Annotated in this window: 84 protein-coding genes and 1 pseudogene; 54 read left to right on the plus strand and 31 right to left on the minus strand. The window is 67.6% G+C overall.

The window, feature by feature from the left end:
* Positions 1-81: 81 nt before the first annotated feature.
* The 5 genes from Z164_RS0118475 to Z164_RS0118500 form a co-directional block, all read right to left on the minus strand.
* Positions 82-1,389: an aminotransferase class V-fold PLP-dependent enzyme gene (locus Z164_RS0118475; RefSeq protein ID WP_043690927.1), complete on the minus strand. Its 1,308-nt coding sequence runs from the start codon at positions 1,387-1,389 to the stop codon at positions 82-84.
* Position 1,390: 1 nt separating this feature from the next.
* On the minus strand, positions 1,391-3,772 hold the full coding sequence (locus tag Z164_RS0118480) for a TonB-dependent receptor plug domain-containing protein (protein WP_024892156.1): 2,382 nt from the start codon (positions 3,770-3,772) through the stop codon (positions 1,391-1,393).
* 212 nt (positions 3,773-3,984) lie between these two features.
* Positions 3,985-4,740, minus strand: coding sequence for a DUF3800 domain-containing protein (locus Z164_RS0118490; RefSeq protein WP_024892157.1), 756 nt, complete (start codon positions 4,738-4,740; stop codon positions 3,985-3,987).
* On the minus strand, positions 4,740-5,543 hold the full coding sequence (locus Z164_RS0118495) for an ABC transporter permease (RefSeq protein ID WP_024892158.1): 804 nt from the start codon (positions 5,541-5,543) through the stop codon (positions 4,740-4,742). The genes Z164_RS0118490 and Z164_RS0118495 overlap by 1 nt, the downstream gene beginning before the upstream one ends.
* Positions 5,540-6,499 carry an ABC transporter ATP-binding protein gene (locus tag Z164_RS0118500; RefSeq protein ID WP_043690930.1) on the minus strand — a complete coding sequence of 320 codons (960 nt, stop codon included), beginning with the start codon at positions 6,497-6,499 and terminating at the stop codon, positions 5,540-5,542. The genes Z164_RS0118495 and Z164_RS0118500 overlap by 4 nt, the downstream gene beginning before the upstream one ends.
* Before the next feature lie 165 nt (positions 6,500-6,664).
* Between Z164_RS0118500 and Z164_RS0118505 the strand changes: the two genes are divergently transcribed.
* The 5 genes from Z164_RS0118505 to Z164_RS0118525 all read left to right on the plus strand — a co-directional run bounded on the left by Z164_RS0118505 (position 6,665) and on the right by Z164_RS0118525 (position 12,585).
* Positions 6,665-7,426, plus strand: coding sequence for a ferredoxin--NADP reductase (locus Z164_RS0118505; RefSeq protein ID WP_269079021.1), 762 nt, complete (start codon positions 6,665-6,667; stop codon positions 7,424-7,426).
* A gap of 406 nt (positions 7,427-7,832) precedes the next feature.
* Positions 7,833-8,996 (plus strand): hypothetical protein, encoded by a 1,164-nt coding sequence (locus Z164_RS0118510; protein ID WP_152541057.1) that lies wholly within the window; start codon positions 7,833-7,835, stop codon positions 8,994-8,996.
* A gap of 106 nt (positions 8,997-9,102) precedes the next feature.
* Complete coding sequence (locus Z164_RS0118515; RefSeq protein WP_024892162.1) at positions 9,103-10,590, plus strand: alpha/beta hydrolase; 1,488 nt, start codon at positions 9,103-9,105, stop codon at positions 10,588-10,590.
* A gap of 55 nt (positions 10,591-10,645) precedes the next feature.
* Positions 10,646-11,392 carry an ABC transporter ATP-binding protein gene (locus tag Z164_RS0118520; protein ID WP_024892163.1) on the plus strand — a complete coding sequence of 249 codons (747 nt, stop codon included), beginning with the start codon at positions 10,646-10,648 and terminating at the stop codon, positions 11,390-11,392.
* The gene (locus Z164_RS0118525; RefSeq protein WP_024892164.1) at positions 11,389-12,585 is read left to right on the plus strand and encodes an ABC transporter permease; all 1,197 of its coding nucleotides are present in this window, start codon (positions 11,389-11,391) and stop codon (positions 12,583-12,585) included. The genes Z164_RS0118520 and Z164_RS0118525 overlap by 4 nt, the downstream gene beginning before the upstream one ends.
* A gap of 234 nt (positions 12,586-12,819) precedes the next feature.
* Here the strand turns inward: Z164_RS0118525 and Z164_RS0118530 are convergent, their stop codons facing one another.
* The gene (locus Z164_RS0118530; RefSeq protein ID WP_024892165.1) at positions 12,820-13,854 is read right to left on the minus strand and encodes an energy transducer TonB; all 1,035 of its coding nucleotides are present in this window, start codon (positions 13,852-13,854) and stop codon (positions 12,820-12,822) included.
* Between the two features lie 234 nt (positions 13,855-14,088).
* Between Z164_RS0118530 and Z164_RS0118535 the strand changes: the two genes are divergently transcribed.
* Together Z164_RS0118535 and Z164_RS0118540 are read left to right on the plus strand one after the other, a co-directional pair.
* Positions 14,089-14,838, plus strand: coding sequence for a sulfite exporter TauE/SafE family protein (locus tag Z164_RS0118535; RefSeq protein WP_024892166.1), 750 nt, complete (start codon positions 14,089-14,091; stop codon positions 14,836-14,838).
* A 34-nt stretch (positions 14,839-14,872) separates the two neighbouring features.
* Positions 14,873-15,370, plus strand: coding sequence for a PaaI family thioesterase (locus Z164_RS0118540; protein WP_024892167.1), 498 nt, complete (start codon positions 14,873-14,875; stop codon positions 15,368-15,370).
* A gap of 14 nt (positions 15,371-15,384) precedes the next feature.
* Here Z164_RS0118540 and mnmE read toward each other — a convergent pair whose 3' ends face one another.
* Genes mnmE through rpmH form a run of 4 tightly spaced genes read right to left on the minus strand, consistent with a single transcriptional unit; the run spans position 15,385 to position 19,134 of the window.
* Positions 15,385-16,728 (minus strand): tRNA uridine-5-carboxymethylaminomethyl(34) synthesis GTPase MnmE, encoded by a 1,344-nt coding sequence (mnmE, locus tag Z164_RS0118545; RefSeq protein WP_024892168.1) that lies wholly within the window; start codon positions 16,726-16,728, stop codon positions 15,385-15,387.
* Between the two features lie 37 nt (positions 16,729-16,765).
* Complete coding sequence (gene yidC / locus Z164_RS0118550; RefSeq protein ID WP_024892169.1) at positions 16,766-18,499, minus strand: membrane protein insertase YidC; 1,734 nt, start codon at positions 18,497-18,499, stop codon at positions 16,766-16,768.
* A gap of 13 nt (positions 18,500-18,512) precedes the next feature.
* Complete coding sequence (rnpA, locus tag Z164_RS0118555) at positions 18,513-18,941, minus strand: ribonuclease P protein component (RefSeq protein ID WP_024892170.1); 429 nt, start codon at positions 18,939-18,941, stop codon at positions 18,513-18,515.
* A 52-nt stretch (positions 18,942-18,993) separates the two neighbouring features.
* The gene (rpmH, locus tag Z164_RS0118560; RefSeq protein WP_024892171.1) at positions 18,994-19,134 is read right to left on the minus strand and encodes a 50S ribosomal protein L34; all 141 of its coding nucleotides are present in this window, start codon (positions 19,132-19,134) and stop codon (positions 18,994-18,996) included.
* A 233-nt stretch (positions 19,135-19,367) separates the two neighbouring features.
* Between rpmH and dnaA the strand changes: the two genes are divergently transcribed.
* From dnaA to Z164_RS0118600, 8 genes are all read left to right on the plus strand, one after another.
* Complete coding sequence (gene dnaA, locus Z164_RS0118565) at positions 19,368-20,699, plus strand: chromosomal replication initiator protein DnaA (RefSeq protein WP_024892172.1); 1,332 nt, start codon at positions 19,368-19,370, stop codon at positions 20,697-20,699.
* A 238-nt stretch (positions 20,700-20,937) separates the two neighbouring features.
* Positions 20,938-22,038: a DNA polymerase III subunit beta gene (dnaN, locus tag Z164_RS0118570; RefSeq protein ID WP_024892173.1), complete on the plus strand. Its 1,101-nt coding sequence runs from the start codon at positions 20,938-20,940 to the stop codon at positions 22,036-22,038.
* 188 nt (positions 22,039-22,226) lie between these two features.
* On the plus strand, positions 22,227-23,369 hold the full coding sequence (recF, locus tag Z164_RS0118575) for a DNA replication/repair protein RecF (RefSeq protein ID WP_024892174.1): 1,143 nt from the start codon (positions 22,227-22,229) through the stop codon (positions 23,367-23,369).
* An 83-nt stretch (positions 23,370-23,452) separates the two neighbouring features.
* Positions 23,453-25,897: a DNA topoisomerase (ATP-hydrolyzing) subunit B gene (gene gyrB, locus Z164_RS0118580; protein ID WP_024892175.1), complete on the plus strand. Its 2,445-nt coding sequence runs from the start codon at positions 23,453-23,455 to the stop codon at positions 25,895-25,897.
* Between the two features lie 114 nt (positions 25,898-26,011).
* Positions 26,012-26,818 (plus strand): M48 family metallopeptidase, encoded by an 807-nt coding sequence (locus Z164_RS0118585; protein WP_024892176.1) that lies wholly within the window; start codon positions 26,012-26,014, stop codon positions 26,816-26,818.
* 69 nt (positions 26,819-26,887) lie between these two features.
* Positions 26,888-28,090 (plus strand): tetratricopeptide repeat protein, encoded by a 1,203-nt coding sequence (locus Z164_RS0118590; RefSeq protein ID WP_024892177.1) that lies wholly within the window; start codon positions 26,888-26,890, stop codon positions 28,088-28,090.
* A 156-nt stretch (positions 28,091-28,246) separates the two neighbouring features.
* Entirely contained in the window at positions 28,247-28,912 is a 666-nt protein-coding gene (locus Z164_RS0118595; RefSeq protein ID WP_024892178.1) for an energy transducer TonB, read from the plus strand.
* Between the two features lie 87 nt (positions 28,913-28,999).
* Positions 29,000-29,758: a MotA/TolQ/ExbB proton channel family protein gene (locus Z164_RS0118600; RefSeq protein ID WP_024892179.1), complete on the plus strand. Its 759-nt coding sequence runs from the start codon at positions 29,000-29,002 to the stop codon at positions 29,756-29,758.
* Here the strand turns inward: Z164_RS0118600 and Z164_RS23735 are convergent.
* Positions 29,725-29,835 (minus strand): annotated as a pseudogene (locus Z164_RS23735) (hypothetical protein); the annotation flags it as partial. The gene Z164_RS0118600 and the pseudogene Z164_RS23735 sit on opposite strands and share 34 nt — an antisense overlap.
* On the opposite strand from Z164_RS23735, the gene Z164_RS0118605 reads away from it, so the two are divergent.
* The 5 genes from Z164_RS0118605 to Z164_RS22145 all read left to right on the plus strand — a co-directional run bounded on the left by Z164_RS0118605 (position 29,786) and on the right by Z164_RS22145 (position 33,682).
* Positions 29,786-30,208 (plus strand): ExbD/TolR family protein, encoded by a 423-nt coding sequence (locus Z164_RS0118605; protein WP_024892180.1) that lies wholly within the window; start codon positions 29,786-29,788, stop codon positions 30,206-30,208. The pseudogene Z164_RS23735 and the gene Z164_RS0118605 overlap by 50 nt on opposite strands.
* 12 nt (positions 30,209-30,220) lie before the next feature.
* Positions 30,221-30,634, plus strand: a complete 414-nt coding sequence (locus Z164_RS0118610; RefSeq protein WP_024892181.1) for an ExbD/TolR family protein — start codon at positions 30,221-30,223, stop codon at positions 30,632-30,634.
* A gap of 262 nt (positions 30,635-30,896) precedes the next feature.
* Positions 30,897-32,096: a tyrosine-type recombinase/integrase gene (locus Z164_RS0118615; RefSeq protein ID WP_024892182.1), complete on the plus strand. Its 1,200-nt coding sequence runs from the start codon at positions 30,897-30,899 to the stop codon at positions 32,094-32,096.
* Complete coding sequence (locus tag Z164_RS0118620; protein ID WP_024892183.1) at positions 32,093-33,163, plus strand: PDDEXK nuclease domain-containing protein; 1,071 nt, start codon at positions 32,093-32,095, stop codon at positions 33,161-33,163. Before Z164_RS0118615 ends, Z164_RS0118620 begins: the two co-directional genes overlap by 4 nt.
* A gap of 108 nt (positions 33,164-33,271) precedes the next feature.
* Entirely contained in the window at positions 33,272-33,682 is a 411-nt protein-coding gene (locus Z164_RS22145) for a very short patch repair endonuclease (protein WP_201769615.1), read from the plus strand.
* On the opposite strand, the gene Z164_RS22150 is transcribed toward Z164_RS22145, so the two are convergent.
* The 4 genes from Z164_RS22150 to Z164_RS22160 are packed head-to-tail and all read right to left on the minus strand — an operon-like array spanning position 33,636 to position 36,750.
* On the minus strand, positions 33,636-34,694 hold the full coding sequence (locus Z164_RS22150; RefSeq protein WP_029528722.1) for a DNA cytosine methyltransferase: 1,059 nt from the start codon (positions 34,692-34,694) through the stop codon (positions 33,636-33,638). The genes Z164_RS22145 and Z164_RS22150 overlap by 47 nt on opposite strands.
* Entirely contained in the window at positions 34,691-35,428 is a 738-nt protein-coding gene (locus tag Z164_RS22155) for an MAE_28990/MAE_18760 family HEPN-like nuclease (RefSeq protein WP_029528721.1), read from the minus strand. Before Z164_RS22155 ends, Z164_RS22150 begins: the two co-directional genes overlap by 4 nt.
* Positions 35,429-36,505 (minus strand): DUF262 domain-containing protein, encoded by a 1,077-nt coding sequence (locus Z164_RS0118625; RefSeq protein WP_024892184.1) that lies wholly within the window; start codon positions 36,503-36,505, stop codon positions 35,429-35,431.
* On the minus strand, positions 36,502-36,750 hold the full coding sequence (locus Z164_RS22160; protein ID WP_079280063.1) for a hypothetical protein: 249 nt from the start codon (positions 36,748-36,750) through the stop codon (positions 36,502-36,504). Before Z164_RS22160 ends, Z164_RS0118625 begins: the two co-directional genes overlap by 4 nt.
* 660 nt (positions 36,751-37,410) lie before the next feature.
* Between Z164_RS22160 and Z164_RS0118630 the strand changes: the two genes are divergently transcribed.
* Entirely contained in the window at positions 37,411-38,241 is an 831-nt protein-coding gene (locus Z164_RS0118630) for a DUF932 domain-containing protein (RefSeq protein ID WP_024892185.1), read from the plus strand.
* A gap of 79 nt (positions 38,242-38,320) precedes the next feature.
* Entirely contained in the window at positions 38,321-40,168 is a 1,848-nt protein-coding gene (locus Z164_RS0118635) for a ParB/RepB/Spo0J family partition protein (protein ID WP_024892186.1), read from the plus strand.
* A 171-nt stretch (positions 40,169-40,339) separates the two neighbouring features.
* Here the strand turns inward: Z164_RS0118635 and Z164_RS22165 are convergent, their stop codons facing one another.
* Positions 40,340-41,056 carry a hypothetical protein gene (locus Z164_RS22165; RefSeq protein WP_079280065.1) on the minus strand — a complete coding sequence of 239 codons (717 nt, stop codon included), beginning with the start codon at positions 41,054-41,056 and terminating at the stop codon, positions 40,340-40,342.
* A 748-nt stretch (positions 41,057-41,804) separates the two neighbouring features.
* Between Z164_RS22165 and Z164_RS0118645 the strand changes: the two genes are divergently transcribed.
* Positions 41,805-42,119 carry a DUF736 domain-containing protein gene (locus tag Z164_RS0118645; protein WP_024892188.1) on the plus strand — a complete coding sequence of 105 codons (315 nt, stop codon included), beginning with the start codon at positions 41,805-41,807 and terminating at the stop codon, positions 42,117-42,119.
* A 41-nt stretch (positions 42,120-42,160) separates the two neighbouring features.
* On the opposite strand, the gene Z164_RS22680 is transcribed toward Z164_RS0118645, so the two are convergent.
* Positions 42,161-42,766, minus strand: coding sequence for a hypothetical protein (locus tag Z164_RS22680; RefSeq protein ID WP_137049425.1), 606 nt, complete (start codon positions 42,764-42,766; stop codon positions 42,161-42,163).
* 117 nt (positions 42,767-42,883) lie between these two features.
* Positions 42,884-43,222 (minus strand): helix-turn-helix domain-containing protein, encoded by a 339-nt coding sequence (locus tag Z164_RS0118650; protein ID WP_079280062.1) that lies wholly within the window; start codon positions 43,220-43,222, stop codon positions 42,884-42,886.
* A 279-nt stretch (positions 43,223-43,501) separates the two neighbouring features.
* Between Z164_RS0118650 and Z164_RS0118655 the strand changes: the two genes are divergently transcribed.
* The 9 genes from Z164_RS0118655 (at position 43,502) to Z164_RS0118695 (ending at position 50,962) form a co-directional block, all read left to right on the plus strand.
* Positions 43,502-43,852 carry a DUF2958 domain-containing protein gene (locus tag Z164_RS0118655; RefSeq protein WP_024892190.1) on the plus strand — a complete coding sequence of 117 codons (351 nt, stop codon included), beginning with the start codon at positions 43,502-43,504 and terminating at the stop codon, positions 43,850-43,852.
* A 349-nt stretch (positions 43,853-44,201) separates the two neighbouring features.
* Positions 44,202-44,969, plus strand: a complete 768-nt coding sequence (locus tag Z164_RS0118660) for a DUF2285 domain-containing protein (protein WP_024892191.1) — start codon at positions 44,202-44,204, stop codon at positions 44,967-44,969.
* 163 nt (positions 44,970-45,132) lie between these two features.
* Positions 45,133-45,369, plus strand: a complete 237-nt coding sequence (locus Z164_RS0118665; protein ID WP_484496893.1) for a helix-turn-helix transcriptional regulator — start codon at positions 45,133-45,135, stop codon at positions 45,367-45,369.
* Positions 45,370-45,395: 26 nt separating this feature from the next.
* Positions 45,396-46,229 (plus strand): replication initiator protein A, encoded by an 834-nt coding sequence (locus tag Z164_RS0118670; RefSeq protein ID WP_031638768.1) that lies wholly within the window; start codon positions 45,396-45,398, stop codon positions 46,227-46,229.
* 253 nt (positions 46,230-46,482) lie between these two features.
* Complete coding sequence (gene parA / locus Z164_RS0118675) at positions 46,483-47,121, plus strand: ParA family partition ATPase (RefSeq protein WP_024892194.1); 639 nt, start codon at positions 46,483-46,485, stop codon at positions 47,119-47,121.
* The gene (locus Z164_RS0118680) at positions 47,118-47,381 is read left to right on the plus strand and encodes a hypothetical protein (protein WP_031638374.1); all 264 of its coding nucleotides are present in this window, start codon (positions 47,118-47,120) and stop codon (positions 47,379-47,381) included. The genes parA and Z164_RS0118680 overlap by 4 nt, the downstream gene beginning before the upstream one ends.
* Positions 47,378-47,923, plus strand: a complete 546-nt coding sequence (locus Z164_RS0118685; RefSeq protein WP_024892196.1) for a DUF2840 domain-containing protein — start codon at positions 47,378-47,380, stop codon at positions 47,921-47,923. The genes Z164_RS0118680 and Z164_RS0118685 overlap by 4 nt, the downstream gene beginning before the upstream one ends.
* Positions 47,920-48,519 (plus strand): S26 family signal peptidase, encoded by a 600-nt coding sequence (locus Z164_RS0118690; protein ID WP_024892197.1) that lies wholly within the window; start codon positions 47,920-47,922, stop codon positions 48,517-48,519. The genes Z164_RS0118685 and Z164_RS0118690 overlap by 4 nt, the downstream gene beginning before the upstream one ends.
* A 448-nt stretch (positions 48,520-48,967) precedes the next feature.
* Positions 48,968-50,962: a relaxase/mobilization nuclease domain-containing protein gene (locus Z164_RS0118695; protein WP_019396546.1), complete on the plus strand. Its 1,995-nt coding sequence runs from the start codon at positions 48,968-48,970 to the stop codon at positions 50,960-50,962.
* Positions 50,963-50,968: 6 nt separating this feature from the next.
* Here the strand turns inward: Z164_RS0118695 and Z164_RS0118700 are convergent, their stop codons facing one another.
* The 9 genes from Z164_RS0118700 to Z164_RS0118745 all read right to left on the minus strand — a co-directional run bounded on the left by Z164_RS0118700 (position 50,969) and on the right by Z164_RS0118745 (position 61,780).
* Positions 50,969-51,235: a glutaredoxin family protein gene (locus Z164_RS0118700; protein WP_008786730.1), complete on the minus strand. Its 267-nt coding sequence runs from the start codon at positions 51,233-51,235 to the stop codon at positions 50,969-50,971.
* A 10-nt stretch (positions 51,236-51,245) separates the two neighbouring features.
* Positions 51,246-51,944: a CopM family metallochaperone gene (gene copM / locus Z164_RS23580; RefSeq protein ID WP_024892198.1), complete on the minus strand. Its 699-nt coding sequence runs from the start codon at positions 51,942-51,944 to the stop codon at positions 51,246-51,248.
* A 224-nt stretch (positions 51,945-52,168) separates the two neighbouring features.
* The gene (locus tag Z164_RS0118715; RefSeq protein WP_008786732.1) at positions 52,169-53,365 is read right to left on the minus strand and encodes an MFS transporter; all 1,197 of its coding nucleotides are present in this window, start codon (positions 53,363-53,365) and stop codon (positions 52,169-52,171) included.
* A 91-nt stretch (positions 53,366-53,456) separates the two neighbouring features.
* Positions 53,457-53,849, minus strand: coding sequence for a MerR family transcriptional regulator (locus tag Z164_RS0118720; RefSeq protein WP_019396549.1), 393 nt, complete (start codon positions 53,847-53,849; stop codon positions 53,457-53,459).
* 50 nt (positions 53,850-53,899) lie between these two features.
* A complete protein-coding gene (locus tag Z164_RS0118725; protein ID WP_349709550.1) occupies positions 53,900-55,429 on the minus strand; it encodes an efflux transporter outer membrane subunit in 1,530 nt (509 codons plus the stop codon).
* On the minus strand, positions 55,426-58,602 hold the full coding sequence (locus Z164_RS0118730) for an efflux RND transporter permease subunit (RefSeq protein WP_008786735.1): 3,177 nt from the start codon (positions 58,600-58,602) through the stop codon (positions 55,426-55,428). Before Z164_RS0118730 ends, Z164_RS0118725 begins: the two co-directional genes overlap by 4 nt.
* Positions 58,599-59,837 (minus strand): efflux RND transporter periplasmic adaptor subunit, encoded by a 1,239-nt coding sequence (locus Z164_RS0118735; RefSeq protein WP_021162752.1) that lies wholly within the window; start codon positions 59,835-59,837, stop codon positions 58,599-58,601. Before Z164_RS0118735 ends, Z164_RS0118730 begins: the two co-directional genes overlap by 4 nt.
* Positions 59,838-60,261: 424 nt before the next feature.
* Positions 60,262-60,639, minus strand: coding sequence for an ArsR/SmtB family transcription factor (locus Z164_RS0118740; RefSeq protein ID WP_008786737.1), 378 nt, complete (start codon positions 60,637-60,639; stop codon positions 60,262-60,264).
* Between the two features lie 43 nt (positions 60,640-60,682).
* Entirely contained in the window at positions 60,683-61,780 is a 1,098-nt protein-coding gene (locus tag Z164_RS0118745; protein ID WP_008786738.1) for a cation diffusion facilitator family transporter, read from the minus strand.
* 224 nt (positions 61,781-62,004) lie between these two features.
* On the opposite strand from Z164_RS0118745, the gene Z164_RS0118750 reads away from it, so the two are divergent.
* Together Z164_RS0118750 and Z164_RS0118755 are read left to right on the plus strand one after the other, a co-directional pair.
* Positions 62,005-62,262, plus strand: coding sequence for a metal-sensing transcriptional repressor (locus Z164_RS0118750; protein ID WP_019396551.1), 258 nt, complete (start codon positions 62,005-62,007; stop codon positions 62,260-62,262).
* Between the two features lie 9 nt (positions 62,263-62,271).
* Positions 62,272-63,582, plus strand: coding sequence for an MFS transporter (locus Z164_RS0118755; protein WP_008786740.1), 1,311 nt, complete (start codon positions 62,272-62,274; stop codon positions 63,580-63,582).
* Positions 63,583-63,620: 38 nt separating this feature from the next.
* Here Z164_RS0118755 and Z164_RS0118760 read toward each other — a convergent pair whose 3' ends face one another.
* A complete protein-coding gene (locus tag Z164_RS0118760; RefSeq protein WP_019396552.1) occupies positions 63,621-63,902 on the minus strand; it encodes an ArsR/SmtB family transcription factor in 282 nt (93 codons plus the stop codon).
* Between the two features lie 313 nt (positions 63,903-64,215).
* Here Z164_RS0118760 and Z164_RS0118765 point away from each other — a divergent pair, with 313 nt between their 5' ends.
* The 4 genes from Z164_RS0118765 (at position 64,216) to Z164_RS0118780 (ending at position 68,537) form a co-directional block, all read left to right on the plus strand.
* Entirely contained in the window at positions 64,216-66,711 is a 2,496-nt protein-coding gene (locus Z164_RS0118765; RefSeq protein WP_008786742.1) for a heavy metal translocating P-type ATPase, read from the plus strand.
* Positions 66,712-66,726: 15 nt separating this feature from the next.
* Positions 66,727-67,206: a Cu(I)-responsive transcriptional regulator gene (cueR, locus tag Z164_RS0118770; RefSeq protein WP_008786743.1), complete on the plus strand. Its 480-nt coding sequence runs from the start codon at positions 66,727-66,729 to the stop codon at positions 67,204-67,206.
* A 16-nt stretch (positions 67,207-67,222) separates the two neighbouring features.
* On the plus strand, positions 67,223-67,561 hold the full coding sequence (fdx, locus tag Z164_RS0118775) for an ISC system 2Fe-2S type ferredoxin (protein ID WP_008786744.1): 339 nt from the start codon (positions 67,223-67,225) through the stop codon (positions 67,559-67,561).
* A gap of 217 nt (positions 67,562-67,778) precedes the next feature.
* Positions 67,779-68,537 (plus strand): MauE/DoxX family redox-associated membrane protein, encoded by a 759-nt coding sequence (locus tag Z164_RS0118780; protein WP_008786745.1) that lies wholly within the window; start codon positions 67,779-67,781, stop codon positions 68,535-68,537.
* A 74-nt stretch (positions 68,538-68,611) separates the two neighbouring features.
* Here the strand turns inward: Z164_RS0118780 and Z164_RS0118785 are convergent, their stop codons facing one another.
* The gene (locus Z164_RS0118785) at positions 68,612-68,806 is read right to left on the minus strand and encodes a heavy-metal-associated domain-containing protein (protein WP_003821167.1); all 195 of its coding nucleotides are present in this window, start codon (positions 68,804-68,806) and stop codon (positions 68,612-68,614) included.
* Positions 68,807-68,863: 57 nt separating this feature from the next.
* On the minus strand, positions 68,864-69,238 hold the full coding sequence (locus Z164_RS21025; protein WP_008786746.1) for an Lrp/AsnC family transcriptional regulator: 375 nt from the start codon (positions 69,236-69,238) through the stop codon (positions 68,864-68,866).
* Here Z164_RS21025 and Z164_RS22685 point away from each other — a divergent pair.
* The 3 genes from Z164_RS22685 (at position 69,186) to Z164_RS0118800 (ending at position 70,859) form a co-directional block, all read left to right on the plus strand.
* Positions 69,186-69,353 (plus strand): hypothetical protein, encoded by a 168-nt coding sequence (locus tag Z164_RS22685; RefSeq protein WP_252149415.1) that lies wholly within the window; start codon positions 69,186-69,188, stop codon positions 69,351-69,353. The two genes, Z164_RS21025 and Z164_RS22685, sit on opposite strands and share 53 nt — an antisense overlap.
* 286 nt (positions 69,354-69,639) lie before the next feature.
* The gene (locus Z164_RS0118795; RefSeq protein WP_008786747.1) at positions 69,640-70,584 is read left to right on the plus strand and encodes a LysR family transcriptional regulator; all 945 of its coding nucleotides are present in this window, start codon (positions 69,640-69,642) and stop codon (positions 70,582-70,584) included.
* Complete coding sequence (locus tag Z164_RS0118800) at positions 70,581-70,859, plus strand: EexN family lipoprotein (RefSeq protein WP_008786748.1); 279 nt, start codon at positions 70,581-70,583, stop codon at positions 70,857-70,859. The genes Z164_RS0118795 and Z164_RS0118800 overlap by 4 nt, the downstream gene beginning before the upstream one ends.
* On the opposite strand, the gene Z164_RS22690 is transcribed toward Z164_RS0118800, so the two are convergent.
* Positions 70,849-71,100: a hypothetical protein gene (locus Z164_RS22690; RefSeq protein WP_124014400.1), complete on the minus strand. Its 252-nt coding sequence runs from the start codon at positions 71,098-71,100 to the stop codon at positions 70,849-70,851. The genes Z164_RS0118800 and Z164_RS22690 overlap by 11 nt on opposite strands.
* Here Z164_RS22690 and Z164_RS0118805 point away from each other — a divergent pair.
* Genes Z164_RS0118805 through Z164_RS0118865 form a run of 13 tightly spaced genes read left to right on the plus strand, consistent with a single transcriptional unit; the run spans position 71,095 to position 83,349 of the window.
* Entirely contained in the window at positions 71,095-73,098 is a 2,004-nt protein-coding gene (locus Z164_RS0118805; RefSeq protein WP_019396555.1) for a conjugal transfer protein TraG, read from the plus strand. The genes Z164_RS22690 and Z164_RS0118805 overlap by 6 nt on opposite strands.
* Positions 73,095-73,559: a CopG family transcriptional regulator gene (locus Z164_RS0118810; RefSeq protein WP_008786751.1), complete on the plus strand. Its 465-nt coding sequence runs from the start codon at positions 73,095-73,097 to the stop codon at positions 73,557-73,559. The genes Z164_RS0118805 and Z164_RS0118810 overlap by 4 nt, the downstream gene beginning before the upstream one ends.
* Positions 73,556-74,608 carry a P-type conjugative transfer ATPase TrbB gene (gene trbB, locus Z164_RS0118815; RefSeq protein WP_008786752.1) on the plus strand — a complete coding sequence of 351 codons (1,053 nt, stop codon included), beginning with the start codon at positions 73,556-73,558 and terminating at the stop codon, positions 74,606-74,608. Before Z164_RS0118810 ends, trbB begins: the two co-directional genes overlap by 4 nt.
* Positions 74,605-74,988, plus strand: a complete 384-nt coding sequence (locus Z164_RS0118820) for a TrbC/VirB2 family type IV secretion system protein (RefSeq protein WP_008786753.1) — start codon at positions 74,605-74,607, stop codon at positions 74,986-74,988. Before trbB ends, Z164_RS0118820 begins: the two co-directional genes overlap by 4 nt.
* Positions 74,985-75,257 carry a VirB3 family type IV secretion system protein gene (locus Z164_RS0118825; protein WP_008786754.1) on the plus strand — a complete coding sequence of 91 codons (273 nt, stop codon included), beginning with the start codon at positions 74,985-74,987 and terminating at the stop codon, positions 75,255-75,257. Before Z164_RS0118820 ends, Z164_RS0118825 begins: the two co-directional genes overlap by 4 nt.
* 12 nt (positions 75,258-75,269) lie before the next feature.
* Positions 75,270-77,723, plus strand: coding sequence for a conjugal transfer protein TrbE (trbE, locus tag Z164_RS0118830; protein WP_008786755.1), 2,454 nt, complete (start codon positions 75,270-75,272; stop codon positions 77,721-77,723).
* Positions 77,720-78,445 carry a P-type conjugative transfer protein TrbJ gene (gene trbJ, locus Z164_RS0118835; protein ID WP_008786756.1) on the plus strand — a complete coding sequence of 242 codons (726 nt, stop codon included), beginning with the start codon at positions 77,720-77,722 and terminating at the stop codon, positions 78,443-78,445. Before trbE ends, trbJ begins: the two co-directional genes overlap by 4 nt.
* Positions 78,446-78,457: 12 nt before the next feature.
* Entirely contained in the window at positions 78,458-78,742 is a 285-nt protein-coding gene (locus tag Z164_RS0118840; protein WP_008786757.1) for a hypothetical protein, read from the plus strand.
* Positions 78,739-80,109: a P-type conjugative transfer protein TrbL gene (gene trbL, locus Z164_RS0118845; protein ID WP_021221531.1), complete on the plus strand. Its 1,371-nt coding sequence runs from the start codon at positions 78,739-78,741 to the stop codon at positions 80,107-80,109. The genes Z164_RS0118840 and trbL overlap by 4 nt, the downstream gene beginning before the upstream one ends.
* A 24-nt stretch (positions 80,110-80,133) precedes the next feature.
* Positions 80,134-80,838, plus strand: coding sequence for a conjugal transfer protein TrbF (gene trbF / locus Z164_RS0118850; RefSeq protein ID WP_008786883.1), 705 nt, complete (start codon positions 80,134-80,136; stop codon positions 80,836-80,838).
* Positions 80,835-81,833, plus strand: coding sequence for a P-type conjugative transfer protein TrbG (gene trbG / locus Z164_RS0118855; RefSeq protein WP_008786882.1), 999 nt, complete (start codon positions 80,835-80,837; stop codon positions 81,831-81,833). The genes trbF and trbG overlap by 4 nt, the downstream gene beginning before the upstream one ends.
* A 2-nt stretch (positions 81,834-81,835) precedes the next feature.
* A complete protein-coding gene (locus tag Z164_RS0118860) occupies positions 81,836-83,110 on the plus strand; it encodes a TraB/TrbI/VirB10 family type IV secretion system protein (RefSeq protein ID WP_008786881.1) in 1,275 nt (424 codons plus the stop codon).
* On the plus strand, positions 83,107-83,349 hold the full coding sequence (locus tag Z164_RS0118865) for a DUF2274 domain-containing protein (protein ID WP_008786880.1): 243 nt from the start codon (positions 83,107-83,109) through the stop codon (positions 83,347-83,349). The genes Z164_RS0118860 and Z164_RS0118865 overlap by 4 nt, the downstream gene beginning before the upstream one ends.
* The last annotated feature ends 313 nt before the right edge of the window (positions 83,350-83,662 follow it).

Here is an 83,662-nt window from a genome sequence, read left to right on the forward strand (position 1 = left end):
GTCCTTAAGATACAAGGGCGCCTTTGGCGCCGTCGGCCCCATTCCGCGGGTCGCCTCCCGCACCGCGAAGGTCGAGACGACCTAGGCGTCGCGCGCGATCTCGGCGAGCGCGTCGCCCAGGCGGTCGGCTTCCGTGGCGCGGGTGAACACCGCGGGCGTGGCGCGCACGCAGGCGCCGGAGGCCAGGCCCTCGCGGGCGACCACCTGGATACCGAAGCCGTCGTGCAGGCGCTGGGCGAGCGCGCGCGCATCCTGCGCCGAGGCGCGGCCGCGCAGGCGCACCGAGGCGATGGCGCTGCGCAGGCGCGGGTCCTCCGGCGCCAGCACCTCGTAGGCGCCGCTGGCGCGCGCGGCGTCCAGCCAGCGCCCGGCGAGAAACTGCAGGCGCGCCTGCTTGCGCGCGGTGCCGATCGCCTCGTGCAGGTCGAGCGCGTCGGGCAGGGCCATGAAGGCGGCGAAGTTGACCGTGCCGGTGTGCACGCGCGCGTGCACCGCGCCGTGCGGATCGGGCTCGCCCAGGTAGGGATCGATGGCGTCGGCGCGGCCCTCGCGCACGTACAGCCCGCCCACGCCCAGCGGCGCGCCGATCCACTTGTGGAAGTTGATGCCGGCGAAGTCCGCGCCCTGGTCGGCTAGGCGCATGTCGAGCTGGCCGACGCCGTGCGCGGCGTCGAGGATCACGTCCACGCCGCGCCGGCGCGCCAGCGCGGCGATCTCGGCCACCGGCAGGCGCAGGCCGTGGCGGTGGCTGACCTGGGTGAGCAGCATCATCCGCAGCCGCGGGTGGCGCTCCAGCGCCTGCGCATAGGCGTCGATCATGCCCTGGTAGGTGGCCGGCTCCGGCAGCGCCAGCTCGATCACCTCCACCCCGCGCCGCTTCCGCAGCCAGCGCATGGCGGTGATCATGCTGTCGTAGTCGACGTCGGCGCACAGCACCGCGTCGCCGGGGCGCAGCCGGTTGTAGCCGCCGATCAGCGCCTGCAAGGCCTCGGTGGCGTTGCGGGTCAGCGCCAGCTCGCCGGCGCCGATCCCGAGCGCGCGCGCGGCGCGCGCCTGCGCATCGCGGTACAGCGCCGGGAACGCGCGCCGGGCGAAGGCCGCGCCCTCGCGGTTCACCCGCTCGGTGTGCCGGAGGTAGGCGTCCAGCACCGGCCGCGCCATGACGCCCCAGTAGCCGTTCTCCAGCGGCACCGGGTCGCGGGCGACGTCGTACAGCGCGGCGATCCGCGCCCACCAGGCCTCGTCGCGCGCGAGCGCATCGGGGCCGACGCCGGCCGGCGCCGGCGGTACCGCACCGGCACCGGCGTCGGCCAGGGAGGCGCCGGCCGCGGCCGCCAGCGGCAGCAGGCTGCCGGCGCGCAGCAGGCGGCGACGCAATGGATCGGTCACGTCAGAACCTCAGCCGCAGCTGCGCGTAGACGTTGCGTCCGTCGGTGTCGTAGGGCGCGTTGCGCGAGTAGATCAGCCCGCGGCTGGCCTGGTAGACGGCCTCGTCGGGATAGCGGTCGAAGACGTTCTCGGCGCCGATCCGCAGCGACAGCGCCTCGGTCGCCTGCCAGGTGGCGGCGAGGTCGAACAGCAGCATGTCGCCGAAGTCCTGGAAGATCTCGCCGGTGCTGTTGCCGGTGGAATCGGTCCAGGCGCCGTAGTAGCGCGCCCGCGCCATCCACTCCCAGCGGTCGCGGCCGAAGGTGGCGGCGAGGCTGCCCTTGTTGCGCGGCAGGCGGTCCTCGAACACGCGCTTCTGCGCCGGGTTGGTGGCGATGGCGGTGCTGCCGCCCTCGACCTCGGTGCGGTTGTGGTTCCAGGCCAGGGTCAGGCCGAGATCGCCCTGGGCCAGCGCGCGGCGGTAGTGGGCGACCAGGTCGACGCCGGTGGTGACGGTGTCGAAGTCGTTGGTGAACCAGTACACCGAGGTGTAGCGCATCGGGTTGTCGATCCCGTCCGGCACCGCGCGCCAGGCCGAGGTGCCGAAGCGGTCGTCCACGGCGATGCGGTAAACGTCGAGCGAGCCCGAGAACCCGGCCGCGCCCTGCCAGGCCAGGCCCAGGGTCATCGACTCGGATTCCTCCGGCCGCAGCGGCTGCGCGCCCATCGCCTGCGCGATCGGGTCGTCGGGCGACAGCCGGCCGGTGTTGAAGACCAGCAGGGTGTTGGTGTCCAGGCCCTGGGTGGTCGAGGTGGAATAGAGCTGGCCGGGCGTGGGTGCGCGGAAGCCGGTGGACCAGGCGCCGCGCAGGGCCAGACCGTCGATCGGTTCCCAGCGCGCGGAGAGCTTGCCGTCGAGGGTGTCGCCGAATTCCGAGAAGTCCTCGTAGCGCAGCGCGCCGCCGAACGCCCAGCGCTCGCCCACCGGCACCTCGACGTCGAGGTAGGCCGCCTGGCTGGTCTGGTCCCAGCTGCCGGCCTGGGCCGGGCTGAAGCCGGGCGCGCCGCTGGCGTTGGGCGCGAGGCCCGCGGCCGCGCCCGGGCCCACCGCCCACGAGGCCTCGTCGCCCTGGCTCACCGTGTAGGTCTCCTTGCGGTGCTCGGCGCCGAAGGCCACGTTGACCGGCGCCGACAGCGCGGCGGGCTGCCAGGCGTAGACGAAGTCGAGGTTGAGGTTGGTCTCTTCCTGCTCGAGGTTGCCGAGGTAGAAATCGGTCGGGCTGGCGGGGCCGAGCGAACCGTTGAAGGAGTTGCCCAGGGTGTAGTCGATGCTGCTGCTGCCGTGCGAGGCGCTCGCGTCCCAGCTCAGGTTGTCGCCCAGCGCGCCGCGCACGCCGGCCAGCAGGTGCAGATCCTCGGACTCGTTGCCGTACTGCGGCGAGAAGCCGACCGGGTAGATCGTGCGCAGGTCGAAGCCGGGAAAGACGTCGGTGGTGCGGAACAGCTCGCTGTTGGTGTCCGGGTTGCGCCAGTTGAAATCGCTCAGGCCGTCGCTGGTGCCGTACAGGCCGTAGCCGTACAGCGAGGTGTAGCCGCCGAGCGAGAGGTCGAGGTTGAAGCCGGCCTTGGTGCTTTCCAGCTCCGGCTGGCCCCAGCGCTGCACCGGGTCGGGCACGTCCAGCTCGGGGTGCGCTTGCTGGAACGCGATGGCATCCGGACGCTGGCGCGAGCGCGAGGTGGGGTCGGCGTTGTCGTACTCGGCGAACAGGCGCAGGCGGCCGCGGCCGCCCAGGTCGAAGCCGTAGGCCAGCTCGCCGCCGTACGTGGTGCCGTCGCCTTCGCTGTACTCCGACGCCTTCAGGGCGAAGGCGCCGCCGAGGCTGTCGTCGAGGATGATGTTGATCACGCCGGCGATCGCGTCCGAACCGTACTGCGCGGCGGCGCCGTCGCGCAGCACCTCGATGCGCTTGATCGCCGCGGCCGGGATCTGCGCCAGGTCCGCGCCCTGCGCGCCGCGACCGCCCAGCAGCGCCGAGCGGTGGAAACGACGCCCGTTGACCAGCACCAGGGTGTGGTCGGGCGAGAGCGCGCGCAGCGTGGCCGGGCGCACGAACACCAGGCCGTCGTTCATCGGCAGGCGCTGCACCACGAACGAGGGCACGAGCTGGGCGAGGATGTCGTTGACGTCGCTGGATTCGACCGCGCGCACGTCTTCGGCGGTGAACACGTCGATCGGCGCCATCGTGTCGAACTGGGTGCGGGTGCTGCCGCGGGTGCCGGTGACGATCACCGCGTCGAGTTCGGTGGAGCTGGAGGTGGAGGCGGACGGCGTATCGGCCTGCGCGGAGGCGGACACGACAGACAGCGCGGTAGCGACCGCGCCGGCGAGAAGAGTGGGATTCATGGCATCGACAGGATTAGGACGACGGATGCGGGCGCATCCGTGCCGAGCCGCCGGCGCATGGTCGGCGCGCATGTTGACCTGTTGATGACAGCGTTGGCGCTTCGCCGGCCGATACTGGACAGCCCGTTCGATTCGGCCTTATAATCCCCGTCGGATCGGGGATTCTCGGTCGGCATCAGGCCTTGGCGGAAACGCCGGGGCCTTTTGTTTTGTTAGGGAAAGCACTTCAAACCAAAGCCTTGGAACTTTCCCGATTTATCGCGATCCAGCTTGGAGGCGACGATCTCCCATGCCCGGTTCTCCTGCTGAGGACGCAGCTGCTTCATTCCGATCGGCCGCGCGACCAGATCGGCAAGCTGGAGCCCGATGGAGTTGCTCTTCTTGTCGGCGATGACGGGAACGAAGGGAAGCTGCCTGTTCGGGTAGTTGTCGCCTTCGCAGATGCGCCGAAATGCGAGCTCCAGGTCTTCGTCCTCGTTGCGGCCTCGCGACTCGCATATCACGTGCGTCCACAATGCGCCGCGCGCATCCTGGGTCTGGCCCGACTTGCTCAACGTGTAGTAGATCCGCTCCAGACAGAATCGAAGCGACATCTCGTATGGGTTGTGTCGATCCCCACGCTGGTCGAGCAGGCGATGCTTGTCGATCACCGCGGCGAAGATCGTGATCTTCGCCTGGCGCAGCGCGTCGTTGAGTACTTCTAGAAAGGCGGTCTTCTTCCCGGGCTCTCGAAGAACCGCGAAAGGCCCAAGGTCGCGACGGATGTCGCGCTCGTGCAGGACGACCGTATCGTGTCCGAACGTGTCGAACTTGATCCTCTGAATGGCCGGTACCACCGTCTCCATGTAATCACGTTTGCTGATGAGGCAGCAGGCGAGCACGAAGAGCGGATAGCCAGGGTCGATCGTTGCCATCCCGTGGTCGCCGCTCTCGTCGACGAACACGATGTAGTCGCTGAAGCCCGCCATCAGCTGCGCAACCCCACGCCGCGGCGCAGCAGCGTCAGCGCCACCCACGACAGCACCGCGACGAAGCCCAGCATCAGCGCGTAGGCGATCCACAGCGGCACGTCGGAGCGGCCGAGCAGGCCGTAGCGGAACGCGTTGACCATGTAGAAGATCGGGTTGGCGTGGGTCATCGTTTGCGCCCAGCCGGGCAGCAGGGTCACCGAGTAGAACACGCCGCCCAGGTAGGTCAGCGGCGTGAGGATGAAGGTGGGCACGATGGTCACGTCGTCGAACTTCTTGGCGTAGACGGCGTTGATGAAGCCGGCCAGCGAGAAGATCGTCGCGCCCAGCAGCACGGTGCTGAGGGTGACCAGCGGATGCGGGATGCGCACGCGGGTGAACAGCATCGCCACGCCCAGCACGATCGCGCCCACCACCAGACCGCGCGCGACCGCGCCGGCCACGTAGCCCCACAGCACCACCCAGTCGGGCATCGGGCTGACCAGCAGCTCCTCCACGTGGCGGCCGAACTTGGCGCCGAAGAAGCTGGAGGAGATGTTGCCGTAGCTGTTCTGGATGACGCTCATCATCACCAGCCCCGGGACGATGAAGTCCATGTACGACACGCCGCCCATGTCGCCGATGCGCGAGCCGATCAGGCCGCCGAAGATCAGGAAGTACAGCGTCATGGTGATCGCCGGCGGCACCAGCGTCTGCGCCCAGATGCGCAGGATGCGCACCACCTCGCGGCGGACGATGGTGCCCAGCGCCACCCAGTGGGCGCGCATCGGGGAGGCGGACGCGGATTGCGGGGCGGCGCTCATGCGGCGCGCTCGGCGTGCTGCGCGGTCATGCGCACGAACAGTTCCTCCAGGCGGTTGCTGCGCGTGCGCATGGAGCGCACGCGGATGGCCGCGGCATCGAGCGCGGCGAACACGCGGTTGAGATCCATCGAGCGGGGCATCTCCAGGTCGAGGGTATGGCCGTCGCGCGCGTGCAGCCGCACGCCCTCCACGATCGGCAGCGCCGGCGGCAGCTCGCCGTCGATGTCGAGCACGAAGGCTTCCACGTCCAGCTTCGACAGCAGCGCGCGCATCGAGCCCTGCTCGACGATGCGGCCGTGGTCGATGATGGCGAGGTTGCGGCACAGCGCCTCGGCCTCCTCGAGGTAGTGCGTGGTGAGGATGATGGTGGTGCCGGCGGCGTTGATCTCCTGCAGCGCCTGCCACATGCCGCGGCGGATCTCGATGTCCACGCCGGCGGTGGGCTCGTCGAGGATCAGCAGCCGCGGCCGGGTCATCATCGCGCGGGCGATCATCAGCCGGCGCTTCATGCCGCCCGACAGCGTGCGCGACATCGTCCGCGCCTTGCCCCACAGGTGCGCGGCGCGCAGCTCCGCCTCGGCGCGCTCGGCGGCCTCGGCGCGCGGCACGCCGTAGAAGCCGGCGTAGTTGACCAGGATGTCGAACGGCTGCTCGAACAGGTTGAAGTTGATCTCCTGCGGCACCAGGCCGATCAGGCGCATGGCCTCGCCGCGGCGGCGCGCGATGTCCACGCCGAACACCTCGACGGTGCCGGAGGTGGCGTTCACCAGCGAGGACACGATGCCGATCAGGGTGCTCTTGCCGGCGCCGTTGGGGCCGAGCAGCGCGTAGAAATCGCCGGGCGCGACGTCGAGCGACACGCCCCTGAGCGCTTCCACGCCGCCGGCGTAGGTCTTGCGGAGGTCTCGGATGGACAGGGCGGGCGGCGATCCGACCGCCTCGCGGGGTGCGTGCATACGAACGTTCCGGCCGCGAGAGGCGCGGCGAATCCCGTTAGTATAGGCGGCTGCCCGGCGGCACCCTTGCGACGTAGCGTTGCGTTCGCACCCCCCGCCGGCCCGTCGCGGCGCCCGCGGGCGCCGGTCCCGCGGCCGCGCGCCGCGCCTCGCGAACGAACCGTCTTGGCCATCCAGCAGTTCCCCCTGACCCTGACCGCGCGCCGGATGCTGGCGCCCAGCGTCGCCCACCTCGGCTTCGAGCGCAGCGACGGCCAGCCCATGGCCTTCGTGCCGGGGCAGTTCATCCAGGTGCATTTCCAGTACGCCGACGGCACCCCCACCAAGCGCAGCTATTCGCTGGCCACGATCCCCGCCGACGACGGCGCCACGCGCTCGGTGGAGATCGCGGTGAGCTACGTGCCCGGCGGCGCGGCCACGGCGCTGTTCGAGGGCCTGGAGATCGGCGACACGGTCCACGCCAGCGGCCCGTTCGGGCGCTTCTGCCTGATGCCGCAGGACGCCAACCGCCGCTACCTGCTGATCGGCACCGGCACCGGGGTGACGCCCTACCGCGCCATGCTGCCGCAACTGGCGCGGCAGATGGACGAGCGCGGGATCGAGGTGGTGCTGCTGTCCGGCGCGCGCAGCCCCGCCGAGCTGCTCTACGGCGACGAATTCCGCGCCTTCGCCGAGGCCCACCCCGGCTTCCGCTTCGTGCCCTGCTTCTCGCGCGAGCTGCCGGCGCCCGGTTCGCCGCACCACCACCCCGACGTGCGCCACGGCTACGTGCAGCAGTTCCTGGACGAATTCGCGCCGCGCGCCGACGGCGACATCGCTTACCTGTGCGGCAACCCGAACATGGTCGATGCCAGCTTCGAGGCGCTGAAGGCGCGGGGGCTGGGGGTGGCGCAGATCCGCCGCGAGAAATACGTCAGCTCCAAGTAGGCCCAGGGCGGCGGATCCCCGGCCCGCCGCAGGGCGGCGGGCGTTCGCACCGGCGCGCGGCCGTGCCGCGCAAGCCGCCGGCGCTCACCCACCGCGAGAAGTACGTCAGCTCCAAGTAGGTCCCGGGCGGCGGATCCCCGGCCCGCCGCGGGGCGGCGGGCGTTCGCGCCGGCGCGCGGCCGTGCCGCGCAGGCCGCCGGCGCTCACCCACCGCGAGAAATACGTCAGCTCCAAATGGGCCCCGGGCGGCGGATCCCCGGCCCGCCGCGAGCACTACGTCGGCTCCAAGAAGTGCGCCCAGGCGGCGGATTGCCGACCGGCCTCCCGGGGCGGCCGGCGGACTGCGCCGCTGGACTTGTCCGCGCCGAGCCGACACGCTTTGGGTCCGCCCAGGGGACCGCACCGCATGCCGCGCATGGAAGACTGCCTGCCCGCCTTCGCGGATCCGCCCAGGGCGCCCGCCTGGCGGCGCTGGACCGTCGTGGTCCTGACGTTCCTCGGCGGCGGCCTGTTCGGCGTGGCCGCGGCCACCTTCGCCGACCGCCTGCTCGGCGTGCTGTCCTGGCCCGCGCTGGCCGGGTTGTTCGCCAGCCTGATGCTGGGCGTCTGGCTGCACGTCGTGCTGCACGAGGCCGGCCACGCGCTGGCCGGGCTGGCGGCGGGCATGCGCCCGGTGGCGCTGGGGGTCGGCCGCTGGCGATTCGAGCGCAGCGCCAGCGGCGCTTGGCAGCGCCGCCGTGCCGACGCCATCGCCGGCGTGGGCGGCTTCGCGATCATGCTGCCGCGCGACGGGCGCGGCCGCGGCCGGCGCGCGCAGGCGATCTATCTGCTGGGCGGGCCGCTGGCCAACCTGCTCACCGCGCTGGCGGCCGGGCTGCTGGCGACGCGCCTGTCGTCTCCCCCCGCGGTTGCAGCGCTGTCCGGCATCGGCGTCGGCGCGCTGCTGGTCGGGCTGGTCAACCTGGTGCCGTTCCGCACCCACGGCTGGTCGTCCGACGGCATGGGCCTGTGGCAACTGCTGCGCGGCGCCGGCGACGCCCTGCTGGGCCAGCGCCTGCAGGCCGCTGCCGGCCTGTCGCTGTCCGGCACTCGCCCGCGGGACTGGCCGCCGGACCTGCTGCCCGACGAGCCGGCGCTGGACGGCGCCTCGCCGCTGCTGGCCGCGCAGGGCCGCATGCTGCGGCTGGCGCATGCGGTGGACCGTGGCGACCGCGATGCCGCCTGGGCGGATGCGCGCGCGCTGGCGGCCGGCGCGCGCACGGTGCCGGCGGCATTTCGTGCGCACGTCGCGGTGGCGATGGCCGGCTTCGCCGAGGCGACGACCGAGGACACGGCGCTGCTCGCGGCCTGGCGCCCCTGGTGCGAGGGCGGGCTGCTCGACCTGTCGCCCTACCGCCACTGGCTCGATGCCGAGCTGGCCGCCCGCCGCGGCGAAGCGGATGCCGCCGCGCGGGCGCTGGCCTGCGCGCGCGCCGCGCGCGATCGCCTGCAGGACCGCGCCGGCCTGATCCTGTTCGACGAGGCCCTGGCGCGCGTGCAGCGGCGGCTGGCGCGCCGGGTGGCGGCTTGAGGTCACAATGCACGCCGGTCGCGCGTCTGGGGACTACGACCTGGCCGGCGCGGGGACACACCCTCCCATCGCACCGCCTCCACCCGACCACCGTTCGAGGAACGACATGAGATCGAGACTGCCCCTGGGCGCCGTATGCGCGGCCCTGCTGCTGGCCGGCTGCGCGGGCGCCGGCGACGGCGCGCACCGGCGCTACGGCGAACTGGCGCTGTCGCCCTGCGCGATCGGCCAGTCCGGCCTGCGCGTCGAGGCGATGTGCGGCACCTTCGAGGTGCCGGAGAACCGCGACGACGCCGATGGCCGCCGCATCGCGCTCAACATCGCGGTGCTGCCGGCGCGCAACGACACCGGCCTGCCGCCGGTGTTCTTCCTCGCCGGCGGGCCCGGCCAGGCCGCGACCGAACTCGCCGACCACGTCGACACCATCCTGCGCGAGGTGCGGCGCTCGCGCGACATCGTGCTGGTCGACCAGCGCGGCACCGGCCGCTCGAATCCGCTCGACTGCCGCGCCGCCGACGGCTCGCCCCTGCCGCTGGATCCGCAGCGGATCGCCGATGCCGCGGCGCTGACCGATTACGCCCGCGCCTGCGCGGCGACCATCGGCGAGCGCGCCGATCCGCGCTTCTACACCAGCCGCGACGCGGTCGCCGACCTCGACGCGGTGCGCGAGGCGCTGGGCGCCGAGCAGGTGGAGCTGGTCGGCGGCTCCTACGGCACGCGCATGGCCCAGCAGTACGCGATGCGCCACCCGCAGCGCGTGCGCACCGCGGTCCTGGCCGGCGTGGTCCCGAACGATCTGGTGATCGGCGCCGAGTTCGCCCACACCTTCGAGAACGCGCTGGCGCTGCAGAGCGCCCAGTGCGACCGCACGCCGGGCTGCCGCGAACGCTTCCCGACGCCGGCGCCGGAGCAGCTGCGGCGGGTGATGGCGCGCCTGCAGCAAGCGCCGGCCGAGGTGGAGTACCGGGGCGCCAGCAGCGGTGCGATCGAACGCGGCACCGTGGTGCCGGACACCGTCACCTCGCTCGCGTTCGCGTTCTCCTACGCGCCGCAGACCGCCTCGCTGCTGCCGCTGATCCTCGACGAGGCCGACCAGGGCCGCTACGGCGCGCTGATGGCGCTGACCCGCATGACCGGCGAGCGGATGGCCGACGACATCAACCGCGGCATGCAGTGGTCGGTGCTGTGCGCGGAGGACGCGCCGCGCTACGCGCCCGCCGCGGAGGCCGCCGATACCGTGCTCGGCGCGGAGGTCGGCGAGATGTTCTTCGCCCCCTGCGCGGCCTGGCCGCACGACCGCGCCGACCCCGCGCAGGCCGAGCCCTTCGCCGCCGAGCTGCCGGTGCTGCTGCTGTCGGGCGAGCTGGACCCGGTGACGCCGCCGGCCTACGGCGAGCGCGTCGTCGCCCACCTGCCCGCGGGCCGGCACCTGGTGCTGAAGGGCCAGGGCCACGGCACCCTCGCGCTGGGCTGCGTGCCCAAGCTGCTGGCGCGTTTCATCGAGACCGCCGACGCCGCCGCGCTCGATACCGAATGCCTGGACGCGATGCGCGACGTGCCGCCCTTCACCAGCTTCAACGGGTGGGACCCATGACGGCCGCGAACCTGCCGCCCCGCCCCCACGCCGCCCCACTGCCACGGACCGCCGCATGATCACCGCCCACCAACTGCACAAGGCGTTCAAGACCCGGACCGGCACGGTCCAGGCGGTCGACGGCGTCGACTTCGTCGCCGAGGACGGCCACATCACCGGCCTGCTCGGCCCCAACGGCGCCGGCAAGACCACCACGCTGCGCATGCTCTACACGCTGATGCGGCCCGACCTCGGCGAGGTGCGCGTGGACGGCATCGACGCGGCCGCCGACCCGGCCGCGGTGCGCCGCGTGCTCGGCGTGCTGCCCGACGCGCGCGGCATCTACAAGCGCCTCACCGCGCGCGAGAACATCGCCTACTTCGGCGAGCTGCACGGCCTGTCGCGGGCGACGATCGCCGAGCGCACCGCGCAGCTCGCGGCGAGCCTGGAGATGGACGACATCCTCGACCGGCGCACCGAGGGCTTCAGCCAGGGCCAGCGCACCAAGACCGCGATCGCGCGCGCGCTGGTGCACGACCCGAAGAACGTGGTGCTCGACGAGCCCACCAACGGCCTGGACGTGATGACCACCCGCGCGATGCGCGCCTTCCTGCAGCGCCTGCGCGGCGAAGGCCGCTGCGTGGTGTTCTCCAGCCACATCATGCAGGAGGTCGCCGCGCTGTGCGATCGCATCGTGATCGTCGCGCAGGGGCGCGTGGTCGCCGCCGGCACGCCCGACGAGCTGCGCGATCGCTACGGCGAGGCCAACCTGGAGGACGCCTTCGTCCGCGCCATCGGTTCCGAGGAGGGCCTGCTCGCATGAAGACCCGCCGCTTCGACAACGCCTCCGCCCTGTGGGCGGTGATGCGCAAGGAACTGCTGGACATCTCGCGCGACCGCCGCACGCTGGCCGTCGCCCTGTTGCTGGGCCCGCTGCTGTACCCGCTGATGATGTTCGGCATGTCGACGCTGGCCGAGAAGCGCGTGCGCACGCAGATGGACGGCACGCTGGAGGTGCCGGTGGTCGGCGCCGAGCGCGCGCCGAACCTGGTCGCGTTCCTCGCCACGCAGGGCATCGAAGCGACCGCGCCGCCGGAGGATCTGGACGCCGCGATCGCCGAGCAGCGCGTGGACGTGGCGCTGGAGATCTCGCCGACCTTCGCCGAGGACTGGCATGCCGGCCGCGCGGCCGGCGTGGACATCGTCAGCGACAGCACCCGCCGCAACGCCGAGGTGCCGATCGCGCGCGTGCGCGCCGCGTTGCAGGCCTACGGCCAGCAGGTCGGCGCGCTGCGGCTGATGGCGCGCGGCATCGATCCGGGCGTGATGCGCCCGCTCGGCGTGGGCACCCGCGACCTCGCCAGCGAGGAGGCCAAGCGCGGCATGCTGCTCTCGCTCCTGCTGCCCTACCTGCTGGTGCTGTCCACCTTCTTCGGCGGCGCCTACCTGATCATCGACGCCACCGCCGGCGAGCGCGAGCGGCAGTCGCTGGAGCCGCTGCTGGCCACGCCGGCCGCGCGCGGGGCGATCGTCAGCGGCAAGATGGCCGCCGCCTGCGTGCTGGGCCTGACCTCGCTGCTGCTGATCCTGCTGGCGTTCAAGGGCAGCGCGCAGATGGCCGGCGACATGGCGCAGATGCTCGACGTGCGCTGGTCGGCCATCGCCAAGCTGCTGCTGGTGCTGCTGCCGATGCTGGTCATCGGCACCGCCTTCTTCACCTTCCTCGCCTCCGCCGCCAAGAGCGTCAAGGAAGCGCAGAGCCACATTTCCTGGCTGATGCTGCTGCCGGCGGTGCCGACCTTCGTGCTGATGGTGAACCCGATCAAGACCCAGCTCTGGCAGTTCGTGGTGCCGTTCCTGGCGCAGAACCAGCTGATCCTGAAGGTGATCCGCGCCGAGCCGATCACCGCGGAGGTCTGGGCGGTATACCTGCTGGCCTCGGCGGCGCTGGCGGCCGCGCTGTGGCTGGCGGCGGTGCATCGCTACAGCCAGGAACGGCTGGCGGTGGCGGGCTGAGGCGGGCGCCGATGGCGGAATCGTCCCAAGGGCGGCGCGCGCCGCCCTTCTCCCGCAAGCGGGCCCACATCGTCCCTTCTCCCGCAAGCGGGGTCATGTTGTTCCTTCTCCCGCACGCGCAGCGCCGGATGAGGGGCTTTTTGCACGCCCGCGGCGCGCCGTCATCCGCCTTCGGCCCTTCCTCCGCACACACCGGGGAAGGATCGTCGTGACCTTCCGGAACCGCGACGCGACCTAGTTGCCCGAGCTGAAGCCGATCGTCCGGCGGGTGGTGATCGGCGCGTCCACCGGCTCGAAGCGCCAGCGGCGCACCGCCGCGAGCGCCTCGCGGTCGAAGACGCGCGGCGGATCGGCGCGGACCACGCGCGCGTTGATCACCGAGCCGTCGGGGGCGACGGTGAACTCCACCAGCACCTCGCCCGATTGTCCGCTGCGCAGGGCCTCCGACGGATAGCGCGGCGCGGGGGTGCTGATCGCGCGCAGCGTGCTAGCGGGCGCCGGAGCTGGGGCCGGTGCCGGCGCGGGGGGGGCCGCGCGCGTCTGCGCGGCCCGCTCCTCGGCGGCGCGCTGTTCCGCGGCGCGGCGGGCGGCCGCTTCGCGTTCGGCGGCCGCCGCCTGCTCGGCCTGCCGCTGCGCCTCCTGCTGCGCGGCCAGCTCGCGGGCGGCCTCGGCCTGCTGCGCCTGCTGCTGCTGCGCGCGCTCGGCCTCCAGCTGGCGGCGGCGTTCGGCCTCCTGCTCGGCGGTGAGCTGCTGTTGCTGCGCGCGCGCCTGGCTGGCCTCGCGGGCCGCGGCGATGCTGCCGGCCAGCCGGCCCAGCGCCGGGTGGTCGGGATCGGCGCGCTGGATCAACGCCTGCAGCCGCTCGGCTTCCTCGAAATCCTCGCGGTCGCGCGCCTGCTCGGTGGCGATCACCGTCATCGGCAGCAGGTCGGTCAGCGCGCTCGACGCGCCGGCGTCGCCGGGCTGCTTCTCGCGCAGCGCGATGTAGTACTCCATCGCGTTGTCGCCGGCCGGGGCGTACAGCCGGCTCTCCTGGTAGGCCTTGGAGGCGGCTGCGCGCAGCTCGTCGGCGCTCAGCGCCGCCACCGCGTCGGAGGCCGGTGCATCCTGGGTGGCCGCGGCCGGGGGGCTGCCGTCGGCCGGCGCCGGCGCGTCCGCTTCCGGTGCCGCGGGATCCTGCGAGCAGGCAGCCAGCAGACAGGCCAGCCCCGTCGCCAGGAAGCGGGCGCGATACGGCCGATGCCCGCCACGATGTGATGTCTTCGTCATCCGCTATTCTCCCCCTCATGTGCGTTGCGCACGACCGCCCGGCGATGCGCGTCCGCGCGGTGCGGGACGCCCGCTGCGCGCCGGCCCGGTGCGCCCCCGCGCGACGGCGATGGCCGGGCCAGTGTAGCGTGTTCGCCGCCGGGGCCGATCCCGGCCCCCGCCTTCGGCCGGGCCGAAGGCGCGAGGCCCGCAATCCGCATTGTGCGCCGTGGCGGCCACGGCTCCAATGCGGCCATGCGAGACGACGCCATCCTCCTGCTGCCGCTGCTGGCGCCGATCTTCCTGGCCGCCGGGCTGGTCAAGGGCGTGACCGGGATGGGCCTGCCCACGGTCGCGATGGGGCTGCTGGGCCTGACGATGCCGCCGGCGGCCGCGGCGGCGATGCTGGTGGTGCCCTCGCTGGCGACCAACGCCTGGCAACTGCTGGCGGGACCGTCCACGGCGAGCCTGCTGCGACGGCTGTGGCCGATGCTGCTCGGCATCGTGGCCGGCACCCTCGGCGGCGCCGCGCTGCTGGTCCGGGTGGATCCGCAATGGTCGGGGCTGGCGCTCGGCGTGGCGCTGATCGCCTACGCGCTCTACGCGCTGGTCTCGCCGGCGCTCGCGGTCCCGGCGCGGATCGAGCCTTGGGCCTCGCCCGCGGTCGGCCTGGCCACCGGCGCGATCGCCGGCGCCACCGGCGTGTTCGTGATGCCGGCGGTGCCCTATCTGCAGGCGCTGCGGCTGGGGAAGGACGCGCTGGTCCAGGCGCTGGGACTGTCGTTCACCGTCTCCACGCTCGCCCTGGCCGCGGGCCTGGCCGCCCACGGTGCGTTCCGCACCGGCCAGCTCGGCCTGTCCGCGCTCGCCGTGTTGCCGGCGCTGGCGGGGATGTGGCTGGGCCAGCGCATCCGCGCGCGGATCGGCCCGGAACGCTTCCGCCTCTGCTTCCTGGCCCTGCTCGTGCTGCTGGGGCTGGAACTGGCGTCCAGGCCTTTCCTGTAAGCCGCACCGCCTTCCCCGAACCGGAGCCGCCCGCATGACCCCGAACGCCCCTCCGCCCCGCGCCGGAATTCCCGTCCTCGAGTACCTGCAGCGGCAGCTCGACGGGACGCTCGCCGAGGGCGACGTCACCCACATGCGCTATCCCACCGCGATCTCCCGGCTGCTGGGCTTTCGCATCGTCGCCATCGGCGAGGCGATGGCCGCCGTCGAGCTGGACGCCGACGCGGCGCTGCACGGCAACCAGCAGGGCACCGTGCATGGCGGCCTGCTGTGCGAGCTGGCCGATGCCGCGATCGGCACCGCGCACTCCACGCTGATGCAGGAGAGCGAGAGCTTCGCCAGCATCGACCTCAGCGCCACGTTCCTGCGCCCGGTCTGGCGCGAGCGCCTGCGCGCCCATGCCTGGGCCGCGCACCGCGGCCGCACGATCAGCCACTACCGCTGCGAGATCCAGCGCGAGGACGGCAAGGTGGTGGCCAGCATCGCCAGCGCGGTGATGACGCTGCGCGGCGAGGGCGCGCAGGGGCGGTAGCCGCGCGCGCCGCGCTACTTCCCGATGCAGAACGTCGAGAAGATGCGTCCGAGCAGGTCGTCGGGCAGCACGCGGCCGGTGATCTCGCCGAGCGCGTCGTGCGCCAGGCGCAGCGCCTCGGCGGCGAGCTCCAGGCGCTCGGCATCGAGCTCCGCGGCGGCGGCCTGCAGCTCGGCGGCCGCCGCCTGCAGGGCGTCGACGTGGCGCGCGCGCGCGGTGAAGGCGCCGTCGCCCGGCGCCTCGCCGTCGTCGAGCAGCGCGACCAGCCGCGCGCCGAGCCGCTCCAGGTGCAGGCCGGTCCTGGCCGAGACCGCCAGCGCGTTCCCATCCGCATCGGCATCGGCCGGCGCGGGCAGCAGGTCGGCCTTGTTGTGCACGACCAGGCGCTTCGGCACGCTGGCCACCGCGTCGGCCACCGCGGCGAGGCCGGCGGCGGGATCGCGCGCATCGACCACCACCACGGCCAGGTCGGCGCGTTCCAGTTCGGCCTGCGCGCGGCGCATGCCTTCGCGCTCGATGGCATCGCCGCCGCGGCGCAGGCCGGCGGTGTCGACCAGGGTCAGCTCGATGCCGCCGACGCGCACGGTCTCGCGCAGCAGGTCGCGGGTGGTGCCGGCGATCTCGGTGACGATGGCGCGTTCGCTACCGGCCAGCGCGTTCAACAGCGAGCTCTTGCCGGCGTTGGGCGGGCCGACGATCACCGCGTGCCAGCCGTCGCGCAGCTTGCGGCCGCGACGCGCCTGCGCCAGCACTTCGTCCAGGGCGGCGCGCGCGGCGTCGAGTTCGTCGCGCAGGCGCTGGCCGCCGAGCGTGTCGATCGGTTCGTCGGCGAAGTCGATCGCCGCTTCCACCTGCACGCGCAGCGCCCATAGGGTTTCGGCCAGCGCATCCACGCGCTGCGAGAACGCGCCGTCGAGCGCACGCCGCGCGGCACGCGCGGCGCGTTCGTCGGCGGCGGCGATCAGGTCGGCGACGGCTTCGGCCTGGGCCAGGTCCAGGCGGCCGTTGAGGAAGGCGCGCTCGCTGAACTCGCCGGCGCGCGCGCGCCGCGCGCCCAGCGCCACCGCGCGCTCGAGCAATGCCTGCAGCAGCGGCGGGCTGCCGTGCGCCTGCAGTTCCACCACGTCCTCGCCGGTGTAGCTGGCGGGGGCGCGGAACCACAGCGCGATGCCGTCGTCGATCGCCTCGCCGCCGGCGCCATGGAAGCGCACGTAGTGGGCGTACCGGGGGCGCAGCGCCCGGCCGCAGAGCGCTTGCGCGATCTCCCGCGCGCGCGGTCCGGACAGCCGCACCACGCCGATGCCCCCGGCGGCGGGGGCGGTGGCGATCGCGACGATGGTGTCGGTGGCCGGGCGCATGCGCGGATGATCGCAGGCCGCGGCGGCGGCCGCGCGGTCAGGCCTTGGCGGGCTTGGCCGGCTTGTCCTCGGAATACTTGCGGATCAGCCACCACTGCTGCAGCAGGCCGAGCGTGCCGTTGGTGACCCAGTACAGCACCAGACCGGCCGGGAAGAAGATCATGATCACGCCGAACACCAGCGGCATGAAGGTCATGATCCGCTGCTGCATCGGGTCCATGCCGGTCGTCGGCGAGAGCTTCTGCGTGGCCCACATCACCGCCATGTTGAGGATCGGCAGGATGAAGTAGGGGTCGCGCGCGGTCAGGTCCTGGATCCACAGGATCCACGGCGCATGCCGCAGTTCGACCGATTCCAGCAGCACCCAGTACAGCGCGAAGAAGATCGGCATCTGCAGCAGGATCGGCAGGCAGCCGCCGATGGGGTTGATCTTCTCCTTCTTGTACAGCTCCATCATCGCCATCTGGAACTTCTGGCGATCGTCGCCGTAGCGTTCCTTGAGCTGCTGGATGCGCGGCTGGAACTTGCGCATCTTCGCCATCGACTTGTACTGCGCCTGCGACAGCGGGAACAGCGCCAGCTTCACCAGCACCACCAGGCCGATGATCGCCCAGCCCCAGTTCTTGAACAGCCCGTGCAGGAAGTCGAGCAGGCGGAACAGCCATTCGCCCAGCACCGCCATCACGGTGAAGCGCGAGTAGTCCACCGCGCGGTCGAGACCGCGCACGTTCTCGGCGCGGATCAGGCCGACCAGCTTCGGCCCCACCCACAGGCGCGCGGTGGTCGCCGCGCTCTGGCCGGGGGCGACGCTGACGCCCGGGCCGAGCTCGCGGATCAGGTGCGGGCTGCGCGGGCCGCCGCCATCGACGTGCAGCGAGATCGTGGTCTCGTCCTGGGCCTCGGGAATCCAGGCGGTGAAGAAGTGGTGCTGCAGCAGCGCGATCCAGCTCGCGGTGCCGCGCTCGTTGACGCCGCCGTCGTCGAGGAAGTCGGCGAACTTGCGGCGGCCGAACTCGTGCTCGGCGGTGTACCACACGCCGCCGTTGAGGCTGAAGGACTCCGGGTCCGGGTTCATCCAGTTGCCGCGCGCGACCGGCGGCACCTTGGCCAGCTGCCGATACACGAAGCCCTGCCACGGCCGGTCGCCACGGTTGATCACCTCGTCGCGGACCTCGATCGCGTAGCTGCCGCGGCGCACGGTGTAGGTACGACGGATGCTGACCCCGTCCGGCCCGGTCCACACGAAGGGCACGCTGACGCTGTCCCCGGTCTCGCCGAGCGCGTAGTCGGTGCCGCCGTCCTCGGAGACGAAGCCCGCCTCGTGGGTGGGCGCGGTGTCGGTGCTGCTGACCCAGCCGACCTGTGCGGCGTAGAAATGGGCCGGATCGGTGTTGAACAGCGCCACCGGCGCGCTGCCTGGTTCGCGGGTCTGCGGGTAGCGCAGCAGTTCCGCGGTCACCACGTTGCCGCGGTCGAAGGTCAGGCGCAGCACGTCGCTGGTGACGGTGACCGCAGCGGCCGACGCGGGCGCGGGCGCAGCGGCCGCGCCCGGGACCGCCTGCCCGGCGGTGGGAGCGGTGGGGATCGCAGCGCTGCCGGCCGCCGGCGCGGTCGGCGCGGCGGGAATCGACCCGGCCGTTGCCGCCGGCGCGCCCTGCGCGGTGGCGGCGGCCTCCGGCGCGGGCGCGGCCTGTTCCCGGCTCCATTGCATCCACAGCAGCGTCGCCACCATCAACCAGGCGAGGATCAGGAAGGTACGGGTCTGGTTCATCGGGCAGGCAGGCTCATCCGCCGGGCCGCGCCGGCGTGGTGGAAGAAGGAGGGGATGGCGCGAGGTCGGCGGGCATTGTGCCGGCCACGGTGCGGGCGGGCAACGCGCCGGCGCGCGACAGCACCTGTTCGAAGGCCGCGCGCAGCGCGGCGTTGTCGGCCTGGCGCGCCGGGGCGCGGGCGACCACGACGTAGGCGCCGGGCGCGAGCCGGCCGCGCAGGCGACGGAACGCATCGCGCAGGACGCGCTTGATGCGGTTGCGCCCGACGGCGCGGGGATCGACCTTGCGCGAGACGGCCAGGCCCAGCCGCGGCGGTGCGGCGTCGGGCAGCCAGTGCAGGGCCAGCATGGGCGCGGCGGTGCGCCGGCCCTGCTTGAAGACGCGCTCGAATTCGGCGGGCGCGCGCACGCGCGCCTGCCTTGGGAAGCGGGCGCTCGTCATCGGAAACGACAGGCGCGGGGCCGGCGCCGGCGCATCGCCGGCGGCCCCGGCCTCAGGCGCTGAGGCGCTTGCGGCCCTTGGCGCGGCGGCGGGCAAGGATCTTGCGGCCGTCGGCGGTCTTCATGCGGGCACGGAAGCCGTGGTCGCGCTTGCGCTTGAGGTTGCTGGGCTGGTAGGTGCGCTTGGTGGCCATGGGGGTTGCTCGTGCATGGACGCGACGGAAAGAACCGGCGATTCTAGCGGGCCCGCCGGCGTCGCGTCAACGCGTCCGACCCTCGGCCGGGCAGGCGGCGCGACCGGCCTCCCGCGTTGCCGGATGCCCCGCCGCGGGCGCGATGGTAGTCTGCCGCCCCACCCCACTCGCCCGCGCGCCCCTCGGAAATCCTCCGCGGGGCGGGCCGGCCGCTCGCAGAACCGACGCACCCGATGGATGTCTGGCCCCGCTGTCTCGAACGCCTCGAAGCCGAATTCCCCCCCGAGGACGTGCACACCTGGCTGAAGCCCCTGCAGGCCGCGCGGCGCGACGACACCACGGTGCTCTACGCCCCCAACGCCTTCGTGCGCGACGAGGTCCGCGCGCGCTACCTGCAGCGCATCCGCGAGTTGCTCGCGCATTTCGCCGGCAGCGGCGAGGTCGCGCTGGAGATCGGCTCGCTGCCGCGCGCCGCCGCGCCGGCGCCCGCGGCCGAGGCGCCGATCAGCGTGGTGCCCGCGCAGGCGGCGAGCGAGCCGTTCGCGGGCAACCTGGACAGCCACTACACGTTCGAGAACTTCGTCGAGGGCCGCAGCAACCAGCTCGGCCGCGCAGCGGCCTGGCAGGCCGCGTCCAAGCCGGGCGACCGCGCCCACAACCCGCTGCTGCTCTACGGCAGCACCGGCCTGGGCAAGACCCACCTGATGTTCGCCGCCGGCAACGCGATGCGCGCGGCCAACCCCGCGATGCGGGTGCTGTACCTGCGTTCGGAACAGTTCTTCAGCGCGATGATGAAGGCGCTGCAGGACAAGGCGATGGACGGCTTCAAGCGCCAGTTCCAGCGCGTGGACGCGCTGCTGATCGACGACATCCAGTTCTTCGCCGGCAAGGAGCGCACGCAGGAGGAGTTCTTCCACACCTTCAACGCGCTGTTCGACGGCCGCCAGCAGATCATCATGACCTGCGACCGCTTCCCGCGCGAAGTGGAAGGCCTGGAGCCGCGGCTGAAGTCGCGCCTGGCCTGGGGCCTGTCGGTGGCGATCGACCCGCCGGACTTCGAGACGCGCGCGCAGATCGTGCTGTCGAAGGCGCGCGAGCGCGGCGCGCAGATCCCGGAGGACGTCGCGTTCCTGATCGCCAAGAAGATGCGCTCCAACGTGCGCGACCTCGAGGGCGCGCTGAACACCCTGGCCGCGCGCGCCAACTTCACCGGCCGCGCGATCACCCAGGAATTCGCCCAGGAGACCCTGCGCGACCTCCTGCGCGCGCAGATGCAGAGCGTCGGCATCCCCAACATCCAGAAGACCGTGGCAGACTACTACGGCCTGCAGATCAAGGACTTGCTGTCGAAGCGACGCACCCGTTCGCTGGCCCGCCCCCGCCAGGTGGCGATGGCGCTGGCGAAGGAGCTGACCGAACACAGCCTGCCCGAGATCGGGGACGCCTTCGCGGGTCGCGACCATACCACCGTACTGCACGCCTGCCGCCAGATCCGGAGCCTGATGGAGACCGACGGCAAGCTGCGCGAGGACTGGGACAAGCTGATCCGCAAGTTGAGCGAGTGAACAATGGCGGTGCACGACCCGGGCAGAAGCTGTGGACAAGTCGCCCCGCCGCCGCAGGCCCGAAAGTTGTCCACAGCTTGTCTCCAACCGCCGGCGGCTTGTCCACCCGGTTGGGTCTTCCGAAAAAACGTTTCCGATCAAACAGTTACATCAGAAGTCCACGGAAATTTCCGACTCCAGCACCACCGCTTTTTAGATTTATCCAATTCTTGATCTTGGGCACGGGGATATCGCCGGCATGCGTTTCAGTCTTCAACGGGAAGTGTTCCTGCGGCCGCTGGCCCAGGTGGTCAACGTCGTCGAGCGCCGGCAGACCCTGCCGGTCCTGGCCAACCTGCTGGTGCAGGTGCAGGGGGGCAGGCTGTCGCTGACGGGTACCGACCTCGAGGTCGAGATGGTCGCGCGCAGCCAGGTGGACGATGCGACGGATGGCGAGACCACCATCCCGGCGCGCAAGCTGTTCGACATCGTGCGTGCGCTGCCCGACGGCAGCAAAGTCACGGTGTCGCAGACCGCCGACAAGATCACCGTGCAGGCCGGGCGCAGCCGGTTCACCCTGGCCAGCCTGCCCGCCAACGACTTTCCCTCCATCGACGACGTCGAGACCACCGAGCGCGTGCAGGTGCCGGAAGCGACCCTGAAGGAGTTGATCGAGCGCACCGCGTTCGCCATGGCCCAGCAGGACGTGCGCTACTACCTCAACGGCCTGCTGTTCGACCTCGGCGAGCATCGCCTGCGCTGCGTGGCCACCGACGGCCACCGGCTCGCCCTGTGCGAGGCCGATCTGGACGCGCCGGTGACCCACAAGCGGCAGATCATCGTGCCGCGCAAGGGCGTGCAGGAGCTGCAGCGCCTGCTGGAAGGCGGCGACCGCACGCTGGAGCTGGAGATGGACCGCAGCCACCTGCGGGTGAAGCGCGACGACGTCACCTTCACTTCCAAGCTCATCGACGGCAAGTTCCCGGACTACGAGGCAGTGATCCCGATCGGCGCCGACCGCGAGGTCCGCGTGGACCGCGAAGTGCTGCGCGCGGCGCTGCAGCGTGCGGCGATCCTGTCCAACGAGAAGTACCGAGGCGTGCGCGTCGAGGTCTCGCCCGGGCAGCTGAAGATCAGCGCCCACAACCCGGAGCAGGAAGAGGCGCAGGAAGAGGTCGAGGCCGCGACCCAGGTCGACGACCTGGCGGTGGGCTTCAACGTCAACTACCTGATGGATGCGCTGGGCGCGCTGCGCGGCGAGGAAGTCGTGCTGCAGCTGCGGGACGCCAATTCCTCGGCCCTGGTCCGCGAGTCGGCCAGCGAGAAGTCCCGCCACGTGGTGATGCCGCTGCGGCTCTGATCGCGGTCGCGTTGTTCCACGTGGAACCAGACGCCCGGCCTCGTGCCGGGCGTCCTGCTTTCCGGACCCCGTCGGCCCCCTCGCTCGCGCCTCCGGGCCGCCACTGCGGCCAGGCGCGCCGCGCCGTCGCCCGGCGGCCGGCTACACTCCCGCCTCGCCCACCGCCGGCCGCGCCGGCCAGGATCCTCGTGCGCATCACCCGCCTGACCATCCGCAACCTGCGCCGGCTGGCCCAGGTCGAGCTGCAGCCCGGACCCGGGTTGAACCTGCTGGTGGGCGAGAACGGGGCCGGCAAGACCAGCGTGCTCGAGGCGCTGCACCTGATGGCCTACGGGCGGAGCTTCCGCGGACGCGTGCGCGATGGCCTGGTCCGCAGCGGCGCGGAGGCGGTGGAGGTGTTCGTGGAATGGCGCCCGGGCGGACACGGCGACGGCGCGACCCGCCGCGCCGGGCTGCGCCATGCGGGGGATCGCTGGACCGGGCGGCTCGATGGCGCCGACGTCGCCCAGCTGGGCGACCTGTGCGCGGCGCTGGCGGTGGTAAGCTTCGAGCCCGGCAGCCACGCGCTGGTCGAGGGGGGCGGCGAACCGCGCCGGCGCTTCATGGATTGGGGCCTGTTCCACGTGGAACACGAATTCCTTCCGGCGTGGCGCCGCTACGCGAGGGCGCTGCGGCAGCGCAATGCGCTGCTGAAGGCGCAGCGGCCGGACGCGGAGCTGGAGGGCTGGGAACTGGAGATGGCGGCCGCGGGCGACGAGATGACTCGCAGCCGTGGGGCCTATCTGGCCCGTCTGGACCGCCAGCTGGCCGAACTGGTCCCGTCGCTCTCGCCCGGGCTCGGCGCGGCGGAGCTGGCGTTCCAGCCCGGCTGGCGCCGGCAGGAGGTCTCGCTGGCCGATGCCCTGCTGCTGTCGCGCGGGCGCGATCGCCAGGTCGGCCATACCACGGTCGGGCCGCACCGGGCCGACTGGCGGGTCCGCGTGGGCGCGGCACCCGAAGGGGAACCGCTGTCGCGCGGGCAGGCCAAGCTGGTGGCGCTCGCCTGCCTGCTCGCCCAGGCGGCGGACCTCGGCGAGCGCCACGGCGCCTGGCCGGTGGTCGCGCTGGACGACCTGGCGTCCGAACTGGACGCCGCGCACCGGGGCCGGGTCCTGGCGCTGCTGGAACGGACCGGGGCCCAGGTCTTCGTCACCGGAACCGACTGGGCGCCGCTGGAGCGCCCGCGGCGACGGGCGGACGCGGTCATGTTCCACGTGGAACACGGCCGGGTCGGTCCCCTGCCGGCCACCGGGCGGGAACCCGGCGGGCCGGGGCCGGTGGGCCCGGAATGATATAATCCCGCGCTTGCAGCCCGTCAGGACGGACGCCCATCCGGTGCGTCCTTCCCGGGCGCGTCCGGACCCCCCGAGAACGCATGACCGAGCAGACTCCCGAACTCCCCGCCGGCACCAACGCGTACGATTCCAGCAAGATCACCGTCCTGCGCGGCCTGGAGGCCGTCCGCAAGCGGCCGGGCATGTACATCGGCGACGTGCACGACGGCACCGGCCTGCACCACATGGTGTTCGAGGTGGTGGACAACGCCGTCGACGAGGCGCTGGCCGGCCACGCCGACGACATCGTGGTGACCATCCACCTGGACGGCTCGGTGTCGGTATCCGACAACGGCCGCGGTATCCCGGTGGACATCCACAAGGAGGAAGGCGTGTCCGCGGCGGAGGTGATCCTCACCGTGCTGCATGCCGGCGGCAAGTTCGACGACAACAGCTACAAGGTCTCCGGCGGCCTGCACGGCGTCGGCGTCTCGGTGGTGAACGCGCTGTCCGAACACCTCTGGCTCGACATCTGGCGCGACGGCCACCACCACCAGCAGGAATACGCGCTCGGCGAGCCGCTGTATCCGCTGAAGCGGCTGGAGCCCTCGGACCGTCGCGGCACCCTGCTGCGGTTCAAGCCGGCCGCGGAGATCTTCAGCGACGTCGAGTTCCACTACGAGATCCTGGCCCGGCGCCTGCGCGAACTGTCGTTCCTCAATTCCGGGGTCAAGATCACCCTCGTCGACGAGCGCGGCGAAGGCCGCCGCGACACCTTCCAGTACGAGGGCGGCATCCGCTCCTTCGTCGAACACCTGGCGCAGCTGAAGACGCCGCTGCACCCCAACGTGATCTCCGTGTCCGGCGAGCAGAACGGCATCAGCGTGGAAGTGGCGCTGCAGTGGACCGACGCCTACCAGGAAACGATGTTCTGCTTCACCAACAACATCCCGCAGAAGGACGGCGGTACCCACCTGCAAGGCTTCCGCGCCGCGCTCACGCGCACCCTGACCCAGTACATCGAGCAAAACGGCATCGCCAAGCAGGCCAAGGTCACGCTGTCGGGCGACGACATGCGCGAAGGCATGATCGCGGTGCTGTCGGTGAAGGTCCCGGACCCCAGCTTCTCCTCCCAGACCAAGGAAAAATTGGTCTCATCTGAGGTGAGACCGGCTGTTGAGAGCACGTTCGGCGCACGTTTGGAGGAGTTCCTGCAGGAACACCCGAACGAGGCCCGTGCCATCGCCGGCAAGATCGTCGACGCCGCGCGCGCGCGCGAGGCCGCGCGCAAGGCCCGCGACCTGACCCGCCGCAAGGGCGCGCTCGACATCGCCGGCCTGCCCGGCAAGCTCGCCGACTGCCAGGAAAAGGACCCGGCGCTGTCGGAGCTGTTCATCGTCGAGGGCGACTCGGCCGGCGGCTCCGCCAAGCAGGGCCGCAACCGCAAGACCCAGGCGATCCTGCCGCTCAAGGGCAAGATCCTCAACGTCGAGCGCGCCCGCTTCGACCGCATGCTGGGCAGCGCCGAGGTCGGGACCCTGATCACCGCGCTGGGCACCGGCATCGGCAAGGACGAGTACAACCCCGACAAGCTGCGCTACCACCGCATCATCCTGATGACCGACGCCGACGTGGACGGCTCGCACATCCGCACCCTGCTGCTGACGTTCTTCTACCGGCAGATGCCGGAGCTGATCGAGCGCGGCCACGTCTACATCGGCCTGCCGCCGCTGTACAAGATCAAGCAGGGCAAGACCGAGCTGTACCTCAAGGACGATGCGGCGCTCGACGCCTACCTGGCCGCGCATGCGGTGGAAAACGCCGCACTGATCCCGGCCGACGGCGAGCCGCCGATCGAGGGCATGGGGCTGGAGCGGCTGTTGCTGCTCTACGCGCGCGCCCGCGAGGCGATCGCCCGCAACGCGCATCGCTACGATCCGGCGCTGCTGGAAGCCCTGATCGACTTCACCCCGCTCGATCCCGAGCGGCTGGCGGCCAACATCGACGAGCGCCACGAGCTCGATGCCCTGGAGGCGCGGCTCAACCGCGGCGGCCTGGGCCGGCCGGTGTATTCGCTGCGGCTGCAGACCGATGGCGAAGGCCGGCCGACCGCGCTGCTGGCCACCCGCCGCCACATGGGCGTGGAGCAGCAGCAGGTGCTGCCGCTGGCGGCGCTGGAAAGCGGCGAGCTGCGCGCGTTGCGCGATGCCGCGGCCGAACTCCACGGCCTGGTCCGCGAGGGCGCCGCGATCGTGCGCGGCAACCGCCGGCAGCCGGTGGATTCCTTCGCCCAGGCCCAGGCCTGGCTGATGGACGAGGCCAAGAAGGGGCGCCAGATCCAGCGCTTCAAGGGCCTGGGCGAGATGAACCCCGAGCAGCTGTGGGAGACCACGGTGAACCCGGAGACGCGGCGCCTGCTGCAGGTGCGGATCGAGGACGCGGTCGCCGCCGACCAGATCTTCAGTACCCTGATGGGCGATGTGGTGGAACCGCGCCGCGAGTTCATCGAGGACAACGCGCTCAAGGTCGCCAACCTGGACGTGTAGGATTGGCGACTTCTCGAGGAGTTACCCTGGCAGGATGCGCCACCGGCGGCTTGACGCATCGTTAAGCCTCGCCGAACTACAAGACAGCCATCACTTAACAGGGGGATGCGTCGCATGAAGTCCATCCTGACGGCGCTGGCCGCTGCGCTGCTGGTCGCCGCCTGCGCCACCACGGTCTCGCCCACCGGCCGCACGCAATACGTCGGCGCCGTTTCCCAGGCAGAGCTCGACCAGCTGGGCGAGCAGGCCTTCGCGCAGATGAAGGCCGAACAGCGCATCTCCACCGACCGCCGCCAGAACGCCTACGTCGCCTGCGTGGTCAACGCCATCGTCCAGCAGCTGCCCGCGCAGGACCGGCGGATCGCCTGGGAATCGGCGGTCTTCGTCAACGATGAGCCGAACGCCTTCGCCCTGCCCGGCGGCAAGGTCGGCGTCAACACCGGCATCTTCAAGGTCGCGCAGAACCAGGACCAGCTGGCCGCGGTGATCGCCCACGAGATCGGCCACGTCATCGCCCACCACCACGACGAGCGCATCACCCGCCAGGCCGGCGCCAGCGGTGCGCTGCAGATCGTCGGCGCCATCCTCGGCTCGCGCTACGGCGAGGGGATTGGCAATGCGGCGGTGCAGGGTGGCAGTATTGCCGCCCAGGCGGGGTTCCTGCTCCCGGGGTCGCGGGCGCAGGAGAGCGAGGCCGACGTGGTCGGCCAGCAGCTGATGGCGTCGGCGGGCTTCGACCCCCGCGCCGCGGTGAACCTCTGGCAGAACATGATCGCGGCGGGCGGGAGCCGTCCTCCGCAGTGGCTGTCGACCCACCCGGACCCGCAGAGCCGGATCGGCGAGCTGCAATCGCGCGCGGACGGCCTCGTTCCCGCCTGGGAACAGGCCCGCGCCGCGGGGCGCCAGCCCAAGTGCGGCTGACAGGACGTCGGCGAACCCCCACCCGACGCACCGCGGCCCGGTGCCTCATCGAAACAGACAGGTGACTGCATGAAAGCCATTCCCTCCGCCCCGGCCCTGATCGCGCTGGCGATCGCCGCAGCGCTCGGCGCGGGCATCGCCCCGGACGCCCGCGCCGCGGCGCAGCCGGCGTCCGCCGACGCCCAGTGCCAGGCGCGCGAGCGCGGCTCGCGCGGGAACCGCCCCCAGGAGCTGTACCCCGAAGCCACCCGGCAGGCGCCCCGCGAGGGCGCGTCGCAGCGGATGGGTTCGCGCCTCAACAAGCTCGGCAACGCCTTCGAGCAGGACGACAACGCCCAGGTCCGGCAGATGGCCGACGAGATCATCGCCGACGCGCGCGCCAACAGCTACGACAAGGCCTACGCCGCCCAGCTCGCCGCCAACGCCGCCTACAACGAGGACGATCTCGCCGCGGCCCAGGCCTACCTGACCCAGGTCATCGAGCTGGACGCGCTGGACAACAACGGCCACTACCAGTCGATGATGATGCTGGCCCAGCTGCAGGGCCAGGACGAGGCCTACGACCAGGCGATCGCCACCCTCGACCGCTACCTGCAGGAGACCCGCAGCAGCAAGCCCGAGGATCTCGCGCTCAAGGGCCAGCTGCTGGTGCAGGCCGAGCGCCCGCAGGAGGCGATCCCGGTGCTGAAGCAGGCGATCGAGAGCGCCGAATCGCCCAACACCGCCTGGACCCAGGCGCTGATGGCCGCCTACCTGGAAACCGAGAACACCACCGAGGCCATCGGCCTGGCCGAGCAGATCGCCGCCGCCTCGCCGGGCGACAAGCGCGCGCAGATCAACCTGGCCTCGATGTACATGCAGGCCGACCAGATGCCGCAGGCGATCGAGATCATGGAGCGGCTGCGCGCGGCCGGCGAGCTGACCGAGGACCGCGAGTACCGCAACCTGTTCGCGCTCTATCTCAACACCGACGGCGGCGAGGCCAAGGCCATCGAGGTCATCAACGACGGCCTGCAGAAGGGCGTGCTGGAGGGCAACCACCAGACCTACCTGGCGCTGGGTCAGGCCTACTACTTCTCCGACCAGGTGGAACCGGCGATCGAGGCCTACCAGAAGGCGGCGCCGCTGGCCGACAACGGCGAGACCTACCTCAACCTGGCCAAGATCCTGGCCAACCAGGACCGGATGCCGGAAGCGAAGCAGGCCGCGCAGCAGGCGCTGGACAAGGGCTTGCGCAATCCGGACGAGGCGCGGCGGCTGCTGCAGCGCTGATCCGGCAGGCCACCCGGACGAACTGCACCGGGTGGTTGGTCAGTCCGACTTCTTTTGCTATAGACTTGGGAGTTCGCGTCGTCGAATTGTGAAGACGCAGCTTCCGAACCACCGACAGGGGCGCCGCGGCGTCCGGCCATATCCGAGTTCCCCCGCATGACGCAACGCTTGCAGAAGAACGACCAGCGCGAAGACGAAGGCCTCAATTGGGCGCGCATCGCCGGTTTCACGATGGTGATGGCCTTCCACGCGGCGGCCATTCTGCTGCTGCTGGCGCCGGTCAATCCGCCCGCCGCCGGCCCCGAGGAGGAAGAGGTCACCCAGGTGGTGATCATCGAGCCGCCGCCGCCGCCGCCGCCGCCGCCGCCGCCGCCCCCGGAGCCGCCGAAGCCGCAGCCGATCAAGGAGCTGTCGCCGCCGCGCCCGACCCCGGTGCCGCCGCCGCCGGAGGAGCCGCCGGTCGTCTTCGACGAGCCGTCGCCGGTCGACGTTCCGGCGCCGCCGCCGGCGCCCCCCGCACCGCCGGCCCCGGTGGCCGACATCGGCGCGAGCGTGGATATCTCGTCGAAGAACATGAACCCGCCGAAGTACCCGCCGTCGGCGATGCGCGCCGGCATCGAGGGCACGGTGGTGCTGATCATCGACGTCGACGCCAACGGCAACGTCACCAACGTCAGCGTCGAGACCTCGAGCCGCAACCGCGATCTCGACCGGGCCGCGATGCAGGCCGCGCGCACCTGGCGCTTCAACCCCGCCACCAAGGACGGACAGCCCGCGGCCGGCCGCGTCCGCGTGCCGGTGGAATTCAATCTCGGCGGCTGATCCGGTCGCCGCGGAGTCAGCGCTTCACCCGCTCCACCCCCCGCTCCATCCGATAAATCCAATCTTCAACATTCAAAGGTAAGCGTCATGCTGCAGGAATCTACCAACGCCCCTGTGTCCGGAGCCGCCGACAACGCTGCAGCGATGCAGCAGATGGGCTTTGCGGACATGATCCAGCACATGGATATCGTCGGCTGGGTGGTGCTGTGCACCCTTCTGGCGATGTCGGCCATGTCGATCTATTGGATCATCTTCAACTTCGTCAAGAATCTGCGCCTGAAGTCCAGCGCGGACCGCGTGGTCAACACGTTCTGGGAAACCCCGAACGCGCAGGACGCCATCCGCTACATGGAAGAACAGCCGGCCAGCGAGCCGTTCTCCAAGATCGCGCTGGACGCCGCCCAGGCCGCCGCGCACCACCAGCGCCATGAAGGCTCGCGCCTGGTCGAGTCGCTGAACCGCTCCGAGTTCGTGGACCGCGCCCTGCGCCAGGCCGTGACCCGCGAGTCGCTGCGACTGGAATCGGGCCTGACCCTGCTCGCCACCGTCGGTTCGACCGCGCCGTTCGTCGGTCTGCTGGGTACGGTGTGGGGCATCTACCGCGCCCTGATCCGCATCGGCGCCAGCGGCCAGGCCGACATGGGCGCGGTGGCCGGCCCGGTGGGCGAGGCGCTGATCATGACCGCGATCGGTCTGGGCGTCGCGATCCCGGCGGTGCTGGGCTTCAACTTCTTCACCCGCTCCAACCGCATCACCAACAACAAGCTCGACACCTTCGCGCACGACCTGCACGACTTCTTCGCCACGGGTTCGCGCGTGGGCGAAGCGCCGCAGGCCCAGCGCTGAGCGGCGACGCACTGACGGAGTCCGGATATGGCGTTCAGCTCTAACGAAGGCGGTGGCGGCAAGCCGATGGCGGCCATCAACGTCGTGCCCCTGGTCGACGTGATGCTGGTGCTGCTGATCATCTTCATGGTCACGGCGCCGCTGATGTCCCATCGCGTCCAGGTCGAGCTTCCCGAGGCCAACCTGGACGAGCGGCCCGAGGCCGGCCCGGCGCCGCCGCTCACCATCGCGGTGACGGAGTCGGGCGCCATCTACCTCAACGACCAACCGGTGAGCCTCGCCCAGCTGGAAAGCGCGTTGTCGGTGGAGGCGCAGAAGACGCCGCAGCCGCCGGTCAACGTGCGCGGCGACCGCACCACGAAGTATCGCGTCGTGAACGAGGTGGTCACCGTCGCGCAGGCCCAGGGCATGCGCAAGGTCGGCTTCGTCGCCACGACCGAAAGCAACTGACGGAGAATCCCCATGGCATTCAGTAGCGGTGACGGCGACGGCCCCATGGCCGACATCAACATCATTCCGCTCGCGGACGTGATGCTGGTGTTGCTGATCATCTTCATGGTGACCTCGCTGAAGACGTCGTACCCGATCGACATCGACCTGCCGCAGCGTTCGACCACGCCGCCGGACAACCCGGTCGAGCCGCCGGAGCCGATCCGCCTGCGCATCGACGGCGCCAACCAGGTGTTCTGGAACGACAGTCCGACGCCGGTCTCCGCGCTGCGCAACATGATGGAGGCCGAGGTCCAGCGCGATCCGACCAACCAGCCGACGCTGGAGATCGACGCCAGCCAGGATTCGGACTACGGCGTGCTGGCCAAGGTGCTGGCCGAGGCCAAGAACGCGCAGATGGTCAAGATCGGTTTCATCAAGAAGTAACCGCAACACCGGCCGGCGTCGCCTGCAGCGCGCCGGCCGTACAGCTGACCTTACCGACGCCATCCTCTGGGATGGCGTTTTTTTTTGTTTCACGATGACTCCAGCATCGCAATTCGCTGGACTACGCCAGGGTTAGATACAGAAGGTTTATCAACCACTTAGGCGAGTTCAACATATACCGGTGCTTTCCGAAACTTGACCCGGCTTCCGGTCGCGTGGCTCCCATGTGGCTCTTGGAATCCGCGGTTTCCGAGGAGTCATCATGGCAAGAATCAAACTCACCAAGTCCGCCGTCGATGCGGCGAAGCCCCAGGCGCAGGCCGTCGAACTGCGGGATACCGTGGTTCCCGGCTTCCTCTGCAAGATCACCCCGGCCGGCCGCAAGGTGTTCATGCTCCAGTACCGCACGAACGCCGGCGAGCGCCGCAAGCCCGCCCTGGGCCTGTACGGCGAACTGACCGTGGAACAGGCCCGCGTCATGGCGCAGGAGTGGCTGGCCGAGGTGCGCCGGGGTGGCGATCCGAGCGCCGCCAAGGCCGCCGCCCGCAAGGCACCGACCATGAAGGAGTATTGCACCACCTTCATGGAGGACTACTCCAAGCAGCGCAACAAGCCCAGCACCCAGCGCGGCTATCAGGGCGTCATCGACCGTTGCATCGTCCCGATCATGGGCAAGATGAAGGTGCAGGACGTGAAGCGCCCGGACGTGGCCGCGCTGATGAAGAAGCTGGCTCACAAGCCGGCCGAGGCCAACCGCACCTTCGGCGTGCTGCGCAAGATGTTCAATCTGGCCGAAGTTTGGGGGCTGCGCCCGGACGGGACGAATCCGTGCCGCCACGTCCCGATGTTCCCGCCCGGCAAGGAAACCCGGCTCATCGTGGACGATGAACTGGTGCGGATCTTCCGCCAGTTGGAGACGCTGGAGGCGGAAGGACTGGAGAACTACGTCATCCCTCTGGCGATCCGCTTGCAATTCGAGTTCGCCGCCCGCCGCTCCGAAATCTGCCCGCTCGAATGGGAGTGGATCGACCTGGAGAAGCGGCGCGTCGTCTGGCCCGACAGCAAGACCGGCGGCATTTCTAAGCCCATGAGCGAGGAAGCCTATCGGCTGCTGTCCACCGCGCCGCGCCGGGAGGGTTGCCCCTATGTCCTGCCGTCGCCCTACGACCCGACCCGGCACCTGACCTTTGGCGAGCACTACGGCGGCTGGAAGCGCGTGCTCAAGGCCGCCGGCGTGCCGCACGTCGGCACGCACGGCATCCGCCACCGATCGACCACCGACATTGCCAATTCAGGCGTGCCCACCAAGGTCGGCATGGCGCTGACGGGGCACAAGACCGTGGCGATGTTCATGCACTACGTCCACACCGAGGACAAGCCGGTGCGCGATGCGGCCGAACTGGTGGCCAGCCGGCGGCTGGCGATCACCGGGGCGCGCCAAACGGCGGAGGCACTGGCATGATCAAGCGCAGGACATCCATCACGTCACCCGGAGCGCCGACGGCGCTTCTGGGCGACATTCGGGCGCTGATCGAAGCGGCGCGCAAGCGTGCCGCTTCGGCGGTGAATAGCGAACTGACGATGCTCTACTGGCGCATCGGTCAGCGCATCCATACGCAGGTCTTGGAGGGCCGTCGGGCCGACTACGGCGAGGAAGTCGTGCTGACCTTGGCGGCGCAACTGGTGAGGGAATACGGCAGCAGCTTTTCGGTCAAGAATCTGCGCCGGATGGTGCAGTTCGCCGCAGCCTACCCGGACGAGCGAATTGTCGTATCACTGATACGACAATTGAGCTGGACACACTTCATCGCCCTGATTCCGCTGAAAGACCCGCTCCAGCGGGACTACTATGCGCAGATGGCGAGTGCCGAACGCTGGAGCGTGCGGACGCTGCGCGAGCGTATCGACTCGATGCTGTACGAGCGCACCGTGCTGTCCAAGAAGCCGGGCGAGACGATCGCGCAGGAACTGGCCACCCTGCGCGATGCACAGCGCATGTCGCCCGCGTTGGTCATGCGCGACCCGTACATCCTCGACTTTCTGGGGCTGCGCGATACTTGGCAGGAGGGCGACCTGGAGGCGGCCATCATCCGCGAGATGGAATCCTTCCTGCTAGAACTGGGTGCGGGCTTTTCCTTCCTCGCCCGGCAGAAGCGCATCCAGATCGACGACGAGGATTTCCACCTCGATCTGCTGTTCTACAACCGCAAGCTGCGGCGACTGGTGGCTGTGGAATTGAAGATCGGCGAGTTCAAGGCCGCCTTTAAAGGGCAGATGGAGCTTTACTTGCGCTGGCTGGACAAGCACGAACGGGAGCCGGAGGAAGCCTCGCCACTGGGCATCATCCTTTGCACCGGCAAGAAGCGCGAGCAGATCGAGTTGCTGGAACTGGACAAGTCGGGCATCCACGTTGCCGAGTACCTGACCGCATTGCCGCCGCGTGCACTGCTGGTGGAGCGATTGCAACGAGCAACGCAGAGGGCTCAACTACAGATCGAGCAACGGCAATCGAGCAGAACAGACTCTTGAATCCGGCGCTCTCGATCCCTAGCCCATTCCTCGTATTGATCTACGGAGGTATAACCTGAAAAGATGTCGCGATCGATGCCAGTACCCTCCAGTGCCGTTAGCCGCCGAATGGCTCGCACACGCGGAAAGGACAATCCGCGCGAGCGCGAATTGCGCTCGGCGTTGCATCGCCAAGGTCTAAGGTTCCGCATCCACTATGCAATTCCTGGCACGAAGAGAAGCATCGACATCGCATTCACCAAATGGCGCTTGGCGGTCTTCTGCGATGGATGCTTCTGGCACGGATGTCCCATCCACGCCACGACGCCCAAGACCAATCAGGAATGGTGGAAGGACAAGATCGCCACCAACAAAGCCCGCGACCTCGACACCGATTCAAGATTGACGAGCGCCGGATGGCAGGTACTTCGCATTTGGGAGCATGTCACCGTGGACGATGCTATTGCGCTGATACGCTCCCAATTGCAGCAGATCAGTGCACGTGAGCCTGCACGTGCCCAACGAGCGAACGAGCGATGACTTCCCCAAGCCGAACGGGCACGGCATTTCCGATCAGTCGCCCCATCTTGTTGAACTTGATCGGAGCGCCAGGCGGGGCGAATGCGTAGGACTCCGGGAACGTTTGAAGCATTGCCGCCTCTCGGAGCGAAATGGCGCGATCCTGCTCTGGATGCCCGAACCGTCCGTTGCCGTATCCAAAACATTGCGTGGTGATAGTCGGAGCGGGTCGATCCCATTCCATCCGTCCGTAGACGCTTGGATAGGTGGCGCCGGTATCCTTCCGATGACACGATGCCTGCAACTCTTCAGGCCAATCTCGCCACGTCCCTCCGGGGCGGGACACGCGAATCCTCGACAGGTTCAAAGGACTCAGAGAGGAAGCGGTGTGCAATTCGTCTTGGGGATCACGCTCGCCAGCCTTGATCGGGGGAAGTGAGCCGATAGTCTCGCGCACAGTCATCGTCCGAACCTGATCCTGCGAAAGTTCCAGACCATCGCTGCCAAGTCTCGACGCAAGCAGCACTAGACGCTTCCGAGTCTGCGGAATACCGATCGACGAGCATTCCACGACCTGCCACCACTTCTTGTAGCCGGAAAGGCTCTTGAGGAACTGTTGGAAGACCGGGTGATCCGCGAGTTGTGGGACATTCTCCATGGTCACCAGATCAGGCTTGACCTTCTTGACCAAACGGCCGAAGGAGGACACCAACGGCCACTGCGATTCATACTCGCTATTCCTTCCGCTACGGCTGTAGGTGGAGAACGGTTGGCATGGTGCACACCCCGCGAGCAATGTGAAGTCAGCGCCCTCATAGAAGGGCGCGATGTCGTCGGCTTTCAGCTTCCCGACATCGCACTCGATAAACGAGGCGGAATTGTTCGCCTCGAAGGGAAATTTGCAACTCGGGTCGATATCGATCCCTGCGGCTACCTGGATGCCGCCACGAACGAGGCCGTGAGTCAGGCCGCCCACACCGCAGAAGAGATCGACCCCCACGATTCGGGGCATATTCTTTTGGTTGCGACTCATGCAGGGCGCCTCTCCGGAAGGAGATATTCAAAGCTATCGATGTATCTGGTGAAGCAATCCACGACTTCTCTCAGGTAATTGACGGTTCTATCCTTCAGTTCGACGAGCCGTCCGACAGTGACATCTTCAGCGCACTGTGCGAACGAGATGGATCCGTGCGCGAGACGATTCCTCAGTTGCTTCACCAAAGCGAGCGGCCCCAGGTCGTCCCGGAAAGGTTGTTTGATGGCGCTATAGACGGGCTGACTCACGACCAATTGGAAGCCTAATCGCTTACTGAATGCTTCGATCTCGAAGTCGTCCCAATTGCCACCGCCTCCTTTTTCGATGTCGAAGGCGCTGATCGGCAATGAAGCCACCAGATGCTCGCAAAGGCGCAATGCACTCTCCAGTCGATTTTCCGGCGCCAATTCGACATGTGTGCGAGCAGTCACGCGCACCCACTCGCGCCTCATCGAATCGCTCAGGTCACCAGGTTTCCATTGCGCATTCTCTTTGGCAGCTTCAGAAACTGCTTCGATGCAGCGGGACATCGTTGCTTCGACAAGGTTGTACAACTGCAAGTACACGCTCGAATAGAGGATTCGTTGTTGTTGGGTGGTAATTGGATGTTCTGCGCCTGCGATCCGTGGCGGCCCTTCTTGGGCCTGGGCTTCCATGGTCGAAAGGAACTCCAGATACGCCTCGACTTCGGCCAACCGCTCTTGGAATCCGATGGCTAGGTTGCTGCTCATTCACTCACCCAGCAGTCGATTTCGCACGAAGCCTGTACGCTCCCGCAGGCGCGCGATGGCATTGGCACCGTCCGAACCAGTGACTTTCGTAAAGTCGTCACTGGTCAGCCACGGCGTTACGTCCTCAATGTCGCCGCCGACAAGGCCGGGGCGCTCGTCGAGAGCGAGGCGCGATCCCACGGCAATGGCTTCGAACCTAGCTCTGGGAGTGGCCTTTCCTTTTGGATTCCTGCGGAATCCATACGGGAACACCCGTTCGATGAAGTCGATGGCCTCCTGGAACCGCGCACGGTAACGATCGGTCAACGCCGGATCATTGGCTGCTTCGACATTCATCTTCTTGACATAGTTGAAGATGAACTCCGAGGGACGATCCTTGTACCCCTCCAATCCATCGCTATAGGCGAAGAAGCGAGCCACGAGTTCTTCATGCTCACGCTCGTCCAAATCCTTCTTGGATACAGGTGCGAGAGCAACGAACTTCGGAAGCACCGAGAGTTCGATGATGAGATCCATGAACGGGCCAGCAAGAGCACCACGGCGGACTTCTGCCATGTTGGCGATCTTGCTGCCCGTGTTGATCCGCTCGAACATGTCGAAGCGAGCCTGCTCATCGGCATGTTCGTTGAGCACGATGCCGCGTATCGAGCGATTGTTGATCTTCCTCTGACGGGATTCGGGAAGATCGGAGAACTTGAAGCCAGACAATGCCGTCAGGCTTTGCAGTTCACCGAGCCGAAGGTCGCCGAGTACGAACTCCTCGATCGATCGCAGTCGCTGCGAGCCATCCACGATCTCCAGCTTTCCATTCGGCATTTCCCAGAAGAAAAGGAATGGAATGGGAAGACCCAAGATCAGTGATTCGATGAAGCGCGATTTGCGATCGTGTTCCCAGGTGTATTCACGTTGATACGCAGGAACGACAAACTCGCCCTTGCTCATTTTGTTGGCCAAGAGTTCGACGGAATACTCCGTCAAATAGAACTCGATCCGCTTGGAAAGCTCGACGATCTGAGCTTCGGCTTGTGCGATCTCGCCCTCGGACTTGATGAGCACCAGTTCTTTCTGCTTTTTCATGTCTTCTCGTCCGGGTTCTGCTTGGCGCGCCGTCCCGATGCCTCTGCGGAGGGGTTCGTGTCATGCGTCATCCCCAATTCGACCAGTCGCCTCACGGCTTCAGGCCTTGTCGGTAGATCGTCCTGCTCTTTGCGCCAACTGTCGATGGCTTCGAGCAAAGTCGCCTGAAAGCGAGTTCCGACGAGGGTGCCCGTGGTCGTGGCGCGTGGTCTTGGCCTTGCATTCATGGGTAATTCGACCGCCATGGATGTTTTCATGTTAACACGATACCACAGTGTCGAACTTTCCACGAGGGCTACCGCAGAGCCTCATAGAGCCAACTAAGGCTTCTCGCCAATGGCGGTAGCAGCTCATCGTTGGGCAGGAAAGCTCCCCCCGCTGCATCTCCATGACTGCATGGGCGTCCCCGGCCAGAAAAATGGCCGGTCGCGCTGTCGTGCTTCGCATCGAGCCGCCTGCGGCGTCTCGCCCCTGACGGGCTTCCATCATGCCCTCGCTGCGCTCGGCTGACGCCTCCGGCCCGGCTTCCAGCTTCGGGCCTGCGCGCTTCGCTTGCCGTGCGGTCAGCACATAGCACATAGGGATGGCCGTTGCCATGTCCAGCCGTCTTCCCTGACCTCATCACCTTGTCCGCGACTGTAGCCCGCGTCCGTGTGCCGTCAAGGCGCGCAGGGCCGTGTCCTCGGCTGCGCCTGCGGGCCGCACCAACCCTGCGCTTGTTTCCTTGACGGCCCCCGTCCGCGCGCTCCTGACCGTCGCGGGCGATGAACTCAGGAAAGACGGTGGCAACAGGGCCAACCGGGTTCCTCGTGCCGACCGCACAGAACAGCCGAAAGGCTGGGCTCCGAATCTAGGAATCCGGTGTGCGGTTTGAACAGCAAACCCTCTTCGTCAGGAGAAAGACCATGCAACTCGCATCCCGTTTTGCTTCCCGTTCGCCGTCGCTGCGCAGCGACTACCCGCTGACCGATGACCAGATTCACCGCGTGGCCCCGTCCATCTTCGCGGAGGCCCCGCACGAAAGCCGTTCGCAGCGGTACGCCTATATCCCCACCGCCGCCGTGCTGGCCGAACTGCGCAAAGAGGGTTTTCAGCCGTTCATGGCGTGCCAAACCCGCGTGCGCGACGAAGGCAAGCGCGAACACACCAAGCACATGCTGCGCTTGCGCCACGCCAGCCAGATCAACGGCGCGGAAGCCAATGAAATCATCCTGCTGAACTCGCACGACGGCACCAGCAGCTACCAGATGCTGGCCGGCATGTTCCGGTTCGTGTGCAGCAATGGCCTTGTGTGCGGGGACACCGTGGCGGATGTGCGCGTGCCGCACAAAGGCGACGTGGCAGGTTCCGTCATCGAAGGCGCTTACGAAGTCTTGCAGGGCTTCGAGCGGGTGAAGGAATCCCGCGATGCCATGCGCGCGATCACGCTGGATGAAGGCGAAGCCGAAGTGTTCGCCCGCGCCGCGCTGGCCCTCAAGTACGACCCCACCGGCAACAAGCCCGCGCCCATCACCGAATCGCAAATCCTGATGCCGCGCCGGTTCGACGACCGCCGCCCGGACTTGTGGAGCGTGTTCAACCGCACCCAAGAAAACCTGACCAAAGGCGGATTGCATGGCCGCAGCGCCAATGGTCGCCGCCAGAAAACCCGCCCGGTGCAGGGCATTGATTCCGATGTGCGCCTGAACCGCGCCCTCTGGATGCTGGCCGATGGCCTGCGCCAGTTGAAAGCCTGAATCCCCACGCGGCAGGGGCAGGCAGCAGCCCTTGCCGCTTCTTTTGCTGCTGCATCCCTCACCGCAAGGAGTTATCACCATGAACGCCATCCCCCAAAGCGAAGCCCGCGCCATCCAAGTCCCCGCGCTGGAAACTGCCGACCCGACCAAGAACCTGATTCTGGTTCCGCTGTCGCGGCTGGTGTCGCGCCCGACTGGTCGCAACGTGCGCAAGACCCCACGCATGTCCATCCCCGAGCTGGCCGCGAGCATCCAGCGTGTCGGCCTGCTGCAAAACCTCATCGTCATAACCACCGCCGATGGCGAGCATTACGAAGTGGTGGCCGGTGGCCGTCGTCTTGCCGCGTTGAAGCTGCTGGCGAAGAAGCACCGCATCAGCAAAGAATGGGAAGTGCCTTGCCTGCTGGTGGCCGATGGCACCGCCCGCACGGCCAGCCTCACCGAGAACGTGCAGCGCGAAGCCATGCACCCGGCAGACCAGTTTGAAGCCTTTGCCGCGCTGGTGGCCGAAGGCCGGCCCATCGAGGACATTGCCGCCGACTTCGGCGTGTCCCCGCTGGTGGTGCAGCGCCGTCTCAAACTCGCCAACGTCTCGCCGCGCCTGCTGGCCGACTACCGGGGCGGAGCCGTCACGCTGGAACAGTTGATGGCCCTGACCATCACCGACGACCACGCCGCGCAGGAAAGCGCGTTCTACGGCGCGCCCGAATGGCAGCGTGGCGCGTCCCCGCTGCGCGAACGCCTGACCGAGCGCGAAATCGACGCTTCGCATCCGCTGGTGCGCTTTGCCGGTCTGGACGCCTACACGGCGGCGGGCGGCGGCATCCGCCGCGACCTGTTCGCCGAAGGCGATGCCGGAACCTACCTGACCGACGCCGCGCTGCTGGAAACGCTGGTGCGCAGCAAGCTGGATGCGCTGGCCGGGGACGTGCGCGCCGAGGGTTGGGCGTGGGTCGAAGCCGTGCCGCATATGAGCTACGCCGAGCGGCAGGCGTTCCAGAACGCGCCGCGCCAGCGCCGCGAACCGAAGACCGAAGCGCTGGAACCGCGCCGCGAACAGGTTGCCGGGGAACTGCAAGCCGTGGAGGAAGCCTTGCAGGGCTACGCCCCGGATGTGCGCGCCGTGGCCGGTGCCATCGTCACCCTCGACCGCAGCGGCGAAGCCGTGATTCATTGCGGGCTGCTGCGCGAGGCAGAAGCCAAGGCGCTGCGCACGCTGGAACGCTTGCAGCAGGGTTTCGGCAGCGCGGAAGGCGAAGCAGGGAACGACGACGAAGGCGAGGACACCGAGCAGCCCAAGGCCGCGACGCTGGTGCATGGCATGGTGCGGAGCGTCTTGCAGGACAACCACTACGGCCACGACTTGCCGCTGGGCGTGAGCCTGAAAGTGCAAGACCGGCTGGAAGGCATGGCCCCGGACTGGCCGGAATCGCCCGCCGCCGTGGCGCTGCGTGAACTGCAACAGGTGGCGGGTGAAGCCTTGCCGGAGGACAGCGCCGAACTGTTCGCCGCGCTGCTGGCGAAGCCGCAGGATGAACTGGTGCGCCTGTTGGCCGTGTGCGTGGCGTCCACGGTGGACGTGGTGACGCCCCGCGCTATGGCACAGCAGCCGGGCGCGGAACTGGCGCAGGCCGTGAGGCTGGACATGGCGGCATGGTGGAAGCCGACCGCAGACGGCTACTTCCAGCATGTACCGAAGGCCGCGATTCTGGAAGCCGTTGAGCAGTACGCCCCCGCGCACATCACCCGGCTGGCGAAGTTGAAGAAAGGCGACATTGCCAGCGAAGCCGAACGGCTGGCGAACGGTACGAGCTGGATGCCTGCTATCTTCAAGGCTGAAACGTCGGAAACCATGCGGGAGCAAGACAACGCCCCGGCGGATGCCGAAGCAATGGCGGATGAACTCACGCAGGCGCTGGCCGCTTGAACTTTGCGGAAGGTAAGCGCCTCGGCCACAACCGGGGCGCTTCGCTTTGTGCGATTCATCAAGGCGCAGGAATAACGCGGTCAGCAAGCACAGCGCCCAGGCCGTTCCGTCCTGGGCGCTGTGAAAAGCAAGTCCGGGCGCGTCGGTGTCCGCGCCCGGATTTAAAACTAGTTATTGCTGAGAATTCGGAGTGTCAGATTGCGCATTCTTTGAAGAATGATCCTCTTGTTCTCTTTGCCACCGACGACGCATCCGATTCGCTTCTCGACGCTCATGCAGCCTATCAAAACCGCTAAACACATCTACCTTTGTGCGCTTTTGCCCTTTGGCAACCGGACTCCAGTTTTCCTCAATTTTCTTGATGTGTTTGGCGATCTCAACCAATGGCTCATCTCCGAGACGACTGACTCCCTCATGGTCGAGCATACTTAAGGTATATGAATTTTTCTGACGCTGTTGGCTGGATGCATCACGCTTCCAGCTAATGTCAACTTCGTAGGTCTTGCCCTTCAGTTTTCCGAATTCAGACAAATAACTCACCATGCCTTGACCGGGTTTGAGGACACTTATTTTCTGGAATGGGATTTCGACCCGGTCTCCGCGTGCCTCCCCATTTTCTAGTGGAGGATCGAAGGCGATAGAAATGTCATATGCTGTCGCATTTCCGGTATTGTCGATGTGAATATCAAAATGCCGCATTGACCACCGATTGGGAGTGAGTGTCACGACGACATGTGGTTGAGCTGCGGCTTCAGCCATCCTTGTCGTTTCATGCGCAAGAGTCTTGGTTACGCGCCATAGAAAAAAAGTTGCGACAGCGGTAACTATCGTTCCTAGGACACCGCCAACGGCAATAACAGTATTAACCCAAGAGGGCATGCCTTCCATAAGATATCCCATAAATTATCCGGTGGCGTATCGCTTCGTGGCAGTTTAGCGTGACCCACTAAAAATTATGAGCGTGTCGGCGCAATGCCCGCCGGGCTTTCAGGCTGCGCCCCGAGCCGTCTTTGCCGCCACGGCCATTCGGCTTCAATCCCTCGCGCCTTCGCGCCTGCGGCGCTGCGCGCTGCGCTTGCGGTGAAGGCAGCGCCCCGCCGCAATGATCGGGGCTTGTGGGCCTACGCCCCGGCTTGCTGCCGCAGGTTGCACGAAAGCGTGCCGTCCTCGACCCTGGCAGTTCGTCGCATGTACGTCACGAAGGACGGTTCACCGACACGCCGCCCGGCCTTGCAATGGAGCTTCCACGCCACGCCTCAAGCAAGCGGCCGCCTGCTACGTCAGGGACGCTTTCACCTTGTCGTTGGGTGTTGTCCTTGCCCGTGCCAGGGCGCAAGCCGGTGAAGCCGTCACGCGGGAAGCCGAGTCAGCCATGTTCCTTTCGGAGCGAGTCGGCCCAAGGCGTCCTGTCTGTTTGTGAATCCTGGCGGTGGCCGGGCTTCTATGGCTGCAACCTTCCAGCGAAAACAATTTCCCCTGCGCTACGCGCATTCCTCGCGGGACAAATTCTTTTCGCTTCTAGGCGCTCCACTGCGTTGCGCCCGCAAGCGGTGCAGCCAGCCCATCCCCCGCCGGTCGGATCACAACAGGACGCGATGGGCGCGAACCCTGTTCAACCGAAAGAAGGAAATTCATCATGGCAAACATCGGCACCTTCACCGCAGAGAAAGACGGCTTCACCGGCACGTTCCGCACCCTGACCCTGAACGTCAAGGTCAAATTGATTCCCAACGACAAGGGCGACACCGAGAACGCCCCCGACTTCCGCCTTCAGGCGGCCGGCCACGACATCGGCGCAGCGTGGAAGAAGACCAGCGAAGCCGGGCGGCCCTACGTGTCCGTATCCCTCGACGATCCTTCGTTCCCGGCGACGGTCTATGCCCGCCTGATCGAGAACGAGGACGGCACGCACGACCTGATCTGGTCGCGCAGCAAGCCCAAAGCGGCCTGACGGCCTCCACGAAGCCCCGTCCACACTGCGGCGGGGCTTTCCTACGACGGAACGTCCGGCGGTTTGGGCTCACCCTGGACAACCTCAATTGTCATGGACATTGAGATTTGAGGTACACCTCCCGGCGATGGCGGCGACTGAATATCGTGCGCAGGGAAGAAGGTCGCTATATCGCGGTAGATAGCATCGATCAACTTAAACAGAGCGACGAACGACATCGTAAGACCGCGGAGTCTCATGCCGTCACCATCGTCCGATAGCGTCACGAGGATCGGGCCATCGCCGGTTTGGCCTGCGGCGATCTGAGAGTGCATGTGTTCCTGTTGCCTACGAAAATCGTTTAGGGACTGCCGCTCGTTATATAACGCGAGAACAAATGCCGATGGCATTTCTCCTTTGTCTGACAAAGCCCGGATGCACGCTACCGCTTTTTCAAGCGATGTGATGCAGTCTTCCATAGCAAATGCGAAGTCGAACACAGGCAAAAGTCGGCCTTTTGCCATCTCGGCAGAAGATCGTTGGCCTTCACTTATCTGCGCAAGTATTAACGACCGCGCATCATTGTAGTGGCGGGCCGTCTTGACAAGACAATGCACCAACCAGGAGCGCCACTTTCTTTTCTCGACTGAAACATCTGGCTCGGGCATAAATATGCTTATAAGCATGGCATGCGAGCGAAGACCTTCAATGTTCTGATGAAGCGGCGGCATGCCGCAATGTGTTGGTATGGCCATTGGGTGTTTTAACGGCCAGTTAGGCCGCGATCATGAGTTCTCTATCTTCGATGCTGCAACGATTTCCTTCAGTTCCCGCTGGACTTGAGCAAGGAGCTGATCGGCGTTGAGCGGGTCGCGTCCTACATATGCCAGCGTCAGCAGCGTGAGGGGATGCACTTCCATGACTTCGCACAGTTCGGCCAGCTTGTGGATGGTCGGGCTTTTCAGGTCGCGTTCCAGCGTGCTCATGTAGGTGCGACTGGACACGTCGGAGAACGCTTCCTGGCTCAAGCCACGCGCCTTCCTAACTGTCCGTATCGCCGCTGCCAATGAGTGTTTCGCCGTCGCCAACTTGGTTCCCCCGCAAAAACCAAGATGACAGCCCATTGCGTACCATAGGGCTACAATCTAAAGTGTTCATTCCGGCGGGCCAGCCCGCTTCCGTGCTTTTAAGGAAATCCGCATCGGCGGCTTTCCACAGAACCGGGGAACCGCATCCGTGTCTTTCCTGCCCCGCGCAATTCCGCTTCCGCGTTTCCGTGCATATACGGATTCGATGGCTTGCGCTTTCGTGCTTCCACACGAAAGCACGCATCCGCTTTGGCGCTTCCGCGTCTTGTCGGGAAAACGGCTTCGTGCATCCCCGCTTTCGTGGGAATCCCGGCCATGAACCCGCCGCTCATTACCGCCGAACAGCGCGTGCAGCTACTCGCCGTAGGCGAGGTACGCACTGCCGGCCGGCGCATCGACCCGTTGCCGGCGGTGCGCCTGTTCACTCCCGACGCGCACGCCATCTGGCTGCTGGCCGCGCTTGACCCGGACGACGGCGATACGGCCTGGGGACTGATCGACCTGGGTATCGGCCTGCCGACGTTGGGGACGGTAAAGCTGTCCGATCTGGCATCCATCGTCGGGCCGCGCCAGCAGCCGGTGATGCGTGATCTCTACTTTCTGGCAGAGCGCCCGCTGTCGGAGTACGCCCGACGGGCGCAGGAGAACGGCTCGATCACGGATTGAGCGGCCACGAAGACAGAGAAAGCCGAGCCAAGGCGAGCACATTGTGACTATTTCGGTCTTGGTCAAGACCGAATAGATCTTGCTCGGCTTTATTGCACGAAATCGGTGCGTGCCTGACCGAAACAGACATGATCTTTGGCGCGGGTTTCGGCACGGTGCCTGATGCTGACGCCAGATTTTCTGGCGTTTCAGCCGTCGCATCGAGACGATTTTCGCAATGCTTCGGAGCCAATCGGTCTTGACACCTGCCACATCAGTTCACCCCGACCCGATGACAGCTTGATGGCGATTCGATAGCTCCGTACGGCGAAATCCGTGGCGACGTTCCTGCTACACGGGAGGTTGCGTCATGGCCGAAGCGAGCGCCGAGCATTGGTATCCCACCGCCGCCTATCTCTACACACTGCACCTCGACGGCCCGGCACTGGCCTGGGAGTACCTGCGACGGAATCCCGATTACCGCCGCGACTGGCTGCGCCGTCGTCGCCGGCCGGACGCGGCGCAGGCTTGGGGCCTGCGCCTGCTGGAAGATCCCGCCCTGGATGCGCGGGACGCGCATCCGGCCTGGTTCCCCGATCACGATGCCGTGGTGCAGCTTCTTCCCGATGCCGATCCACCGCCCGAAGCCGCTGTCTTCGAATTCTGGCGCGTGCCTGGCCGCAAGCAACTGATCCACGATGGCAAGCGCTTGGTGCTGGTGTCGCACTGGCCCGGCTGCTGCCTGCGACTCGTCCTCGCACCGGGCCTGGAGGATGGCATGGCCTACCTCTACGCCATCCGCGCCTGCGCTGCGCCGTGCGCACGCTATCGTGCGCTGGCCGCTGGGCTGGATGCGCTGTCCGCCGCGACCGAGGCCACGCCTGCAGCGGCGGCCCGCTCACGGCCCACGCCTGCCGCGGTACTGGAACTGCACACCTTGCAGGCGCTCGACGCGACCCTCGCGGGCGCGTCCTTGCGCGAGGTGGCCGAAGGGCTGTTCGGCGCCGATGCCGTCGTGGCCAACTGGCACGCCGACAGCGCCTTGCGTGCCCGCGTGCGGCGGTTGGTGCGCCGGGGCTATGCGCTGATGCGTGGCGGCTACCGCCGCTTGGCACAGCTTCCGCCACCGCTGTACTAAAGGGGGGGGACGTTTCGCGTCTCCTGCAAATCGTCCCTTAGCAGGAATCCTTGCTTTCTCGAAAGTGCCTCTATCCGGCCGCGTGGTGTGGCCGGGCTTGATGGAGGTACATCCCATGCGACCCGCTCCCTTGCGGCCTGCCGCCGCTGCTGTCGCTGCGCCCGTGCAGCCCCAACGCTACCTGACCAACGACGAAGCCGCCGAATACCTGCGGCTGTCGCCGCGCACGCTGGAGAAACAGCGCGTGATCGGCGGCGGCCCGAAGTTCCGCAAGTTCGGCCGCCGCGTCATGTACTCGGTGGCCGACCTCGATGCCTGGGCCGACCAGCGCAGCTATGAGGCCACGTCCGACCCGGAATATGCCGAACGCCACGCGGGCGACTACCGTGATGGCCGCTGATCGCAGGCTCGCCGGTGGCCGTCGTCATGTCCAGCCCACGGCAAGAGCGCGAACAGCTCGACCTGTTCCGCGCCTTGCCCGGCGACATGGCGCCGCGCGACAGCCAGGACTTGATGGCGTATCCGTTCTTCTCGCTCGGGAAGTCCAAGCGGGTCAAGCCCATCGACTTCCGCGCGGGCAACGTGACGATTCGCGTGGAGGGCACGCAGGAGCACGGCATCGCCACAATTTGGGATGCGGACGTGCTGATCTGGGCGGCTTCGCAGATCGTGGAGGCGAAGGACGCGGGCCTGCGGCCGTCGCGGCTGATGCGCGCCACCCCCTACGAGATCCTGCGCTTCATCGGGCGCGGTACGTCGCTGCGCGACTACCAGCGCCTGAAAGCGGCGCTCGACCGGCTGCAATCGACCACGGTGGCCACGTCCATCCGCGAAACCACGGGAAGGCGTTTGCACCGCTTCTCGTGGATCAACGAGTGGAAGGAACTGGCCGATGCCAGCGGCACGCCGCTGGGCATCGAGTTGATCCTGCCGGACTGGTTCTATGCGGGCGTGCTCGACGCTGCCCTGGTGCTGACCATCGACCCGGCGTATTTCCGGCTGACCGGCGGCATCGAGCGGTGGCTGTACCGCCTGGTGCGCAAGCATGGCGGCAAGCAGGAATACGGCTGGCAGTTCGACTTCCGCTACCTGCACCAGAAGTCCGGCAGCACCGCCAAGCCCTACGACTTTGCCTGCGACCTGCGCACGCTTGTCGCGCGGCAGTCGCTGCCCGGCTACGTCCTGGGCATCGAGCGGATGCCGGACAACGGTATGGAACTGCTGACCTTCCGGCCCGTGCCGCAGACGGCACGGGGATAACTCCGGGAAAGCCTGTGGATGGAGTCGTGCTATCAGGCGTGCGGGGTATCGTGCTATCAGGCGTGGGACTATCGTGCTATCAGGCGTGCCGATCGGCCGCAAACCCGCGCCAGCACTGGGTCTCCTCGCCCTCTAACTTCCCTAACTTCATTTCTCTAACTTTTAGTAGGGAAACGCCACTGCGGTGGACAACCACCACGCGGCCACAAACGCGGCAGCAACAGCCCGGCTCTCCAGCATGGAGGGCCAGGCCATGATCTTCGCGTTTCTCAACCAGAAAGGCGGCGTCGGCAAGACCACGCTCGCCACCCACATCGCCGGCGAGCTGGCGCTGCGTGGTCTGCACGTCGTCCTGCTGGACGCCGACCCGCAGGGTTCATCGCTGGACTGGACGCAGCGCAGAAGCCAGCAAGGTTTGCCACGGTTGTTCAGCGCCGTGGGCCTCGCGCGCGAGACACTGCACCAGGAAGCGCCGGAGCTGGCCCGCCGCGCCGATCACGTCATCATCGACGGCCCGCCGCGCATCGCCGCCCTGGCGCGCTCCGCGCTGCTGGCGGCCGAGCGCGTGCTGATTCCTGTGCAGCCCAGCCCGTATGACCTGTGGGCCAGCGCCGAGATGGTCGCGCTGATCCGCGAAGCGCACGTATTCCGGCCTGCGCTGCGCGCGGCCTTCGTCATCAACCGGCGCGTCAGCACCACCATCATCGGCCGCGAAGCGCGGCAATCGCTGGCCGAACAGCCGCTGCCGGCACTGCGCGCCGAGGTGCGCCAGCGCATCGTCTTCGCCGACAGCGTGGCCGCTGGTCGGCTCGCCCGCGAGACGGCGCCCGACAGCGCCGCCGCACGCGAGATCGCCGTGCTCACCGATGAACTGCTGCGGTGGCCGACATGAGCGGCCCGCGCAGCAAGCGCGTCGGCATCGGCGTACGTCCACCCGCGAATCCGCACGCCGAGGCATGGATTCGCCAGGGCGATGCCGATGCGCTCAACAAAGGCGACCTTTACACGGCCCGCCTGACGCTCGACGTGACGCCCGCGCTGCGCGCGCGCATCAAGATCGCGGCCTTCGGCCGGGGCGTGACCGTGGCCGAACTGCTGCGCGGCCTGCTGGAGCGGGAGTTTCCAGAGCACCGCAGGGAGAACACGCCATGAACGCATCCGCTTTGCCTGCTGCGACCGCGCCCACGGCTGCGCCGCCGCCCGCGCTTTCGACACTCGCCGGCCAGGCCGGCAACGTGCCGCTGACGCGCGTGGCGCTGGCCTACATCGAACATCGCTTCAAGCTCTACCTGCGCTTCGGCGAACCGGCGCGCATGCTGCGGCTCGACCGCTGGCGGCGCTGCGCGGTGTTCCTGCCGCGTGCAATGTTCTGCCGCGTGCGCTGGGAAGCAAACGACTACGGCACGATCCGTTGGCAGCTCAAGGTGATGCAAGCCGCCACGCCACTGGACGACATGCAGCGCATCCCCGGTGTGCAGCCGGGCGCACGCCTGCTGCTGCACGCCGAAGGCGAAAACGCGGTGCGTGTCGTGCTGGAACGCATCGACAACATCGACGCGCAGGGTATCGCCGCCATCGACGTGTCGCCCGCGTACTGGCGCACGCTGGGCAACCGTCTGGCGGCCCGCCTGGCGCTGCCCGAATACACCGCCGAGCGGCACGCCGCCTGGCTGGCCGGGAGGGCGCTGCCATGACGGCCCGCTCCAACACCACATGCACGCACGAACCCGCGCCGCATCCTCGCTCGCGCCTGCGCGTTCGCATCGTGCTGGCGGGCTTCTCCGCTGTCGGCTTCGCTGCGCTGGCCTGGGCAGCTTTCGTGTCGCCGCTGCCGCGTCTGACCTACAACCCGTCCGACAGCGTGGCGGTCGGTTGGTATCGCATTGAACCGTTCGACCCGCGCACCGCCTCGCTGCCACGTCCGCTGTCCGTGGACAGCATCGTGCTGGTGCCGTTGCCCGACAGGGCCGCCATGCTGGCTGCGCAGCGCGGCTACCTGCCGACGCGCGTGCCGCTGCTCAAACGTGTGGGCGCGGTCGCGCCGCAACACGTTTGCATCGTCGCCGGGCAGGTACGCATCGACGGCGTGCCTGCGGCCGCCGTGCTGCCTGCCGACCGGCTGGGCCGGCCGCTGCCATCCTTGCAGCTCTGCCGCCGCCTTGAACCGGGCGAGCTGTTCCTGTTAAGCGTGACCAATCCGGCGTCGTTTGACAGCCGCTATTTCGGCCCGGTCAGCGCATCCGCCGTGATCGGCATCGCGCACCCGGTCTGGCTGGAGACACGCCCATGATGGCCGCCGATTCGCTGCACGTCGCCGTGCCTCTCATCGTGCCATCGAGCATGTCGTTCCAGTGGCTGCTGCCGTGTCGTCGCGCGTGCAGCGCGGGCGCATTCGCGCCGCGCTTCGCGCAACATCCGGCGCAGCCATCCAGCGTGCAGGCGTCTTTCCTCGAACGCGCCCGGCCTGCGGCCATTGGCGCGTTCGCCGGTGCGCTGGCTGCAAGCAGCTCAGCGCCGCCGGGCCGCCGATGCCCGGAGCGACAGCGAGGGGTAAAGGCGGAAGGCAAGACAAAAGGACGCGGCACCGGGCCGCGTCGAAAGCCAGTCTGCACATGGGGGTGGCGCGGCACGGAGCGGCTTTGCCGCCGTGCCGCGTTCGGCGCGAAGGTCGCGCCAATGCAGGCATGTCCGCGTGCTTCGCACGACAGGACACGCCAGAGCTTGCAGGGAGCGCAGCCATGACCGACCGCCGCGACGACGATTTCCGCGTGCGCCCCAGCGCCCCGAAGAACCGGGGCAAGGGCCAGGGGCAGAGCTTCGTTTCCAAGGTGCTCAAACAGGCGGGCAAAGCCAGCAGCGGCAAGTCCACGGTGCGCCGTCCGGCATCGGCGAGTGGCACCGGCCAGCGGCCCGGCTCGCGCCTGGGGCGCGGCCACACGGCAGCACGCTTCGCCGGGGCGAAGCTGACGCCTATGTCGCGGCGCGCGACCATCAAGACGCTGCTGGTGAACCACCAGCGGGCCAGCCCGCAGTCGCTCGCCAAGCACCTGCGCTACATCGAGCGCGACGGCGTGGGCCGCGACGGCGAGCCGGGCCAAGCCTACGGGCCGCAGACAGACGTGGCCGATCTCGACGCCTTCAAGGAACGCTGCGCCGACGACCGGCACCATTTCCGCTTCATCCTCTCGCCCGAGGATGGCGCGGAGCTGGAAGACCTGCGCACCTACACGCGGCACCTCATGGGCCGCATGGAGGCCGACCTGGGTACGGGCCTCGATTGGGTGGCCGTGAACCACTGGAACACCGACAACCCGCACACGCACATCGTCGTGCGCGGGCGCGACGACACCGGCAAAGACCTCATCATCGCGGGCGACTACATCGCCGATGGCTTCCGCTATCGCGCCGCCGAGCTGGCGACCGAATGGCTGGGGCCGCGCACCGAACTGGAGATCCAGCAGACCTTGCAGCGTGAGGTGGAGCAAGAGCGGTGGACGAGCCTGGATCGCACCCTCAAGCGTGAGATAGGCGAGGCCGGCGGCGATGGCCTGGTGCGCGTCGAAAGGTTCAACGCCCCCCGCTTGCAGCGCCAACGCCTGATGCTAATCGGCCGCCTGCAACACTTGCAGCGCCTGGGCCTGGCCGACGAGACGCAGCCCGGCACCTGGGCCATCCATGCCGATGCGGAAAAGACATTGCGCGCGCTGGGCGAGCGCGGCGACATCATCCGCACCGTGCAGCGGGCCATGCGCGGCGAGCCGCGCGAGCTGGCCGTGTTCGAGCCGGGGGACGATGGCCGAACCATCCTCGGCCGTGTGGCCGCGAAGGGGCTGGCCGACGAGCTGCGCGACCGGGGCTATCTGGTCATCGACGGGGTGGACGGCAAGGCCCATTACGTCGCGCTCAACGCCCGCGACGAGCTGGCGAACTACCCGAGCGGCGCCGTGGTGGAGGTGAAAGGCTCGGCCGACGTGCGCGCAGCCGACAAGAACATCGCCGCGCTGGCGAGCGATGGCCTGTACCGCACTGACCATCACCTGGCGATCGGGCAGGGCCGGGCCAAGGCCGGACGCGACCCGCAAGAAGTCGTCGCCGCCCACATCCGCCGGCTGGAGGCCCTGCGTCGGGCCGGCATTGTGGAGCGCGTTGCCGAAGGGCTATGGAAGGTGCCGGACGACCTGGCCGAGCGTGGCCGCCAGTACGACGCGCAGCGCCTGGGCGGCGTGGCCGTGGAGCTGAAATCGCACTTGCCCATCGAGCGGCAGGCCCGCGTGATCGGGGCCACGTGGCTCGACCAGCAGTTGATCGGCGGCGGCTCGGGCCTGGGCGACCTGGGCTTTGGTGGCGAGGCCAAACAGGCCATGCAACAGCGCGCCGACTTCCTGGCCGAACAGGGGCTGGCCGAGCGGCGCGGGCAGCGCGTGATCCTGGCGCGCAACCTGCTGGGCACACTGCGCAACCGGGAACTGGCACAGGCCGCGAAGGGCATTGCCGCTGAAACCGGCCTGGAGCATCGCCCGGTGGCCGACGGGCAGCGCGTGGCTGGCATCTACCGGCGCAGCGTCATGCTCGCCAGCGGGCGCTACGCGATGCTGGACGACGGCATGGGATTCAGCTTGGTGCCGTGGCGGCCGGTGATCGAGCAGCGGCTGGGGCAGCATATCGCCGCCGTGGTGCGCGGTGGCGGCGTATCTTGGGAGCTTGGACGGCAGCGCGGGCCAAGTATTTCTTGAGACCCTTCATCTACTTGTCGAACGGCCGAGCGCCTTCATCAGCCCCGGCTTCTGGCTCGCAAAGGTGCCATAGAAGACCTCATTACCGATGAGCGTGATCGGAGCCACGCGCACGCCGGTTCGTGACTTGGCTTCCGCAGAAATCTTCGGGTCGGTCAGGTCGCGTTCTTCAAACACGATGCTCTGCTGGGACAGCCACTCCTTCAGCACCCGACAGTCCGGGCAGGCTGGAGTGCTATAGATGATGATGCGCGGGGTGCTGGCTTGGTTCATGGTCGTGCCTTCACTTTCCCCGAGCGGCAAGCCAGCTCTTCATCATGGCGATCTCTCCTTCCTGCGCAGAGATAACCTCCTGAGCCAACTCGCGGACCTCCGGGTCCTTGCCGTACTGCAACGCCACCTTGGCCATGTCGATCTCGCCCTGGTGATGCGGGATCATGCCGCGCATAAAGTCCACATCGGCATCGCCGCTGAAGTCAATCATCATGTCGGCGTGCATGCGGTCATTGCCGGCACGGTAGGCGGTCGTCGAGGCGTCGCCCGAGCTGCCGGTCGCCGCCTGTTGGCCGCGTTCTCCAAGCCACTTATTCATCATGGCGATCTCGCCTTCCTGCGCAGAGATAACCTCCTCAGCCAACTTGCGGACCTCCGGGTCCTTGCCGTACTGCAACGCCACCTTGGCCATGTCGATCGCGCCCTGGTGGTGCGGGATCATGCCGCGCATGAAATCGACGTCGGCGTTGCCAGTGAACTGCGCTCCCATCCCCGCGTGCATCTGGTCGTTCACGGCGCGATACGCGGTCGTGGAAGGGCTGTCATTGGCCGAGGCGCTGGAGGGCATCGCGTGCCCTTGGTGATCTCCGCTCGCATTGGCCTGCATCACTTCACCCGACGGGACCACCTTCTTCTGAACGGCCATCAGGCCGATGGCGACCACGACGGCGCCCGCAATGAACAACAGGCTGAACTTGTTGACTCTCATGAAAAACTCCTTGAATGAGATTGATGGAGTCACTGTAGGGCTTCCCATTGTTGGAAGGTCAAGCCCCTCATTTCGCCGTTGATGCCGATGAAGACCCTCGGCGCAAGATCCAGTCCTTCACTTCCGCCGCCTACGACAACGCGCTGTCGAAGCTGCAGCGGTGGAAGCAGGTGATGTAGCGCCTGAGGCGACCGCTAGATGGAACACCTCCCGCATCGGCCCGATCAGCCCGGACCTAGCCGCACCGGCTTTCGCGCGGTCTGCCACAGCAGCGGCACCAAGATCAGCGCCAGGGCCGGGAAGATCATCCAGTTGACCGCCTGCCAGCCCGAGCTGTGCAGGATCGATCCCGCGAGGAACGACACGGCCGCCGTGGCGGCGAAGACGAAGAAATCGTTCATGCCCTGCGCCTTGCTGCGCTCGGCCGGGGTGTGGCAATCGGTGACCACCGCCGTCGCGCCGATGAAGCTGAAGTTCCAGCCGATGCCCAGCAGCGCCAGCGAGCCCCAGAAGTGGGACAGGCCGAGCCCGCCCAGGGCCACCACCCCGGAGGCGGCGAGCAGCACCATGCCCACGGCGGTCACGCGCTCCTTGCCGTAGCGCACCATCAGCCGCCCAGTGAAGAAGCTCGGCCCGAACATCGCCAGCAGGTGCCACTGGATGCCCAGGGCGGCGTTGTCCACCGAATGCCCGTGGTTGACCATCGCCACCGGCGCGGCGGTCATCACGAACGCCATCACCCCATAGGACACCACGCCCGCGGCCACGGCCAGCGCGTAGCGCGGCATCGCCAGGAGCTGCAGCACCGTGCGGCCGCTGTCGGCGGCGGCTTCGGCCGGGGTCTGGCGCGGCGTGCGCAGCATCAGCAAGATCGGCAGGGCGATCAGCGGCAGCAGCGCCTGGCTGAGGAAGCTGCCGACGTAGGGCGTGCCCGCTACCGCGTCGCGCGTGAAGATCACCAACTGCGGCCCGATGATGGCACCCGCGAGACCCCCCACCATTACCCAGGAAATCGCCTTGGCCTTGAGCGCGTCCTCGGCGGTGTCGGCGGCTGCGAAGCGGTAGCTCTGCACATACGCGCCGTAGAAGCCCGCCAGGAAGGTGCCGGCGCAGAAGATCCAGAACGAGGCCAGCATGATGCCCAGCGCGGCGATCAGGCCCGAGGCCACGCCGAAGCCGACCCCGACCACGTATCCGTTGCGGCGGCCATGGCGCCGCATGATGAACGCCGCAGGCAAGGTGCCGATGGCAAGACCCAGGCCGAACAGGCTCACGGGCAAGGTGATCCAGGCCGAGTCCTTGGCAAGCTGCTGGCCGACCAGCCCGCCCAGCGACATCACGATGGGCGCGCTGGCGCCACCGAGCGCCTGCGCGGCGGTGAGAACGCCGATGTTTCGGCGCGTGATGCTCTGGTCGGTCATGGGCGGTCTTTCTTGTTCGTTTGTCTGGCCGGAAATATTACACGCATGAATATATGTTCAGTTATCCGACCATGATTCGGCCATGCGATGCTCATGAACCGCCGCAACCTGGTCGCTCCTCGCAAATCTCCCGAGCGGCAGAAGGAACAGCCTGCCGTTCCAATGCGAGCAGGTGCTCTTTCACCCGGGTCAGTTGCGCCATGCGTTCCTCGACATAGGCGAGATGGTCCCGGACAGCCTGCGTCAGCAGCTCGGGTTCCGGGGACTCGCGATGCGTCCAGCCCAGCAAGTTGCGCATGTCATCCAGGCCGATGCCCGACGCGCGGTAGTTGCGAATCAGGTAAAGCCGCTCGACATGGGCCGGGCCATAGCGCCGGTAGTTGTTGCGGGACCGCTCGGGAGCGGGCAGCAGGCCCTCCCGTTCGTAGAACCTGATGTTCTCAGGGGGCGTGCCGGTCAAGCGCGCGAGTTCACCAATCCTCATCCAGCTCTCCGCGCGCAGCGATGGGGGACGCCACCGCTGCGCGCCGGCCCTCATCCCGGCGACCGGGCGGACTGCTGCGCCGTGGCGCCCGATTGCACCGTGTGCTCAGTCCAGCCGCCGCCCAGCGCCTTGTACAGATGGATGAGGTTGTTCAGCCGCGTCAGGCGCGTGCGCACCAGGGTCTGCTGCGTGCCGTAATGCGTGCGCTGCGCGTCGAGTACAGTGAGGTTGTCGTCCACGCCCTCCTGGAAGCGCTGCTCGGCCAGCTCGTAGGCCTTCTGGCTGGCCGCCACCAGGAGCTGCTCCGCGCGGATCTGCTCATCGAGCGTGCGCTTGCCCGCCAGGCCGTCGGCCACCTCGGCGAAGGCCGCCTGGATGGACTTCTCGTAGTTGGCGATCTCGATGCGCTTCTGTACGTGCGCCACGTCCAGGTTGGCGCGCAGCGCGCCGCCGCGGAAGATGGGCAGCGTGATCTGCGGCAGGAAGCTCCAGGCCCGCGAGCCCGAATCGAACAGGCCGTCCAGCGAAGCGCTGGCCGTGCCCGCCGAGCCCGTAAGGCTGATCGTCGGGAAGAACGCGGCCCGCGCCGCGCCGATGTTGGCGTTGGCGCCGATCAGCATCTGCTCGGCGGCGCGGATGTCCGGCCGGCGCGCGAGCAGTTCGGACGGCAGGCCGCTCGGCAGGCCGGTCGGCACGATGTCGTCCGGCAGCGCCATGGCCTCGTCAAGCTGCCGGGACAGCTCCGGCGTCAGCGGCTGGCCCAACAGCAGCACCAGCGCGTTGCGGTCCTTGGCCGCCTGCCGTGTGTAGGCGGCATGGTTGGCCTCGGCGGTGCGCAACGCGATCTCTGCGCGGCGCAGGTCGAGCTGCGTGGAGTTGCCCGCTTCCACCAGTTGGGTGGTCAGCCCGTAGGAGCGCTTCTGCGTGGCGAGGGTGTCGCTCGTCAGGCGCAGCAGTTCCTGGTCGGCACGCAGCGTGAGGTAGGCGCTGGCCACCTCGGACACCAGGCTCATCTGCGTGGCGATGCGGGTCTCGTCGAGGGCCAGGTAGGACGCCAGCGCCCGGTCGCTGAGGCTGCGGATGCGGCCCCACAGGTCCAGTTCCCAGGCGGCCGTCACCCCGGCCACGTCGTAGCGCCGGAGCACGTCGCTTTGCCCCGTGGTGCTGAGGTCGGCCGGTACGCGCTCTGACGCGCCGCGGGCGGAAACGCCCAGGTTCGGCAGCATCTCGGCACGCTGGATACGGTACAGCGCCTGAGCCGCCTCCACGTTGAGCGCGGCCTTGCGCATGTCGCGGTTGTTCTCCAGTGAAATGCCGATCAACTGCTGCAGCAGCGGGTCGCGGAAGAAGTCCCGCCAGCCGATCTCGGCCGTGATCGCGTCGTCGGGCGTCGCGGCCGCCGGTTCCACATAGGCCGCGCCCAAGGGATAAGCCGTGTCGATCGGCGCTGCGGGCCGGTCATACTTCGGTGCCATGGAGCAGCCAGTCAACGCCGCCGCGAGGGCGAGCGGCGCCAGCGTCCTGGCGGGTCGTGTGAATGCGAAAGATGTTTTCATGTCGTATGTCCTCCTGGCCGTCATGCGTGCTGGTCGGTCATGCCGACACGGGCATGGCGCGCTTCGCGGCGCAGCGCCAGCTTGCGCACCACGACGTAGAACACCGGCGTCAGCACCAGGCCGAATACCGTCACGCCCAGCATGCCGGCGAACACCGCGATGCCCATGGCGTGGCGCATCTCGGCGCCCGCACCGCTGGCCAGCACCAGCGGCACCACGCCAGCGATGAAGGCGAACGACGTCATCAGGATCGGGCGCAGCCGCAAGCGCGCGGCTTCGAGCACGGCTGCCAGCGGATCGGCCCCTTCGCTTTCCTTCGCGCGGGCGAACTCCACGATCAGGATCGCGTTCTTGGCGGCCAGGCCGATCAGCACCACGAAACCGATCTGCGTGAAGATGTTGTTGTCCCCCCCAGAGAGCCAGACGCCGGCGATCGCCGAGAGCAGCGCCATGGGTGCAATCAGCAGCACAGCGAACGGCAGCGACCAACTGTTGTACTGGGCCGCCAGGAACAGGAAGGCGAGCAGCACCGCCAGCGCGAAGATATAGATAGCAGTATTGCCAACTCGCTTTTCCTGGAAAGTCAGGTCCGTCCATTCGTAGGTCATACCGTCAGGCAGCGATTCGCTCACGATCTTCTCAATCGCGGCGGTGGCCTGGCCGGATGAGTAGCCCGGCGCTGGCCCGCCGCTGATGTCCGCCGAGGGGAAGCCGTTGTAATGCATCACCCGGTCGGGGCCGGAACTGCGCTCGATGGTCGCGAACGCGCTCAGCGGGATCATGTCGCCCGCTGCATTGCGCACCTTGAGCATGCCTATGTCCTCAGCCTGCATGCGGAACTGCGCATCGGCTTGGGCCATTACCCGGTAGGTGCGACCGAAGCGGTTGAAGTCGTTGACGTAGAGCGAGCCAAGGTTGACCTGCAGGGTGTCGAACACCTCGGTCAGCGACACGCCCTGCGACTTGGCCTTCACCCGGTCGATGTCCACCTGCAACTGCGGCGCATTGGTCTGGAAGCTGGCGAGCATGTTCGCCAGCTCGGGCGCCTGCATGGCCTTGCCCATGATCTGGCCCTGTGCTTGTGCAAGCGCCTCGGGACCCAGGCCCGCCCGGTCCTCGATCTGCAGCTTAAAGCCGCCCATAGAACCCAGGCCCGGCACCGGCGGCGGCGGGAAGATGCCGACGAAGCCGTCCGGGATCTGGCTGAACTTGCCCATGAGCTTGCCCTGGATGGCGAAGGCCGACAGCGACGGGTCCTTGCGCTCATCGAAGGGCTTGAGCATGGCGAACATCAGCGCGGTGTTCGGCTGGTTCACCGGTCCATTGACCGACAGGCCCGGGAAGGCCACCACGCTCTCGACGCCCGGCTCAGCCAGTGCGATCTTGGTCATCTCCTTGACGACCGCCTCGGTGCGATCCAGCGAGGCGCCGGTCGGAAGCTGGGCGATGCCCACGAGGTAGTACTTGTCCTGGGCGGGCACGAAGCCCGCAGGCACCTTGTGGAAGCCCAGCCAGGTCAGGCCCAGGAAGCCGACGTAGAGCAGCAGCACGATGGCGCTGCCGCGCACCGCGCGGCGCACGCCCCCGACGTAGGAATTCGAGGCGCGGTCGAAGAAGCGGTTGAAGCGGCGGAAGAAGCCGCCGAACACGCCGTCGATGATGCGCGTGACGCGATCGGGCTTGGCCGCGCCGTGGTGCGGCTTGAGCAGGATGGCGGCCAGCGCTGGCGACAGCGTAAGCGAGTTGATCGCCGACAGGATGGTCGAGAACGCGATGGTTAGCGCGAACTGGCGATAGAACTCGCCCTGCAGCCCCGACAGGAACGCCGAGGGGATGAAGACCGCTGCCAGCACCGAGGTGATGGCCAGGATCGGGCCAGTCACTTCATCCATCGCCTTGCGCGCCGCGTCCTTGGGTGATTCGCCCAGCGCTATGTGGCGCTCCACGTTCTCCACCACCACGATGGCGTCATCCACCACGATGCCGATGGACAGCACCAGTCCGAACAGCGACAGTGTGTTCAGCGAGAAACCGAACATGTGCATCACCGCGAACGTGCCGACCAGCGAGACCGGCACGGCGATCAGCGGGATGATCGACGCGCGCCAGGATTGCAGGAACAGCACCACCACGATCACCACCAGGAAGATGGCCTCCAGCAGCGTGACGGCGACGGACTGGAGCGAGGCGCGCACGAAGACCGTGGGGTCGTAGGCGATCCTATACTCAATGCCGTCGGGGAACTTAGCTTGAAGTCGGTCCATTGCCGCGCGCACCGCGCTAGACACATCCAGCGCGTTCGCGCCCGGGCTCTGGATGATCTGTATCCCCACCGCCGGCTCGCCATTGAGCAGGCTGCGCAAAGAGTAGGAATCGGCCCCCATCGAGATGCGGGCGACATCCCGCAGGCGAGTTACCTGGCCGTCGGCGCCCGTCTTCACGACGATCTCGCCGAATTGCTCCTCGCTCGACAGTCGGCCCAGAGTGTTGACCGTGACCTGGAACGCCGCCGAGGCATCCGGCTGCTGACCAACCGAACCAGCGGCAACCTGTATGTTCTGCTCGCGGATGGCGGCAACCACGTCGCTCGCGATCAGCCCACGAGCAGCGACCTTGGCGGGTTCGAGCCAGACCCGCATCGAATACTCCCCGGCGCCCCAGACTAGGACATCGCCGACGCCTGGCGTACGAGCCAGCTCATCCTTCACATGAAGTGTGGCGTAGTTGGAGACGTACAGCGGATCATATCGACCTCCAGGCGAAAGCAAATGCACCACCATGAGAACGTCCGGCGACGTTTTCTCGGTGACAACACCGATGCGCTGAACTTCAGGCGGTAGGCGCGGCAACGCCCGCGAGACCCGGTTTTGCACCTGGATCTGCGCAATGTCGGCGTTGATATGCTGCTCGAAGGAGACGGTGAGCACCATTTTCCCGTCGGTGGACATCTGAGACTGCATGTACATCATGCCTTCTACGCCGTTGATCGCCTGCTCCAGCGGTGATGCCACGGTATCGGCGATCACTTGCGGGTTGGCACCGGGATAGCTAGCGGTGACCTGCACCGTGGGAGGCGTGACCTGCGGGTATTCGCTCAGCGGCAGCTGGAAGTAGCTGATCGCGCCCGCGATCAGCATCAGCACCGACAGGACGATGGCGAAGATGGGCCGGTTGATGAAGAAGCGGGGGAAATTCATTTGCGGGCCTCCGCCGAGCCGGCCGCGCCGTCAGCCTTGGCGGGGTCCGCGCCGGCGGCCGGTGCCGCGGGCGGCTGCATGGGCACCATGCGCGGCGTGACCGCCATGCCGGGGCGCACGAGGCCCTTGATGATGATCTTCTCACCGGCCTGCAGGCTGCCGTTGATGACGCGCAGCCCGTCCACCACCGGCCCCAGTTCGATGGGCCGGTACTGGGCCTGGTTGTTCTCGCCCACGACCAGCACGTAGTTGCGCCCTTGGTCGGTGCCCACGGCCTGATCGTCGATCAGGACGGCCTCGCGCGCCGCGCCGGTGGACAGCTTGACCCGGGCGAACATGCCGGGTGCCATGCGCCCATCCGGGTTGGGCACAACGGCGCGCGCGCGGATCGTGCCGGTGCTTCGGTCAATGGTGTTGCCCACGAAGTCGAGCGCGCCCCTGTGCGGGAAACCCTTGTCCGTGGTCAGCCCGACCTGCACGGGCAGCGAGGCCTTGCCGCCGGCGCCCGCAGCGGGCCGCGAGCGGCTCACGACGTTGAGGTACGTGGCTTCGTCGATGTCGAAGTACACGTGCAGCGGGTCGATGGACACGATCGTGGTCAGCAGCGTGGCCGCGCCGGCGACACCGCCGCTGACCAGGTTGCCCTCGGTCACGAGCACGCGGTCAACGCGCCCGGCGATGGGCGCCGTGACGCGGGCGTAGGACAGATCCAGCCGCGCCGCAGCGACGGCGGCCTTGGCCGCTTGCACCTGGGCCTGGCGCGCACTGCGCGCGGAGACGGCATCGTCGTAGGTCTTGCGCGCGACAGCGCCGGTCGCCACCAGGCGCTCGGCGCGGTCGAAGTCGGCCTGGGCCTGACTGGCCAGCACCTCGGCCTGTTGCAGTTGCGCCGCAGCCGTGTCGAGCGTGACCTGGAACGGTCGGGGGTCGATCTGGAACAGCAGTTGTCCCTTGCGCACCAGGCTGCCCTCGGGGACGCTCACAGCATCGACGGCGCCGCCGACCCGCGAGCGCAGCTCGACGGTCTTGGGCGCGGCCAGGAAGCCGGTGTACTCGGCCGATGGCGCGACCGTGCGGGTGATGACCTCGGCCACGGGCACCTGCGGCGCCATCGGCGCGCCCGCCGGGGGCGCCGCGGCCTTGCCCTCGTCCTTGGCGTCGCGGGCGGCAATCGCTATGCCCCCGACGGCTGCGATGACGCCTGCCACCACAACGATTCTGATTTTTTTACGCATGGAAGTGCCCCTTTCTTGGATGCAGGACTCCGGCCCTTCCGAAGCGCTCTGCAGAAATTTGTGTGGAGGCTAGGCGTTACAACGAAGGCAAGGTCAAGCCCTTTGGGTTGCCCTAGCGGGCAGGCTGCATGGACAAGGTGGTGGGAAAACCCCGCGTCGTCGCTGTGGCCACTCCGACATCCAGCTCACGAGTGCCGTTGTGCGGTTGAACCGGTCGGTCTTGTGGGTGATTGCGAGCGCGGGAGGCTCAGGCGTCCAAGCTGCCGCCGCCCATTGCTGTGCCTGCGCGGCATCCCGGCGCCCAGGCAGGGCCCGCGATTCAGGGTGTTGCGCCCAGGCCGCATCGAGGACGTCCTTGAGGCTAACCGGCGGCGTGGGTACCGGCGCCTCGCAACCTGCCATTCGCCTGGGTGCTTGGGCCTGGTCAGTCGTCGGCTTTGTCCTCGGAAATGTGGACCGCCATGTCCTGCAGCACCTGGCTGACGTGCTGGTCCGCGATGCTGTAGAAGATGTGCTTGGCTTGGCGTTCGCCGCGCACGAGGCGCGCACCGCGCAGCAGCCGCAGGTGATGGCTGACCAGAGACTGCGACAGGTCGAGCGCTTCGGCGATGTCCCCCACGGCGACCGAGCCATGCATGCACTGCAGCAGGATCTTCAATCGCGATTGGTCGCCCAGCAGGCGGAAGGTCTCGGCCAGAACAGCGACGTCACTTTGCGACATTGCGAGGGCATCGGTCGCCGCGTCGTGGCTGGTGGTCGAGCATTGCGCGGTGTCGGCGCTGGTGGTTTTGCGGGACGTCATGGATGCAAATCCTCAAGTGGAGTGCGAGCCGGCTCGCGCGGCCTCAATGCCTGTGACCAGGAGCGGAATGGTCGTGGTCATGGCCGTGGCTGTGCCCGCCGCCATGCTTGTGATTGCCATGATCATGGCCGCTGTGGTCGTGCCCGCTGTGGTCATGACCGCTGTGATCGTGGCCGCTGTGGTCCTGACGCTCCGACGTGGGCTGCAAGCTGCAGACGTTCTCGTCGGTGCCCGAGTTCCAGTCGATCCCGACCGTGGCGTGTTCGATGCTGAATTGCTCTCGAAGCACCGCTTCGACGCGCTTGACCACGGCGCGTGCTTCCTCGTCCACGTTGGGGCGAACGTGCAGCGTGGCCATCGTGCGCCCGGAGGTGAGCTGCCACACGTGAACGTGGCTGACGGCCGCCAGGCCCGGCACGGCGCCCATCAGGCCTTGCTCCACCTTCTCCGGCGAAGCATCCTCCGGCGCGCCTTCCAGCAGGATGTGGATCGACTTGGCGAGCAGCTTCCATGCGCTGCGCAGGATCAGCGCCGCGACCAGGACCGACAGGATGGGATCGATCGGCGTCCAGCCCGTGAGGTAGATGACGATCGCAGCGACGATGGCGCCGACCGAGCCGAGCAGGTCGCCCATCACGTGCAGGATGGCCCCCTTCACGTTGACGTGATCGGTCTCTCCGCGGGTCATGATCCACAGCACGAGCACGTTCACCAGCAGGCCGAGCACGGCGACGATCATCATCGGGCCGGCCAGGATCACGGGCGGCGCCTGCAGCCGCTCCCACGCCTCGTAGGCGATCCAAGCGACGATCGCGAACAGGGTCACGGCGTTCAGGAAACCGGCGATGACCTCGAAGCGCAGGTAGCCGAAGGTGCGCTTGCTGTCGGCCGCGCGGCGGCCGAACCGGAATGCTGCGTAGGCCAGTGCGAGCGCCGCGGCGTCGGTCAGCATGTGGCCCGCGTCGGCCAGCAAGGCCAGCGAGCCCGACAGCACGCCTCCGACGGCCTCCACGACCATGAAGCCGAAGATCAGGAAAAAGGACAGCAGGACCTTGCGCTCGTTGGCGCTGGTCACGGTCGGGGTGTGGTCATGATCATGGTCGTGATCGTGACCATGGTCATGTGCGTGGGATTGGGACATGGGGCCTCGGGAAACTGGGTCTTTGACTGTGGCTCAAAATATAACACATGAACATGTTTTCATGTGAATTGTTGTACACATTTGTGTTCGCGTCTCACCACGGCCGGGATGCCGCTCCGGGCAATTGCCTTAGCCTGGCTCGGCGACCATTCCCCCCGCCTGGCAAGCAGCCGTTGATCTAACATCCAGTGGCAGTATCCCCCCTGGGGGGATATGATTTCAGCATGGAAGACATGCATAAGCACACCACCCATCCCGACCTGGTGAAGCGGCTCAAGCGCGCCGAGGGGCATCTGCGGCACGTCATCGGGATGATCGAAGGGGGAGAAACCTGCCTCGACATCGCCCGCCAGCTCGCGGCGGTGGAAAGCGCGGTGACGGCGGCCAAGCGCGTCCTGATCCACGACCACATCGACCACTGCCTGTCCCATGACGAGGACTCCGTTCTGACCGAAATGAAGGCGCTGACCAAACTGCTCTGAGGCCGTCCGATGCTCTCCGTCCTGAATAACCGCACCTACCGCCACCTGTTCACCGCCCAGGTGATCGCGCTCGTCGGCACCGGCCTGATGACGGTGGCGCTCGGCCTGCTGGCCTACGAGCTGGCCGGCGCGGATGCAGGCGCGGTGCTCGGGACGGCGCTGGCCATCAAGATGCTGGCCTACGCGGGGGTCGCGCCGGTCGCGCAGGCCTTCGCCGACCGGCTCCCGCGGCGCTCGCTGCTCGTGGCGCTGGACCTCGTGCGAGCGGCCGTCGCGCTGTGCCTGCCCTTCGTCACCGAGGTCTGGCAGATCTACCTGCTGATCTTCGTTCTGCAGGCGGCATCCGCCGGCTTCACGCCGACCTTCCAGGCCACCATCCCGGACATCCTTCCCGACGAAGAGGACTACACGAAGGCGCTGTCGCTGTCCCGGCTGGCCTACGACCTGGAAAGCCTGATTTCCCCGATGCTGGCCGCCGCGCTGCTGACCGTCATCAGCTTTCACAACCTGTTCGCGGGAACGGTGCTCGGTTTCCTCGTTTCAGCCGCTCTCGTGGTCAGCGTGCGGTTGCCCACGTCCGTCCCCGGCCCGCGCCGCGGCATCTGGGAGCGAACGACGCGCGGCACGCGCATCTACCTCGCCACGCCTCGCCTGCGGGGCCTGCTGGCGATCAGCCTGGCCGTCTCGGCGGCCGGCGCGATGGTGATCGTGAACACGGTGGTGCTCGTGAAGGCGCGTTTCGGCCTGGGCGAAGTCGAGGTGGCGTGGGCACTGGCGGCGTTCGGAGGCGGCTCGATGGTGGCCGCCTTCGTCTTGCCGTCCCTACTGGAGAAAGTAGCCGACCGACCCGCGATGCTCACCGGCGCCGCTGTCCTCGTCGTGGGCACGGCGATCGGCGCACTGCTGCCGAGCTATGCGCTGTTGCTGCCGCTGTGGCTGGTGATCGGCTTTGGCTACAGCGTGGCGCAGACGCCATCCGGCCGTCTTCTGCGCCGCTCGGCCCACGCCGAGGACCGTCCAGCGATCTTCGCGGCCCACTTCGCGCTGTCGCACGCCTGCTGGCTCATCTGCTACCCGCTGGCCGGACGCTTCGGCGCGGCCATGGGGCTGCAATCGACGTTCGTCGTCATGTCCTTGATCGGCCTAGCTGGCGTGGCGCTGGCGCTTCGGCTGTGGCCGGCCAGCGACCCGTCGGACTTGGCCCATGACCATCCGAACCTGTCGGCGGATCACCCCCACTTGCGTCAGCACGCGAACCAAGGCGGGCACCATCACGTGCTGGTCGTGGATGACTTGCACCGGATCTGGCCGAAAGGATAGGCCTCACGGGACGCGGTAAGGGCTGTTTCGCACCAAGGCTAGTCGTCGCTGTTGTCCTCAACGATGTGGATGGCCATGTCCAGCAGCACCTGGCTCACGTGCTTGTCCGCTACCTCATAGAAGATCTGCTTGGACTGGCGCGCGCCCTTGACCAGACGGGCTCCACGCAACAGTCGAAGGTGATGGCTGACCAACGACTGCGAGAGTTCGACGGCTTCCGCGATGTCGCTTACCGACGTGGACCCCTTCATGCAGCACAGCATGACCTTGAGCCGCGACGGATCGCCCAGGAGCCGGAAAGTCTCGGCCAGGATGGTCACGTCATTCTGTGACAGGGAGGCCAGATCGGTGCTTGGGCCCTTCGGTGGGGCACTGGCTGGTTTGCGTGGAGTCATCTCTCAAAAATTCCTACCCTCGAACGGCTGTTCGTGCCCTTCAGGATCAACGAGGCTGCGACCGCTTGAGCGCGCGCACAGCCCGGGACCAGGGCGAGCCTGGCGACCAAGGCCCCTCGTTTCCCCCGTGCGCCGGGCCATTTCTGAAACCTGACAGTACCCGAAAAAAGCGCTTGACCTTCCCACGATGGTAAACCCTAAGCTCCCCCATGTCGAATATCAACTATGGGAAACAACCATGAGCATGCCAATAACGAGTGATGCTCGTGCCACCGCAGCAGCGATCAGCCTACCCATCGAGGGCATGACCTGCGCGAGCTGCGTCGGCCGAGTCGAGGCCGCCCTGGCCAAGGTGCCGGGCGTGGACAGCGTGTCCGTCAATCTCGCCACCGAGCGGGCGGACATCCGCCTGGCCAGTCCTGTCGATCGCATCGCGTTGATCCAGGCGGTCGAGAAGGTCGGCTACGACGTGCCGGCTGGCACCGTCGAACTGGCGGTCGAGGGCATGACCTGCGCCTCCTGCGTGGGCCGCGTCGAGAAGGCACTCAAGGCCGTGCCCGGCGTCACCGAGGCCACGGTCAACCTCGCGACCGAGCGTGCCACCGTGCGCGGCGTGGCCGCCGTGGCGGACCTGATCGCGGCCATCGAGAAGGTCGGCTACGAGGCCAACCCGGTGGATACCGGCGCGCAGGCCGACGAGGAAGCCGCCGAGAAGAAGGACGCCGAGCGCGCCGAACTCAAGCGCGACCTGACCCTGGCCGCCGTGCTGGCGCTGCCTGTGTTCGTGCTCGAAATGGGCTCGCACATGATTCCCGGCATGCATGAGTGGGTGGCTTCCACCATCGGCATCCAGCAGAGTTGGTATCTGCAGTTCGTGCTGACCCTGCTGGTGCTCGCCATTCCGGGCTGGCGCTTCTACGAGAAGGGCTTCCCGGCGCTGTTCCGCCTGGGTCCCGACATGAACTCGCTGGTCGCGGTCGGCACGGCCGCAGCCTTCGGCTATTCGATGGTCGCCACATTCGCGCCCAGTCTGCTGCCGGCCGGCACGGTGAACGTGTACTACGAGGCGGCCGCCGTCATCGTGGCGCTGATCCTGCTGGGCCGCTTTCTTGAGGCACGGGCCAAGGGCCGCACCTCCGAGGCCATCAAGCGCCTGGTCGGCCTGCAGGCCAAGGAGGCGCACGTGCTGCGCGACGGCCGCATCGTGGACATCCCGATCAACGACGTGGCGCAGGGCGACATCGTGGAAGTGCGCCCCGGCGAGCGCGTGCCGGTCGATGGTGAAGTGACCGAGGGCCGCAGCTTCGTGGACGAGTCGATGATCACCGGCGAGCCGATTCCCGTCGAAAAGGCGGAAGGCAGCACCGTGGTCGGCGGCACCGTCAACCAGAAGGGTGCGCTGACGCTGCGTGCCACCGCCGTGGGCGGTCAGACCATGCTGGCGCAGATCATCCGCATGGTCGAGCAGGCGCAAGGTTCCAAGCTGCCGATCCAGGCCGTGGTGGACAAGGTGACACTGTGGTTCGTGCCCGCCGTCATGCTGGCCGCCGTGCTGACCTTCCTGGTCTGGCTGGTGTTCGGCCCGTCGCCCGCGCTGTCCTTCGCGCTGGTCAATGCCGTGGCGGTGCTGATCATTGCCTGCCCGTGCGCCATGGGTCTGGCGACGCCGACCTCCATCATGGTCGGCACGGGCCGGGGCGCCGAGATGGGCGTACTGTTCCGCAAGGGTGAAGCCCTGCAACTGCTCAAGGACGCCAAGGTGGTGGCCGTGGACAAGACCGGCACGCTGACCGAGGGCCGCCCGGTCCTGACCGACCTGGAGATTGCCGACGGCTTTGACCGCAACCAGGTGCTGGCGAAGGTCGCCTCTGTCGAATCGCGCTCGGAGCATCCGATCGCACGCGCCATCGTCGAGTCGGCCGTGGAAGGTGGCATCGCGCTGCCGACGATGACAGACTTCGATTCGGTCACGGGCATGGGCGTGCGCGCCACCGTGGACGGCGCGCGTGTCGAGGTCGGTGCCGATCGCTTCATGCGTGAGCTGGGGTTGGACGTGAGCGGCTTCGCTCGCACGGCCGAGCGCCTGGGCAATGAGGGCAAGTCGCCGCTGTACGCCGCGATCGACGGCCGACTGGCCGCCATCATCGCGGTGGCCGATCCGATCAAGTCCAGCACGCCCGCGGCCATTGCCGCGCTGCACCAGCTCGGCCTGAAGGTGGCGATGATCACTGGCGACAACGCGCGTACCGCGCAGGCCATCGCCAAGCAACTGGGCATCGACGAGGTGGTGGCCGAAGTGCTGCCCGAGGGCAAGGTCGAAGCCGTGCGCCGCTTAAAGGCCACCCACGGCCAGATCGCCTACGTGGGTGACGGCATCAACGATGCGCCGGCGCTGGCCGAGGCCGACGTGGGCCTGGCGATCGGCACCGGCACCGACGTGGCGGTGGAGTCGGCCGACGTGGTGCTGATGTCCGGCAACCTGCAGGGTGTGCCCAACGCCATCGCGCTGTCCAAGGCCACCATCGGCAACATCCGCCAGAACCTGTTCTGGGCGTTTGGCTACAACACGGCCCTGATCCCGGTGGCCGCTGGCGTCCTATACCCCGCATACGGTGTGCTGCTGTCGCCGATCTTCGCGGCCGGAGCGATGGCGCTGTCCAGCGTGTTCGTGCTCGGCAACGCGCTGCGCCTGCGCCGCTTCCAGCCGCCGCTGGCGGCGGATACCGCTCATTGAGAAAGGAGGAACACCATGAACATCGGTGAAGCATCCAAGGCCTCGAAGGTCTCGGCCAAGATGATCCGCTACTACGAGCAGATCGGCTTGATTCCCCCGGCCGACCGGAACGATTCGGGCTACCGCGCCTATAGCCAGGACGACGTACACCGGCTGCACTTCATCCGGCGTGCGCGCGACCTCGGCTTCTCGGTGGCCGAGATCACGGACCTGCTGGGACTGTGGAACGACAAGTCGCGCCGGAGTGCCGACGTCAAGCGCCTGGCGCAGCAGCACATCTCCGAGCTGGACCGGCGCATCGCGAGCATGTTGGAGATGGCCGAGACGCTCAAGGCGCTGATCCGGTGCTGCGCCGGCGACGAACGGCCCGACTGCCCGATCCTGCACACGCTGGAGCAACTCGATACCAGCGACGACGAGCCCGAAGCGCGCACCGGCGCCGTGCCACGGCGTGCAAGTGGCAACGCAGCGGCAAAGAAGCCGCGTGCGCACTGAGCAGCCGGGAGAGACCATGCCCAAGATCACCGTCTTGCCCCATCCTGAACTGGCGCCCGAGGGCGCCGAGCTGAACGTGCCGGTCGGCACCTCGATCTGCGAGGCGCTGCTAGACAACGGCATCGAGATCGAACATGCCTGCGACATGAGCTGTGCCTGCACGACCTGCCACTGCATCGTGCGCAAGGGATTCGATTCCCTCAACGAGGTCGAGGAGTGCGAGGACGACCTGCTTGACCGGGCCTGGGGGCTAGAGGCGCAATCGCGCCTGAGCTGCCAGGCCATCGTGGCGAACGAGGACCTGACCGTCGAGATCCCGAAGTACACGATCAACCATGCCAAGGAGAACCACTAGGACCCAGCGTGCCGCCGCGGGCGCGCCGGCCTGCGGCGGGGTTGCTCTGGCAGACGGAGGACTGACGGCGTTGCAGCCTGACGACCGCCCCGGGAGCCAGATGCCTACACCCCCTTGCACCACCGCCGGTTAGGCTGGAAATGTCGTCAAAGTCCTTCAATCCGTGATAGTCGGCGCTGCGGCCGGCCCATGAAAAGTCCCACAGGAGAAGTCCAGCATGTCTGCGCCCAAACAAGCCACGCTCTACCGGATGGTCATGCCCGGCCATACCTGCCCCTACGGGCTGAAGTCGCTCGATCTGCTCAACCGCAAGGGCTACGAGGTCGAGGACAAACACTTGGCGAGCCGCGAGCAGACGGATGCGTTCAAGAAGGAGCATGGCGTCGAGACCACGCCCCAGGTCTTCATAAACGGGCGGCGCGTGGGCGGCTACGACGACCTGCGCAAATTCTTCGGCATGTCCGTGAAGGACAAGAACGCCGTGACCTACACCCCTGTGATCGCGCTGTTCGCCATGGCGGCCGCGATGGCGCTGGCGGCGAGCTGGGCGGCCTTCGGCCAGCTCTGGAGCATTCAGGCGGCAGAGTGGTTCGTGGCCTTTGCCATGTGTCTCCTGGCGCTGCAGAAGCTCAAGGACGTGGACGGCTTCGCGACGATGTTCCTCAACTACGACCTGCTGGCCAAGCGCTGGGTTCGGTATGCCTATTTCTACCCGTTCGCGGAGGCCATCGCAGGCGTCCTGATGGTCGCGGGCGTGGGGATGTGGGTGTCGATTCCGTTGGCGCTGTTCATCGGGACCGTCGGGGCCGTGTCGGTTTTCAAGGCGGTCTATGTCGATCGCCGGGAACTCAAGTGCGCCTGTGTGGGCGGGGACAGCAACGTGCCGCTGGGCTTCGTGTCCCTGACCGAGAACCTGATGATGGTGGCGATGGCCCTGTGGATGTGGGCCAAGGTCGCCTACCTTGGGATGCACTGAGCGCCGCGCCAGGTACGGCGCAGCGCACGTGCTCGCATCGGCCGTCCTGTGTGCAGGCCGGCCACGACGCGGTGTTACTGCGCGCGCGGCGGGAAGCCAGCTTCGCTCAGGGCCGCGGCGATCTGCTCTTGCGAGGCCGAGGTCTGGACCTCGACACGGCGGGTCGGCGGGTCCGTGACGATCTTGGCGTTGGGGTCGATCGTTTGGATCGTTTTCGTAACGGTGCGGGCGCAGCCGCCGCAGGTCATGTCTTCGAGATGGAATTGCATGGAAAACTCCTTTCGGGTTGGGGTGTTTGAAGTCTGGTCCTTGCCACGGTTGGAAGGTCAAGCGCTATTTGCATCCCCGCTACACCAATCGGCCGAATGCTCATAGGGCAAGGCCGTGGTGCTCTTTACCCGATCCAGCACGAAGCTTGTCTTGCAGTCCTGCACGCTGGGGTGCTTGAGCAGCGTGTCGAGCACGAAGCGAGAGTAGTGAGCCATGTTCCTGACGACCACCCGCAGCAGATAGTCCATGTCGCCGGTCAGCGCATGGCATTCCACGACCTCCGGCCATTTCTGGACCGACGCGCGGAACACGTCCATGGGATTGCGCTTGTGCGAGTCGGAGTGCTTTTCGAGACGCACGTTCAGGTAGGCCGTGAGCGTGAGGCCGATCTTCTCCGAGCCGCTGCTCGGCCCGGTGTTCTTCGAGTTCATCGAGCGCAAGGGCAACTACCGCGAGGGCTTCGGCGAAGGTAACTTCGGTGCCTTGTTCGAGTCGATGGAGCGCGACCAGATCAACCGCGGCGCGCTGGAAATCAACCCAGCCTGATTCGGGCTTTCCCCCTGAAGGCATAGCACCTTCCGCATCTCGCGAGCCCCGGTGGGGCTCGCACTATTTTGGCAAGCGGCCTCCACGATGCCCATTGGCCCTCGTGCAGCTTGCACCATTCATCTCCTCACAATCGAACATCACCACGGCACGGTGCAGGCTTCTTTGACTAATATATGAACACATGTATAATTGTTTATTCAATATTTGGCCTCAGCTCGACTGGTGCTACAGCAGGCGTGCATCTCGTCCCCCGAATCAACATGGATCATGGAAGGACAAGACTATGGAACTTCGTCACTTGCGCTGCTTCATTGCGGTTGCTGAGGAACTCCATTTCGCCCGCGCTGCCGAGCGGCTGCACATCGAGCAGTCTCCACTGTCACGGGCCATCAAGGAACTGGAAGAAGAACTGGGCGTGATGCTGTTTGCCCGCACCACGCGCAGCACTCGGCTGACCCGTGCGGGCGAGCTGTTTCTGGAGCACGTGCGCCGCGTGCTCTCCGCCTTGGAGCAGGCACGCGATAGCGTGAAAGCGGCAGCAAACGGTTTTCATGGCCAGTTGCGCGTGGCATTGTCCGACGGCATCACGCCGTCGCGCCTTTCTGCGTTGCTCGTACTTTGCCGCCAGGAAGAACCCGAGGTCGAAATCCGGTTCTTCGAGGTGCCCCTATCGCAACAGATCAAGGGGCTGCATAGCGATCTGTATGACGTAGGGTTTGCTCAATCCGACGAAGTGGGCGACGGTATCGTCGCCACGCCCGCATGGAGCGATGCGCTGATGGTGGCCGTGCCAGCTCGGCATCCGCTTCTGGCCCACAAGCGCATCCCCTTGGATGAGTTGCTTCGCTATCCACTGGTTCTGTGCGATCCACAGGCATGTGAGGGCCATGCCAAGCAAGTTGAACGGGTGTTGCGCCGTGCGGATGTGGAGCCACTGATTGCAGAGAGGGTTTCGTCCACCGACCTGATGATGGCCCTAGTCTCGGCCGGTTTTGCGCTCGGCCTAGCAGGCAGTGCACACATTGCCGCCAGCCGTGAGCCGGGTGTAGTGGCCCGGCCGCTAGCTTCGCGCGTGTCGCCCCTCACGACCTATCTGTTGCGGCTGGACGGAGATCCGTCCGACGAGTTGGCGCGGTTTATTGAGCGCGCACAGGCCATCGAACAGCCGGAAACCCCCAGGCCCATACGAGGCCGTAATCCCGATCACCCGGAGGAACTGACGCCATGAAGAAGATCATCCCATTCTTGCTGGTTGCCGTGTTGACTGCCTGCGGCCAGTCCGATGGGCCACAGAAGTCCGCCGGTTCCGCAGCCAACATCCCGACAGTGGAAGAGCTGGCGGCCAACCCCGAACGGCTCAAGGAACTGCGCCAGCAGTGCAAGACCGACCGCCCCAAGCTGGGCGACGTGTTGTGCAACCGGGTGGCCGAGGCCACGCGCAAGCGGTTCTATGGCGACGGGGAAACGCCCTACACACCGCCGAAGGAGCCGCCTAAGTTTTGATCGTGGCCGCTTCGCCACGAATATTGGATTTCCTGACCGACACGCCGCAACGCGCCTGCGCTTGCGACGTTTTTCGTTGGCTCGCCACCGCGCTAATTCTTTCTTTTTGCTCGATCTTTCTGCTTAAAACGGTCTTTGACCGGCACTGACGCGGCACCGATCCTGACGCCTCCGGCACGTCCTTGTGCCGCTTTTTCCATGAGGAATCGGCGCAGGAGAAATCGGAGGCCAGGTCATGCAAGGGACGAACGTGCTGTTCGGTCAGATCGCCGTGGTATTCGGCATCGTGATCGCCGGAGTGTGGGGTGCCACACAATGGACAGCAGCAGCCCTTGGCTATCAAGTACGCCTTGGCTCGCCCTGGTTCGATCTTCTTGGCACGCCGATCTATCACCCGTGGAAGCTGTTTGAGTGGTGGTTTTCTTACGGCGCCTATACCCCGGAAATCTTCGACACCGGCGGAGCCATCGCTGGCAGCAGTGGCATGGTCGCCGTGGCCGTCGCCATTGCCATGTCGGTCTGGCGCTCGCGGCAGGCACGCCTTGTCACGACCTACGGATCGGCCCGCTGGGCGAACGCGCATGACATTCGCAAGGCGGGCCTCACGCAGCCAGAGGGCGTGTTCCTCGGCCAGCACGACCGCCAGTACCTGCGCCATGAGGGGCCAGAGCATGTCCTGACGTTCGCACCCACGCGCTCGGGCAAGGGCGTCGGCCTGGTGGTGCCGACGCTGCTTTCTTGGCCCGCGTCCGCCGTCATCCACGACATCAAGGGCGAGAACTGGCAGATCACCGCAGGCTGGCGCTCGCGCTTCTCGCATTGCCTGCTGTTCAACCCCACGGATGCGAAGTCGGCGGCCTACAACCCGCTGCTGGAGGTGCGGCGCGGCGCGCATGAAGTGCGCGACGTGCAGAACATCGCGGACATTCTGGTCGATCCCGAAGGCGCGCTGGAGAAGCGCAACCATTGGGAAAAGACCAGCCACGCGCTGCTGGTCGGCGCGATCCTGCATGTGCTCTACGCGGGCGAAGACAAGACGCTGCGCGGCGTCGCCAACTTCCTCAGCGACCCGGCCAGCCCGTTCGAGCTGACCTTGCATCGAATGATGACCACGCCCCACTTGGGCGAGGGGCCGCATCCGGTAGTCGCGTCGGCGGCGCGTGAAGTGCTCAACAAGTCGGACAACGAGCGTTCCGGCGTGTTAAGCACCGCCATGTCGTTCCTCGGCCTGTACCGCGATCCCACGGTGGCCGAAGTCACCTCGCGCTGTGACTGGCGCATCGCCGACCTGATCGCGGCCGAGCATCCGGTGTCGCTGTACCTGGTGGTGCCGCCTTCGGACATATCGCGCACCAAACCGCTCATCCGCCTGATCCTCAACCAGATCGGGCGACGCCTCACCGAATCGCTGGACGGCAGCGACGGCATCGAACGCCGCCACAAGCTGCTGCTGATGCTCGACGAGTTCCCGGCCCTGGGTCGGCTCGACTTCTTCGAGACAGCCTTGGCCTTCATGGCGGGCTACGGCATCCGCAGCTTCCTCATCGCGCAGTCACTCAACCAGATCGACAAGGCGTATGGACAGAACCATTCCATTCTCGACAACTGCCACGTCAGGGTGACGTTCGCCACCAACGACGAACGCACCGCCAAGCGCATTTCCGAGACGCTGGGCACTGCGACCGAGCTGCGCGCGCAACGCAACTACGCGGGCCACCGGCTCGCGCCGTGGCTGGGCCACCTCATGGTGTCGCGCCAGGAGACGGCCCGCCCGCTGCTGACGCCGGGCGAGGTGATGCAGCTTCCGCCGGACGATGCCGTAGTGATGGTGTCCAGCATGGCGCCGATCAAGGCCCGGAAGCTGCGCTACTACGCCGACGCCAATTTCAAGCAGCGCGTGCTGCCGCCGCCCGAGCTGGCGGACGGCCGGTACGCCGACGCGCCGCCACTGCGCCCCGACGACTGGAGTGGCCTGGCGATTCCTGCCGTGCCTGCCGCGCCTGCGGCCGATGCCGCCGAAGGCTTCCGGGCGTCGGCCGACGACGGCGGCCCGCGCCGTCAGCCCGAGCTAACTGAGGCCGTCGCCTACGACCCCGAGCTGGCCGCGCCCGCGGCCGACCTCGGCCTGCTCGATGACGACGACGACCTGCCGCTTCCCCTTCCTCGCCAGCTTGATCCGGCCATGCAGCGCACGGCCCGGCTGGCGTCCCTCGACCCCAACGACGGAATCGAGCTATGAGCCACTATCGCCTGAACCTCTTTATCCAGCCCGAGCACGCCCAGCGGCTCGATGAACTGGCCGCCAAGAAAGGCGTGTCCAAGTCCAGCATCGTCGCCGCTGCCTTGGCGTCCTGGCTGTCGCCGGACGCGGCCGACCAGCGCGAGGCGGCCATCGCCAAGCGCCTTGATCGCCTCTCGCGCCAGGCCGAGCGAATGGAGCGCGACCAGAGCATCGCCATCGAGACGCTGGCGCTGTTCATCCGCTACTACCTGACCGTCAGCACGCCGGTTCCCGAGGCGCACCAAGAGGCGGCCCGCGCCTTGGGCAAGGCGCGTTTCGAGCAGTTCACCGAGCAGCTTGGCCGCCACCTGATGCGTGGGCGCAGCCTGGTGCGCGACGTGGTGGAGGAATTGCATCCCGATTCGGTGCGGATGGAGGACGCGGCGGCAGCCGCCGATGCGCAGGAGCGTGCGTCATGAGCGCCGTTTCCCAATCCATGAGTGCCACGTCGCTCGACCGGCGCATCCAGATGCTGCGCACGGCAATGGGGCCGCTGATCGCCACCGCGCTCGAAGACCCCGACGTGGTGGAAATCATGCTCAACCCTGACCGCACCCTTTGGGTGGATCGCCTGTCGTCGGGCCGCGCGCCTATGGGCGTGGAGCTGCCCGAAGCCGATGGCGAGCGAATCATCCGCCTGGTCGCGGCCCACGTCGGCGCGGAGGTGCATCGCGGCCAGCCGCTGCTGTCCGCCGAACTGCCCGAAACCGGTGAACGCTTCGAGGGCATCCTGCCGCCAGCCGCGCCGGGGCCGGCCTTCGCGCTGCGCAAGCGCACCATCGGCGTGATCCCGCTGGAGCGGTACGTCGTGGACGGAATGATGACCGCCGCCCAGGCGGGCTTTTTGGTGCGCGCCGTGCGCGAGCGCCAGAACGTCCTGATCGCGGGGGCCACCAGCAGCGGCAAGACGACCTTGGCGAACGCGCTGCTGGCCGAGATAGCTGCCACGGGCGACCGCGTGCTGGTGCTCGAAGACACGGTGGAGCTGCAATGCGCGGCCCGCGACCACGTTCCGCTGCGCACGCGCTCCGGCGTGGTGTCCATGACCGAGCTGGTGCGCTCGTCCATGCGCCTGCGACCTGATCGCGTCGTCGTCGGCGAGGTACGCGGTGCCGAGGCGCTGGATCTCATCAAGGTGTGGGGCACCGGCCACCCCGGCGGCGTCGCCACGATCCACGCCGGCTCCGCGCTGGGCGCGTTGCTGCGCCTGGAGCAACTGATTCTCGAAGTGGCGGTGAATCCGCCGCGTGCGCTGATCGCCGAGGCGGTCAACGTGGTGATCCAGATCGCCGGGCGCGGACGCAAGCGCCGCATCGAGAACATCGCCCGCATCGTCGGCTTCGACGGCGTGGGCTACCAACTGGTGGACGCGCTGGAAACGCCGTTTCCCGAGCTGCCGCCGATCCCTGATGCCGCACCCGCTGCGGCGACTTCCTCGTCCCCTGACCAACCTGGAGAACTGCTATGACGCAGATGACCATTCCTGCTTTCCGTGTTTCCGTAAATCCGGCTTTGCGCCTTGCACGGCTGCGCTGCCTGGCCCGCCCTGCGGGGCGAGGGCTGCTGCTGGCCGCGCTGTTGCTGTTCCTGGCCGGCACCGCGCAGGCCGCTGGTTCCTCGATGCCCTGGGAAGGCCCGTTGCAGTCGATCTTGGAGTCGATTCAGGGGCCGGTGGCGCGCATCGTCGCGGTCATCATCATCATTGCCACGGGCCTCGCGCTCGCCTTCGGCGACACGTCGGGCGGCTTTCGCAAGCTGATCCAGATCGTGTTCGGCCTGTCCATCGCGTTCGCGGCTTCGAGCTTCTTCCTGTCGTTCTTTTCGTTCTCGGGCGGGGCTGTCGTATGAGCGGCCCGGATAGCTTCGCGGCCGGGTTCGAGGTGCCTTTGCATCGCTCGCTCACCGAGCCGATCTTGCTGGGCGGCGCACCGCGCACCGTGGCGATTGCCAACGGCACGCTGGCCGCCGCCGTCGGGCTGGGCCTGCAACTGTGGATTCCTGGCGTGGTGCTCTGGATCGTCGGCCATTCGCTGGCGGTATGGGGTGCGCGCGTCGATCCGCAGTTCATGGCCGTGTTCGCCCGGCACATCAAGCACCGCCCGCTGCTGGACGTGTGAGGGGACGCCGCCATGCTGAACCTCGCCGAATACCGCCAGCGCCCGGCCTTGCTCGCCGATTGGCTGCCGTGGGCCGGGCTCGTCGCGCCGGGTGTCGTCTTGAACAAGGACGGCAGTTTCCAGCGCACGGCCCGGTTTCGCGGGCCTGACCTCGACAGTGCCACGCAAGGCGAGCTGATCGCCACGTCGGCCCGCTTGAACAATGCGCTGCGCCGGCTGGGATCGGGCTGGGCGCTGTTCATCGAGGCCGAACGCAGCGCCGCCGCGGACTACCCGCACTCAGAGTTTCCGGAGGCGCTGTCGTGGCTGGTGGACGAAGAACGCCGCTCGGCCTTCGAGGACACCGGCCATCACTTCGAGAGCGGCTATCACTTGACGCTGGTGTACCTGCCGCCTGAAGAATCGCGCGCTCGTGCCGCCAAGATGCTCTACGAGAACACGCCGACGAATGGCGTGGACTGGCGCGAGCGGCTGCAAGCCTTCGTCGCGGAAACGGATCGGGTCTTTGACCAGCTCGATGGCGTCATGCCGGAAATTGCCTGGCTCGATGACGCGCAGACCCTGACCTACCTGCACGCGACCATCTCGACGCGACGCTATCGCGTCGGTGTGCCCGAGGTGCCTTTCCACATCGACGCGCTGCTGGCCGACTCGCCGCTGGTTGGCGGCCTGGCCCCCATGCTGGGCGACCGGCACCTGCGCGTGGTGTCGGTGCGGGGCTTTCCGACCTCGACCTGGCCGGGGATTCTGGACGACCTCAACCGCCTCGGATTTGCGTATCGCTGGAGTACGCGCTTCCTCTGCATGGACAAATCCGAGGCGGAAAAAGACCTCGCCCGCCTGCGCCGCCAGTGGTTCGCCAAGCGCAAGAACGTCATCGCGCTGCTGCGCGAAACGATCTTCCAACAGGAGTCGCCGCTGGTGGACACGGATGCCTCGAACAAGGCGACCGATGCCGATGCCGCGTTGCAGGAGCTGGGCAGTGATCAAGTCGCCTTCGGCTACCTCACCGCCACGGTGACGGTGCTCGATGCCGACCCGGCCGCAGCCGACGAGAAGCTGCGCATGGTGGAGCGCGTCATCCAGGGCCGGGGCTTCGTGACCATCTCCGAAACGCTCAATGCCGTGGATGCGTGGCTGTCCTCGCTCCCCGGCAACGCCTATGCCAACGTGCGCCAGCCGATCGTCTCGACGCTGAACCTGGCGCACATGATGCCGGTGTCGGCCGTGTGGGCCGGCCCCGAGCGCAACGCGCATCTGGACGGCCCGCCTCTCATCGTGACGCGCACCGATGGCGCCACACCGTTTCGCTTGGTCACGCACGATGGCGACGTGGGCCACATGCTGGTGGCCGGCCCGACGGGCATGGGCAAGTCAGTGCTGCTCGCCACGCTGGCGATGCAGTTCCGCCGCTACCTCGGCTCGCGCATCTTCGCGTTCGATATGGGGCGTTCGATGCGCGCCACGATCCTCGGGCTTGGCGGCGAGCACTACGACTTGGGCACGGACGGCGAAATCGCCTTCCAGCCGCTCGCCCGCATTGACCGCGAAGGCTACCGCACCTGGGCCGCCGAATGGATCGAAGGCCGTTTGCTGCATGAAGGCGTAGCAGTCGGCCCGGACGAGAAAGCCGCCATCTGGTCGGCGCTGGGCAGCTTGGCCGGTGCGCCCGTCGAGCAGCGCACGATGACCGGCCTGTCGGTGCTGCTGCAATCGAACGCGCTGCGCCAGGCGCTCGCGCCCTATGTGCTGGGCGGCGCGCACGGCAAGCTGCTGGATGCCGACCACGACCGGCTGGGCATGGCGGACGTGCAGGGTTTCGAGATGGAGGAGCTGATGCACAGCAAGGCCGCCGTCATGGCCGTGCTGCATTACCTCTTTGCGCGCTTTGACGAACGCTTTGACGGTGCGCCCACGATGCTGATCCTCGATGAAGCGTGGCTGTTCCTGGATGACCCGGTGTTTGCCGCGCGCATCCGCCAGTGGCTCAAGACGCTGCGCAAGAAAAACGTGTCGGTGATCTTCGCCACGCAGTCGCTCGCGGACATTAAGGATTCGAGCATCGCGCCCGCAATCATCGAGAGCTGCGCAAGCCGCATCTTCCTGCCGAACCCGCAGGCGACCGAGCCGCAGATTCGCACGATCTACGAGGGCTTCGGGTTGAACTCGCGCCAGATCGAGATCGTCGCCACCGCGCAACCCAAGCGCGACTACTACTACCAATCCCGCCTCGGCAACCGCCTGTTCGACCTCGACCTGGGGGCGGCGACGCTGGCCTTCGCGGGCGCTTCCACGCCGCAAGACCAGCGCGACATAGACCGCGTGCTGCTGGACGCCGGCACGCCCGGCTTCGCGGGTGCCTGGCTGCGCCATCGCGGCCTCGATTGGGCGGCTGACCTGCTGCCCTCGTTCCCCGGCCTCGCGCCGGATTCCCTCGCTGACCAACCACAGGAGATCCTGCCATGAAGAAGCGCCTTGTCGCCGCTGCCATCGCGGCCATGCTTTGCACCGCCACTGCCCATGCGCAATGGGTCGTGATCGACCCCACCAACCTCGTGCAGAACACGATGACCGCGATCCGCACGCTGGAGCAGATCAACAACCAGATTCGCCAGCTCCAGAACGAAGCGCAAATGCTGATGAACCAGGCGCGCAACCTCGCCAGCCTTCCATCCAGCGTGGTCGGCCAGTTGCGCGCCAACCTGGCGACGACCGAGCGGCTGATCGCCCAGGCCCGAGGCTTGGCCTACGACGTGACGAATCTGGATCGGGAGTTTGCCCGCCTGTACCCGGAGCAGTACGCCGCCACCGTCAGCGGCGACCAGATGTACCGCGACGCCCAGGAGCGGTGGAAGAACACGCTGGGCGGCTTGCAGACCACCATGCAGATGCAGGCGCAGGTGTCGCAGAACCTGGGCGAAGACGAAAGCGTGCTGGCCGATCTGGTCGGCAAGAGCCAGTCGGCGCAAGGCGCGTTGCAGGCGATGCAGGCCATGAACCAGTTGCTCGCCTTGCAGGCCAAGCAGTCGATCCAGTCGCAGCGGCTCCAGATCACGCAAGACCGGGCCGCCTCGCTGGAACTGGCGCGGCAGGCGGCGGCCACCGAGCGCGCCCGCGAAGTGCGGCGGCGCTTCCTCGGGGAAGGCACGCCGTACACGCCGCAGTCCGTCAACTTCTACCGCGACTGACAGGAGGCCGCCATGCGATGCGTCCTCGTCCTTGGTGCCGTGCTGCTGGCCGCTTGCGGCGAGCAGCCGGCCGACAACCTCGCCGATGCCCTGGCCGCCGATCGCGTGCGGCTCAAGGCATTGCGCGCGCAATGCGCGGCCGACCGGCAGGCCACGGGCGAGGACGCTTGCCGCGCCGCCGCCGAAGCCTTCCGGCGGCGCTTCTTTTCCGGCGAGGCCGGGCCGGATGAATACCAGACGCTGGCCGACCTGCCGCCGATCCCGCCCAGCTTCGAGGAACCGGAGGGCACGCCATGAATGACGTGACCATCATCGACCAGTTCCTCAACACCTTCGCCACCTACATCGACTCGGGTTTCGGGCTGCTGCGCGGCGAAGTGGCGTTCCTCACGGCCACGCTGATCGTCATCGACATGACGATCGCCGGGCTGTATTGGGCCATGAGCCACGCCACCGGCCAAGGCGATGACGTGATCGCCAAGCTGCTGCGCAAGGTGCTCTACGTCGGTGCCTTCGCCTACATCCTCAACAACTTCAACTGGCTGGCCAGCATCGTGTTCCGCTCGTTCGCGGGGCTGGGCATCACCGCCACCGGCTCGGCCATCACGATGGAGAACTTCTTGCAGCCGGGCCGGCTCGCCAAGACCGGCATCGACGCCGGGGCGCCGATTCTGGAGCAGATCGGCGAGATGGCGGGCTTCCCCGAGGTGTTCGCCAATCTCGATCCCATCGTGGTGATGTTCCTCGCGTGGCTGGTCGTGGTGCTGTGCTTCTTCGTGCTGGCGATCCAGCTTTTCATCACGCTGATCGAGTTCAAGCTGACCACGCTCGCCGGGTTCGTGCTGGTGCCGTTCGCGCTGTGGAACAAGACCAGCTTTCTCGCCGAGAAGGTGCTGGGCAACGTCGTGGCCGCTGGCATCAAAGTGCTGGTGCTGGCTGTGATCGTCGGCATCGGCTCGGGCCTGTTCGCGCAGTTCCAAGTCCACCCCGCCGAGCCGAACATCGACCACGCGCTGGTCATCATGCTGGCCTCGCTCACCTTGCTCGCGCTCGGGATCTTCGGCCCCGGCATCGCCACGGGCCTTGTGTCCGGCGCGCCCCAGCTCGGCGCGGGCGCGATGGCCGGTGCCGCCGTCGGCGCGGCCGGAACGGCAGTGGCTGTCGGTGCTGCCGCGACGGGCGTGGGCGGCGCGGTGGCCGCTGGCGCGCGCATGGCCCCGGCTGCCGCCAAGCTGGCCGGCAGCGGCGCGCGTGCCGCCACGTCGGCGGCTGGCAGCGCGAAGTCGGCGTTCCAGGCGGGTTCCGCTGCCGCCGGCGGCGGTGCCAAAGGCGCGATGGCGGGCTTGGGCAACGTCGCCAAGACCGGCGCGCAGTCTGCCGGACGCGCTGCCGCATCCCGCGCTTCCGCTGCCGGGCAGCGCATGGCCGCACCGTTCCGCGCGGGCTGGAACGGCGACGCTGGCGCGTCAGCCGGCCAGGCCGCCACCAGCGAAGCGCCGGCAGGCGCTGCCGCTGCACAGGCGCCCGAGCAGCCCGCTTGGGCCAAGCGGCTGCATCGCCGCCAGCAGCTCACCCACGCCGCGACCACCGCTGCCCACGCGCTGCGCGGTGGCGACGGCGGCGGCTCCGGGCAAGGCCCGAGCCTGCGCGGCTCCGACGACTGACGCGATTCACAAGGAGAACTGACCATGCGATTCAAGAAACCGCAGGTGCGCTACGCCGACACGCCGCAGCCTGCCACGCCGTACCAAACCGCCGGCCAGGTGTGGGACGACCGTATCGGCTCGGCCCGCGTCCAGGCCAAGAACTGGCGATTCATGGCCTTCGGCTGCCTCACGCTCGCGCTGCTGATGGCCGGCGGACTGGTGTGGCGCTCGGCGCAATCCATCGTCACGCCCTACGTCGTGGAGGTGGACAACGCGGGCCAGGTGCGCGCCGTGGGCGAAGCCGCCACGCCGTACCGGCCCAACGATGCGCAGACGGCGCACCACATCGCGCGCTTCGTGACGCTGGTGCGCTCGCTGTCCATCGACCCCATCGTCGTCCGCCAGAACTGGCTGGACGCCTACGACTACACGACCGACAAAGGCGCGGCCGTGCTCAACGACTACGCGCGGGTCAACGACCCGTTCGCGCGCATCGGAAAGGAGTCGGTGACGGTGCAGATCACCAGCGTCGTGCGTGCCAGCGACACGTCTTTCAACGTGCGCTGGACGGAACGCCGCTACGTCAACGGCGCTGCGGCGGGCCTGGAACGGTGGACGGCCGTGGTGTCCATCGTGCTCCAGCCGCCGCGCACCGAAGAACGCCTGCGCAAGAACCCGCTGGGCATCTACGTCAACGGCCTTTCCTGGAGCCGCGAGCTGGATTCTTCCGAAGGAGCAAAACCATGAACCTGTCTTTCCGCTTTTACGCTTTGCCGTTGATGCTTGTTGCCCTGGCGGGCTGCGCCACGCAAGGCAAGCCGCCGCCGACCATCTCGCTCGATGAGCCGGTGCCGGTGCAGGCCCAGCCGATGCCGGAGCCGCCCGCGCCCGTGGAGGTTGTGGCCGTGCCCGAGGTGCTGCCGATGCCGGCGCAGTTGATGCCGGCACCCGAGGCCGAGGACGCCAAGCCCACGCCCGAGCCGGCCGACGAGAAGGTGCGCGTTTCACGCGCCAATGCCGAGGCGCGTGTCGCGCCCACGCGCGAGGGCTACGTCAACGCGATTCAGGTGTGGCCCTTCACCGATGGCGCGCTGTATCAGGTCTATGCGGCCGTGGGCCGGGTGACGATGGTTGCCTTGCAGCCGGGCGAGGAGCTGGTGACGGTGGCCGCCGGCGATACCGTGCGCTGGATCGTGGGCGACACGTCCAGCGGCAGCGGTGCCGACTTGCGCGTCAACGTGCTGGTCAAGCCGATCCGCTCGGGCCTCAAGACCAATCTGGTCATCATCACCAGCCGGAGGACGTACCTGCTGGAACTGACTTCCACGGAAAAGACGTGGATGGCGTCGGTGTCCTGGGAGTACCCGCGCGACCGGATGCTGGCCTTGCAGCGCCAGGCGCAAGCGGCCAGCGCCGCCGCGCCGGTGGATAGCGGCCTGTCGCTGGAGAACCTGCGCTTTCGCTACGCGATCGGCGGCAGCAATCCGTCGTGGAAGCCGCTGCGCGCTTTCGACGACGGGCAGAAGGTCTATATCCAGTTCCCCGCCGGCATCGCGCAAGGCGAACTGCCGCCGCTGTTCGTGATCGGGCCGGAAGGCGACGGGCAACTGGTGAACTACCGCTTCCGTTCGCCGTACTACATCGTGGATCGCCTGTTTGGCGCGGCAGAGTTGCGCCTGGGCGGTGACAAGGGCGACGTGGTGCGGATCGAGCGCACGGATGGCGTGGCACGGAGGAACTGACCATGAGCCAGGACGATACCCCCGACCTCGCCACGCGGCAGGCAGGCAAGGTCGCGCCCGAGGCGGTGGCGCTTCGCGCCCAGCCGCGTGCCGTGACCCGGTTGAACCGGCGCACGCTGGCCGTCCTCGTCGGCGGCCTGTCGGTCGCCGTGCTCGGGGCCACGATCTGGTCATTGCAACCGCACCGGCGCGGCGCGGGCGAGCAGACCGAGCTTTACAACGTCGATCGCGTCTCGAAGTCCGAAGGGCTGGACGGCCTGCCGTCCGACTACTCGAAGCTGCCGCCGAAGGTGCCCGAGCTGGGGCCGCCACTGCCGGGCGATCTTGGCCCGGCCATCGTGAACTCGCAGCAGTCCGCCGTGGCCGCTTACGCGGCCCCCGGCCACGATCCCAACGACGCCTTGCGCAAGGAGGCGGAAGCCGCAGCGGCTTCGTCGGTGTTTTTCCGCTCGGGCGGCCAGGGCCAGGCCGCCGCCACGGCCACGGTGGCGCCGCCGGGTGTGCCTGGTGCTGCCAACACGCTCGCGGCCTTCGACCCGCTCGCGGCTGGGCCGGCCTCGGCGGCGCCCCAGCCTGCCGATCCGACAGCTGTGCAAAACCGGCAAGACCAGAAAGAGGCGTTCCTGAAAGGCGGCTCTATGGAAACCCGCAATTCCGGAAACCTGAAAATGCCGGCCTCGCCGTATCAGGTCATGGCCGGAACGGTGATTGCGGGCGCGCTGGTGACGGGCATCAAGTCGGACTTGCCAGGCGACGTGATCGCCACGGTGACGGAGCCGGTCTATGACTCGGCCACGGGCAAGTTCCTGTTGATCCCGCAGGGGTCGCGCATCCTGGGTAAATACAACAGCCAGGTCAGCTACGGGCAGAGCCGCGTGCAGGTGGTGTGGAACCGGGTCATCCTGCCCGATACGTCCTCGCTGACGCTCGACAACCTTGTCGGCACCGATCCAGCCGGCTACGCCGGCCTGGAAGACGACGTGGACTGGCATTGGAATCGCATCGTCGCGGGCGCCGTGCTGACGACGCTGCTGGGCGTAGGCGCCGAGTTGGCCGCGCCAGAGAACCGCCAGGACGGCAACCGCATCGTCATCGCGGGGCGCGACAGCGCCCAGGACAGCATCAATCAGGTGGGTCAGGAGATCACCCGGCGCAACATGGACATCCAGCCGACGCTGACCATTAGGCCGGGCCTGCCGGTTCGCGTCATCGTGAACCGGGATCTGGTGCTGCGGCCGTGCCAGCCGCTGTTCTTCAACCGGGGAGCTTCCCAATGAACACGAAGAAACTGCGGCTAGGGCCGCTGCCCAAGACCGAGAGCGTCAAGCTGACCTTTGCCTGCCCGGCCAGCTTGAAAGCCGACCTCGACCGCTACGCCGCGCTGCACGCGCAGGCGTATGGCGAGGCCGTCGATGCCGAGAAGTTGATCCCGCACATGCTGGAGGCGTTCATGGCGGGGGATCGGGGATTCAGGAAGGGCACCACGACGCGGAGCGTGCCGTCCAAGCCGACGTGATGGCCCTCGAAGCCTGCCCAGCAACATCCATCGAACGCGCAGCCCAAGGCTGCGCGTTCTTCATTCTGGATGCCGCCAAGAGCCGCCTGGGCTATGATGACAAGACAAGCCCGCCGTCCCTCGGCAATCCAGCACGACACAGTGCGATGTGGCTTTCTCTCCCAACGCTCCTATGTGGCTCCTAGCCCACGAAGCCACACCGCGCCAAAGTGGCCGAGAAAAGAGCTAACCTACTGTCCCATATACGGTTTCAAGTCCTGCGTGATTTGCACAAAGGACTTGACACCAGAACTTTTTTGGGTGCGCCCGGCAG

The sequence above is a fragment of the Luteimonas huabeiensis HB2 genome (assembly GCF_000559025.1).
GTDB lineage: Bacteria > Pseudomonadota > Gammaproteobacteria > Xanthomonadales > Xanthomonadaceae > Luteimonas > Luteimonas huabeiensis.

What these genes read in the sequence shown, in the direction of transcription:
- Z164_RS0118480 (WP_024892156.1), bottom strand. Translation starts at nt 3,772, where the DNA reads ATGAATCCCACTCTTCTCGCCGGCGCGGTCGCTACCGCGCTGTCTGTC.
- Z164_RS0118490 (WP_024892157.1), bottom strand. Translation starts at nt 4,740, where the DNA reads ATGGCGGGCTTCAGCGACTACATCGTGTTCGTCGACGAGAGCGGCGAC.
- Z164_RS0118495 (WP_024892158.1), bottom strand. Translation starts at nt 5,543, where the DNA reads ATGAGCGCCGCCCCGCAATCCGCGTCCGCCTCCCCGATGCGCGCCCAC.
- Z164_RS0118500 (WP_043690930.1), bottom strand. Translation starts at nt 6,499, where the DNA reads ATGCACGCACCCCGCGAGGCGGTCGGATCGCCGCCCGCCCTGTCCATC.
- Z164_RS0118510 (WP_152541057.1), top strand. Translation starts at nt 7,833, where the DNA reads ATGCCGCGCATGGAAGACTGCCTGCCCGCCTTCGCGGATCCGCCCAGG.
- Z164_RS0118515 (WP_024892162.1), top strand. Translation starts at nt 9,103, where the DNA reads ATGAGATCGAGACTGCCCCTGGGCGCCGTATGCGCGGCCCTGCTGCTG.
- Z164_RS0118520 (WP_024892163.1), top strand. Translation starts at nt 10,646, where the DNA reads ATGATCACCGCCCACCAACTGCACAAGGCGTTCAAGACCCGGACCGGC.
- Z164_RS0118525 (WP_024892164.1), top strand. Translation starts at nt 11,389, where the DNA reads ATGAAGACCCGCCGCTTCGACAACGCCTCCGCCCTGTGGGCGGTGATG.
- Z164_RS0118530 (WP_024892165.1), bottom strand. Translation starts at nt 13,854, where the DNA reads ATGACGAAGACATCACATCGTGGCGGGCATCGGCCGTATCGCGCCCGC.
- Z164_RS0118535 (WP_024892166.1), top strand. Translation starts at nt 14,089, where the DNA reads ATGCGAGACGACGCCATCCTCCTGCTGCCGCTGCTGGCGCCGATCTTC.
- Z164_RS0118540 (WP_024892167.1), top strand. Translation starts at nt 14,873, where the DNA reads ATGACCCCGAACGCCCCTCCGCCCCGCGCCGGAATTCCCGTCCTCGAG.
- mnmE (WP_024892168.1), bottom strand. Translation starts at nt 16,728, where the DNA reads ATGCGCCCGGCCACCGACACCATCGTCGCGATCGCCACCGCCCCCGCC.
- yidC (WP_024892169.1), bottom strand. Translation starts at nt 18,499, where the DNA reads ATGAACCAGACCCGTACCTTCCTGATCCTCGCCTGGTTGATGGTGGCG.
- rnpA (WP_024892170.1), bottom strand. Translation starts at nt 18,941, where the DNA reads ATGACGAGCGCCCGCTTCCCAAGGCAGGCGCGCGTGCGCGCGCCCGCC.
- rpmH (WP_024892171.1), bottom strand. Translation starts at nt 19,134, where the DNA reads ATGGCCACCAAGCGCACCTACCAGCCCAGCAACCTCAAGCGCAAGCGC.
- dnaA (WP_024892172.1), top strand. Translation starts at nt 19,368, where the DNA reads ATGGATGTCTGGCCCCGCTGTCTCGAACGCCTCGAAGCCGAATTCCCC.
- dnaN (WP_024892173.1), top strand. Translation starts at nt 20,938, where the DNA reads ATGCGTTTCAGTCTTCAACGGGAAGTGTTCCTGCGGCCGCTGGCCCAG.
- gyrB (WP_024892175.1), top strand. Translation starts at nt 23,453, where the DNA reads ATGACCGAGCAGACTCCCGAACTCCCCGCCGGCACCAACGCGTACGAT.
- Z164_RS0118585 (WP_024892176.1), top strand. Translation starts at nt 26,012, where the DNA reads ATGAAGTCCATCCTGACGGCGCTGGCCGCTGCGCTGCTGGTCGCCGCC.
- Z164_RS0118590 (WP_024892177.1), top strand. Translation starts at nt 26,888, where the DNA reads ATGAAAGCCATTCCCTCCGCCCCGGCCCTGATCGCGCTGGCGATCGCC.
- Z164_RS0118595 (WP_024892178.1), top strand. Translation starts at nt 28,247, where the DNA reads ATGACGCAACGCTTGCAGAAGAACGACCAGCGCGAAGACGAAGGCCTC.
- Z164_RS0118600 (WP_024892179.1), top strand. Translation starts at nt 29,000, where the DNA reads ATGCTGCAGGAATCTACCAACGCCCCTGTGTCCGGAGCCGCCGACAAC.
- Z164_RS0118605 (WP_024892180.1), top strand. Translation starts at nt 29,786, where the DNA reads ATGGCGTTCAGCTCTAACGAAGGCGGTGGCGGCAAGCCGATGGCGGCC.
- Z164_RS0118610 (WP_024892181.1), top strand. Translation starts at nt 30,221, where the DNA reads ATGGCATTCAGTAGCGGTGACGGCGACGGCCCCATGGCCGACATCAAC.
- Z164_RS0118615 (WP_024892182.1), top strand. Translation starts at nt 30,897, where the DNA reads ATGGCAAGAATCAAACTCACCAAGTCCGCCGTCGATGCGGCGAAGCCC.
- Z164_RS0118620 (WP_024892183.1), top strand. Translation starts at nt 32,093, where the DNA reads ATGATCAAGCGCAGGACATCCATCACGTCACCCGGAGCGCCGACGGCG.
- Z164_RS22145 (WP_201769615.1), top strand. Translation starts at nt 33,272, where the DNA reads ATGGCTCGCACACGCGGAAAGGACAATCCGCGCGAGCGCGAATTGCGC.
- Z164_RS22150 (WP_029528722.1), bottom strand. Translation starts at nt 34,694, where the DNA reads ATGAGTCGCAACCAAAAGAATATGCCCCGAATCGTGGGGGTCGATCTC.
- Z164_RS22155 (WP_029528721.1), bottom strand. Translation starts at nt 35,428, where the DNA reads ATGAGCAGCAACCTAGCCATCGGATTCCAAGAGCGGTTGGCCGAAGTC.
- Z164_RS0118625 (WP_024892184.1), bottom strand. Translation starts at nt 36,505, where the DNA reads ATGAAAAAGCAGAAAGAACTGGTGCTCATCAAGTCCGAGGGCGAGATC.
- Z164_RS22160 (WP_079280063.1), bottom strand. Translation starts at nt 36,750, where the DNA reads ATGGCGGTCGAATTACCCATGAATGCAAGGCCAAGACCACGCGCCACG.
- Z164_RS0118630 (WP_024892185.1), top strand. Translation starts at nt 37,411, where the DNA reads ATGCAACTCGCATCCCGTTTTGCTTCCCGTTCGCCGTCGCTGCGCAGC.
- Z164_RS0118635 (WP_024892186.1), top strand. Translation starts at nt 38,321, where the DNA reads ATGAACGCCATCCCCCAAAGCGAAGCCCGCGCCATCCAAGTCCCCGCG.
- Z164_RS22165 (WP_079280065.1), bottom strand. Translation starts at nt 41,056, where the DNA reads ATGGAAGGCATGCCCTCTTGGGTTAATACTGTTATTGCCGTTGGCGGT.
- Z164_RS0118645 (WP_024892188.1), top strand. Translation starts at nt 41,805, where the DNA reads ATGGCAAACATCGGCACCTTCACCGCAGAGAAAGACGGCTTCACCGGC.
- Z164_RS22680 (WP_137049425.1), bottom strand. Translation starts at nt 42,766, where the DNA reads ATGCCCGAGCCAGATGTTTCAGTCGAGAAAAGAAAGTGGCGCTCCTGG.
- Z164_RS0118650 (WP_079280062.1), bottom strand. Translation starts at nt 43,222, where the DNA reads ATGGGCTGTCATCTTGGTTTTTGCGGGGGAACCAAGTTGGCGACGGCG.
- Z164_RS0118655 (WP_024892190.1), top strand. Translation starts at nt 43,502, where the DNA reads ATGAACCCGCCGCTCATTACCGCCGAACAGCGCGTGCAGCTACTCGCC.
- Z164_RS0118660 (WP_024892191.1), top strand. Translation starts at nt 44,202, where the DNA reads ATGGCCGAAGCGAGCGCCGAGCATTGGTATCCCACCGCCGCCTATCTC.
- Z164_RS0118670 (WP_031638768.1), top strand. Translation starts at nt 45,396, where the DNA reads ATGTCCAGCCCACGGCAAGAGCGCGAACAGCTCGACCTGTTCCGCGCC.
- parA (WP_024892194.1), top strand. Translation starts at nt 46,483, where the DNA reads ATGATCTTCGCGTTTCTCAACCAGAAAGGCGGCGTCGGCAAGACCACG.
- Z164_RS0118680 (WP_031638374.1), top strand. Translation starts at nt 47,118, where the DNA reads ATGAGCGGCCCGCGCAGCAAGCGCGTCGGCATCGGCGTACGTCCACCC.
- Z164_RS0118685 (WP_024892196.1), top strand. Translation starts at nt 47,378, where the DNA reads ATGAACGCATCCGCTTTGCCTGCTGCGACCGCGCCCACGGCTGCGCCG.
- Z164_RS0118690 (WP_024892197.1), top strand. Translation starts at nt 47,920, where the DNA reads ATGACGGCCCGCTCCAACACCACATGCACGCACGAACCCGCGCCGCAT.
- Z164_RS0118695 (WP_019396546.1), top strand. Translation starts at nt 48,968, where the DNA reads ATGACCGACCGCCGCGACGACGATTTCCGCGTGCGCCCCAGCGCCCCG.
- Z164_RS0118700 (WP_008786730.1), bottom strand. Translation starts at nt 51,235, where the DNA reads ATGAACCAAGCCAGCACCCCGCGCATCATCATCTATAGCACTCCAGCC.
- copM (WP_024892198.1), bottom strand. Translation starts at nt 51,944, where the DNA reads ATGAGAGTCAACAAGTTCAGCCTGTTGTTCATTGCGGGCGCCGTCGTG.
- Z164_RS0118715 (WP_008786732.1), bottom strand. Translation starts at nt 53,365, where the DNA reads ATGACCGACCAGAGCATCACGCGCCGAAACATCGGCGTTCTCACCGCC.
- Z164_RS0118720 (WP_019396549.1), bottom strand. Translation starts at nt 53,849, where the DNA reads ATGAGGATTGGTGAACTCGCGCGCTTGACCGGCACGCCCCCTGAGAAC.
- Z164_RS0118725 (WP_349709550.1), bottom strand. Translation starts at nt 55,429, where the DNA reads ATGACGGCCAGGAGGACATACGACATGAAAACATCTTTCGCATTCACA.
- Z164_RS0118730 (WP_008786735.1), bottom strand. Translation starts at nt 58,602, where the DNA reads ATGAATTTCCCCCGCTTCTTCATCAACCGGCCCATCTTCGCCATCGTC.
- Z164_RS0118735 (WP_021162752.1), bottom strand. Translation starts at nt 59,837, where the DNA reads ATGCGTAAAAAAATCAGAATCGTTGTGGTGGCAGGCGTCATCGCAGCC.
- Z164_RS0118740 (WP_008786737.1), bottom strand. Translation starts at nt 60,639, where the DNA reads ATGACGTCCCGCAAAACCACCAGCGCCGACACCGCGCAATGCTCGACC.
- Z164_RS0118745 (WP_008786738.1), bottom strand. Translation starts at nt 61,780, where the DNA reads ATGTCCCAATCCCACGCACATGACCATGGTCACGATCACGACCATGAT.
- Z164_RS0118750 (WP_019396551.1), top strand. Translation starts at nt 62,005, where the DNA reads ATGGAAGACATGCATAAGCACACCACCCATCCCGACCTGGTGAAGCGG.
- Z164_RS0118755 (WP_008786740.1), top strand. Translation starts at nt 62,272, where the DNA reads ATGCTCTCCGTCCTGAATAACCGCACCTACCGCCACCTGTTCACCGCC.
- Z164_RS0118765 (WP_008786742.1), top strand. Translation starts at nt 64,216, where the DNA reads ATGAGCATGCCAATAACGAGTGATGCTCGTGCCACCGCAGCAGCGATC.
- cueR (WP_008786743.1), top strand. Translation starts at nt 66,727, where the DNA reads ATGAACATCGGTGAAGCATCCAAGGCCTCGAAGGTCTCGGCCAAGATG.
- fdx (WP_008786744.1), top strand. Translation starts at nt 67,223, where the DNA reads ATGCCCAAGATCACCGTCTTGCCCCATCCTGAACTGGCGCCCGAGGGC.
- Z164_RS0118780 (WP_008786745.1), top strand. Translation starts at nt 67,779, where the DNA reads ATGTCTGCGCCCAAACAAGCCACGCTCTACCGGATGGTCATGCCCGGC.
- Z164_RS0118785 (WP_003821167.1), bottom strand. Translation starts at nt 68,806, where the DNA reads ATGCAATTCCATCTCGAAGACATGACCTGCGGCGGCTGCGCCCGCACC.
- Z164_RS21025 (WP_008786746.1), bottom strand. Translation starts at nt 69,238, where the DNA reads ATGAACTCGAAGAACACCGGGCCGAGCAGCGGCTCGGAGAAGATCGGC.
- Z164_RS0118795 (WP_008786747.1), top strand. Translation starts at nt 69,640, where the DNA reads ATGGAACTTCGTCACTTGCGCTGCTTCATTGCGGTTGCTGAGGAACTC.
- Z164_RS0118800 (WP_008786748.1), top strand. Translation starts at nt 70,581, where the DNA reads ATGAAGAAGATCATCCCATTCTTGCTGGTTGCCGTGTTGACTGCCTGC.
- Z164_RS0118805 (WP_019396555.1), top strand. Translation starts at nt 71,095, where the DNA reads ATGCAAGGGACGAACGTGCTGTTCGGTCAGATCGCCGTGGTATTCGGC.
- Z164_RS0118810 (WP_008786751.1), top strand. Translation starts at nt 73,095, where the DNA reads ATGAGCCACTATCGCCTGAACCTCTTTATCCAGCCCGAGCACGCCCAG.
- trbB (WP_008786752.1), top strand. Translation starts at nt 73,556, where the DNA reads ATGAGCGCCGTTTCCCAATCCATGAGTGCCACGTCGCTCGACCGGCGC.
- Z164_RS0118820 (WP_008786753.1), top strand. Translation starts at nt 74,605, where the DNA reads ATGACGCAGATGACCATTCCTGCTTTCCGTGTTTCCGTAAATCCGGCT.
- Z164_RS0118825 (WP_008786754.1), top strand. Translation starts at nt 74,985, where the DNA reads ATGAGCGGCCCGGATAGCTTCGCGGCCGGGTTCGAGGTGCCTTTGCAT.
- trbE (WP_008786755.1), top strand. Translation starts at nt 75,270, where the DNA reads ATGCTGAACCTCGCCGAATACCGCCAGCGCCCGGCCTTGCTCGCCGAT.
- trbJ (WP_008786756.1), top strand. Translation starts at nt 77,720, where the DNA reads ATGAAGAAGCGCCTTGTCGCCGCTGCCATCGCGGCCATGCTTTGCACC.
- Z164_RS0118840 (WP_008786757.1), top strand. Translation starts at nt 78,458, where the DNA reads ATGCGATGCGTCCTCGTCCTTGGTGCCGTGCTGCTGGCCGCTTGCGGC.
- trbL (WP_021221531.1), top strand. Translation starts at nt 78,739, where the DNA reads ATGAATGACGTGACCATCATCGACCAGTTCCTCAACACCTTCGCCACC.
- trbF (WP_008786883.1), top strand. Translation starts at nt 80,134, where the DNA reads ATGCGATTCAAGAAACCGCAGGTGCGCTACGCCGACACGCCGCAGCCT.
- trbG (WP_008786882.1), top strand. Translation starts at nt 80,835, where the DNA reads ATGAACCTGTCTTTCCGCTTTTACGCTTTGCCGTTGATGCTTGTTGCC.
- Z164_RS0118860 (WP_008786881.1), top strand. Translation starts at nt 81,836, where the DNA reads ATGAGCCAGGACGATACCCCCGACCTCGCCACGCGGCAGGCAGGCAAG.
- Z164_RS0118865 (WP_008786880.1), top strand. Translation starts at nt 83,107, where the DNA reads ATGAACACGAAGAAACTGCGGCTAGGGCCGCTGCCCAAGACCGAGAGC.